The 115,343-nt window shown below is 55.0% G+C and carries 101 protein-coding genes and 1 tRNA gene (2 of these 102 running past the window's edge); 45 read left to right on the top strand and 57 right to left on the bottom strand.

Annotated elements, in window-relative coordinates; translation table 11 throughout:
• Window positions 1-836, bottom strand: the 5' portion of a protein-coding gene (locus tag JMJ16_RS40380; protein WP_201390696.1) for a LysR family transcriptional regulator. Its footprint begins 52 nt before the window's first position; only the first 836 of its 888 coding nucleotides appear in the window; its start codon is at window positions 834-836; its stop codon lies beyond the left edge, outside the window.
• Between the two features lie 254 nt (window positions 837-1,090).
• Between JMJ16_RS40380 and JMJ16_RS40375 the strand changes: the two genes are divergently transcribed.
• Window positions 1,091-1,342, top strand: a complete 252-nt coding sequence (locus JMJ16_RS40375) for a hypothetical protein (RefSeq protein ID WP_201390694.1) — start codon at window positions 1,091-1,093, stop codon at window positions 1,340-1,342.
• Window positions 1,343-1,377: 35 nt separating this feature from the next.
• On the opposite strand, the gene JMJ16_RS40370 is transcribed toward JMJ16_RS40375, so the two are convergent.
• The 6 genes from JMJ16_RS40370 to JMJ16_RS40345 form a co-directional block, all read right to left on the bottom strand.
• Window positions 1,378-2,703 carry a glycosyltransferase gene (locus JMJ16_RS40370; RefSeq protein ID WP_201390692.1) on the bottom strand — a complete coding sequence of 442 codons (1,326 nt, stop codon included), beginning with the start codon at window positions 2,701-2,703 and terminating at the stop codon, window positions 1,378-1,380.
• 196 nt (window positions 2,704-2,899) lie between these two features.
• Window positions 2,900-3,538 carry a 50S ribosomal protein L25 gene (locus tag JMJ16_RS40365; RefSeq protein ID WP_201382330.1) on the bottom strand — a complete coding sequence of 213 codons (639 nt, stop codon included), beginning with the start codon at window positions 3,536-3,538 and terminating at the stop codon, window positions 2,900-2,902.
• A gap of 296 nt (window positions 3,539-3,834) precedes the next feature.
• A complete protein-coding gene (gene polX, locus JMJ16_RS40360; RefSeq protein WP_201390689.1) occupies window positions 3,835-5,604 on the bottom strand; it encodes a DNA polymerase/3'-5' exonuclease PolX in 1,770 nt (589 codons plus the stop codon).
• 213 nt (window positions 5,605-5,817) lie between these two features.
• The gene (locus JMJ16_RS57535) at window positions 5,818-6,027 is read right to left on the bottom strand and encodes a transposase (protein ID WP_201390687.1); all 210 of its coding nucleotides are present in this window, start codon (window positions 6,025-6,027) and stop codon (window positions 5,818-5,820) included.
• A 135-nt stretch (window positions 6,028-6,162) separates the two neighbouring features.
• Window positions 6,163-7,428, bottom strand: a complete 1,266-nt coding sequence (gene iscB, locus JMJ16_RS40350) for an RNA-guided endonuclease IscB (RefSeq protein ID WP_201390685.1) — start codon at window positions 7,426-7,428, stop codon at window positions 6,163-6,165.
• A 288-nt stretch (window positions 7,429-7,716) separates the two neighbouring features.
• Window positions 7,717-8,187, bottom strand: coding sequence for a hypothetical protein (locus JMJ16_RS40345; RefSeq protein WP_201390683.1), 471 nt, complete (start codon window positions 8,185-8,187; stop codon window positions 7,717-7,719).
• 258 nt (window positions 8,188-8,445) lie between these two features.
• On the opposite strand from JMJ16_RS40345, the gene JMJ16_RS40340 reads away from it, so the two are divergent.
• On the top strand, window positions 8,446-10,299 hold the full coding sequence (locus JMJ16_RS40340; RefSeq protein ID WP_201390682.1) for a serine/threonine-protein kinase: 1,854 nt from the start codon (window positions 8,446-8,448) through the stop codon (window positions 10,297-10,299).
• A gap of 72 nt (window positions 10,300-10,371) precedes the next feature.
• On the opposite strand, the gene JMJ16_RS40335 is transcribed toward JMJ16_RS40340, so the two are convergent.
• Window positions 10,372-11,358, bottom strand: a complete 987-nt coding sequence (locus JMJ16_RS40335) for an alpha/beta fold hydrolase (RefSeq protein ID WP_201369867.1) — start codon at window positions 11,356-11,358, stop codon at window positions 10,372-10,374.
• Between the two features lie 450 nt (window positions 11,359-11,808).
• On the opposite strand from JMJ16_RS40335, the gene JMJ16_RS40330 reads away from it, so the two are divergent.
• Entirely contained in the window at window positions 11,809-12,723 is a 915-nt protein-coding gene (locus tag JMJ16_RS40330; RefSeq protein ID WP_201390680.1) for a pseudouridine-5'-phosphate glycosidase, read from the top strand.
• A gap of 93 nt (window positions 12,724-12,816) precedes the next feature.
• On the opposite strand, the gene JMJ16_RS40325 is transcribed toward JMJ16_RS40330, so the two are convergent.
• Window positions 12,817-13,206: a hypothetical protein gene (locus JMJ16_RS40325; protein ID WP_201390678.1), complete on the bottom strand. Its 390-nt coding sequence runs from the start codon at window positions 13,204-13,206 to the stop codon at window positions 12,817-12,819.
• A 209-nt stretch (window positions 13,207-13,415) separates the two neighbouring features.
• Window positions 13,416-14,999, bottom strand: a complete 1,584-nt coding sequence (gene purH, locus JMJ16_RS40320) for a bifunctional phosphoribosylaminoimidazolecarboxamide formyltransferase/IMP cyclohydrolase (RefSeq protein ID WP_201390676.1) — start codon at window positions 14,997-14,999, stop codon at window positions 13,416-13,418.
• Between the two features lie 564 nt (window positions 15,000-15,563).
• On the opposite strand from purH, the gene JMJ16_RS40315 reads away from it, so the two are divergent.
• A complete protein-coding gene (locus JMJ16_RS40315) occupies window positions 15,564-17,072 on the top strand; it encodes a hypothetical protein (protein ID WP_201390674.1) in 1,509 nt (502 codons plus the stop codon).
• Between the two features lie 13 nt (window positions 17,073-17,085).
• The gene (locus JMJ16_RS40310; protein ID WP_201390672.1) at window positions 17,086-18,642 is read left to right on the top strand and encodes a hypothetical protein; all 1,557 of its coding nucleotides are present in this window, start codon (window positions 17,086-17,088) and stop codon (window positions 18,640-18,642) included.
• A gap of 70 nt (window positions 18,643-18,712) precedes the next feature.
• On the opposite strand, the gene rpmA is transcribed toward JMJ16_RS40310, so the two are convergent.
• Window positions 18,713-19,033, bottom strand: coding sequence for a 50S ribosomal protein L27 (gene rpmA, locus JMJ16_RS40305; protein ID WP_201382321.1), 321 nt, complete (start codon window positions 19,031-19,033; stop codon window positions 18,713-18,715).
• A gap of 6 nt (window positions 19,034-19,039) precedes the next feature.
• Window positions 19,040-19,552, bottom strand: a complete 513-nt coding sequence (rplU, locus tag JMJ16_RS40300) for a 50S ribosomal protein L21 (RefSeq protein WP_201382320.1) — start codon at window positions 19,550-19,552, stop codon at window positions 19,040-19,042.
• An 830-nt stretch (window positions 19,553-20,382) separates the two neighbouring features.
• On the opposite strand from rplU, the gene JMJ16_RS40295 reads away from it, so the two are divergent.
• The 4 genes from JMJ16_RS40295 to recF all read left to right on the top strand — a co-directional run bounded on the left by JMJ16_RS40295 (window position 20,383) and on the right by recF (window position 25,029).
• A complete protein-coding gene (locus JMJ16_RS40295) occupies window positions 20,383-21,516 on the top strand; it encodes a MerR family transcriptional regulator (RefSeq protein WP_236601914.1) in 1,134 nt (377 codons plus the stop codon).
• 18 nt (window positions 21,517-21,534) lie between these two features.
• Window positions 21,535-22,374: a hypothetical protein gene (locus JMJ16_RS40290; protein WP_201390667.1), complete on the top strand. Its 840-nt coding sequence runs from the start codon at window positions 21,535-21,537 to the stop codon at window positions 22,372-22,374.
• A 179-nt stretch (window positions 22,375-22,553) separates the two neighbouring features.
• Complete coding sequence (dnaN, locus tag JMJ16_RS40285) at window positions 22,554-23,693, top strand: DNA polymerase III subunit beta (protein ID WP_201369878.1); 1,140 nt, start codon at window positions 22,554-22,556, stop codon at window positions 23,691-23,693.
• A gap of 130 nt (window positions 23,694-23,823) precedes the next feature.
• Entirely contained in the window at window positions 23,824-25,029 is a 1,206-nt protein-coding gene (gene recF / locus JMJ16_RS40280) for a DNA replication/repair protein RecF (RefSeq protein WP_201390665.1), read from the top strand.
• 82 nt (window positions 25,030-25,111) lie between these two features.
• Here recF and JMJ16_RS40275 read toward each other — a convergent pair whose 3' ends face one another.
• The 4 genes from JMJ16_RS40275 to JMJ16_RS40260 form a co-directional block, all read right to left on the bottom strand.
• A complete protein-coding gene (locus tag JMJ16_RS40275) occupies window positions 25,112-26,713 on the bottom strand; it encodes a DUF4129 domain-containing protein (RefSeq protein WP_201390663.1) in 1,602 nt (533 codons plus the stop codon).
• 263 nt (window positions 26,714-26,976) lie between these two features.
• Entirely contained in the window at window positions 26,977-28,197 is a 1,221-nt protein-coding gene (locus tag JMJ16_RS40270; RefSeq protein ID WP_201390661.1) for a glycosyltransferase family 9 protein, read from the bottom strand.
• A 127-nt stretch (window positions 28,198-28,324) separates the two neighbouring features.
• Complete coding sequence (locus JMJ16_RS40265; protein WP_201369883.1) at window positions 28,325-28,942, bottom strand: superoxide dismutase; 618 nt, start codon at window positions 28,940-28,942, stop codon at window positions 28,325-28,327.
• Window positions 28,943-29,115: 173 nt separating this feature from the next.
• Window positions 29,116-29,631, bottom strand: coding sequence for a GNAT family N-acetyltransferase (locus JMJ16_RS40260; protein ID WP_201390659.1), 516 nt, complete (start codon window positions 29,629-29,631; stop codon window positions 29,116-29,118).
• A gap of 277 nt (window positions 29,632-29,908) precedes the next feature.
• Between JMJ16_RS40260 and JMJ16_RS40255 the strand changes: the two genes are divergently transcribed.
• Window positions 29,909-30,313 (top strand): response regulator, encoded by a 405-nt coding sequence (locus JMJ16_RS40255; protein ID WP_201382312.1) that lies wholly within the window; start codon window positions 29,909-29,911, stop codon window positions 30,311-30,313.
• A gap of 51 nt (window positions 30,314-30,364) precedes the next feature.
• On the opposite strand, the gene JMJ16_RS40250 is transcribed toward JMJ16_RS40255, so the two are convergent.
• Window positions 30,365-30,751: a helix-turn-helix transcriptional regulator gene (locus JMJ16_RS40250; RefSeq protein WP_201390657.1), complete on the bottom strand. Its 387-nt coding sequence runs from the start codon at window positions 30,749-30,751 to the stop codon at window positions 30,365-30,367.
• A 227-nt stretch (window positions 30,752-30,978) separates the two neighbouring features.
• Between JMJ16_RS40250 and JMJ16_RS40245 the strand changes: the two genes are divergently transcribed.
• The 8 genes from JMJ16_RS40245 (at window position 30,979) to JMJ16_RS40210 (ending at window position 39,959) form a co-directional block, all read left to right on the top strand.
• Complete coding sequence (locus JMJ16_RS40245) at window positions 30,979-32,292, top strand: acyltransferase (protein WP_201390655.1); 1,314 nt, start codon at window positions 30,979-30,981, stop codon at window positions 32,290-32,292.
• 235 nt (window positions 32,293-32,527) lie between these two features.
• The gene (locus JMJ16_RS40240) at window positions 32,528-33,232 is read left to right on the top strand and encodes a hypothetical protein (RefSeq protein ID WP_201390653.1); all 705 of its coding nucleotides are present in this window, start codon (window positions 32,528-32,530) and stop codon (window positions 33,230-33,232) included.
• A gap of 18 nt (window positions 33,233-33,250) precedes the next feature.
• Window positions 33,251-34,987 carry an ATP-binding protein gene (locus tag JMJ16_RS40235; RefSeq protein ID WP_201390651.1) on the top strand — a complete coding sequence of 579 codons (1,737 nt, stop codon included), beginning with the start codon at window positions 33,251-33,253 and terminating at the stop codon, window positions 34,985-34,987.
• Between the two features lie 4 nt (window positions 34,988-34,991).
• Window positions 34,992-35,363 (top strand): hypothetical protein, encoded by a 372-nt coding sequence (locus JMJ16_RS40230; RefSeq protein WP_201390649.1) that lies wholly within the window; start codon window positions 34,992-34,994, stop codon window positions 35,361-35,363.
• Window positions 35,364-35,378: 15 nt separating this feature from the next.
• Entirely contained in the window at window positions 35,379-36,284 is a 906-nt protein-coding gene (locus JMJ16_RS40225) for a glycosyltransferase family 9 protein (RefSeq protein ID WP_201390647.1), read from the top strand.
• A 192-nt stretch (window positions 36,285-36,476) separates the two neighbouring features.
• The gene (locus JMJ16_RS40220) at window positions 36,477-37,313 is read left to right on the top strand and encodes a hypothetical protein (protein ID WP_201390645.1); all 837 of its coding nucleotides are present in this window, start codon (window positions 36,477-36,479) and stop codon (window positions 37,311-37,313) included.
• A gap of 250 nt (window positions 37,314-37,563) precedes the next feature.
• A complete protein-coding gene (locus tag JMJ16_RS40215) occupies window positions 37,564-38,523 on the top strand; it encodes a MoxR family ATPase (protein ID WP_201390643.1) in 960 nt (319 codons plus the stop codon).
• Window positions 38,523-39,959 carry a DUF58 domain-containing protein gene (locus JMJ16_RS40210; RefSeq protein WP_201390641.1) on the top strand — a complete coding sequence of 479 codons (1,437 nt, stop codon included), beginning with the start codon at window positions 38,523-38,525 and terminating at the stop codon, window positions 39,957-39,959. Before JMJ16_RS40215 ends, JMJ16_RS40210 begins: the two co-directional genes overlap by 1 nt.
• Window positions 39,960-40,022: 63 nt before the next feature.
• Here the strand turns inward: JMJ16_RS40210 and JMJ16_RS40205 are convergent, their stop codons facing one another.
• Window positions 40,023-40,307 (bottom strand): helix-turn-helix domain-containing protein, encoded by a 285-nt coding sequence (locus JMJ16_RS40205; RefSeq protein WP_201369894.1) that lies wholly within the window; start codon window positions 40,305-40,307, stop codon window positions 40,023-40,025.
• Window positions 40,308-40,595: 288 nt separating this feature from the next.
• On the opposite strand from JMJ16_RS40205, the gene JMJ16_RS40200 reads away from it, so the two are divergent.
• The 4 genes from JMJ16_RS40200 to JMJ16_RS40185 all read left to right on the top strand — a co-directional run bounded on the left by JMJ16_RS40200 (window position 40,596) and on the right by JMJ16_RS40185 (window position 45,351).
• Window positions 40,596-41,762: a citrate synthase gene (locus tag JMJ16_RS40200; protein WP_201390639.1), complete on the top strand. Its 1,167-nt coding sequence runs from the start codon at window positions 40,596-40,598 to the stop codon at window positions 41,760-41,762.
• Between the two features lie 123 nt (window positions 41,763-41,885).
• A complete protein-coding gene (locus JMJ16_RS40195) occupies window positions 41,886-42,560 on the top strand; it encodes a chromate transporter (RefSeq protein WP_201390638.1) in 675 nt (224 codons plus the stop codon).
• Window positions 42,561-42,563: 3 nt separating this feature from the next.
• Window positions 42,564-43,076 (top strand): chromate transporter, encoded by a 513-nt coding sequence (locus JMJ16_RS40190; protein WP_201390636.1) that lies wholly within the window; start codon window positions 42,564-42,566, stop codon window positions 43,074-43,076.
• 358 nt (window positions 43,077-43,434) lie between these two features.
• On the top strand, window positions 43,435-45,351 hold the full coding sequence (locus tag JMJ16_RS40185; RefSeq protein WP_201390634.1) for a hypothetical protein: 1,917 nt from the start codon (window positions 43,435-43,437) through the stop codon (window positions 45,349-45,351).
• Between the two features lie 87 nt (window positions 45,352-45,438).
• Here JMJ16_RS40185 and JMJ16_RS40180 read toward each other — a convergent pair whose 3' ends face one another.
• The 6 genes from JMJ16_RS40180 to mutL form a co-directional block, all read right to left on the bottom strand.
• Window positions 45,439-45,918 (bottom strand): DinB family protein, encoded by a 480-nt coding sequence (locus JMJ16_RS40180; RefSeq protein ID WP_201390632.1) that lies wholly within the window; start codon window positions 45,916-45,918, stop codon window positions 45,439-45,441.
• Between the two features lie 5 nt (window positions 45,919-45,923).
• On the bottom strand, window positions 45,924-47,369 hold the full coding sequence (locus JMJ16_RS40175; RefSeq protein WP_201390630.1) for a replication-associated recombination protein A: 1,446 nt from the start codon (window positions 47,367-47,369) through the stop codon (window positions 45,924-45,926).
• A 30-nt stretch (window positions 47,370-47,399) separates the two neighbouring features.
• Entirely contained in the window at window positions 47,400-47,978 is a 579-nt protein-coding gene (locus JMJ16_RS40170; protein ID WP_236601907.1) for an O-methyltransferase, read from the bottom strand.
• Between the two features lie 125 nt (window positions 47,979-48,103).
• Complete coding sequence (locus JMJ16_RS40165; RefSeq protein WP_201390628.1) at window positions 48,104-48,991, bottom strand: DMT family transporter; 888 nt, start codon at window positions 48,989-48,991, stop codon at window positions 48,104-48,106.
• 79 nt (window positions 48,992-49,070) lie between these two features.
• Window positions 49,071-51,719 carry a primosomal protein N' gene (gene priA / locus JMJ16_RS40160; protein ID WP_201390626.1) on the bottom strand — a complete coding sequence of 883 codons (2,649 nt, stop codon included), beginning with the start codon at window positions 51,717-51,719 and terminating at the stop codon, window positions 49,071-49,073.
• Between the two features lie 178 nt (window positions 51,720-51,897).
• Window positions 51,898-54,165, bottom strand: a complete 2,268-nt coding sequence (mutL, locus tag JMJ16_RS40155) for a DNA mismatch repair endonuclease MutL (protein ID WP_201390624.1) — start codon at window positions 54,163-54,165, stop codon at window positions 51,898-51,900.
• A gap of 493 nt (window positions 54,166-54,658) precedes the next feature.
• Between mutL and sdhC the strand changes: the two genes are divergently transcribed.
• The 4 genes from sdhC to JMJ16_RS40135 all read left to right on the top strand — a co-directional run bounded on the left by sdhC (window position 54,659) and on the right by JMJ16_RS40135 (window position 58,130).
• Complete coding sequence (gene sdhC / locus JMJ16_RS40150) at window positions 54,659-55,069, top strand: succinate dehydrogenase, cytochrome b556 subunit (RefSeq protein ID WP_201382281.1); 411 nt, start codon at window positions 54,659-54,661, stop codon at window positions 55,067-55,069.
• Between the two features lie 49 nt (window positions 55,070-55,118).
• A complete protein-coding gene (sdhD, locus tag JMJ16_RS40145; protein WP_201390622.1) occupies window positions 55,119-55,529 on the top strand; it encodes a succinate dehydrogenase, hydrophobic membrane anchor protein in 411 nt (136 codons plus the stop codon).
• 136 nt (window positions 55,530-55,665) lie between these two features.
• On the top strand, window positions 55,666-57,411 hold the full coding sequence (gene sdhA / locus JMJ16_RS40140) for a succinate dehydrogenase flavoprotein subunit (protein ID WP_201390620.1): 1,746 nt from the start codon (window positions 55,666-55,668) through the stop codon (window positions 57,409-57,411).
• Window positions 57,412-57,422: 11 nt separating this feature from the next.
• A complete protein-coding gene (locus JMJ16_RS40135; RefSeq protein ID WP_201369908.1) occupies window positions 57,423-58,130 on the top strand; it encodes a succinate dehydrogenase iron-sulfur subunit in 708 nt (235 codons plus the stop codon).
• Window positions 58,131-58,179: 49 nt separating this feature from the next.
• On the opposite strand, the gene JMJ16_RS40130 is transcribed toward JMJ16_RS40135, so the two are convergent.
• Both JMJ16_RS40130 and JMJ16_RS40125 read right to left on the bottom strand, forming a co-directional pair.
• Window positions 58,180-59,064 (bottom strand): alpha/beta fold hydrolase, encoded by an 885-nt coding sequence (locus JMJ16_RS40130; RefSeq protein ID WP_201390618.1) that lies wholly within the window; start codon window positions 59,062-59,064, stop codon window positions 58,180-58,182.
• Between the two features lie 153 nt (window positions 59,065-59,217).
• Window positions 59,218-60,762 (bottom strand): cobalamin B12-binding domain-containing protein, encoded by a 1,545-nt coding sequence (locus JMJ16_RS40125; protein WP_201390616.1) that lies wholly within the window; start codon window positions 60,760-60,762, stop codon window positions 59,218-59,220.
• A gap of 594 nt (window positions 60,763-61,356) precedes the next feature.
• Between JMJ16_RS40125 and JMJ16_RS40120 the strand changes: the two genes are divergently transcribed.
• A complete protein-coding gene (locus tag JMJ16_RS40120; protein WP_201390614.1) occupies window positions 61,357-62,931 on the top strand; it encodes a pyridoxal-dependent decarboxylase in 1,575 nt (524 codons plus the stop codon).
• Window positions 62,932-62,937: 6 nt separating this feature from the next.
• Here the strand turns inward: JMJ16_RS40120 and JMJ16_RS40115 are convergent, their stop codons facing one another.
• Entirely contained in the window at window positions 62,938-64,038 is a 1,101-nt protein-coding gene (locus JMJ16_RS40115; RefSeq protein ID WP_201390612.1) for a hypothetical protein, read from the bottom strand.
• A 99-nt stretch (window positions 64,039-64,137) separates the two neighbouring features.
• On the bottom strand, window positions 64,138-66,651 hold the full coding sequence (locus tag JMJ16_RS40110; protein ID WP_201390610.1) for an MFS transporter: 2,514 nt from the start codon (window positions 66,649-66,651) through the stop codon (window positions 64,138-64,140).
• Window positions 66,652-66,955: 304 nt separating this feature from the next.
• On the opposite strand from JMJ16_RS40110, the gene JMJ16_RS40105 reads away from it, so the two are divergent.
• A complete protein-coding gene (locus JMJ16_RS40105; RefSeq protein WP_201390609.1) occupies window positions 66,956-68,131 on the top strand; it encodes a phosphoribosylaminoimidazolecarboxamide formyltransferase in 1,176 nt (391 codons plus the stop codon).
• 81 nt (window positions 68,132-68,212) lie between these two features.
• On the opposite strand, the gene JMJ16_RS40100 is transcribed toward JMJ16_RS40105, so the two are convergent.
• The 9 genes from JMJ16_RS40100 to JMJ16_RS40060 form a co-directional block, all read right to left on the bottom strand.
• Window positions 68,213-68,629 (bottom strand): hypothetical protein, encoded by a 417-nt coding sequence (locus tag JMJ16_RS40100; protein WP_201390605.1) that lies wholly within the window; start codon window positions 68,627-68,629, stop codon window positions 68,213-68,215.
• 195 nt (window positions 68,630-68,824) lie between these two features.
• Window positions 68,825-70,012, bottom strand: a complete 1,188-nt coding sequence (gene cysS, locus JMJ16_RS40095; protein ID WP_201390603.1) for a cysteine--tRNA ligase — start codon at window positions 70,010-70,012, stop codon at window positions 68,825-68,827.
• Window positions 69,999-70,787 carry a TatD family hydrolase gene (locus tag JMJ16_RS40090; RefSeq protein WP_201390601.1) on the bottom strand — a complete coding sequence of 263 codons (789 nt, stop codon included), beginning with the start codon at window positions 70,785-70,787 and terminating at the stop codon, window positions 69,999-70,001. The genes cysS and JMJ16_RS40090 overlap by 14 nt, the downstream gene beginning before the upstream one ends.
• 474 nt (window positions 70,788-71,261) lie before the next feature.
• Window positions 71,262-72,551, bottom strand: coding sequence for a hypothetical protein (locus tag JMJ16_RS40085; RefSeq protein WP_201390599.1), 1,290 nt, complete (start codon window positions 72,549-72,551; stop codon window positions 71,262-71,264).
• A 172-nt stretch (window positions 72,552-72,723) separates the two neighbouring features.
• Complete coding sequence (gene dtd, locus JMJ16_RS40080) at window positions 72,724-73,170, bottom strand: D-aminoacyl-tRNA deacylase (RefSeq protein ID WP_201390597.1); 447 nt, start codon at window positions 73,168-73,170, stop codon at window positions 72,724-72,726.
• A 29-nt stretch (window positions 73,171-73,199) separates the two neighbouring features.
• On the bottom strand, window positions 73,200-74,114 hold the full coding sequence (locus JMJ16_RS40075) for a phosphotransferase family protein (RefSeq protein WP_201390595.1): 915 nt from the start codon (window positions 74,112-74,114) through the stop codon (window positions 73,200-73,202).
• A gap of 199 nt (window positions 74,115-74,313) precedes the next feature.
• Entirely contained in the window at window positions 74,314-74,859 is a 546-nt protein-coding gene (gene acpS, locus JMJ16_RS40070; RefSeq protein WP_201390593.1) for a holo-ACP synthase, read from the bottom strand.
• Window positions 74,860-74,953: 94 nt separating this feature from the next.
• Window positions 74,954-76,363, bottom strand: coding sequence for a UDP-glucose/GDP-mannose dehydrogenase family protein (locus tag JMJ16_RS40065; protein WP_201390591.1), 1,410 nt, complete (start codon window positions 76,361-76,363; stop codon window positions 74,954-74,956).
• 4 nt (window positions 76,364-76,367) lie between these two features.
• Window positions 76,368-77,030: an MBL fold metallo-hydrolase gene (locus tag JMJ16_RS40060; protein WP_201390589.1), complete on the bottom strand. Its 663-nt coding sequence runs from the start codon at window positions 77,028-77,030 to the stop codon at window positions 76,368-76,370.
• A gap of 665 nt (window positions 77,031-77,695) precedes the next feature.
• Here JMJ16_RS40060 and JMJ16_RS40055 point away from each other — a divergent pair.
• A complete protein-coding gene (locus tag JMJ16_RS40055; RefSeq protein WP_201390587.1) occupies window positions 77,696-79,057 on the top strand; it encodes a hypothetical protein in 1,362 nt (453 codons plus the stop codon).
• A 111-nt stretch (window positions 79,058-79,168) separates the two neighbouring features.
• Complete coding sequence (locus JMJ16_RS40050; protein ID WP_374229151.1) at window positions 79,169-79,870, top strand: MerR family transcriptional regulator; 702 nt, start codon at window positions 79,169-79,171, stop codon at window positions 79,868-79,870.
• A 144-nt stretch (window positions 79,871-80,014) separates the two neighbouring features.
• Here JMJ16_RS40050 and lgt read toward each other — a convergent pair whose 3' ends face one another.
• Window positions 80,015-81,058 (bottom strand): prolipoprotein diacylglyceryl transferase, encoded by a 1,044-nt coding sequence (lgt, locus tag JMJ16_RS40045; protein ID WP_201390585.1) that lies wholly within the window; start codon window positions 81,056-81,058, stop codon window positions 80,015-80,017.
• A gap of 409 nt (window positions 81,059-81,467) precedes the next feature.
• Here lgt and JMJ16_RS40040 point away from each other — a divergent pair, with 409 nt between their 5' ends.
• From JMJ16_RS40040 to JMJ16_RS40020, 5 genes are all read left to right on the top strand, one after another.
• Window positions 81,468-82,415, top strand: coding sequence for a DMT family transporter (locus tag JMJ16_RS40040; protein WP_201390583.1), 948 nt, complete (start codon window positions 81,468-81,470; stop codon window positions 82,413-82,415).
• 179 nt (window positions 82,416-82,594) lie between these two features.
• Window positions 82,595-83,476 carry a DUF3592 domain-containing protein gene (locus tag JMJ16_RS40035; protein WP_201390581.1) on the top strand — a complete coding sequence of 294 codons (882 nt, stop codon included), beginning with the start codon at window positions 82,595-82,597 and terminating at the stop codon, window positions 83,474-83,476.
• A gap of 30 nt (window positions 83,477-83,506) precedes the next feature.
• Window positions 83,507-83,920, top strand: a complete 414-nt coding sequence (locus JMJ16_RS40030; RefSeq protein WP_201369933.1) for a cytidine deaminase — start codon at window positions 83,507-83,509, stop codon at window positions 83,918-83,920.
• 772 nt (window positions 83,921-84,692) lie between these two features.
• Window positions 84,693-85,823 (top strand): carboxylate-amine ligase, encoded by a 1,131-nt coding sequence (locus tag JMJ16_RS40025; RefSeq protein WP_236601906.1) that lies wholly within the window; start codon window positions 84,693-84,695, stop codon window positions 85,821-85,823.
• A 593-nt stretch (window positions 85,824-86,416) separates the two neighbouring features.
• Window positions 86,417-87,127 carry a tryptophan 2,3-dioxygenase family protein gene (locus JMJ16_RS40020; protein ID WP_201390577.1) on the top strand — a complete coding sequence of 237 codons (711 nt, stop codon included), beginning with the start codon at window positions 86,417-86,419 and terminating at the stop codon, window positions 87,125-87,127.
• 67 nt (window positions 87,128-87,194) lie between these two features.
• Here JMJ16_RS40020 and JMJ16_RS40015 read toward each other — a convergent pair whose 3' ends face one another.
• Window positions 87,195-88,571 (bottom strand): M20/M25/M40 family metallo-hydrolase, encoded by a 1,377-nt coding sequence (locus JMJ16_RS40015; protein ID WP_201390575.1) that lies wholly within the window; start codon window positions 88,569-88,571, stop codon window positions 87,195-87,197.
• 309 nt (window positions 88,572-88,880) lie between these two features.
• On the bottom strand, window positions 88,881-90,245 hold the full coding sequence (locus tag JMJ16_RS40010; protein ID WP_201390573.1) for a dipeptidase: 1,365 nt from the start codon (window positions 90,243-90,245) through the stop codon (window positions 88,881-88,883).
• Between the two features lie 146 nt (window positions 90,246-90,391).
• Here JMJ16_RS40010 and JMJ16_RS40005 point away from each other — a divergent pair, with 146 nt between their 5' ends.
• The gene (locus tag JMJ16_RS40005) at window positions 90,392-90,607 is read left to right on the top strand and encodes a hypothetical protein (protein WP_201390571.1); all 216 of its coding nucleotides are present in this window, start codon (window positions 90,392-90,394) and stop codon (window positions 90,605-90,607) included.
• 42 nt (window positions 90,608-90,649) lie between these two features.
• Here JMJ16_RS40005 and JMJ16_RS40000 read toward each other — a convergent pair whose 3' ends face one another.
• Entirely contained in the window at window positions 90,650-91,954 is a 1,305-nt protein-coding gene (locus JMJ16_RS40000) for an AAA family ATPase (protein ID WP_236601905.1), read from the bottom strand.
• Between the two features lie 194 nt (window positions 91,955-92,148).
• Window positions 92,149-92,316 (bottom strand): hypothetical protein, encoded by a 168-nt coding sequence (locus JMJ16_RS39995; RefSeq protein ID WP_201390569.1) that lies wholly within the window; start codon window positions 92,314-92,316, stop codon window positions 92,149-92,151.
• Between the two features lie 205 nt (window positions 92,317-92,521).
• Between JMJ16_RS39995 and JMJ16_RS39990 the strand changes: the two genes are divergently transcribed.
• On the top strand, window positions 92,522-93,544 hold the full coding sequence (locus JMJ16_RS39990) for a phosphotransferase enzyme family protein (protein WP_201390567.1): 1,023 nt from the start codon (window positions 92,522-92,524) through the stop codon (window positions 93,542-93,544).
• Between the two features lie 416 nt (window positions 93,545-93,960).
• Here the strand turns inward: JMJ16_RS39990 and JMJ16_RS39985 are convergent, their stop codons facing one another.
• From JMJ16_RS39985 to JMJ16_RS39970, 4 genes are all read right to left on the bottom strand, one after another.
• Window positions 93,961-95,301 carry an exonuclease SbcCD subunit D gene (locus JMJ16_RS39985; RefSeq protein WP_201390566.1) on the bottom strand — a complete coding sequence of 447 codons (1,341 nt, stop codon included), beginning with the start codon at window positions 95,299-95,301 and terminating at the stop codon, window positions 93,961-93,963.
• 198 nt (window positions 95,302-95,499) lie between these two features.
• The gene (locus JMJ16_RS39980; protein WP_201390563.1) at window positions 95,500-95,898 is read right to left on the bottom strand and encodes a COX15/CtaA family protein; all 399 of its coding nucleotides are present in this window, start codon (window positions 95,896-95,898) and stop codon (window positions 95,500-95,502) included.
• Window positions 95,899-96,188: 290 nt separating this feature from the next.
• On the bottom strand, window positions 96,189-97,070 hold the full coding sequence (gene galU, locus JMJ16_RS39975) for a UTP--glucose-1-phosphate uridylyltransferase GalU (RefSeq protein WP_201390561.1): 882 nt from the start codon (window positions 97,068-97,070) through the stop codon (window positions 96,189-96,191).
• 241 nt (window positions 97,071-97,311) lie between these two features.
• Complete coding sequence (locus tag JMJ16_RS39970) at window positions 97,312-98,481, bottom strand: AZOBR_p60025 family cell surface glycopolymer formation protein (RefSeq protein WP_201390559.1); 1,170 nt, start codon at window positions 98,479-98,481, stop codon at window positions 97,312-97,314.
• Window positions 98,482-99,042: 561 nt separating this feature from the next.
• On the opposite strand from JMJ16_RS39970, the gene JMJ16_RS39965 reads away from it, so the two are divergent.
• Window positions 99,043-99,333, top strand: a complete 291-nt coding sequence (locus tag JMJ16_RS39965) for a hypothetical protein (protein ID WP_201390557.1) — start codon at window positions 99,043-99,045, stop codon at window positions 99,331-99,333.
• A gap of 87 nt (window positions 99,334-99,420) precedes the next feature.
• On the top strand, window positions 99,421-100,185 hold the full coding sequence (locus tag JMJ16_RS39960; RefSeq protein WP_201390555.1) for a hypothetical protein: 765 nt from the start codon (window positions 99,421-99,423) through the stop codon (window positions 100,183-100,185).
• 68 nt (window positions 100,186-100,253) lie between these two features.
• On the opposite strand, the gene JMJ16_RS39955 is transcribed toward JMJ16_RS39960, so the two are convergent.
• Complete coding sequence (locus JMJ16_RS39955) at window positions 100,254-101,981, bottom strand: NRAMP family divalent metal transporter (RefSeq protein ID WP_201390553.1); 1,728 nt, start codon at window positions 101,979-101,981, stop codon at window positions 100,254-100,256.
• Window positions 101,982-102,475: 494 nt separating this feature from the next.
• On the opposite strand from JMJ16_RS39955, the gene JMJ16_RS39950 reads away from it, so the two are divergent.
• Window positions 102,476-102,847 (top strand): hypothetical protein, encoded by a 372-nt coding sequence (locus JMJ16_RS39950; protein WP_201390551.1) that lies wholly within the window; start codon window positions 102,476-102,478, stop codon window positions 102,845-102,847.
• A 133-nt stretch (window positions 102,848-102,980) separates the two neighbouring features.
• Here JMJ16_RS39950 and JMJ16_RS39945 read toward each other — a convergent pair whose 3' ends face one another.
• The 8 genes from JMJ16_RS39945 to JMJ16_RS39910 all read right to left on the bottom strand — a co-directional run bounded on the left by JMJ16_RS39945 (window position 102,981) and on the right by JMJ16_RS39910 (window position 108,635).
• The gene (locus JMJ16_RS39945; RefSeq protein ID WP_201390549.1) at window positions 102,981-104,501 is read right to left on the bottom strand and encodes an ATP-binding protein; all 1,521 of its coding nucleotides are present in this window, start codon (window positions 104,499-104,501) and stop codon (window positions 102,981-102,983) included.
• A 9-nt stretch (window positions 104,502-104,510) separates the two neighbouring features.
• Window positions 104,511-105,215 (bottom strand): response regulator transcription factor, encoded by a 705-nt coding sequence (locus tag JMJ16_RS39940; RefSeq protein WP_201390547.1) that lies wholly within the window; start codon window positions 105,213-105,215, stop codon window positions 104,511-104,513.
• Window positions 105,216-105,336: 121 nt separating this feature from the next.
• Window positions 105,337-106,167, bottom strand: a complete 831-nt coding sequence (locus tag JMJ16_RS39935) for a DUF5666 domain-containing protein (RefSeq protein ID WP_201390545.1) — start codon at window positions 106,165-106,167, stop codon at window positions 105,337-105,339.
• A 125-nt stretch (window positions 106,168-106,292) separates the two neighbouring features.
• Complete coding sequence (locus tag JMJ16_RS39930) at window positions 106,293-106,667, bottom strand: hypothetical protein (protein WP_201390543.1); 375 nt, start codon at window positions 106,665-106,667, stop codon at window positions 106,293-106,295.
• A 116-nt stretch (window positions 106,668-106,783) separates the two neighbouring features.
• A tRNA-Arg gene (locus JMJ16_RS39925) sits at window positions 106,784-106,856 on the bottom strand.
• A 237-nt stretch (window positions 106,857-107,093) separates the two neighbouring features.
• Window positions 107,094-107,897, bottom strand: a complete 804-nt coding sequence (locus JMJ16_RS39920) for a CHAP domain-containing protein (RefSeq protein ID WP_201390541.1) — start codon at window positions 107,895-107,897, stop codon at window positions 107,094-107,096.
• A 185-nt stretch (window positions 107,898-108,082) separates the two neighbouring features.
• Window positions 108,083-108,316: a hypothetical protein gene (locus JMJ16_RS39915; protein ID WP_201390539.1), complete on the bottom strand. Its 234-nt coding sequence runs from the start codon at window positions 108,314-108,316 to the stop codon at window positions 108,083-108,085.
• A gap of 31 nt (window positions 108,317-108,347) precedes the next feature.
• Complete coding sequence (locus JMJ16_RS39910) at window positions 108,348-108,635, bottom strand: hypothetical protein (protein WP_201390537.1); 288 nt, start codon at window positions 108,633-108,635, stop codon at window positions 108,348-108,350.
• Window positions 108,636-109,036: 401 nt separating this feature from the next.
• On the opposite strand from JMJ16_RS39910, the gene JMJ16_RS39905 reads away from it, so the two are divergent.
• On the top strand, window positions 109,037-110,011 hold the full coding sequence (locus JMJ16_RS39905; RefSeq protein ID WP_201390535.1) for an NAD(P)-dependent oxidoreductase: 975 nt from the start codon (window positions 109,037-109,039) through the stop codon (window positions 110,009-110,011).
• A gap of 38 nt (window positions 110,012-110,049) precedes the next feature.
• Here the strand turns inward: JMJ16_RS39905 and JMJ16_RS39900 are convergent, their stop codons facing one another.
• The gene (locus JMJ16_RS39900; protein ID WP_201390533.1) at window positions 110,050-110,334 is read right to left on the bottom strand and encodes a hypothetical protein; all 285 of its coding nucleotides are present in this window, start codon (window positions 110,332-110,334) and stop codon (window positions 110,050-110,052) included.
• A gap of 17 nt (window positions 110,335-110,351) precedes the next feature.
• A complete protein-coding gene (locus JMJ16_RS39895; protein WP_201390531.1) occupies window positions 110,352-111,500 on the bottom strand; it encodes a radical SAM protein in 1,149 nt (382 codons plus the stop codon).
• Between the two features lie 287 nt (window positions 111,501-111,787).
• Between JMJ16_RS39895 and JMJ16_RS55010 the strand changes: the two genes are divergently transcribed.
• The 4 genes from JMJ16_RS55010 to gcvPA form a co-directional block, all read left to right on the top strand.
• Window positions 111,788-112,681, top strand: coding sequence for a DUF6585 family protein (locus tag JMJ16_RS55010; RefSeq protein WP_236601904.1), 894 nt, complete (start codon window positions 111,788-111,790; stop codon window positions 112,679-112,681).
• A 122-nt stretch (window positions 112,682-112,803) separates the two neighbouring features.
• On the top strand, window positions 112,804-113,928 hold the full coding sequence (gene gcvT, locus JMJ16_RS39880; protein ID WP_201390525.1) for a glycine cleavage system aminomethyltransferase GcvT: 1,125 nt from the start codon (window positions 112,804-112,806) through the stop codon (window positions 113,926-113,928).
• A gap of 100 nt (window positions 113,929-114,028) precedes the next feature.
• Complete coding sequence (gene gcvH / locus JMJ16_RS39875; RefSeq protein WP_201382146.1) at window positions 114,029-114,424, top strand: glycine cleavage system protein GcvH; 396 nt, start codon at window positions 114,029-114,031, stop codon at window positions 114,422-114,424.
• 288 nt (window positions 114,425-114,712) lie between these two features.
• A protein-coding gene (gcvPA, locus tag JMJ16_RS39870) for an aminomethyl-transferring glycine dehydrogenase subunit GcvPA (RefSeq protein ID WP_201390522.1) crosses the window boundary here: on the top strand, window positions 114,713-115,343 show its 5' end (the start). The gene runs 722 nt beyond the window's last position; 631 of the gene's 1,353 nt are visible here — the first part of the coding sequence; its start codon is at window positions 114,713-114,715; its stop codon lies off the right edge, out of view.

Raw genomic sequence — 115,343 nt, 5'->3', positions numbered from 1 at the left:
GGAGAGAGCCATTTGTCTTTATGCCAGGCCATCTGGGTAATAATGCGGAAGTCTCGCTCCCAGGGCAGAATGACCAGCTTGCTTTGTGCAAGTTCAGCATTTACAGAGACAGCAGGCAACACAGCTATTCCCATTCCCAGCATGGCGAATTGCTTGATAGCTTCAATACTCCCAAATTCAAGGAGCATTTTAGGGACACATCCTTCGGCGGCCAACTGCTGCTCAAAGACGGTACGATAACTGCAACACATTTCTGTTAGCAAAAGAGTTTCTGTCTCCAGATCTTCTGGCTGGATATGAGCCGCTTGCGCAAGAGGGTGTGAAGGTGCGGCAAGCAAGAGGATTGGTTCGGGAAGAAGAGTTTCCGCTATTAGCCCACGCGACTGCACCGGCTGCGCCATCAAAAACGCCACATCAATCACACCTTCGCTAACAGCCTTCTGAAGGGCATTCCATGAGAGGGGTCGGAAGAGTAGACGCACCTGGGGGAAGCGTTGTTGAAAATTACTGAAGAGCGCGGGAAGGCGATAAATACAGAGTGTATCCGGGGCGCTCACTGTGAGTGTCCCTTTAATCACTTCACGCTGGGTAAGCGCGGATTGGGCCTCAGCAGCGATAGTAAGCAGCTTTTCAGCATATGCAAGTAGTTGTTCGCCCGCACTTGTCAGTGTGATATGCCTGCCGAGACGATCAAAGAGTTGCACATCCAATTCCTGCTCAAGAGCCTGGATATGTGCAGTAACGTTTCCCTGGACATAACCCAGCGCCTCGGCAGCCCGGCGAAAGCTCTGAAGTTGAGCGACTGTACGAAAGGTGGTGAGGTGACGCAATTCCATGGCACATCTGCCTCTATTTTTTAGTAATAGATAAATATATATGGGTAGACAAATAGCATTTCTCAGCCTATACTACAAAAAGTAAGTACTACCCTATCGAAAACCTAAGCGCGCTTGTCCCCGAATGGGGGGAGCGCTAGCCACCACCTGAAGGTGACACGGCGAGAGTGGCGTTGCGCCCCCGAATGGGGGTTGGTTTTCATATAAGATGCAATAGAAATTCCCAAGCGTGAGCGTGCTCCAGGAGTTTTTGTATGTACAAGCAAGGCTCAGATTCGGAGAGAGATGTACAACCCATTTGGTGTCCCATTAGAAGCCTTTTCCTTCCGCAGCGTACCCCTATCCCCATCTATATCTCTGAACAGGAGCGCAGACGCGCCACCATATCAGCAGATCCCTGGCAGTATCGCATCCAGGCCTGGTTCACCTATCACATGATTCAGATCCGCTGGGACATTGAACGAGGCATGGCCAGGTTGCTGCATAAACGCTGGGGAACACGCTAACCCCCAGTCTCATAGGTCCATTCCCCCAGGCGTAGCTAAAGCTGCGCGTCGGTATCCTCCGCTGTATCGCTCCAGTCAAATGAGAGGTCTCCAGTCGTACCTGTGCGGCGCAGGCGGGAGCGCGCCTTTTGCTGCCCAGCCGGTAGCTCTCCCTTGTATTTGCGTTGTATACGCATTTGCTGCTTGCGCTCTTTATCTTCTTTAAACTCAATGGAGAGGCGGCGATAGAGGTCCTCCCACTCGTCGAGGATATTGAGTCGATCATGCTTCTCGATGATATGCAGGCTCTCCTGCCCCATGCACGTACGCAGGTCTCCATCTTCAAGGATCGTATCAATAGCGCGTGCCAATTCTTCACTATTTCCTGGCTGGAAGAGAAAGCCATTCTCGTTCTGATGGACAAGCTCGGGCAAGGCATACGAATTGGCAGCTACTACGGGCAGGCCACAGGCCATTGCCTCCATCGTCGCCAGGCTCTGTAGATCAGCCTCGGATGGAATGGCAAAGAGCGCCGCTGAGCGACGTAGCGATAGGAGATCGGCGTCGCGTACAAAGCCCAGGAAGCTCACCCGGTCCTCTACATGCAAACTGGCCGCCAACGCGCGTAGTTCTGCCTCCATAGGGCCAGAACCCACAAGCACGATGTGCGCGGGCTGACGCAGATGCTGCGCAGCGCGAATCAGCACATCAATACGCTTCTCTTCGCTCAAGCGATTGACATGAATGATCAGCGGGCGATCTGCGGGCAGACCAAAGCGCGTAAGCGCCTCGGAATCGGGTGCCCCTGGGCGAAAACGGTTCAGGTCGATGCCATTGGAGATGGCGCGTGCGGGCGCGCGCAGCCCATGCTCATACAACAGGTTCAGCGCCGTCTGTGTGGGGGCCGTGACATACTCACAGCGGTTACAGAAATTAACCAGGTACGTATAAGTCACGCTGCTAAAGGGTTTGCCAAAGATTGGATCAGACGAGAGTGAGCGACTCATATTAATAGGCAGGTAGTGATTGGTCGCGATGACGGGCTTGCGCAGGCCGCCCGCGAGAATTTGCGCGATATTCCCCAGCACCACGGGCGAGTGAATATGGATAATATCGGGATCGCTACGCTTGATGAGATTGCGCATTGGCATAAAAGGGAGGAAGGGAATGCGTAAGCCCTCGTAGGTAGGCCACTCAAACGAGGAGAAGCGATAGACCCGCACTCCCTGTTCGAGGCGCTTCACATCACGCGCGCCATAGCTAGGCGCCACCACCCAGACCTGGTGACCGCGATTGACAAAGTCTACCGCGAGTCCACGTGTCACTGTGGGAACACCACCCACCATTGGGGGATATTGATCGGTTACTAGCATGATGCGCATAGTTTGCTTGTAGCTCCTAGTCTTAATGCTTCTTACACTACCTGCCCGCCCATGGGCGAAGTATTTCTACACAAGGGCGCTAACATAGGCTATAAGCAATGACGACGTGAGTGAAAGCCTGGTAACAAAAAAGGGGACGCGGTAAGACATATAGGGTAGTTTACCGCGTCCCTGTCGTTATAGTGAAAGGCCTGCTTTATTCGCTGGCAGTGGACTCGCTCTCAGCCGCTGGTGCAGCCTCAGCAGCAGCCTCGGCAGCCTCAGGCGCGGGCAGCTCCACCTTCGGCGGTGCAACCTTCGCAACCGACTCCTCGGGATCACCTACAAGCTTAAATCCCTTTGGCAGCTTGACGTCCCTGGCATAGATCGTGTCGTCAAGCGTCTTCAACGGCGAGAGATCTACCTCGATGGCAGGCAGGATATCAGAGGCGCGACACTGGACCTCAAGCGCGTCCATATGCAGGAGCGTCCCCTTGATATCCTTGAGCGCGGGAGACTCGCCCACAAAGTGCAGGGGTACCTTAATGCTCACCTGCTCATCCATGCTTACGCGAGAGAAATCCACGTGTTGGATCTCTCCCGAAACCGCATTATGCTCCACATGATGCACCAGGACGGTCTCCGCACCCTTGCCAGGCAGGTTGAGTGCATAGATACTTCCCGCCCTGTTCTCATGTTGCAAGCGCTTGAAGACTTTGGCATCAAACTGAATCGCCACCGAATCGGCCTTGTGGCCACCAATATTTCCAGGGATAAGACCCTGACGACGCAGGCTCTTCGTCTTTTTCCCAAAAACCTCGCGTGGTGCGACATCCATTTCGATCTGTTTCGCCATACAAATTCTCCTTCAATCCTATTCCGAAACCCAACGTCACTGGCGTGCCTAGCGCTTCCCCCATTCGGGGACAGGCGCGCTCAGGGTTTTCGGATCAGAAGTTCTTGCAAAGTAACGATGAGAGAAATACAAGCGCCAGCAAGCGCTCGCGTCCCTCTCGACCTCACATTTCCACGTTGGAAGACCCTGCATAAGTAGCGCAGAGCGCTGGCTCTTATCCCTATTACGAATAAGCGGTACACTTTAGATGAGGCGACCTACGACGACAAGGCTCTGAGATAGATGCGAGCAAGCGCTTACTGGCTCAGGCGTCGCTCGCGTTGAGCACGGAAAAACTCAATGAGCCGCTCGCTCGTGTATGTGTTGGGAACGTCGTCGGCGGAGAGCCACCCCTTACGCGCGATACCCAGTCCATAAAACACATCATCCAGCCCCTCAATGGCATGGGCGTCTGGTCCAAGCGGAACCTTAAGCCCCTTCTCGCGCGCCTTACGTACCAGGCGCCAGTCCAAGTCAAGGCGAGAGGGGTGCGCGTTGATCTCTATGCACACGCCCTGCTCAGCGGCTGCATCGATCACAGCCTCCATATCTAATGTATACCCTGCCCTACCAAGTAAAATACGACCCGTCGGGTGACCAATAATTGAGGTATATGGATTGGCAATGGCCTTCAACATGCGCTTCGTCTGCTCTTCCGGCGAGAGGTTAAAGTTGCTATGAATGGAGGCGATCACAAAGTCAAAGCCCGCCAGCACCTCGTCTGGAAAGTCGAGCGCGCCATCCTTGAGGATATCGCACTCGATGCCCTTCAAGATGCGGAAGCGCCCCTGCAACTCGGCGTTGATCTGGTCGATCTCGGCCCACTGGCAGCGCACATCTTCCTCAGAGAGTCCACCCGCATAGGCCGCGGCCTTGCTATGGTCCGTAATGCCCAGGTAGGAGTAGCCGCGCTCGATACACCCCTCTACCATCTCGCGCAGCGTCTTCTGGCCATCACTATAAGTCGTGTGCGCGTGCAGAATGCCACGCATATCGCTCTGCTCCACCAGTTTAGGCAACTTATGTTGCGCAGCCGCGTCGATCTCCCCGGTATCCTCGCGCAGCTCGGGCGCGATATAATCCAGCTTGAGCGCGGCATAGATATCGCGCTCCTCGTGGCAGGGAACCAGCTCTTCCTTACCCTCGCTAATCTTAAAGAGGCCATAGTCGTTAATGGTCATACCCATGTTCTGCGCACGCCTTCGCAGGGGAATATGATGCTCACGTGAACCGGTAAAGTGATGCAGGGTAGAGGGAAACTGGCTATCGCTCACGACACGTAGATCCATGGCGATCCCGCTGGCAACCACGACGCTAGACTTGGTCGTTCCCTTGCCGGTGATCGAGATGACCGTTGGCTGGGTCGTAAAGAAGCTCATGATCTTCTCACGGGCCTCTTCGGGCGCGTTGTCGTCTACGCTGGCGACCATGTCAATATCTTTGACGGTCTCGCGACGGCGGCGCAAGCTACCAGCAACCTCCAGGCGTACAATCTCGGGTAGGGTCGCCAGGGCGGTGCGAATGCGCTCGGCCTCGGCAAAGGCCACATCGAAGCGAAAGCGGTCGGCGTGCTGCTTCAGGAAGGCCAGCCCCTGGAGGATCTTCTCCTGCGTCTTCTTACCAAAGCCTGGTATCTTCGCGACTTTGTCATCCTTGCAGGCTTGCTCTAGCTCAGCCAGGGTAGTGACATGCAGCTGGTCATAGATGGCGTTAATCTTCTTTGGCCCCACGCCGGGGATACGCATCATCTCCAGCTTGACGGCTGGTGTCTCGGCACGTAGTTCGTCGAGAAAGGCGATCTTTCCGTTCTGTACAGCCTCCTCAACGCGCTTGATCATGGTAGGACCAAGGCCAGGTGTTCCCTTTAGCTTCTTCTCCGCCACGAGCTGGTTCAGGTCGCCATCCACGCTGACGAGGGCGCGCGCGGCGTTTTCGTAGGCCCGCAACTCAAAGACACTGGCCTCGGGTTTAAGCGCCAGAAGGGTGGCAATCTCTTCCAGCATCGAGGCAACTTGAGCTTTATCCATATTCTTTCTCTCTCTATCCACTATGTTCCTATCTAACACATGACCTCTCGCGCCTGCGGCGCTCGCCTGGGTAGGTGGTGTGGTACATGGGGTTGGCAGCCTATAGGCTGCCAACCCCATGTACCACACCACCTACCAAAAATCATTTTTATACTTGGTGCGCGAGAAAACCACGAGGTCTTCAGCCTCGTGGATGAACGCCGCACCTTACTTCTATCTCTGGCTTTCAATGTACTGGCAAATAATCTTCTGGCTTGTATTCCCGATGGTGCCGCAAAAATACCCATCACGCCAACATGTTTTCTCTTTCCAAAAGTGACGTTTCCATTCAGTTCCGTAGGTCTTCCAAAGCCGGAAAGTCGATACTTGTTTCAGCTTACATACGATGCCCAGTGGTGAAATCCGAGGCTCACTTTTGACCATGCAGTGAAAATGATCCTGATCACCCTCCAAGACTTCAAAAGAAATATCTCAGAGAGCAGCAATTTCCTCAAACACCCGCTTCACGCGCGTCTCCATAAGGAAGCAGCCGTTTTTTGCGCTATGTGCAGACAACGATCAAGTGGGAGAGGAGAAGGAACTTGGCAGGATTCTTTGACAGGTCATCCATGAGGATCGCGCACTCACTTTCTTCATCTTCTCAAACTTGGGAATTGGTTTCAAATCGACCTTTTTCCCGTCTATCATCATCAAAATGGCATAACCAGTAGACATACGCCCTTTGATAAAGTATTCCTGACCTTGATAACGCACTTTGTCGAATTTGCGAAAGCCCTGGATTTTCCCTGTCGTGATCCGTTGCTCGCTTCGCTTTCCTTTGGTTTGCTGATAATCTCCATCTGGAATACATTTCTTGACAAACACCGTTTGCATCTGGAAAACAGGCTTCTTTCCACGTGTGGCAATCATGGCGGCGTCAAAGACATGTTCTTTGGGAAGTCCCGCAAGCAATCGATGTTCTTTCGTCACGAAGCCCCATGTTTCTTCCGCCTCAACGCGTTTCAGCAGTTGCATGCGGATGCTGTTCATCTGCGTGGCATGCAGTAGATTCCCTTTTTTCTTGCCGATGCGCTTGAGGGTAAGAGTCCCAGCATGAAGCTGATCATGACAGGTCTTACATAGCGTCAACAGATTCGCCTCCTCATCACTTCCATGTTGGCTTCGGAAAACAATGTGATGCACTTCGAGCCGTTGCTCTTTGGATTTCCCCCGGCAGTGTTGACAGGTATAGTCATCTCGTGTCAACACATAGGCTTTGGTATTCGCATACCCGTAATTAATCCCTTTTTGATACAGCCACTTCTTTCGCAGCACCTCTGGGCTTTTGAGCGCATGCGGGTCAAAGGTTCCTGTTTCCAGCACAATGGACGTGATTGGCAACAAGGATTGCGCAAAGCGGATTTCTCGCAGATGGGCATCGATCTTGCTTCTCATGGTTGGGGAGAATCGTCCGATCTTGATGGAATTCCTCCGATTCAACCAGCGCGCAGGCCGATAGCGTGTCTTTCGGTTGCGACGATCTCGACGATAGGTGGCTCGTTCTTTCATCGTCGTGGCAATATCATTGCGCACTTCCACTTCAGAAAGATACAAGATGTTGCCTTGTTCACTGGCGACAGCCGAACCAATCATCGTACTCCCGGTATCCACTCCCAATGTCAAGGGTTGTGTGTAAGTACGCTCTGGCTGTGCGTACAACTTGATCGTAAAAGGGATTCTGCGGACAACTTTGGCCTTTCCCTCTTTGAGTAACAAACGAGCGATCACCGAAGAGCAAGGCATAAGCGGCGTCCCATCTGGTGATACGACATAGACTCTCTTCATACGATTCCTTTCGGAAAAATGCTCCGGCAAGCACCGGGTGATGCGTATCCCTGCACTGTGACCATGCAGAGAATCCGACCTCATCTCGACAAGGTTCAAAAGGCTTGTTAGGCCTGGATCACTGGGCCTTTCCTCAGCCCTTCTTAAATCCAGGCGACAGAGCAGCGGTCTGATGCGTCAACCGCAGGTGTCATGACCTTTCAAACGGTCTCACCATTTCTGATGAGGAGTCTGGTGAACTCAGGCTTCTTGCGAAGCCCCTGAGTCTTTCGCTCAGGGGTAGTTCACTCAGGCGTCGAAATAGGAGCCGAGATATTCGGGTGGTGCGGTCTGCACTTCAAATGGGTTGCGTCCCCGCAGATCCCGGTTAAGATAGCGTTTACAGTCAAAATGCGCCACTAACCAGCAGTAAAAGGGATCGCTGACAAACACAGCGTCCCAGGGGTGCTCTTCTCCCATGTCCAGTACGCGATTGCACACAAAACAGCGCGCCATTCCCGCACGAACGGCCTGCTCCAGCCAGGACATGACAAAGTGATGCATGTCCTCTAGCAGCATGTATTCCAGGCAATCAGCAGGATAGCCATATTCAACTGGATCGGGGCACTCACGAAAATCTCTATCCGCCCGACTCAGCGCGATTGGAGGAGCCTTGACGACAACTTTCACCTCGTCGTCCTCTTCCTCAGAGGCACTCGTCGCAACGCTGGTCAGCAGAAGACCCTCGCGGGCAAACCAGGATAATAACTCATTACGCATATAGTGCCTATTGTACTACAATTTTACCTTCCTGTGATGACCAGATGTTCTACAAATCACAAGGCCATGCTCATCTATACCTTGCGGCTGTTTTCTTGTCTTGCCCAACAGTATCCTGTATATTAGCTAATACGTTATATTTAGTGGTCTGGGGAATTTGGATGGCATTGTTATTGGATGGAGTATGGCAGTGCCGCAGGCACTGCCATACTCCATCCAATAACAAACTTCTATCTTTTTTGTGACGAAAGGCAGGCAATGAATAATTACGGCGAAGTTCCCGTAGAGCGGGCTTTAGTAGGACAACAATTAGGAAATTATCGCCTGGTAAAGTTGCTTGGACAGGGGGGCTTCGCGGACGTTTACCTTGGCGAACATATTCATCTTCAGACCCAGGCCGCGATTAAAGTCCTACGCCTCACACTGACGCCAGAAAATATGGAGGGCTTTCGCAAGGAGGCCCAGGTCATCGCGCAACTTGAGCATCCACATATTATTCGCATTCTCGATTATGGTGTTGAGCGGGGCATCCCCTACCTGGTGATGGGCTATGCGACTAATGGAGCGATCAATCGGCGCTACCCGCGTGGGACGCGTGTACCACTCAACATACTTCTTTCCCTACTCAGTCAGGTCGCGAGCGCGCTCCAGTATGCGCACAATCAGCGCCTGATTCACCGCGATATCAAACCCGAGAATATGCTGCTCAACCGCAACGACGAGGTCCTGCTCAGCGACTTTGGCATTGCCCTGGTGGCGCAAACCTCGCGCCAGACCTCGCTCGATGTTGTCGGCACGGCGACCTATATGGCTCCTGAACAACTGATGGGCAAACCGGTGCCAGCAAGCGACCAGTATGCCCTGGCGATTGTCGCCTACGAGTGGCTGGTAGGACGCCCGCCCTTTCAGGGGTCCTTCTCCGAGGTCTGCGCGCAGCAACTTAACGCCCCAGCTATCGATATGACACGGCTTGATCCCCAGGTCATGCCACTCCCTCTTGCACGTGTGTTAGAGATAGCCCTGGCCAAAGACCCCCAGCAACGCTACCCAGATGTGCTGACCTTTGCGCACGCCTTCGAGCAAGCCGCTCAATCCTTTCTCCATGGCGCTCCCCTACCCGCCATGGATTCCGCGCGCTTACGCTTACCAACACCATATCCTGGAACGCAAGCAGGCCAATCCTTCCCAGGCACCTACGAGCGAGGCAACGCCCTGCATAGCAATGATATGACAGAGCAAATGCCAGCCTCGGTCTCCCGGCCTGGTATACCCTTTCAGGCTCCACCTCACACGCAGACAGCCTTTCAGCAGACCCAGCAAAGGGGGCCACAACAAAACGTAGGCCAGCCCTGGACGACAGACAAGCTAACGCCAGTTCGTCAGCGTTCCCGTGTACCCGGTTTCCTGCTCGTCAGCGTGGCCGCGATCCTGGTCATACTCCTGGTCGTCATTGGTAGCTTCACGCTGTATAAACCAGTCGCCACCCACACCCAGCAAACGCCGGTGGCAAGCACCACCACGACACCTGGAACGACCAGCGTTCCCTCGGGGGGAGCACTCTACCAGGCGACCTGGGGACCTGAAGATACCTGGCAACTCACTGATGGCTGGGAAGCTCAGAATGGCCAGCTTACAAGCGACGGCTCCCTGGTCAACGCTAATGCGCTCTCTCCCTTCCACGCGAAGTCTGCCAACTACGCCGTAGAAACTGAAATCGCGTTCCGAGGCTTTGGCCAATCTAGCGAGAACGGTGGTCAAAATAAGCCTGGCAAACAAGGCAATAGCCTCTCGCAATCAGGTGGTTATGGTATCATCGTACGGCTGCATAGCGGGCGCAGCTATATCTGTGGGCTAGATGCGCATACTGGCGCGTATATCGCCCTCGTAGAGGGTGGACGGATCATTAAGCGGCTCAAAAACGTCGGCTATCACTTCTCTACGGGTAGCCATATGTATCGGGTCGAGATCCATAGCAGCGAGATCACTCTACTTATCGATGGCAAAGCCATTGTGCAAGCCAGTAATAGTACGCTGACCGCCCCAGGAGAGATAGGCCTGCACAGCGACAACACGCGCCTGGCTATCGCCAACTTCAAAGTTCTCCAATTATAGTTAGCCTTGTAAGAGACACAAAAGCGCGGGCGACCTGTACAGGTCGCCCGCGCTTTTGTGTCTCTTACTGGATTAGATGCTCTTGCCTGTGCTGGTCGCCGCGCTGGTCGCGTATTCGCGTACAAGCTTGTTAAAGGAGACCGCTTGCTCATCTTGCAGGTGGTAGCGACTCTTATCCAGGATACGCACCTCGATTGCGGGATTAACACGCTTAAAGGCTCCGCTGGCCTCGCTTGGTCGCAGCTCGCCCTCACGTCCCCATACAGCCAGGACAGGCATCTGCAGGCGCGCAAATGGCTCATGAACATCCATAGCCAGCCCCTGGCTCAGGACTGCTGAGGCCGCAACATATGATCCGGGCTGGTGCGCGCTTGTGTAGACATACTCCACCAGTTCATCAGAAATGAGGCCGGGATTGTGATAGCCCTGGCGGTCATAGTAACCACGAATAGCCTGGCGCGAGGCCAGAACATTGTAGAGTGCCTGGCCGACAATGGGTAGGCGCAAGAGGGCCCTCCAGCCACTGGCAAGCGGGCTGGGATAATGCTCTTGCAGAATAGTGAGGGAGGGTTCGACGAGAATCAGTTGCTCAAACAGCTGTGGGCGGCGATAGGCGTCAGCGATCACAAAGGCGCAGCTCTGACCATGCGCGACAACAGTCACAGGCTTATTAATTACCTCGCGCATAAAGTCATGGATCAGGTCGGCATACATTTCGGCATCATATGCCACATCCGGGCGATCCGAGAGGCCATAGCCTAATAAATCGATTGCATATACACGGAAGTTTGTGGCCAGGGCATCAATATTCTTGCGCCACTCATACGAGGAGGCTCCAGGGCCAAAGCCGTGGATGAAGAGCAGGGGTTTGGCGTCGCGATTCCCTTTCACACTATAGTACATATCGCCATACTTCCAGGGATAGCGCCGCTCCTCGCCCGTGAGGACTGTATCAAGCTCTCCCGCCATAGAATCGACCAGCCTGTTGTAAATAGCCAGGGCACCCAGCGTGCCACCTACAACCATCGTTGTTGTAGCTAATTTCTTCGCGAAACCCATATCCTTTAACTCCCTATTTTAGCATCGAGACCGCGTACCTAGGAATAGAAAAGTTGCCAGTCTCGTATCTTAGCGCTATACAGATACAATAACCTACCAACAGAATAAGCATTCCTCAACACTTGAGTATCTAGCAAACCCTTCTCACTAACAGGCTTAGATACCCCTTACGCCGCACGTTATTTGTGTACCATTTTCTATCAGCTACTATAGCATGTGCCCGCAGTCAGCGCAAAATAAACGGTACATATTGAAGCTCCGCATTAAGACGTCTCAAAACTGAACTCGCCAGGTAGCTAGTAATAGCACGAGTCAGCATAAGGTGGTGGCTACAACTGGGAGAAAGGGATGGGCTAAGATCTCCTGGGCCAGGATGCCTGGTTTGCGCTTTCCCAAAACGGCCTGTATACTTTTCCAATAGAGACACAGAAGCTAAAGGATAAGAAATATATGACCGCTATTTCCACGAAGATCGTCCTCGCGCCCGAGATTGACCAGGCGCTCCAGGCGGGGCAGGCCGTGGTGGCCCTGGAATCGACCGTTATCTCGCATGGACTTCCTTATCCCGAGAATGTGCGTACAGCCAGGGCTATGGAGCAGGCCATTCGCGAGGAGGGCGCGGTCCCGGCTACGATTGGCCTTCTGGATGGCAAGATCAAAATTGGCTTGAGCACTGACGAGTTAGAACTCTTTGCGACCGCCAAAAGCGTGCACAAGGTCAGTCGTCGTGACCTGGCCTTTACCCTGGCTAGTGGACAACCTGGCGCGACAACAGTCGCGGGAACGATGCTCTGCGCCAGTATGGCAGGTATTCGCTTCTTCGCCACAGGTGGCATTGGCGGCGTTCATCGTGGCGCAGCAGATAGTATGGATATCTCCGCCGACCTGACCGAGTTAAGCAAGACCCCGGTCATGGTTGTCTGCGCGGGCGCCAAGTCGATTCTGGATCTCAACCTGACCATGGAATATCTGGAGACACAGGGCGTACCTGTCATTGGCTGGCAGACCGATGAGCTTCCCGCCTTTTATGTCCGCGAAAGTGGCATACATCTCCCACTTCGCGTTGACGAGGTTGAGACAATGGCACATATCGCGCGTGAGCAGTGGGAATGTGGTCTCGCGGGTATCGTCGTGGGCTGTCCCATCCCTCCAGAGTACGCTATGGACCCCGAACCCCTGGAAGCCGCCATTGATGAGGCTCTACGCCTGGCACAAGAGCAAGAGGTCAAAGGCGCCGCCACCACGCCCTTTATCCTTGGGCATGTCGCCCAAACCACAGGGGGAGCCAGCGTCGAAGCCAATACCGCCCTCCTGATCAATAACGCCCGCTGGGCAGCCCGCTTCGCACGCGCCTACTATCACTAGTGTGTAAAAAGTATTTGGGGAGAGATAGAGTGGTGCCTCCCGGCAACTGCCGGGAGGCACCACTCTATCTCTCCCCAAATACTTCACAATATCTTATGAACGCGAAGTAAAAATCTCGTCTGAGAAGAAGCGGACCCAGAGTACCACTACAGCCAATCCTCCAATCAGGGCAAAGAAGCCCATCGCGCCACCCCCCTTGTCGGTGCGGAATGGGAAGAAGAGGATCATCGACATCCAGACCATGGTCAGCGTCACTGTCCAGTTCAGCTTGGTTGTCTCAGCACTTGAGCGGTAGAAGAGATTAAAGAAGAAGATAACGAGCAGGCCAACAAAAATGACCAGCGGCTTCAAAGGTGTGAGGTTATTACCGGTCCCAGTCCAGTCAATGACCAGGTTGCCATTGATGAAGAGAAAGGTAAAAACCCACAAAAGGGATAAAACCGCGCCCCAGATGACCTTGCGCAGTTCAATAGGACTATTCACCGTATCGGCTCCTTTCGAGGAGGTATTGCTAGATAACTGTACTCGTATTGTAGTCGTTGTGCCAAAATAAATCAACATTTTTGAGTTTCCACCAAAGAGTCCCCCTCTTACACGCCTGCAGTGCTCAAAGAGGTAAGGGTGATGTGGCTGAAAAACTGGCTAAGCCAGTTTTTCAGCCACATCACCCTTACCCCGAAGGATTGGCATAGCTAGTGCCGATAGTGTCTCTTTCCTGTAAAGACCATGGCGATGGCATAGCTGTTGGCTGCCTGGATGACATCGTCGTCGCGCGCTGCTCCTCCTGGCTGAATGATGGCGGTAATACCCGCGCGGGCCGCAGCCTCCACCGCATCGGCGAAGGGGAAGTAGGCATCGGCGGCAAGTACCGAACCCCGAGCACGACTTCCAGCCTTTTCCAGCGCTAACTGTACACTTGCCAGGCGATTCATCTGGCCCGCGCCAACACCAATTAAGGCCAGCTTATGGGCCAGCACAATGGCGTTTGATTTCACCAGGCGTACCGCCTTCCAGGCAAACATCAAATCGGTGACCTCCTCCAGGTTGGGATCGCGCTCGGTCACAACGGTGTATTCTACCTCTTGTTCGCCAAACAAATCCGGCGTCTGCAAGAGAAGTCCCCCACTAATTGAGCGTACATCTAAGGGGAGCGCTGGCCGGTGATCGAGTTTCAGGCTATGAGTCGCGCGCTTGCGCGGCTCCAGGGGGGCGTACGTAGCGAGTAGGCGCATCTCCGGCTTCACGCGCAGGATAGACCGTGCCTCACGGCTAAAAGCCGGCGCGATCACGGCTTCAAAAAAGAGCTGACTCAGTTCATGCGCGGTATCCCCATCGACCTCGCGATTACAACCTACAATCCCTCCGCTGGCCGAAATAGGATCGCTAGCGTGTGCTTGCTGGTAGGCATCAAGCAGAGTATCTCCACAGGCCAGGCCACAGGGATTGGTATGTTTGATGATCGCGACGGCTGGCACGGTAAAGGCTCGTGCCGCCTCCAAAGCAGTATCCAGGTCCAGCATATTGTTATATGATAGCTCGCCTCCCTGGAGAATTCCCGCCCCGGCAAGCGTAGCTTCTCCCCGGATATGGCCTGGCTTGTGGAACGAGGGCCAGCGATAGAGAGCCGCCTGTTGATGTGGGTTCTCCCCATAGCGTAGATTGCGCACCCGCTGCGCAGACAGAGTGACGATGCTGGGAAAGAGTTCATCTGAGCTGGTGTGCAAGTAGCTTGCAAGCGCGCTGTCGTAGCTTGCCAGATAGTAAAAAGCAATCGCAGCCAGCCTGCGTCTCGTCTCCAGGCTCACCTCTCCCTGTTCACGCCATTCCTGAAGCACAGGGACATAATCCTCAGGACGTATCAATACCAGGACATCCTCAAAATTACTGGCGGCAGCGCGCAGTAGTGTCTCTCCACCTATATCTAGCTGCTCCATGGCATCCGCCAGCGGGGTCTCCTCCTGAGTTACAAATGGAGGAAAGTTTACCACCACGACATCTATCGGTTCGATGTGGTGAACACGCAAATCTTCTTCGTGCCGGGGACGGTCCCGCCGGGCCAGCACACCCCCTAACAAAGCGGGGTGAAGCAACTTGACACGCCCCTCAAGAATGTCAGGGAACCCGGTTAGCTCCTCTACTGGCGTCGCCGTGACGCCAGCCGCTTGCAGAGCCTTTAATGTATCCCTGGTGGAGAAGAGAGAGATATGCAGCCTCTCTAGCTCTTGAGCCAACCTGGGAAGTCCCTCACGATTTGCCACGCTTATCAATGCCCTCATCCAGCTATCCTTTCAGGCTTTATGATGCGCATTCAAACGTCTCGGCCCGCACAAAAAAACGATACCTACAAACGTCTAGATCTCACTCTCTCAGTATAGTCTACTCGCAGGGATCAGCAGAGAAGAACTACAACATTTCAAAACATTCATTAAAAGTGGCAAAATATGAAATTTATCTTAACCAGCTTTTAGTACTTTACAACTAAATTATCTTGTACCCATAACGAAAACCAAAAGAAGCATGGTAATATCCCTAACAGAACAGTAGAGTTCTACAACATGCCAGAACACATCGCACTATTTCAAACTGTTCCAGAGCACGCGAACACTGATGCATAAATTGATATATAGAGACGTATCATTCAAAAAAGCCAAGGAGGGTGCCATCCACGCAAAAGGACCATACCCATGCCACCTTAAAAGCCGTACAAACGCTTATACATTTGACCGTTTGTAGGCACAAGTCGCGCGAGCCTTTGCCTGGCATAGTGCGAAACGCAGCCACACTGCTGCATGTATTGTGATAGAGCTGCTACCAGAGAGAGAAAGGGCCACACTAAACGTATGCAAACACTTAACCGGTCTCATAAGACAAAGCAGAGAGAGGACAAACCCGCAGCTAGCGGGCCACTACCTCGCCCAACACCGCCTAAGCGTATCGCGCCATGGCTACTTATTACACTTGTCCTCTGTCTCGTGCTGACACTCGGGGCAGGAACCTATCTCGTGTTACAACCGCGCCTCGGCTCCCATGCCGCCGAGGACAATCCTAATTGCACGCTTGTCGTGCCACAAAATCCTCTAAGTGCCAAAGGACTTGCCACACCATATCAACTTGTCGCTACTGATCCTAAGCAGGGTCCCTGCCACGAAGCCAATGCAGGACAGTCGGCCTTTGTGCAGGGCGCGGCCTTTGATCCTGCGACGGGTCAGATCTCGATCTATAATCCCCTGGTTGTGGATAAAGGTAATAAGCCAGCGCTTGCTCCGGTCGTGCCGCAACTCCCCGCAAACGCGATCGTTGGCCTCTGGTTCGGCTTTAACGCCGGTACCTTAACGCTAAAAGGGAACGGGGATGCCCTCCAGCAAGGCAAGTGTGTCAATGGCCTACCCGATGATGCCTTTGGTCAATTTGCCTATTGTAACGCCCCAGCCTTCTTCCAGGCAGCAAATCAAGCCATTCAGCAAGGGAAGCTCAAAGTTCCAGCGCTGGGGCGGGCTCATGACGGTCTGCCCTGCCCGACGGTACGCGATTTCTCGGTCGTCGACCAGGACCAGAGCGACAATGTCACATCAACCTATCTAACAACAAATGATGGCGCAGTCGCGCAGATGAATCAGGCTAATGCCCTTAAACTCCAGGGGGCGCAACTCATCGCCAATGCCAGCGATAACCGACTCGTCTCCATTGCCCTGGACAATGCCCTGGGCTGCAAACCGTGGACGGCGCCTGACCTGGCAGATCCTGGTCAGATGACAACGGCACTACCGCTCAACGAGTTGATGGCCGCGGCAGACCAGGCGGCGCCAGCAGCCATTATTCCCAATGGGGATCCCATGGTACTACACAACGATAAGCCCAATATGCAGAAACTCAACCTGTATCGCGTTGGTGTCGACCAGCCAATGGTCAAGCGAGCCGACGAAGCAAGTACACGCCTCTACTGTACAAGTCTACTCGCGGCGGCCCCTCAGCGCATGCTGACCGATGCTCGCGTTACGACTCACCAGGCATCTCCTGATACAGGCGCGGCCAATAACCTCTTTACCTTCCTGGCCCAGCGCTTTAATACTACCTGGGGGGCCGATGGCGGCCTCAATTGCAAGGGTCTGCTCAATACCGACACGCCAATCACACTCAAACAAGATGCCAACGGCGTTACCATCAACGCCACGATCCAGGGCATCAAACTGACCATGCCAATGGATTGCTCCGTCAACGGTGTCCTTATCTCTGGCTGCCAGGGAACCACCACCATCAACGGTGTCACCTGTAACTTCGCTATGGATAACAAAACCCGTCGCGTCCTCATCAACTGTCCACAACCCGGACAAGGGAAGGATGAAAAGTAAGCGAGGAGCTAATATGCAAACACTGCCAAAACCCGACATAAAGCAACCAGGTTCCGGTTCAAGTGGCCCTCTGGAGCCGCTTCAGAGACAAAAAAAGTCAGGACTCAGGCCAGTGATCTTTGTGAGCATCGCGCTCTTGCTGCTCACACTCCTGACTGGAGCCTTCCTGCTCTTTGGCCAGAAGCGCATAGGCACCCACGCCGCGGCTGCCAATGCCAACTGTACCCTTACTGTACCCGCCAATCCCCTCAGCGCGCAGGGCCTGGCTACTCCCTACCAGTTGCAAGCCACCGATCCCAACGCGGGTCCCTGTAACGAGGCCAACGCGGATCAAGCCGCCTTCGTGCAAGGGGCCATTTTTGACCCGGCGACAGGCCAGATCTCAATTTACAATCCTCTGGTCATCGATGCGGGTACACAACCCGCCGTCGCGCCAGTCGTACCAACACTACCCCAGAACGCTATTGTGGGCCTCTGGTTTGGCTTTAATGGCTCGACCCTGACGCTCCGGGGCCAGGGTAGTGCGCTACGCCAGGGACGTTGCGTCAATGGCCTGTTCAATAATCCCTTTGGCCAGTTCGCCTACTGCAACGCACCCACCTTCTTCAGCGCGGCCAACCAGGCGATCAGACAGGGCAAACTTGTGGTTCCACCCATCGGGCAGGGCAGCGATGGAAAACCCTGCCCTACAGTTCGCGACTTTGCGGTTGTCGACCAGGATCAGAGCGATAACGTGACCAGCATGTACCTGACCAACGCCAATGGCCAGACCGCGCAAATGAATCCGGCCAATGCAGGCCAGTTGCAGGGCGCACAGGCCCTCGTTAACGCCAGCGATAACCGCCTGGTTGCTGTTGCCCTGGACGGCGCACTGGGCTGTACTCCCTGGACGGCTCCTGACCTGGCGGCTCCCGGCCAGATGGTACCCGCCCTACCTCTCAACGAGCTACAGGCAGCCAAGCAACAGGCTCAACCCGCGGCGGTCATTCCAGCAGGCGACCCCATGGTGCTCAATAATAGGCAAAACAGCACAGCCAAACTCAATCTCTACCGCCTGGGCGTGGATCAGCCGTTTGTGCTCAATGTCAATCGGGGCGCGAGCACCAAACAGTATTGCACCAATCTGCTCAATGTCCAGCCACCACGCCTGCAAAACCTAATGAACCTGCTTCAGCAGAAAGCATCACCAATGCCAGACGTGGCTAACAATCTCTTTACCTTTATGGCCCAGCGCTTCAACACCACCTGGGGGGCCGATGGTGGACTCAACTGCCAGGGTCTACTCAATATGAATAGCCCCATCCAGGCCCAGACTGATGGCAACGGCGTCACTATCAGCGCCACTATCAACCTTAACAACAATGGTGGGCAGAATGGTGCAACGCCTACTCAGCCTGCGGCACCCACCAACACAGCAGGTGCTACCCCCACACCTGCCAACGGTAACGCTCAACCTACACCTCCTGCCGATAACGCGGGGGCCACGCCTACTCCTGACGCTGGGAATGGCACCCCCCAGCTCACACCTCCTGCCGATAACGCAGGGGCCACACCTACTCCTGGTCAGTAGACGCTAGACTAAAAAAAGAGAGAGGCGAATCATATGATCCGCCTCTCTCTTTTTGTGTGTTTATTTTTGCCTAGGCTTCAGCAGCGACTGGCTCCTCAACCTCTCCAAGCAGTTCCGCAATGGAGGGGCGATCGGGGAACTCGGTCACAATGCTGACATTGCGACGATCGCGTGAGTAGTGGCCAAATTTGACATAACCATCGATCAGAGCGAAGATGGTATGATCACGACCCAGACCGACATTGTCGCCGGGGCGAATCTTGGTACCACGCTGGCGCACGATAATGCTACCAGCGCTCACCAGCTGACCATCAAAGCGCTTGACACCAAGCATCTTAGGTTTGCTATCGCGACCGTTGCGCGAGCTACCCATACCTTTCTTATGTGCCATGAGATTTTACTCCTCTGTGCTGCTTTCTTGAGCCTTCTTGCTTGAACGGCGACGAGGCTTTTTCTCCTCAACGGGCTGCTCCGCAACAGCGGTCTGAGTCTCACTCTTGACCTCTTCAGCGGGAGCGGTCTCTTTTTTCGCCTTAGCCTTAGCAGGTGCGGCCTTTGTTTCTGCCTTTGGCTCTTCGCCAGAGACCAGGCTCTTGCCCTTCGAGATAATGTCATCAATGCTCAGAACAGTCAATTCCTGGCGATGACCACGGCGATGGCGATAGCGTTTCTTGGACTTGTACTTGAAGACGATTAGCTTCTCACCACGCTTCTGACCAACGACGGTGGCCAGAACCTTCGCGCCCTCAACAAAAGGCGCACCCACGAGAGCAGTGTCGGCATCGGAGACCAGCAATACCTCGCCGATCTCAATCTGCTTCCCATCCTCATGGGGGAGGCGGTTCACTTCGAGCTTATCGCCGACAGTGACTTTGTACTGTCGTCCACCACTTTTGATTACGGCAAACATCTCTTCAATTTTCTCCTTGCAAAACTTTCGTCGCGCCCAAACAGCCTCAGCTAAGAATGACGCGACTACAAAACCCGCGCGTGATGAGAGGGATACGTGGGAGGCGTGGATGGAAGCCATCCTCACAGTTCCGCTTCTAACAACTCATCCGTCTATCTTGCTGCACCCCAGCGGCACACGGCGAGGAAACAATGCCAGATACGCAGGCTTACTCGACGACATACTACCTATCGGAAAACCTGAGCGCGAAGCACTAGCCGCGAGAGCGGCGTTGATTTCCGTATAAGAAGGTACCGACATGCGCGGGCAATGACCATTCCTGGTCTCAACGACTACAGGCAAACACACGAAAAAATCCACGGTCTTGTAACCTGACCCGTAGACAATTTGAGTATACGGTCCCATAGTGTGGGCGCAGCTATGCAAGCATATGATAGCAGTGCCGCTACCCACGTGTCAAGCACTATGCTCTCAAAAAGTTCTTTTTTCGCGCCTGCGGCGTTCAGGGGTAAGGGGAATCAGGCACCTGAGGTGAGTTTTAAAAACAAAGCAAAGCCCTTTTTGCTAGGAAAAGACCGTGTTATACTATGCCAAATAGCTTCACATACCAGCAAAAAAATCTAAACACTACCTGAAATAGGTCTCTCAGTATGTCCCTAATAGAGGAGGAATGTGGGGAGAAATTATCCGTTCTTTGCTATACATCTATCTTTGATTATGATCTTATTCCGAAACCCAACGTCACTCGCGTGACTAGCGCTTCCCCCATTCGGGGACAAGCGCGCTCAGGTTTTCGGAGAAGAAGTATGTGGAGGAGACACGAAGTGACTATGTATGAGGGCTTTAACGCTTGTCCAGACCTGGAAAAATATTCAGGCGAGCCAGTCTATCACACCAAAGTGGTTGAGCAGATCACTGGCATCCGCGCTAATACGTTGCGCATCTGGGAGCGACGCTATCACTTCCTGACTCCCAAACGTGCCGAAAACGACTATCGCCTCTATTCAGAACGCGATGTGGTGTTGTTGCGCTGGCTAAAAGAGCGCATCGACAATGGCATGAGTATTAGCGAGGCTATTAACTTTTTTGAACGCCTGGACAAGGTTCGCAAGCAACATCCGCCCAAACAGGTCGATGCTGCGTCACCCCTCCACAGCCCTCATGTCTTCACAGTCGCCGGTCTCCAGGCATTTACCCTCCCTCGTGGACTGGAGCAGCAACTACGTGCGCAACAGGATGAATTTCCTGAACAGGAAGTAAGCGCCCCAGAGCCACTTCCTTTTCCTCGTGAGACCCTACCTCAGCTACCAGAAGAAATTCTGCTCCTTGCCCAGGAGCGTCTGCTGACCGCTTTCCGTAACCTGGACGACACAGAAGCTCATATGGTACTCACGCCTCTCTTAATTACCTATCCTGTCGAACAGGTGTGCGCCGATTTAATTACACCTACACTTTGGAAAATTGGTGAACTCTGGGAGAATCATAAGATTACGGTCACAGTTGAACACTTCGCCAGCAATTTCTTCCGTGGCCTGCTTACCAATTTGTTCTATATGGCACCTCGTCCAATGCACGTGCCCCTCGTTATGATTAGCTGCGCTCCGGGAGAAGCCCATGAGCTTGCCGCGCTGATGCTGGCACTGGTCTTGCGCCTGCAAAATGTGCGCGTGGCATACCTGGGCCAGAGCATCGAGAGTGAGGGGTTAATCGGTTCCATACAACAGTTATGCCCGGCGCTGGTCTGCGTCTCCCTGACCATCCCCTCGCACCTCCCAGATCTGCTCTCCCTGGCACAACAGATTCAGAAGCTGCCCTCGCCTCGACCACGCTTTATCTTCGGCGGACAGGCCTTCCTCGAATATCCCAATATTGCTCAGGATATTCCAGGTGTCTATATTCATGGTAATATGAAAGAAGTCGTAAAACAAATTCAGACACTCTATACGCAACAGGGGATCGCATAGATAGAAAAAGGCCTGCATATGAGACGCTTCCCATTTTATGGTAAGATCGCCTTGGCTCTCTGTTTCATGGCCTGGGCTTGCTCCTGGCTTCGCGTGGAGCCACTCTATCGCTATAGCTTCTTTCCGCTCTGGCTGGGCTATATTTTGACGCTTGACGCGCTGAACCGTGCACGCAAAGGAAGCTCGCTGCTCCATAGGATGGGGGGACGCTTTCCCCTCCTCTTCCTGGTCTCCAGCCTCTTCTGGTGGATTTTCGAGTGGTTTAACAATTTCGTGCAAAACTGGCATTATCGCCTGGATCAGCCCTATACCCCGCTGGCATATTTCTTGATCGCTAGCTTAAATTTTAGCACTGTCCTCCCTGCTGTAATGGAAACAACCGAGCTTCTAAGCAGCTTCAAGCCGTTTCATCCACACCTGCTCGCTGAGCAAACGGGTCCGCGCTTGCCGCTGCCACTGCTGCTAGGCGTTGTAGCCCTGGGACTGCTCTGCCTCGTGCTGCCCATCCTCTGGCCGCAATACTATTTCGGTCTCATCTGGCTCTGCCTGGCATTACTGCTCGATCCGGTTAATAACTGGTTTGGGCGCAAGTCAACGCTGGCTCACCTGGCGGTGGGTGACTGGCATTTCATTGTCCTGCCTCTGGGCACGCTGATCTGTGGCTTCTTCTGGGAGATGTGGAACTACTTCTCATTCCCCAAGTGGTACTACACCGTTCCCTATATCGAGTTCTGGAAGATTTTCGAAATGCCCCTGCTCGGTTATATCGGCTACCTCCCCTTTGGCCTGGAACTTTTCGCGCTCTACCAGTTCGTGCTTCTCCTCCTCCGCCAGAAAGAGGACCACCTCTCCTTCTAAGAAGCCTAATAACCGTTTCTTCCCCCTTGAATAAGAATAGGGGAAAGAGCATATACGCACATTACAGCAGCCTGGAGGAGGGGAACTACAAGCTATGACGCCTTGTCCTCACCGGTGGAATAGGCTATACTAAGCTGGAAATTCTATGCGTTCTGGTTGTGTCTGGAGGAAATTTGTCTGTGAAGATTACATGTAAGCAGCAAGACTTGAGTCGTGGCCTCTCTACGGTCAGCCACGCCGTCTCAAGCCGTAGCACACTCCCCATCCTTGCTAATATTTTACTTACTACCGATCATGGTCGCCTGAAGCTCTCGGCCACCAACCTGGAGATCGGTATCAATTGCTGGATCGATGCCGAGGTGCAGGAAGAAGGTTCCACGACCGTTCCCGCCAAGACCATCTCCGATCTCGTCAGCAGCCTGCGCCCAAGCCAGGTCGAGCTCTCAGTCGCGGATGAGTCCCATACGATGAGTATCAAGGGTCAGGGCAGTAATGCGACCATCAAGGGTATGGACCCCTCTGAGTTTCCGCTCATCCCAAGCGCCGAGGGAAGCGAGACCCCTATCGCGCTTGATGCTCGCCAGCTCAAAGAAATGATCGAGTACGTGGCCTTTGCCGCCGCCGACGACGATGCCCGTCCCGTGCTCACTGGCGTCCATGTGGAGACGACCAATGAGAAGCTGACCTTTGCCGCCGCCGATGCCTTCCGCCTCGCGGTTATGTCCGCCCCCATGCCCGGTGGCGACCTGCTCGCGGATACCATTCTGATTCCCGCGCGCACTCTGACCGAGCTGGCACGCATCCTGCCCAATGAGGGAAGCGTGCAGATGATCGTAACCCCCAACCGCAGCCAGGTGCTCTTCCACACCGATAATGTCGACCTGGTCTCGCGCTTGATCGAGGGTACCTTCCCCAACTTCCGGGGCATCATTCCGAAAGAACATACGACCCGCGCCGTCGTCGAGACCAAGGAGTTCTCCGCCGCCGTCAAGACTGTCACCCCCTTTGCACGCGATAGCTCGAATATCGCACGCATTAAAGTGAATAGCGGCTCAGAGGACGGTAATGAGACGGGCACGCTCACTATTGAAGCGACCGCCGAAGATATTGGTAGCAACGTCAGCACCATCAACGCCGCCGTCGATGGACCCGAACAAGAGATCATTTTCAACGTTAAATATCTCTCGGATGTCCTGGGCGTCGTTGGTACCCCCGAGGTCGCGCTCGAAATTACGTCAGCGGCTCGCCCGGGCGTCGTCAAACCGGTTGGTCCCGCCGACTACACCTATATCATCATGCCAATGAGCACCAATCACTAAACCTGCTCGTAGCAGCTCTCCCAATGAGCGCGATACGAATGTGTGAGGGGCCTGGATGATCTTCCATGCCCCTCAGCTATGCAGGCAAACTTGCTGTTCATCGGCTAAGCATAACTTCATGGACAGGTGCATGTATCTCACTCACCTCACGCTTGAATACTTTCGCAACTATAAGCATCTAGACTTAACTCTAGGGCCAGGGCTTTTCTTCTTCTGTGGAGAGAACGCCCAGGGGAAGACGAATCTACTCGAAGCGGTTAGTATGCTCGCTACCGCGACATCCTTTCACGCCTCCAGTGATCGTGAGGTAGTCAATTGGCAGGCTCCTGATCATGTCGCACATCTGCAAGGACGCGTCTCTCGTCATGAGGATGACGCTCAGATTGAGATCAGCGTCTTTGATCCTACTCCTCCAACCTTTTCCCAGGATGACACATCTCAGCAAATCTCACGCGGCCTTGATCTCCCCGCCAATACGCCGCGCAAACGCTATAAGCTCAATGGCGTTCCCCGGCGCACGATAGATATTATTGGGCAGATGAAGGTGGTGCTCTTCGCACCTGTTGATCTACACCTGGTTGATGGCTCGCCCGAGGAGCGCCGCCGCTTCTTTGATCGCGCCCTCTGCCAGGTCAGCCCCCACTACTGCCAGGCGCTTGTCCGCTACCGCAAGGTGGTCACCCAGCGCTCGGCCCTGCTCAAACGCATTCGCGATCATCAAGAGGATCCACGCCTCATTGACTACCTGGATGACCAGCTTACTCAGCTCGCCAACCAGATTATGCATGAACGCCACCACATGCTCGCCAGCATTAACCAGCTGGCCAATCCCTTACAACAAGCCATCAGTGGAGGACGCGAACGGCTGGAGATTATCTATCGCCCCTCTTTCAGCGTTGATGAGTCGTTATCTCTGCCCGAGGCCCAAAAACACTACCAGCAACAACTACAAGCCATACGCCGCAAGGAGACGATGCAAGGCGTCTGCCTCCTCGGACCCCACCGCGATGACCTCGAGTTCCTGGTTAATGGCGTCAATATGCTCTCTTATGGCTCGCGTGGGCAACAGCGTACTGCGGCCCTCTCCACCAAGCTGGCGGAGCTAGCCTTTATGCGCAGCAATACAGGCGATGAGCCTGTGCTGCTGCTCGATGATGTCTTTAGCGAGCTGGATGCGGTACGCCGCCAGTATCTCCTCCAGGAGGTGCTGAGCCACCAGCAGGTGCTGCTTACCGCGACCGACCTTGAGAGCTTCCCGCCCGAGATCGCGCAAAAGGCCCACATCTACCACGTCCAGCATGGCAATATCACCCTCCCCACCGGCCCTCTGACATAACTTAAGAACATAGTGACCAAAAGCAGTGTAGCGTGGCGCGGAACCTGGCCAGGTTCCGCGCCACGCTACACTGCTTTTATTTTTACCCCTCTGACACGGTGTTGGCTTTCTGGCGGAAGACCTGCCACTCTTGCTGCACCTGGCCAAGCATCTGCTCATCGGGGACATAGCCGCCGTAGCGCGTGAGCAGGTAGGCATCGGTCACTACCTGTAGCTCCTGCTCGCCGTCTGCCAGCCGGGTCGAGAGCCGCCGCCCAAACTCAACCGGGGTCTCCTCCTGATGACGCCGCACACCACGCTGGTCCGCCCATTGCAGAAGCGCGCGATAAATCTCGCGAATGGTACGCACAGCGGGTTCGCCCTGGATCTCTTCCCTGGCCTGAACCACCCCGGTCGCAGGCTCCTCCTTGCGTGGAAAGAAGCGCCGCCAGAGCTGGCGCAAGAATAAGAGCGCCTGGCGCACAAAGAGCTCCCAGGACCAGATACTCTCGCGCTCATCACGCAAAGCCTTACGCCTTCTTGTGACCATTCCTCGGCGCTGACTGATCCTGCGCCAGATAAACCACACCAGTACCACTAGCAGAACGACAATCGCCAGGATGAGGAATGCATCCAGAGTAAAGACATAGGGCGAAATACTGGGAGAGGGTTGTGCATGACGCGCTGCTGGAGGCTGCTGGGGAGTTTTGTGCTGGTTCAATGTCGGCGCCCCGGTCTGGAGATGCAGCGCGTTCAATAACCAGAACAACGGCGAGACCAGAACAACAGCGATGGTTGCTAAGATGTTTGCGATCACATCAAAGATCGCGCTCAGGGGACCCTGGACCTCAGCCAGAAATGCCGTGCTGACAAATCCAACCAGGATCAGGCCAAGAAACATCATCACCAGGCAGATCAGGCCCACCACGCTAAAAATTGAGCGCTCCTGACCCGCAATACTTCCTTGCAGCCCACGCGTATGGCTCAGGCGTAAGAACGAGGCCTGCGCCAGTGAATGCGCGATGAGCGCAAATGAGAGGAAGAGCACAATCATCAGGAACAGGAGAGGAACACCCGCCGTGCCACCTGAAGAGCTAGAAAGTAAGAGCGCCAGCACAATCACGCCCAGGCCGATCTGCAATGATTTCATCACATCACCCGGCTCAACACGTCGGCTGGTGATCACCACGCCGCGCCAGATGAGAAACGCGCTTATGGCCAGCACAAAAATTGTATGGAACCCTCCTGGCTTGAGTAACAGAATATCATTGAGGGCCATCAGAACCCAATTCACAGCGTAGAGGGGGAAAGTCCCCGCGTATCCACTTCCCCAGATCACCAGCAGAGCCAGAACTACCATGCTGCCCACGCGCACAGGCGTATTCTCAAACAATGAGGCTTCAGATTTCTCCTCGCCAGCCTGAACGCTCTGCGCCTGGGCAAACCAGACACCCACCGCCAGAGGCACATACAGCCCCCAGAGCGGCAACAACGGTATATGTCCGCCTATACCTAACACCGCAACCACCAGAACTATAGCATATATCCAGCAAGCCTCCATCGCGGCAAAGACGAACGGCACAAACCGCTCGCCCAAGCTCAGCTCTTCAATGTCTTCGTTCTCCTCTTCCGGGCGCTCAAGTTCTCGTTCGCGTGTCCTCCGCGTTTGACTGGCGCCGTGAGAGGGTTCTGGAACAGATTTCATGGGCTGCGACCCTTCCTCATAATTTGGCTGATGCACCTATTACGCTCTCGGGGTGCGAGATCTCACAGATACATCTGCTAACAATGCCTGCTAGCCACTCCTTCAGCTACACCTTTATAATATATATCTTCGCGTTACATGACTAAACGGCTACAAGTCTTGCATTTTATGCAGCAGTTATCCACATTTTTTGTGGACAAGCTGAACTAAAATGTGGATATCTTGCCTTTTCTCACTTACCAGAGCCTCGTATCCATACGCAACTATTGTAGCGCCGCCTGAACCAGCTTCTCGGGCGGAATGCTATCAATAATCGTTGTTCTATCCCAGAGGATAGCCGCTTCTACCTGTTGATAACTAAAGGGATTAGGCTCCAGGGTCACACCCCGGTGCCAGGGACTGGAGGCCCAGATAGCCATGGAATAGATTGTACCCGGCAGATAAGGCGTGATTGTAGGAATCTGGAGCGCGCCCGCGATATGTCCCGGCCCCGTGTCGTTAGAGAAGACCATGTGCGCATGCCGGGTAAGCAGCGCCAGGTCGCGCAGCATCTCCGTGGCATAGACCAGCACATTCGCGTTGTTGTTTGTACCACGAAATGTACCAAAGTCTTCCTGCATATCCTCCACACGCAGCCCTTCGGGATGAAGTTCATCGGGGCCACAGAGAATGAGAAACTCTATCTTCTGCCCAGGAGAGCGCCGGGCCACTTCCCGAGAGAAGCGCTCCAGAGCCTCATCCCAACGACAGTAACACTTGGCAATCACCACAGACTGAAAGAAACACACGACACGTAGCGCCTCATCTTGAAGGTGAAGCTTGCGCGCCAGGCGAATATAGCGCTCATCATCGGCAGCACCCAGGCGGATACGAGGCTGCACCTGCTCTCCCGGCAACGTTCCACGCGGTAGCTGCAAGAGGTCCTCGATAAAATCGGCGTAGCGCCGCTCAACCCCATGCCCCGCATAGCTACGTACACCCACGCGAAAAAGCCTGGCAAGCGTGGCAATTCTGCGCGTAGCCCCATGTTCTTCAACCTCCTGCACCATTAACTCAGGCATGCCATCGTGACCGCCATGCAGATCAATGCCCAGGACCGCCACGCCCCTGGCACGCTCCAACCTGCGCGTAAATAGATCCTCGCCGGACATGACCTCAGAGAAGGTAATCGAGGGCCAGTATGCCTGCTGGTAGAGCTGTTCCTTAAAGAGGGTCGATACACCTTCATCTATGATGACCTCAACCGCGGTGCTAGCCTTCCCCAGGTACTGCAACGCATGGAAGATCCCCTCTAGTAGCGCGGTCGCCACAACGCTCTCGCCCAGGCGACCCGCCTTCCCCCCCAGGCGCACCACGACGACATCGGCCTCGCGCACAAGCTCGTTTACATGCCGGAGCAGCCCCTGCTCCTCGGCCCTCACCTCACGTTCTTGTTGTCCTCCCCACTCATGCAAAAAAGCCAGATCGTACGCCTGCTCCATCATTTGCCCCCTGAAAAAATGCTTTGTTCTACTTTTGTAATGGTATCTATAATAACATCTTTACCCAGGGTCACACAAAAAAGAAGCTCATGTTTGCATGAGCTTCTTTTTTGTGTGACCCTGGGTAAACTTATTTTGCCCCACGGGCCTGCGCATAGCGCTTATTGACCTCGTTCCAGTTCACCACATTCCACCAGGCATTGAGGTACTCGGGGCGGCGATTCTGGTACTTCAGATAATAGGCGTGCTCCCAGACGTCGTTGCCCATCACCGGGAAGAGGCCCTCCATAAGCGGGCTATCCTGGTTAGCGGTCGAGATGACCTCCAGGTTCCCATTACGGTCGATCACCAGCCACGCCCAGCCAGAGCCAAAACGCTTGGCGCCCGCATCATTAAAGGCGTTCTTAAAGTTATCAAAGGAACCAAACTTGGCGTTGATCGCGTTCGCGATCTCACCTGTCGGCTGACCACCAGCGTTGGGTCCCATGATTTGCCAGAACATCGTATGGTTGCTATGGCCACCGCCATTGTTACGCACAGCTGTACGAGCACTTTCGGGCACCTCGTTAATGCGGCGCAGCACCTCGTCAACGGGGAGATTGGCGAACTCGTGGCCTTGCAAGGCGTTGTTCAAATTAGTGACGTAGGTCGCGTGATGTTTGTCGTGGTGCAGTTGCATAGTCTGCGTATCAATATAGGGTTCAAGCGCTTTATAGTCGTAGGGAAGTGGTGGAAGCTCAAATGCCATAAGACTCTCCTTCACACAGGGAAATATTTTTAGGACGAGTAAGCACAGACATAAGTATCTGATCACTTCCAGTATACTGAGTCGGGCATAACGCTATAGCGGCCATATCCATCAATCATCCCTGTTTCTTCCCCTGCTCTTCGAGCACGTTCACCATCCTCCCATCGTCTCACTCACAAAGGTTGCTCATCCCGGTGCATCTCCACAAAATCGCGCCTGCCATAGCGGTTCTCCTGCGTGAAGGTGCGCACGCGTTGAAAGCCAACACGCTCATAGACACGCAGAGCACGCTCGTTCCAGGCCAGCACATACAGCCATACCTGCCGTGGCGCATATTGCTCGCGTATAAACGCCAGCGCCGCTTCGACAAAGGACTGCCCCAGTCCTCTCCCCGTCAGGTCGGGTCGCAATCCCAGGCCAAGGGCACTCGCCTGGCGTGTGGCATCGAAAAAGATCCCTGGCTCGCCTGCATCCCAGACCAGGGCCGAGGTGCCAATATTGAAAAAGCCAACCAGTTCTCCCACGTCATTGCATACCCCGAAGTATGGGCTACGTAGATCTAACATCTCTGCCTGGAGTTCTTCTAGTGACCCATCGCTCAGGCTGTAAATCGTGTACGGCTCTTCATAGCGCCAGGTTCGCAATTCTTGCACATCCTCGCGCGTCAATGGACGTATATCAAAATTCATTCATGGTCCTCCTACTCGGCTCACAAGCTCGCCTTGGTAAGGAATGTCTGGTGGTGGGCTGGGCTGGCTCCGCCAGCCCAGCCCACCACCAGACATTCCTTACCCGTGAGCGCCGCAGGCGCAAAAGCGAGTGCCTGTCGAACCTCGATATCACATACCTATCTCTGTTCTTGAAGGATAAAACGTGGTATAGTCAAGGACGAATTCATATTTCGTCTGTGACCGAAATTGCAGAGTCAAAAACGTATACGACAAGAAAGATTAGTTGGAGCAACCTATGGCTCAGCAAAAGGATTTAGAGCACTACTTATCAGGAGACCATAGTAGCCTTCAAGCCATTCTTATTGTTGAGGACGATGTAAACATCGGCGAGGTCCTCGTCCAGGCCATTTCTCAGGAGACATCATACTTTGCCGTCTTTGTGCAGAATGGCTTTGAGGCACTCAAAACAGTAGAAGGTATCAAGCCCAGCCTCTTCATCCTGGACTATCACTTACCACGTATGAATGGCATTGAACTCTATGATCGCCTGCATGCGATGCCAGCACTCGTTACCGTTCCCGCCATTATGATGAGTGCGCGTCTGCCACAAAAGGAGCTTGCCAATCGCCAAATTCTGGGTATGAATAAACCCATCGATCTGGATGAATTTCTTCAGGCGATTGAACAACTCCTGGAATAACTGCCTATGAGCATGCCGTACTTAAGTAGCGGCAGAACAAAAGGTTGTCTATCAGGATTGTGGACCTGCGTTCCGATAATCGGTATCGAGGGCTTCTAACAAATCACGAAAGGCCTGCACAAGTTTATGGTTACATAAACTATAGTAGACTGTGTTTCCCTGGCGGCGCGAGGTCAGCAGGCCCCTTTGTGCTAGCTGGCGCAGGTGCTCCGAGGTGGTCGCGGCCGATAAGCCTATGGCCCTGGCGATATCTCCTGAGCGCATTTCCAGAATAGGTGTTTCCTCCTCTATAGAAGAAATGGCCAACAGCTCCACAATGGCACGCCGCCTGGTATCACAGACTGCATCTAAAAATCGATCGATGTACTGCTCTATCTCCGCCTCTCGTACAGGTAATTTATTGTGATTGGCACTTACAGAGGTTTGCTCGCTTGCCATAACGTGTCCTCTCCAGCTTATGATTTCGCCCAGTCAAATGGAGAAACTTACCTGAACAGTTGTCACATTATATGATGTTTCTCCTCATCAACGCAAACGCCTTTTTTGAATATATCCTGTATTTCTCTGGTACTTTTCGTACGCATAATCCTGATCGCGCGACTGCCAGTAGGCTGCCTCGTTGTATCACTATGTATACCTATAACTCTATAATCAGGAGTAAAGTATTGGTTTCCTTACAGCTTCATGCAACCCACGATGGCACAAAACCTATAAAAGACGCCTCGCAGAGCAGCACCAAGAAAAGCAATATTAATGCTCTTGACGGTGTGCGCGCTATTGCCTGCATCAGCGTTATTGCCTATCATGTAAATTATGGGACCTTCAAAACGTTTAATCTACAGCTACGTTCGACGACTACTGGCCAGTTTATTTACGACATCCTTATGTCTGGCTGGTCTGGAGTAACGCTCTTCTTCGTGCTCTCTGGATTTTTGCTCTTCATGCCTTACGTCAAGAGCCTGCTCTTCGAGGATCAGTGGCCTTCAGCACGGTCTTTTTATTGGCGGCGCATCCTTCGTATTGTACCAGGCTACTATATCGCGCTTATTGCGCTGCTTTTGATTCGCTATCCGCAATATCTGCAGCTGGATCATTTAAAAACGCTTACTTTATTTTTTACCTTCTTGATGGATGCTCCAGCAACGTTTCAACAAATCAATGGCCCCTTCTGGACGCTTGCGGTCGAGTGGCAATACTATATGCTGCTACCTATTATTGCGCTGATTTTTAGCTTGCCGGTCAGGCTCGGCAAGTCCCCGCGTCAACGCTTCGCCCTGGTTATCGGCTGTCTTCTAGCAATGGTTCTCTGGGGCCTGGGTACACGCTACTCTGGACGCTACTACACGTTACATCCAGATCAGACATTTCTTGTAGCTCGTCCGGTGCTCAATAAAATTCTGCTCGTAACGTATGGAGCCACCGGGAAATATTTCGAAGATTTTGCCATTGGTATGCTCGTCTGCGCTACCTATATCTTTACGCGCAAGGCTGCCAGTGATAGCAAACTTAGCACCATTCTTAACCGTTGCAGTATCCCCCTGTTTATCCTGGGTCTCCTCCCTCCGCTTTTCGTTTCGACATGGGTAGTTCTCACACCACAACTTTCACTAAATCAGTACATTGGAGCGCATAATTGGCTGAACGAGTTTGGATACGCGTTTGGTTTTGGTTTGTGCCTGACGGCTATCCTCTTTGGCCCAGCTCTCTTAAAGCGACTATTCGAGTGGTATCCCTTACGCTGGATGGGTATGATATCGTACAGTGCCTACATCTGGCACCTCCCTATCCTGGCCATCTTCGAAATTTTCGTTTACCCTTCGCTTGCCCACCGTCTCTCTCTCATCTACTTTTCCTACTGGGGCTGGATAATATTCCTATGCATCCCATTCTCGTATCTGTACTATCGCTTTATTGAGTATCCCGGTATTAAGCTGGCCAATAAAAGTCGGCAGAAACAAGCAGTTCAACCAGTATCGTGAGATGATCTACCCAGGGAGAATCACGCGGTCTGATACAACTATTCCCATTCCCTTATCCTGGCTTAGAAAGCCCTTTCAGGCGGCATATAGCACAAGTTCTAAATGCCTGTATCGCATGAGGAGAGTTTGTGTTATAATGCCGCCAAACCATTTGTTCTAAAAGCTTCATCCTGAATCACAGAGAGACATTCACAAGCGTTTCTATTGCAACCGGGAAGTATTTCGAGGTTCTAAGATGATTATCGGGAAGATCGTGAAATCTGACTCCCATATTAACTATGTCTGCCAGGTATATGGCCCGCGCGAAGTCGAAGTCGAGCCCGGACCAGCTGACTACGCCTTTGGCCGCTTTGTGCGTGTCGCCGTCCGCTCCGGACAGGGCGATGAACCGGACCCGCTTGACGTAGCGTTGGGGCGCAACCTGGAGCCGACCACATACGCGGTCGGCGTGATCTACGACACGATTCTCCTCAATCCCGCCTTTGGCTCGCTCGGCCCCCGCCTTTCCAACGAGACTCAGGTTGAGCTCTTCTCACCTGACTATATCTCTGAAAAAGCGGTACTTATCTATATTATGATTCTGGGTATGATGGAGCAGCAGCGCGATGAGCTGGGCGAGAATCATGTGCTCTCCACGATGCACGGTGTCCCCCTGCTCTCGCTGGAACTGGGAAGCGAGATCGAGACCATGAACGATGAGGAGGTGCGCGCCTTCCACTTCTTCAGTGATCCCAACGATCCCGGCAATCCCAACGGGTCCCAGGCTTATCTCCACATGGGCTACCTTCCGCATATTATTTCGCAGCGCAATAGCCTCCTACCTATGGTCACACTGCGCATCATTGACCAGTTAGAGCGCCTCTTCCCGCAAAACCTGGCGCTGCTCTCTATCGTTAAGCGTAACTTTGCCTGGCGACTCAAGGTTGAAACCACAGGATAACGGAGGTTCCTTTCTACCATGCTCGATGCCTTTTCAAGCGCGACCGCGCTCTCGCCCATCCGTAAACCTGTCGGTATCACCAAGGGGCCTGGTGAGAGCAATCACGAATATACCTTTGTCTCGCGTGACGATGAGCAGGTGCTCAAAAACGGCGAATACGTCTATTACGAGCTGTTTGAGCCAGAAATGCTGGGAGCCGATGGCAGTTCCCGCCTGCGTACACAGCGCGTCCTGGGCCGCATCATCAAACGCGTCCCGCTCCAGCTCTATCCCGACACCTTTCTAGGCGAGCCAGAAATTCCGCCCGCTCAGGTGGCGGCCATGGTAGGCTACAATACGCGTACCAACGAGCTGTTTGAGCTGCATGTGGCCATCATGGGTTACTATGATTCCCTAACCGGCTCGTTTATCAATCCCTGGATTCCCCCACAGTCAGGGAAACAGATCTACCTGGCCGACGACGAGATGCTCGCCGATATCCTGAGCCGCAAGAAAGATAAACAGTTTGGCTCAGCGACGATCGGCTCGCTATTGACCCGTGCGCCTGGTACGGTTCCCATCGTGCTCTCGGTCAAAGACGTGGTCAGCACTCACCTGGCGATCATTGCCAGCACGGGCGCGGGCAAGAGCTATCTCGCCAGTGTGGTCATCGAAGAGCTGATGCAGCCCCACAATAAAGCCTGCGTGCTGATTATCGATCCTCACGGCGAATATAGCACCCTCGACGAGATCGCCAACGTCGCCCATTTTAGCGAGCCAGGCGATGGACGCCATCAAGGCTATCGCCCCGGCGTGCGCGTCTACAAGCCTGAGCAGGTCAAGGTCCGTATCTCGACGCTGACCATGGGTGATATGCGCGCTCTACTCCCCGAGATGACGGAAAAGCAGCAGTATCTCCTGAGCCGCGCGATGCGCAAAGTACGCGAGCGCAAGGGCGATACCCCCTGGGGTGTGGCCGATTTAAAGCAAGCCATCAAGAATGTCTCCAAGCAGAAGACCGATGATGATAGCGAGGGAGCCGACGATTCAAGCACGGTCCACGCACTTAATTGGCGTATTGAGCAGCAATTTGAGCATAGTTTTACCTTCGATGATACTCAGCACCTGGATCTGCGTGAGATCTTCAAGCCGGGACAGTGTACCGTCCTTCAGCTCAACGAGATCGATGAGCGCGATCAGCAGGTCATCGTCGCGACGCTGCTGCGCCGCCTGAATAAGGCGCGTATGGATACCGAGCGCGGCAAGGTCCATTCAGGCGAGTTCCACCTCCCTTACCCGGTCTTCGTTCTGTTGGAAGAGGCCCATCACTTCGCGCCAGGTGGCGCGGAGGTCGTTTCAACCTCGATTCTTAAGCAGGTGCTGGCCGAAGGACGTAAGTTTGGTATCGGCGTGGGCCTGATCAGCCAGCGTCCGGGCAAGCTAGATGCTGATGTGTTGAGCCAGTGTCAGACCCAGTGCATCATGCGTATTGTCAACGAGATCGACCAGAAAAGCGTTGGCGCCGCCATCGAGGGCGTTGGGCGCGACCTGCTGGACAATCTGCCCGCGCTCTCTAAGGGCCAGGTTATCGTCGCGGGCGCGGCGGTCAACACTCCCGTCATCTGTCGCGTGCGTACACGCCATACCCCCCACGGTGGCGAGAGTAAAGATGCACCCGATCTCTGGCAGAAGTACTTTAGCCCGGAAAACCAGGAGCAGCGTCGACGCGATGAGGCGCCCCTCAATGGCAACCGTGGCTTCAATATGATGAGGTAGGGACATGGCTGTGACCAGACGCTCGATATTGCTGATACTACTCTTGATCGCGCCCCTGGCCTGGGGACTACTCCTGCTCTATGCGCGCTTTGTGCCGCCACATACATTCCTGGCCTTTACCTGCTTTTTCGCGCTTCTGGCCCTGGCCCTGGCAAGCACACTGACACCAGTGGCATACGCGCTCGGATCGCGCCTCTTTCCGCTGCACATCTACCAGGCAACGCTGCGACACGCGGCTCGACAGGCCATCCTGCTGACGCTGGTCGTGCTCTTTAATCTGATTCTGAGCGCCCTGCATAGCTGGAACATCTACACATCGCTGGCAATCCTGGCCGCGGCAGTCGTCTTTGAATTCCTGGCGTTAGCGCACAAATAATTTAAACTGAAATGTATGCATATCTGTATCATTCGTCCAGGCGCCCTGGGAGATACGCTCCTGGCTCTTCCGGTCATCCAGGCCCTACGCGAGCACAAGACCATTGAGCGGGTCACCTTTGTGGGACAGGCCGCCTTCGCGCCTCTCCTGCTCGCGACCGGCCTGGTGACGAGCTACCTAGATTATGAGGATACCTGCTGGGGCCAACTCTTCTTGCCCCAGGGCATTCGGCATCCAGAGCTGAGGGCGCTACTAGCGGATTGCCAGCTCGTCGTCTGCTGGCTGCGCGATCCTGATGGTTTAATCACACAGAATCTACGCGCCGCGACCCCAGGACGCGTCGTTGTGACTCCAGGTCGGCCGGGTGAGCACACAGGTATGCATACCAGCACCTATCTTGCCAGTACGCTTGGTCTCACACTCCCTGCCGAGCCTCACCTCACACTTGCCCCTTCAACAACGCCTCAGGTGGAGGCCAATCCACACTTCTTCGCCATCCATCCCGGCAGCGGAGGCGCGCGCAAGTGCTGGTCTCTACAGGGATATGCCGAGGTTATACAGGCACTCTGGCAACACGATATTCCTGTGTTGCTGCTCGCCGGACCCGCCGATAGTGACCGTCTCGCTGAGCTACGCCAACTCTTACCCACACCACCTCCTGGCCTGCTTACGCTGCTGGAGAACGCGCCGCTCCTCCAGGTTGCGCACGCGCTCCAGCACTGCTGGGCCTACCTGGGAAACGACTCAGGGGTGACGCACCTGGCGGCCCTGCTTGGTATACCTACCACAGCCCTTTTTATCGCCAGTGATCCACGCGCCTGGCATCCGCTAGGACGCTCGGTACAGATCATTGCTGCCCAGGAACTAGGAGTTTTGTCCGTCTCTGAAGTCCTTACCGCCCTTGAATCGTTCCTAATATGACATCATATGTAACTTATTTTGTATGGATAACACATCTCTGGCGTAAGGTATGGTTCGGTGACAGGCAGGCTCCGCCTGCCTGTCACCGAACCATACCTTACGCCGGGCGAGCGCCGCAGGCGCGAGAAGTCGCGCACACAAGACGCATAGGATTAGTATGGTAGTGCCTGGAAGAGAGGAGGGACTTACAAGATGAATGATTTTCCACAAATGCCACCTTCACCAACCCCATCACAAGATAAGCTTATTCTTCCCGCTCAGCCCGCAGAGCCAGAGCTCGCGACCATAGCTGAGGGTCAGCAAACCTCGCCTCAGGGAGCCGCTGCCTCCTACGCCAACTATGCGCCACTCCCCCAGAACCTCGCAGGACCTGCCCCGTTGGTACACTACACACCCATACCCCCTGTTCCCAAGGGTCCAATGGCCAGGTTAGGCTACTACTGGCAGAAGAATCCAGCCTACCGCTTTCTTCTGCTTTCAATCGCCTTTTTCTTGCTCGCAAGCACAGCCTTTGCTATCGTCCTGGGTAATTATCTGACGCAGGGTCCAGGGAATTCTCCATCCCCAAATCAGGCCCAGGGGCCAGGCCTCCACGGAAGTCCGACCGCCACTGCACACGCCCAGGTGACTGCGACTCCCACGCCGCAGCTATCGCCATCACCGACGCCAACGCAGCAACCAACCCAGGAACCGACGGACACGCCAGATCCAACCCAGCCCACTACCGGCCAGTTGAGCGTTCAGATCATCAACGCTCCAGCCATCGTCAACAATGGCAGCAGCGTCCAGATTACGGTCGCCAGCCAGCCAGGGGCCACGGTTCGCCTCTCGGTACGCTATCAAGCCGCGCCCTTTGTCGGCGGCGGCGCCACAACCCTGGTAGGAGATAGTGGCACAACCCAGTTACGCTGGAATGTCCGCGTCATCAGCTCCCAGGATACGAGCGCCCAGCTCACAATCATCGCCACCGACCAGAATGGCCAGTCCACTCAGTCCGCGCCCGTGACCGTCCAGATCAATGTGAAATAAGTTGGATAAACAGCGTATGGTGGCGGGTTGGCTGCGCCAACCCGCCACCATACGCTGTTTATCCTATGTTAAGCGCCACAGGTACCCGGAAAAGTTGATTATCCGTGCTTGTCTGTGAAATTTCGCCTACTTTGGGCGTATAATGTCAAGAACAGTCAAGAACGCAGCTTAAAACAAGTGAGAGGCCATATACTTCTATCTCAAGTATTTTTCACCATCAACATATTCAGAAACATGTATAAGGGGACCTATGACGCAAATTGATGAGATTAGACAACTTCAAGAGGCCGTGCGTGTTGTTCGCCAGAGCGTAGGCAAAGTTATTGTCGGCAAGGAAGAAGTCGTTGAGCTTCTGATGGTCGCCTTGCTCTGCGAAGGTCATGTCCTCTTTGAGGATGTTCCAGGCATCGGCAAAACAACGCTGGCGAAATCCCTCGCCCGCTCCCTCGGTTGCAGCTTCCAGCGTATTCAGTTTACGCCAGACCTGCTGCCCTCTGATGTTACTGGCATTACCTACTATAATCAAAAAAAGGGCGAGTTCGAGTTTCGACCCGGCCCCCTGCTCTCTCAAATCGTGCTTGCGGATGAGATTAACCGCGCGACACCGCGTACGCAGTCCGCGCTGTTGGAGGCAATGGAAGAGCGCCAGGTGAGCGTTGAGCGCGAGACCATACGCCTGCCGCGCCCCTTTATGGTTGTCGCGACCCAGAATCCGGTTGAGCTTGAGGGAACATTCCCCCTACCCGAGGCCCAACTCGACCGCTTCCTGCTACGCCTGCGCCTACATTATCCAAGCAAAGAGGAGGAGCGCCAGATTCTCCAGCGCTTCAAGGAGGCCCAGCCCCTGGAGGAACTCAAGCCAGTACTGAGCACAGAATGGCTGCTCAAGCTCCAGCAGATCATTCGCCTCATCCATGTCGAACCAAGTGTGGAGAGCTACATCGTCGAGATTGTATCGGCGACGCGCACCCATAATAATATTGAACTGGGCGTAAGTCCCCGTGGGACGCTGGCGCTCTACCGAGCGAGCCAGGCCTATGCCGCCATTCAGGGGCGCCATTATGTCATTCCCGATGACGTCAAACAGGTAGCGGTTCCGGTCCTGTCTCACCGCATGATTGCGACCAGCCAGTCGCGCCTGCATGGACAGCTCATGGAACAGATTGTAGAAGAGATCTTACACAATGTCGCGGTTCCGGTAGAGTCATAATGCACAATTCACCACAAGGCCGCGCCTTTATTCGCGGCAAAGGCATTACCGATGGCATCTGGTACACCCTCTGTGGCGTGTTAGTTTTGCTCGGCATCATCGCCCGGCAGCCATTGCTGGTGGTTGTGGGAATATTGCTGCTGCTGATCATTATCACAACGGATATCTGGTCGCACTACTGCCTGGTTGATCTCCGTTACCAGCGGAAGTTTAGCCAGCAACGCGCGCTCTTTGGCGAGGATGTCACGATGTCGGTGACGGTGGAGAACGCCAAGATCCTCCCCCTACCCTGGCTGGAGGTAGAGGATACCCTGCCACGCTCTCTACCACTGCGCGAGCAAGAGCTGCGTAGCGCAATCCTGAGTAATAACGCCCTGCTAGAATGCCTCTTCAGCCCACGCTGGTATGAGCGTGTAACGAGGAACTACACTCTGCGCTGCATCCAGCGTGGCGTGCATACCTTTGGCCCCACGAGACTCCATAGTGGTGATGCCTTTGGCTTCATTGCCCAGGACCAGGAGCTTGATAACCTACAACATGTCATGGTCTATCCCCTCGTCGCGCCCCTGGAGAGCTTTAATCTTCCCGCGCGCCATCCCTTTGGCGATCAGCGTGCGCCTCGTCGCCTGCTTGAAGATCCCTCACGCATCATTGGCGTACGCGAATACCGCTATGGGGATAGCATGCGCCGCGTGCATTGGAAGGCCACAGCCCGTAGTATGCAGATGCAGAGCAAGATCTACGACGCCACGACGACCTATACACTTGAGGTCTTCCTCAACATCGATACACGGCCAGACGTGTACTACTCTATCCATCCCGAACTCCAGGAGCTTTCTATCAGCCTGGCGGCGTCAATCGCCTCCTGGGGCCTGGACAATGGCTATGGAGTTGGGCTATACGCGAACACGATGATGTATATCCCTGATGAGAAGCGAGCCGACACAAGTTCATCTTCCACGGGTCAACAGGAGCAACCGGCGCTCAACCTGGAGGCCGAAGTAGCTCAGCAGCTCAATCGCAGGCGTATTCGTCTCCCAGCCTCAAGTAACGAAGAGCAGCGCAAGCACATTATGGAGACCCTGGCACGTATCCAGGGCTACTTTGGGGCCAGCATTGACGAGGTACTGCAAGCCGAGAGCAATCGTCTCCCCAATGGTTCGACGATCATTCTCATTACCAGCAACCTGGGCGACCGTATAATAGATCGCCTGGCGCAAATGAGGCGGCGTGGACACGCCATCAGCGTGCTTTTCGTCAATGACAATCCACCACCAGCACGCGTGGGCGGCATCAATGTCTACCACATAGGCGGAGAAGAGCGCTGGCAGGAATTGATCGCACCCTTTACCCCATCTAACACAGCCGGAGAACAAGAGCCAGTGGAGCCAGGGGCTCCACGCCCCCTGCCAGCCGTTCCCAGCCTGCACCTCTAACATTCATGCAGTTAGGCGTAAAAAAAGAGAGTCACAGGACTCTCTTTTTTTACGCCTATCGATCTATACGTTAGGAACCCAATCTTCAGCATGTGGCAGATCATCGCCACTCCCGGGCCGCTCATTGAAGGGTGTCAGCGCGTCTTCGGCCACATCCTCATTGCTCGGACGAAGCTGCAACAGTGCCTCCAATTCTGCTTGCCTATAGAGCCGCTGTCGCTTGATCCCCTGCCGGTAACTGCGCAAAAGCCCGCGGCTAACATAAGTATACAAGGTCGATAATTTCACGCCGAGAAAATGGGAAGCCTCTTTGCCATCCAGGTAATTCTCCCCATTCAGTTCTATCAAGTTACACCCTCCTTCCATACAGAAAATCTGGCCGTTCTACGCCTTTTTTCCCAATGATAAAGATCGTTCCACATTTTGTCAATCTACTTACACTACACTACTATAGCTTCCTAAAAATTTGTTTTGCACCTGCCTCAGCCAATACAATCAACATAAATCGACTATTATCGAGTTACATCAAAGCATAACATAAGTAATCCAATTTCATTGACATTCATCATAGTAAATGATACAACATACAAAAGAGCTAAACCATTTACACATACTCAGCAAAGGAGCATATGCAGTATGTCAATGCCGATTTCTGGTCCTAACCAGGCTACAAATGCTACCACAGCCTCCGCGCCCAAGAATAAGGGCGGCCTGGAGGGTATTGTTGCCGCAACGACGGCCATAAGCAAGGTTGAAGGCAATACTGGCCGCTTGATCTATCGCGGCTATAATATACATGACCTGGCACGTACAACTATTTTTGAGGAGGTCGTGCACCTGCTCTGGTTTGGACACCTACCAAGCCAGCAAGAACTGACCAACCTTCAGCAGCGTTTCGCCGCTGAGCGTACCATCCCCGAGAATGTGATGGTGACGCTGCGTGCTTTACCCACAAGCACCGAGCCTATGGACGCTCTGCGTACCGCCGTCTCCGCCTGGGGCGCGGTTGCCATCAAAGGCCAGCCCACGGTGGATCAGGCCATCGCCCTGACGGCACGCTTCCCGCTCTTCCTGGCGGCATTCAACCGCCTGCGCCATGGTCAGGAGCCTCTGGAGTCAAAACCCGAACTGGGGCATGCCGAGAATTATCTCTATCTGTTGACGGGCGAGGTACCCTCTGAAGAGCACGTCCGGGGCCTGAATGCCTATCTTGTGCTCCTGGCCGACCACGGTATGAACGCCTCAACCTTTACGGCGCGTATCGTTGCCAGCACCGAGTCCGACATCGCCTCCTCTATCGTCGCCGCGATTGGCGCCCTCAAGGGTCCCCTGCATGGTGGCGCACCTTCTAAGGTGCAGGATATGCTGCATGAGATCGGCACTCCTGAGAATGCCGATAGCTGGATTCGCGACGCAATCACGACTGGCAAGAAGCTGATGGGCTTTGGGCACCGCGTGTACAAAACCACCGATCCACGCGCAGAAGAGCTACGTGAGATGGCTCGTGTTGCCGATCCTCAGGGTTTCGTCTTCACGCGTCGCGTTGAGGAACTGGCAATCTCCATTCTGGAAGAACTCAAGCCGGGACGCCGCCTCTATACCAATGTCGAGTACTATTCGGCGGCCCTGATGGCCTCTGTTGGCCTCAGCGGCGACCTCTTCACGCCTACCTTCGCGGTGAGCCGCGTGGGTGGCTGGACCGCTCACGTCCTTGAGCAGGCTGGCAATAACCGCCTGATCCGACCCGAGGCCGAGTATACCGGACCAACCGACCTGACCTTCAAGCCACTCAACGAGCGATAGTGGCACGACGCTACTGAAGTACGCATCTACATAAGACAAGCATATGTAGATGCGTACTTTAGTAGCGTTGGCCCCTCTTCGTCTCCCTCGTCGGTTTTCATCTCACGGTAAGGAAGTCCTAACATGCAAACCCAGGCACTACCTTTCGCCACAACCCTTCCACCCTCTCTGCGCCCCTCTACCTGGAAACTCCTGCGCCTCTGGACCCTGATCGGCCTGCAATCCTTCGGTGGTGGCTCCTCTACAAGCTATCTTATTCAAAACATCTTCATCGATAAATATCATTATCTCACCATCGAAGAGTACATGCATTACTGGAATTTATGTATTTTTACGCCAGGGATTAACCTGGTCGCGCTCACTATTCTCATCGGGCGCAAGCTTGGTGGGATACGCGGTATTCTAGTCGCGCTGGTGGGCATGCTCGTGCCAAGCGCGGCCGTCACCTGCCTGCTGACGGCCGTCTTCACGCTTATCCAGGGAAATGCCGTCGTTCAGGCGGTGATGCGAGGCGTGGTTCCCGCGACGGCGGGACTGATGCTGCTGGTCGGGCTACGCTTCGCCCAGCCGCTCTTCAAGCAGGCACAAGCCGAGGGATCAAAAACCTTGATCATAAGCACTATCCTAGTCCTGGCCTGTGCCGCTACAATTATTCTGCTGGAGATCTCGGTCATTCCAGTACTGCTGTGTACGGCATTGCTCTCTATGCTTTTCTTTACGCCCTGGCGCGCCAAAGGCAACCCGGCGACAGCACAACAGGCCATTGAGGCCAGCCACGAGGAAGGGGAGGAGAAATAAGCCATGATCGATCCCATCATCTACTTCCTGATCTTTCTGAAGGCTTCGCTCTTCTCGACTGGTGGCCTGAGTAATCTACCAAGCTTACGCCAGGATCTGCTGGCTCACGGCTGGGCAAAGGAGGGTTTCTTTGGCGAGTCGGTCACTATCGGCCAGCTAAGTCCAGGTCCCAATGGTCTCTGGGTCATCAGCCTGGGCTATCTGACCTACGGCATCGCAGGCGCACTTATGGCCCTGGTCGCGATCACTCTGGCGGCACTGCCCGTCCTGCTGGTCTCCGCGGGCTATGCGCGCATCCAACGCCAGCGCTGGGTTCCCGGCTTTATGCGCGGGATCTCGCTCGCCGTGGTTGGTATCCTGCTCACCGTCGTCTGGTCAATCATCAAGCAGCCAGGCGTCGACTGGCGGGGTTGGTGTATCGCGGGCGTGGCCGCTCTGCTTGGGGCAACCAAGCGTGTCAACCTGTTTATCATCCTGCTCCTGACAGGTATCGCGGGCTACTTCATCTATCGCTAGAAGTCACATCACTTCAACACATAAATAAGGGAAGCACATTTTGGGCACGGCGAATGCCCAAAATGTGCTTCCCTTATAGCTGTTAGAAACTTTGGCTGATCTCCATAACTTCTTCCCAGGAGCCTTTCTGTCTTTCTTGCACAAGTAATAAATTCAGCAGCAAAAGTATAATATTCATGTAATGAAAAGGAAGCATAGTGTGATATTTTCCTTCTCATAGTTATAGTAAGAGTACTATACCTGATAAATAACTCTCCTAATTTGAGGAGATTTTTACAGAGAAAGAATATTATGCATGGAAAGCCGGATAGAGAGGCGAGAAAGATGGGCATCATTTCTGTGGGCCAGGAATTCCTGGTTGTTCAAACGGCTATTATCTCTACCTCAAACCCTCTGTACGATGATACAAAGAGATTGGCAGGCTGATAAGTATTTCCCCCTGGCGATGATCTTGCTTGTATGGACCTCTGTAGTGGTTATCGCTTATTATCTAAACCATCCTCAACCTGAACCACTGGCAGATAGTTGGAGTTACCTTTATGTCGTCAACCAGATACAGCATCACGGGCAAATAGTTAATTTCTGGCGCGTACCAGGTTATCCTTTTCTGATTTACTGTATCTATACACTAGCTGGGCAGGGTAATCTGGGAGCAGTAAGCATAGCACAAGGAATGCTTTTTATTTTTAGTACGCTGGAACTATATATCCTGGGTGCATTGATTCTACGTCGCTCCTGGATCGCCTTTTTGCTTAGCCTGTTTGTTGGGGCAGACATAGTGATTTTATCCAACGTCAAGCCCATCATGTCGGAAGGAATGGCTCTCTGGCTGCTCATTACACTGGCCCTGGCTGTAACGCTCTTCTTACACACATTACGTCTACGCTTTTTTTGTCTGGTGATACTCTGCGCCCTTCTCCTCTTTTTCACACGGCCCGAGTGGATATATTTGCCCCCGTTTTTATTTGCGTACCTATTGTTGGTAATATATTGGCGAGGATTGCAGAGGCACTTCATTGTACCTATCTTGCTTGCAACGCTTCTTCTCTATGGTTTTCTCAGTGGCTACACACTATTGAATACAATGCAGAATAATTTTAACGGCGTAACCTGGATTCAGAACATCAATCTGCTGGGAAAAGTCTTGCAATATCGGATGGAAGGTGAGGCTTCCCCACAAGATGCAAAAATTAGCCACATCCTGGATACCTATACGAAGAGAGGCATAACTGATCCATATATCATTCTATCTCAGCAACCAGTATTAGCCCGCGATTATGCAGCCCGATCAGGTGAATTCGCGAAAGGAATTATCCTTCACCACTCTATTGAATTCGTACTAAAGTCTACACCAATCTTTTTCTCATCGCTAACCGATTTTCATCTACAGTCAACAGTGCAGCCTGATGGTCCCTTTGGCACGCCCCTGAAGTGGTTACAGGATGAGTTCCACGCCTTTTATTACTACAACATCCTTTTCCCTTTATGTGCTCTCATCTGGATTCTTCTCATGTGTAGCAGAAAAATGCGCCAGCATGAGATGGTACAGAAGCTGGGGGCAGTTGTGTTGTTGGTGCTTTATGGCATAATAGTTACGACGCTGGCAGCTTATAGAAGCATAGATTACGCACGCATCTATACGTTGCTTAACCCTCTGTTGTTCCTGATAATAGGGGGAACATTCCTTGCTCCTTTTCTGCTTTTGTGGGCAGGAAAGCTACGCTTCATCTCTGGGGCTGGGAATAATGAAAGCAAGTCTGTGCGAATGGCTCATAATGGGATACTGATACACCAGTCAAAGCTCACAAAAAACGCTTCCAAGTATAAAATACATGTAATAGCGGTAGTACTCTCTGTTTTACTCACTATTGTTTTGCTCGTTGTAAGAGGCTCCAACATTCCAGTAGCCCACGTTTCCTCCCACGTAGTTCCCCTGGCGTGTCACAAAGAGACTGATAGCGGAATGCTACATGGCAATGGGGTGGGTATTTTGTTTATCACAGTCGAGAATACCGGCCAATATATTGGACCTACAACTATGCAGGTAGAATTCAAGACCAGCTCGACCATTGTTCCTCAAGTTAAGCTTAATGTCGTGATTCCAGCTCTTCTGTCTGGAGCCCAAAGGCTGATCATGGTAGATATACCGAAGGCTCCGCAGGATAGTAGCTTCCTGAATCCTGTAGGTCAGATCAAGATTTCGCTTAAGCTTACTCAAGGCAAAGAGCTAGCAAATATAAAGCAGGCGGACAATATCCTTATTACGCATTGTTAGAGTTGAACGTCAGGGATCTTGAGCTTACAAATAATAGATGGGAAGGGGTTGTAGGTGAACACCCACAACCCCTTCCCATCTATGCCTCTAAATCAGCTTCTCGTGCTTACCTGCCATGTGGCGGAGCAGCTCCAGTTGCCCAGCATGATAGGTCTCATGCCACTGCAAGAGCCGCAGGCCCTCGCCTACCGTGCGCTTGTCGGCTGGATCGGGCTGATGGGCAAGGGTTTCGGGCGTGCTGCGCATGAGCGCGTCTCGTAAGCGCTGGTAAGAGCTTTCCAGGCGCTCGACCAATGTCGTCAGAGGCAGGGCTTGCTCTGGATTGGTCAGAGGCTCGGACTCCCGTTTATATATTTCAGTCTCGCGCTCGTCCAGGACCGGTGTCTCTCCCAATGACCTGAGCGCAATATCGCGGTGGACGACGATATGTCCGATAACCCAGTTCATGCAATTACCACCTGCAGGGGGCAGCGACAGGCTCTCCTCGGTCGTTACATCCTTAGCCTGCATAGTGATGAGATACTGGTTCCGTTTGAAGAAGGACGCCAGGGCTTTAGCTTCTGTCATGGAGATCACTCCTTTGTATCTTGTTCGGCTTGACGCTTCGCCAGCCAGCGCTGGATGCTGGCCTCTTTTCCTTGCGTACCCGGTTCATAGAAGCGCTGGCCCGCAAGGCGCTCGGGGAGGTATTCCTGGAGTTTGGTCGCGGGCGGGCGCTCGGGATCGTCGCTCTGCATATCCTTGTAGAAGTCATGCGCGTATTTATAATCCTTGCCGTAGTCCAGGTTCTTCATCAACTGAGTGGGAGCGTTGCGAATCCACAGCGGCACAGGATCATTGGGGCCATTCATGATCTCGGTGCGAATCTGGCTATATGCGTTGTAGACGGCATTGCTCTTGGGTGCTGCCGCCAGATAAGCCACAGCCTCTGCCAGGATCACGCCTGCCTCCGGCATACCAACAAAATGCGTGGCCTGCTGGGCCGCGACGCAGATCGAGAGCGCCTGCGGGTCCGCCAGGCCAATATCCTCAGCCGCCATACGCACAACACGCCGCGCAATGTAGAGCGGGTCCTCGCCCGCTTCAAGCATGCGCACCAGCCAGTAGAGGCTTCCATCGGGATCGGAACCGCGTACAGACTTATGCAGGGCCGAGATCATATCATAGTGCTGATCGCCATTCTTATCATAGAGCAGGGCGCGATGCTGCATGACCTCCTCGACCAGCGCGAGGGTAATGTGGCGCTCATCTGTCCCTCCACCGCTCATGACCCCTTGCGCCGCCAGTTCCAGGACGTTCAACGCTGTGCGCGCGTCTCCACTGGCAAAGATGGCGATGGCCTGCAAGGCCTCCTCGTCGCTGGTAATCTGATACTGTCCCAGGCCACGCTCGCTATCCTCCAATGCGCGCTGGAGGATGCGCACTATCTGCGCTTCATCCAGGGCCTTGAGCACAAAGACGCGACAGCGCGAGAGGAGCGCGCCATTCACCTCGAAGCTGGGGTTCTCGGTTGTAGCACCGATCAGGGTCACAGTGCCACGCTCGACGTGTGGCAACACGGCATCCTGCTGGGCCTTGTTAAAGCGGTGAATTTCGTCAATGAAGAGGATCGTGCGCCGCTGCGAGAACTGGCGCAGTTTGGCGGCCTCGTCGACCACGCGCCGCAGATCCGCCACACCCGCCGAGGTGGCGCTCAAAGTCACAAAGCGCGCATCGGCATGGCGCGCAATGGCCTCGGAGAGCGTGGTCTTGCCGCTGCCCGGAGGTCCCCAGAACAGCATTGAGGTAACCCGCCCGGACTCAATCGTGCGCCGCAGGAGTTTTCCAGGTCCCAGCAGGTGCTCCTGGCCGACTATCTCGTCCAGGGTGCGAGGACGCATCCGCGAGGCCAGGGGTTCCCCAATTACTCGCGTCCCCTCCTCGCTCTGCGCTGGCACGGCCTTTGGCCCACTCGCCTTCGGGCGCGTATCCTTCTCGGAGAGGTCACTCCCCCCAAAGAGGGAGAATTGCTCTGGCATAGCTACGTCCTCCATGTTCTTTAAATGCTTCTAAGCGATCCTGGTCGCGATGAGCAGCCCGGTTGACCAGTTCAGCTTACATATTCGCAGATCCGAGTGCTGCTCCAGAGTCGCTATCAGGGCCGTGACTCTTGGCGCATGGGCTGGCTCCCAACTCTCCAGGGGCGCCAGATCATCGATGATATAGAGTCCACCTGGCCTGAGCAGGGCCAGGGTCTCATCCAGAAGCTCAAATTTCCCTGGCGGCATATCCGCGAAAATAAGATCAAAGGTACCTGCTTGCTGGGAGCGAATAAACGCCACACCATCGCCTGTGTGAAAAGTGGCGCGTGCATCCCCGCTCAAGAAGCGCCGCGCAATCGCATTGTAGCGCTCATTCTTGTCCACAGTTATCAGGCGCGATGCAGTATCCATGCCATCTAGCAACCAGGCGGTTCCCATACCTGTACCGGTTCCCAGTTCAAGAAAGTTTCCTTCTGGCTTACTCCCCGCAAGTGTCCTTAACAGCGATCCCGTTAGGGTATCAGACTGCATGGTAAAGTCAGTTGCGCGTGTCGCCTCCTCAATCTGCATCAGCAACGCCGGCGGTATAGCCTGAGTGTCTATCATCGCGTCCTCTCTTCCATGAGTATATTCGACAACCGTACCCCTCAGTATAAAACCTCGTTCCTCCAGGTGCAACCAACACACTTTTATCACGCCCATGGCTTCGTGCAAGTTGTATGTGTCCGCCTCTACAAATTTACCAGGGCGATACCCGCTAAGATGGCTCCAATGCCCAGCCACTGGCTCCATTGAAGCCGCTCACGAATAAAGATCCAGGCTAGCAGGACCGTGACCGCGCTATAGAGCGAGGAGAGCACGCTCACCAGCGAGACCTGACTTAGCGTTACGCCATAGGTATAGGCAAAGTAGGCAATGGTATCGAGTATCCCTATGGCGGCCAAAAGCCACCAGACCGAGCCGCGTGGCCAGGTCAATCGCTGTCGACTAATTGGTGCGCACAGCGTCAATACCACGGGTGTGAACAGGCGAAAAATCCAGATTGGCACCACAGGCCCCAGCGCCGGAGTCACCTTAAAGCCAAGCATCCAGAAGGCAATGCCATAGCCTATCGATGCCAGGATCGCCAGGAGCACACCTGGAGGCAGCTTTCCTCGTGGCTTGAGCGCCAGAGCCGCCCGCTCCTCCGGTTCCTGCGCGCTCAGGGGAGTCGCCACGACCGTCACCCCCAACAGGACCACGCCCATTCCTAGCAGTGGCACCAGCCCGATACGCTCGCCAGAGGCAAAGGCCAGCAAGGCCGTGACCGCGCTATAACAGGCCGAGATAGGCGAGGCGATCATCACGACCCCAATCTCAAAGGCTCGGTAGAGCGCCAGTGAGCTTAAGGTGTTCAAGCTAGCCGCTAGCAACGCCCAGAGCCAGATCTCCCACGCGCTCCGCGCCAGTACGGCCTGTAATTGCCCACTTGCCAGCAGAAAGATGCCCAGACCCAGCAGGCCAAAGAACTGCATAAATAACAGCGTCCGATACGATCCCATGCGCTTCGAGGCGAAGCGCACAAAAAAATCAGCGCCACCCCAGAAGAGTGCCGCCAACAACCCCAATACAATCCCCATGTCCCCTCCAAAACAAATTTAAATTTACTTTTATGAATCTATCGGCAATCTTGCTTCCCACCACACAAACCCCTTACTTCTAAAGTGTGCTGATGGGATCAATATCAATCTCCCAGTCGGGAGCGTCGACGACGCGGAGCAGGCGCGAGAGGTCGGGGCCACGCACAATCATCTGCCAGCGGTATTTATTACGAATGCGCTCCATAAGTGCGGGAACGGGTCCCACGATATCAGTTTCGGGCAGGTTAAGACGCTGTATCCAACCCTTTAATTTCTCGCAGAGCTTCATGGCTTCTAACTGGCTGCGATGGCGGTTACTATGACTATAGGTAAATTTGACGAACTGGCGGAAGGGAGGATACCCATAGCGCTGGCGCGTCTCGATCTCGATACGATAGAACTCGTTATAGTCGTGACGTGAGGCTGCATCAATGCTGAAGTGCTCCGGGTTAAAGGTCTGGACGATGACATGGCCCGCTTCGCTGCCGCGACCAGCGCGGCCCGCGACCTGAGTGAGCAGCATAAAGGCACGCTCAGGCGAAGCGTAGTCTGGCAGGTTGAGAGCGATATCCGCCGAGACGACGCCGACGAGGGTCACGCCGGGCAGGTCCAGGCCCTTGGCGATCATCTGCGTGCCAATCAGAATATCGGCCTCGCGGTTGGCGAAGCGGTCGAGCAGCTCTTCATGGGCGTGGCGATTGCGCGCGGTATCGCGATCCCAGCGCAGCAGACGCGCCTCGGGAAAATATTTCTGGATGGTGCGCTGTACCTTCTCGGTTCCCAGGCCAAAGTAACGGATCTCGGCGCTGCGGCAGGAGGGACAGAAGTGCAGGATCTTGCTCTGTGCACCACAGTAATGGCACATCAAGACATGCTCAGTTGCGTGATAGGTGAGGGGGATATCGCATTGCTCGCAGAGAGCCGTGAAGCCACAATCGCGACAAAGCACGCAGCTCGCCGCGCCACGCCGGTTAAGAAATAAGATCGCCTGCTGTCCCCGCTCCAACACCTTGCCTAGTTCATCGAGCAGACGCCGGCTGATGATACTGGTATGTCCCGCGCGCAACTCGGAGCGCAGATCGACGATCTCCACAGGCGGCAGGTTGGCACCAATACGCCCCTTCAGCTCCACCAACTGGTAACGCCCCTGCTCCGCGCGATAATACGACTCCACGGCGGGCGTGGCACTACCCAGGACCACGGGCACTTTGAGTATCTCTCCCAGCTTGATAGCGGCCTCGCGCGCGTGATAGGTTGGCTTGAACTCACTCTGTTTATAGGCCGCCTCGTGCTCCTCATCGAGGATAATCAAGCCCAGGTCGGGAACGGGCGCGAAGAGCGCCGAACGTGAGCCGATGACGACATCGATCTCTCCGGCGCGAATACGTCTCCATTCATCATAGCGCTCTCCCACGCTCAATTCGCTGTGGATGATGGCAACCCGCTCGGGGAAACGGCCCGCCACGCGCTGCACCGCCTGGGTCGTCAGGGCGATCTCTGGCACGAGAATAATACAACGCTTCCCCTCGGCAATAACCGAGGCCATGGCCTGCAAATACACCTCGGTTTTACCACTGCCAGTGACACCATGCAGCAAGATAGGCCTGGGGATACTGTTCTCCTTACCCTCCTCGATGGCTTCGAGAATGGCGCGCAGGGCCGCTTCTTGCTCGCCTGTCAACTGCAACGGCTGGCTGGAGGGGATGGCCCGCCCCTGGAGGGGATCGCGCCGCTGCTCTTTATTCTCTACCACTACAAGTTGCTGATCTTCAAGCTGCTGGAGTTGCCTGGGTGTCAGACCTGTGGCGCGACAGAGCGCCGAGGGGGTCCAGGGCGAGCCACGGTTAATACTCTGCTGCAAGAGGTCCAGGGCCGCCAGCTGGCGTTGAATGACGACGCCCTCCTTGCTCATCACCGGCGGGGCCGGGGTGGCGCTTGCGGAGGCGGACATTGACCAGGGGTTAAAGGGAGCTTCGGTCTTACTCATACTCTTGCGAGATGTGCTAACAGGAGTAGCCTGGGAAGCGCTCTGTGCCTGCGCTTCGCTCTCAGCCTTGCGCAGACGCTCTTCCAGCAGTTCGCGCCATGTCAGTAGCTCCTCGCCCTGTACCAGCAGGCGCACGTTTCGGCGCAGCTTGATACGCGCCTTTCCCTCGACCAGCTCAGGTTCGCGTACCACCAGCTTACTCTGCTTGATCTCTTTTAGGAGTTGCTGGGCCTTCGTCTTGCCGAGCATCTTCTTGAGCTGCTCAACATCGAGGGAGCCGTCATTATGCAGGAGTCCGAGCAGGGCACGCAGATTCAATGAGGTCTCCTGCGAGGAGGCCTGGACCGCGTCCTTAAGTGCCTCTTCAGAGAGCTTCAAGACGAAGCGTGAGCGCTGCAACATACCCGGCGTCAGCATGCCAAAGACGGCATGTGCCAGCGGTGTCGCATAGTACTCTGCAAGCCAGCGCGCCAACTCAAGCTGGTGAAGCAACAGAGCGGGCTTGGAATCCAGGATGCTGTACAGATCGCGTAGCTCTATTCCCTCTTCCTGCAAAGGCTCTGGTAGCTCGTCTCCCTCTAGCAGATCCCAGACAATACCTTCGTCCAGGCGCTCTCCATACGGAACGGCGACCAGTTGCCCAGGGCGAAGCTGGTCCGCCAGGGCCTCGGGTACGCGATAGGTCAACAGCGGTTGTTCGACGTTCCAACGTCCAGCCGCCGTGAGTACTTCTACCAGCATCCTACTCAATCTCCTGGGCCGCCCGCTACTGGCGTACGCGGCTACTCTTCTATAAAAGGGTGATCTGTTCGCCACTGCGTGGCTCACCAGGGTAAGGGGATGTGGTGCGCGATGCCGGAGACATCGCGCACCACATCCCCTTACCCGCTGGAAGCAGAGCAAGCTCTACTCCTACAATTTATCGGCGCTCAAATTCGTGGGCTAATTCTGCGAGACTGAAGTGTACCATGGTTGGTCGACCGTGGCAACAGCTAAAGGGGGCCTTGACCTGCTCTAGCTGCTCCAGCATTTCGCGCATCTCGCTCATAGCCAGGAAGTAATTCTGTTTGATGGCGGCCTTGCAGGCGACGTTGGCCAGTGCACGCTCCTCCCAGGTCTCAGTATGCCCCAACTGGTCCTCGGCAGTAAGCTCGACCAGCAAGGCATGCAGCGAGACACTGTCCAGGCGCTTGACCAGGACCGTGGGGACGGCACGCACCTCGACGGTCTTACCATCAACTCCCTCCAGCTCGAAGCCGATGCGCCGTAGCTGCTCCCCATGTTCTTCGAGCGCCTCGATCTCGACAGGGGCCAGAGTGAGGTGCATAGGGGTGAGCAGGAGCTGCGAGATGGTCTCGCGCGATTTAAGGGCCGCGACCATGCGTTCAAGCACTATCCGTTCATGCGCCGCGTGCTGGTCAATAAGATACATGCCATCCGGACCCTCGGTCACAATATAGCTCTGTGAGAGCTGTCCCACCACGCGCAGGCGCGGAAACTTGCGTGGCAGGTTCGGGTCTATACTATGGCCCGGCAGTGCTCTCTGCTCAGGGCGCCGCTCCACCTTTTGAGCGTCTCCTGCAATCACCTGGGGCGCGACTGGACTCACAACCAGCCTTGAACGCTCCTCGGTCTGTGCAGAAGGCAACTGAATACCCATCGTGGGAATGCCACGCGGCACGGCGTCAAAGGAGGCCAGTGGCTCTTGTTCTGCGATGTCTCCGCCCGCTTCTGGACGTTTCTCAACGGGCATGGCTGGCGGTAGCATGGAGAGCGGATCATCCTCATCGAGAGAAGTATCAAGCGTGACGCTTACCTGCTCGGCCTGCGCGTGTAGCGTTCCCGTAGGGGAACGCTCGACCTCCACGATTGTGTCAACAGCTTTGAGACGTGAACCCTTCGTCTTATCGGTCACGCCCAGGTGGCTCTGCCAAAGGCGTGCATGTCCAGGTGGCCTCGTCCCATGTTCTTCTTCCGTAAAGGTAATCCAGGGGCTATCTCCAGGGATCGTGCTCTGCCGCTGCTGTGGCTTACCTGCCTCTTCTGCTTCCTGCTCGCCTATCTGTACTGCTTCCTCATCCAGATCCAGCCTGCCCTCGAATGAGGGTTCCTGATCATAGGCGTCTGGCTGACTACTCGCGCGTGGCTCGCTAGACTTCGACTTCCACTGAGGCATCTCCGGCTCCTGCAAAAGAGCCTTGCGGGCCGCGCGCAGGATAGCGGCGAAGACACGACGCTCCTTTAAGAAGCGAATCTCGGTCTTGGCGGGATGCACATTCACATCCAGGAAGGAGGGGTCGATCTGGATATTGATGACCGCCAGGGGATGGCGCCCGCTCAGGAGCAGCGAGTGATAGGCTCCCTCCACTGCCGTAGTAAGCATACGGCTCATGACCCAGCGCCGGTTGACGAAGAAGGAGATATGCTGGCGCGTGCTCTTATAGCAGGCGGGACGGCTCACAAAGCCCTTAACAATGGGATATTCGCCATCGCTGGCATCATGCTCATCATCGCCATCCACCTCCACCATCTGCTCGGCAATCTGTAGACCATAGACCTGCACCAGGACACTAAAGAGCTTGTCATCACCGGGAGTCGAGAAGATCTGCTTCCCCTCACTGGCAACCGTAAAGCGGATCTCAGGATAGGCCAGTGCGTACTGCTCCAGCAGGTGATGACAATGGCTGATCTCAGTATTACGACTCTTCAGAAACTTGAGGCGCGCTGGAACGGCGCTAAAGAGGTTACGAACCGTAATCGTCGTACCCTCGGGCGAGGCGGCGGGAGTGACATCAGAGATATGCCCACTCTGCGCGCTCACCTGTGATCCCTGCTCGGAGCCTCGCGCACGACTCACCAGCGTCACCTCGGCCACGGCGGCGATACTCGCCAGCGCCTCACCGCGAAAACCCAGCGAGCGAATCTGCTCCAGGTCGTCGATGGATGCCACCTTGCTGGTAGCATGCCGCTCCAGGGCCAGGGGCAGTTCTTCGGGTGAGATGCCACAGCCATTATCGGTCACGCGAATGAGTTGCAGGCCACCATTCATCAGATCGACGCGAATCTGGGTCGCGCCCGCGTCAATACTATTCTCAATAAGTTCCTTTACCACCGAGGCGGGCCGCTCCACCACCTCGCCAGCCGCGATCTTCGCCGCCACATCGGGCGCAAGTTGACGTATAGGCATAGCACTTTTCCCTGGTATCTATTTCCGCACACAGCAAGAGCTTTAGTTTTAAACAGAGGCGAAACATGAGTAAGAACGATTGTTCCTGCATTATAACATAGCTACTTCTCCTTGAGAATGGACCATATCACAACCACAGTCATTGACCTATCATTTAACTATAAAAAGTGTTTGCGCACGCCTCAAGAGTGAAGTATAATACACATACAACGTTTGCCTGGCTCGCCAAGGGCCTGGTAAAGCACAGCGGGGTGCCTGGTTGTAGATAGAGGACTGTGATGTGTAAGAAACGGTCTATTTTTTATGCCCATCTTCTCGGTCCTCGTCGATGATGCCTGCGCAGGCTCATTGGCTAGCTCTTCTTGCCGTTCCAATGCGTCGGTCCCCGCTTGGATGTTCGGAAAGGGCGAGAGCAAGCGCCAGAGGCTGAGCGAAGCACTATCTAACCTCGTGCCTCCTGCCCTCCTCTCCCGCCCCCAGAAGTGAGGGAAAAATGTACAAAGGTCAATCTGGCATGTGGTCCTGGCTGTTGCACCGCGTGACAGGACTCGGACTACTGCTCTTCCTGTTTATCCACGTCGTGGATATTTCTCTACTCAGCTTTGGCCCAACAGTTTATAACGATGGCATTCTGCTCTTTGACCACGTCATTGTGCGTTTCCTATCACTGGCTGTCGTGGGCGCTGTCTTCTATCACGCTTTTAATGGCGTACGTATTATCATGATCGACTTCTGGCGCAAGGGTGCACGCCTTCAAAAGCCGCTGTTCTACGCGGCCCTGGGCGTAACGATAGTAGTCTCCGCCGTGTTTGCCTACTTCGTGCTGAAACCCGCGCTACTCCCCTCAGTGGCCTTCGTTAAATGGTTCTTTAATCCCGAAGCCATCCTGAGTGTCAAAAATTAGTAGCGCGTAGAAGTGACACGTCAAAGAACCCTTGTAAGGAGAAGAATGTATGCTGTCGCGTTTATATGGTGGGCCTCGTCCAGCTGGCGGTGGCTTTGAGACCTTTTCCTGGTATTACTTCCGTATCTCGGGCGTGGTACTGATTTTCCTGGTCATTATCCATCTTACTATTATGCATGTGACCAATGACGTCTCATGCACGACCTACGCGTTTGTGGCGGCTCGCTACGCGAACCCCTTCTGGCGTCTCTTCGACTGGTTGCTACTGACGCTTGGCCTGACGCACGGTGTGAACGGCCTGCGCGTGGTCATAGATGATTATGTGCGTTCGCCGGGGACGCGCCTGGTTCTACAAGGCATCGCCGCGGTACTCCTGCTCGCTTTCTTTATGCTGGGCACGATCACACTCATCACCTTCCAGCCCGTCGCGGGCAGTTTCGGACCCGCCTGCCTGCACTAAGCCGAGAGAAGTTGTGAGCAAGGGTGGTGCAGGAGGGACTCCTCCTGCCGGGGTGTGGGGTGTCCCCACAAAAACCCTCCCCTCTCTCTGTAGAGAGAAGAAGTTGTGAGCAAGTTGAAGCGAGGATATATACACCATGTATCAGAAATTTGATGTCATCATCATCGGCGCTGGTGGCGCGGGTCTGATGGCTGCGATGCAATTGCCAAACGCCAGCGTAGCGGTACTCACCAAGGTCTACCCCACGCGTTCACATACCGGTGCCGCCCAGGGTGGCGTCGCCGCGGCCCTCGGTAACCAGGAAGAGGACCACTGGAAGTGGCACATGTACGATACCGTCAAGGGTGGCGACTACCTGGTAGACCAGCCTGCGGCCGAGATTCTGGCCCGCGACGCTATCGATGCCGTCTACGAGCTTGAGCATCGCGGCCTGCCCTTCAACCGCACGCCAGATGGCCGTATCGACCAGCGCCGCTTTGGTGGTCACACGCGCAACTTTGGCGAGGGTCCCGTGCGCCGCTCATGCTACGCCGCCGACCGCACCGGCCACATGATCCTGCAAACCATGTACCAGAGTTCAATCAAGAACCAGGTGCGCTTCTTCAACGAGTTCCTGGTGCTGGACCTGATCTTCAACGAGGGCCGCGCCTGCGGTGTTGTGGCGATGGAGATCCGCTCAGGCGAGATCCATACCTTCCATGCCAAGGCGGTAATGTTCGCGACCGGCGGCTATGGCCGCGCCTGGCGCGTGACCAGCAATGCCTTCGCCTGCATGGGCGACGGTATGTCCATCGCCTATCGCCGTGGCATCCCCCTGCAAGATATGGAGATGTACCAGTTCCATCCCACAGGCATCTATAAAGTTGGCGTGCTCCTCTCCGAGGCGGCTCGCGGCGAGGGTGGTAAGCTCCTCAACGATAAGGGCGAGTACTTCATGGAGCGCTACATGCCTACGTTGAAGGACCTGGCTCCACGCGATATCGTCTCGCGCTGTATTGTACAGGAGGTCAACGAGGGGCGCGGCATCGACGGCAAGGACTATGTCTACCTCGATGTACGCCACCTGGGCGCCAAGGCCATTGCCGAGAAGTTGCCCGATATCACAGATTTCGCCCGTAACTACCTGGGTGTCGAACCTATTACCGAGCCTGTGCCGATCCAGCCGACCGCGCACTACGCCATGGGTGGTATCCCTACTGACCTGGATGGCCGCGTCGTCATCGATCCACAGTGGACGCCCATGCCCGGCTTCTATGCCGCGGGCGAGGTCGCCTGCGTCTCCGTTCACGGCGCCAACCGACTGGGCACCAACTCGCTGGTCGACCTGATCGTCTTCGGTCGCCGCGCGGGTAAAGACATGGCACGCTTCATCGCCGCGAACGATCACGCCCCCCTGCCAGAGAATCCCGAGGCCTATTCACGCGATATGCTTGATCGCCTACTGGATAAAGGTAAGTCCTCTGGCGGCGAGTCGGCAGCCCGCATCCGCTCGACCCTGCAGAACGAGATGAACGACAAGGTCTTCGTCGAGCGCGAGGAGAAGGGCATGCTCTCAGCCCTGGATACGCTGGACGGCCTGCAAGATGCCTACAAGAAAATTCAGCTCCAGGATAAAGGCAAGCGCTTCAATACCGAGCTGGTCGAGGCCATCGAGCTTGGCTTCTTGCTCGACTGCGCCGAGGCGACCATCCATGGAGCTATCGCGCGTAAAGAGAGCCGTGGCGCCCACTATCGCCTCGACTATACCAAGCGCGATGATACCAACTGGCTCAAACATACCCTGGCCTACAAGGGCGAGAAGGCGCACGACGTTCGCCTGGACTACAAAGACGTCGTGCTTGTGGATGATCCCATCTTCAAGCCTAAGGAGCGCAAATACTAGAGGAGAACGCGATGCAAGTCTTAATGCGTATAAAGCGCTTCGACCCGGAGCGCGACAATAAGCCGTACTGGGACGAGTTTACCGTCGAGGTTGAACCCATCGACCGCTTGCTGGACGCCCTGAACAACATCAAATGGACGATGGATGGCACGCTGACCTATCGCCGTTCCTGCGCCCACGGCGTATGTGGCTCCGATGCGATGCGCATCAATGGTCGCAATCGCCTGGCCTGTAAGGTTCTTATGCGCGACGTAGGCAAGAAGGTCACCATCGAGCCAATGCTAGGCTACCCGGTCATTAAGGACCTCGTGGTCGATATGGACCAGTTCTTCGACAAGTACAAACAGGTCAAGCCCTACCTGATCACGTACGACAACGAGCCAGGCACCGAGCGTCTGCAATCCGCCGAGGAGCGCGCACGCTTCGATGAGGGCACCAAGTGTATCCTCTGTGGCGCCTGCACCGGTTCCTGCCCCTCGATCTGGGGCAACCAGGACTGGGTCGGTCCCGCCGCCATCGTCAACGCGCACCGCTTCATCTTCGATAGCCGTGACGAGGGTGCCGCCGAGCGCCTCAATATCCTGGGTAAGAAGGATGGCGTCTGGCGTTGCCGCACCATCTTCAACTGCTCCGATGCCTGCCCACGCGGCATCCCGGTTACCGACCTGATCGAAGAGGTCAAGCGCGCCATCATCTATGGTGATACAAAGAGTGTTTAGTGATAAAAAAACAGTAGCTGCACGAAGTGCAGCTACTGTTTTTTTATCACTAAACACTCTTTGAAGCCTTTTGGAGAAATTCGGCTATCCATTCGTTGACGAGTTCGGGTTTCTCTTGCTGAACCCAGTGGCCGCTATCAGGGATACGCCGCACTTCTATGTTGGGAACCCACTCCTCCAGGCCATAGGTCATGGCGATATCCAGCGCCACGTCCTGCTCACCCCAGATAAGCAGTGTGGGCTTATCGATTCGCCCCTTGTTTCCACTGACGGCCCCGATACTTGAGCGCCGCCAGATCGAGCGATAGTAGTTAATCGCCGCCGTCAGCGCGCCCGGCTTGCTCATGGCCTCTTTGTACCGCTCCAACACATCCTCTGGAAAGGCCGACTTCTGCACGGCGCTGGCGTAGAGCATCTTTGCAATAGGCTCGGCCCCTTCACGACTAAGGGCCAACTCTGGCAGGACGGGCAGTTGAAAGGCGTAGACATACCAGCTCTTGCGCAACTGCTTCCAGGTCCGTAGCTCACGCGCGAAGGTCCAGGGCGGCGGCGCATTCAGACCAATCAGGCACTCAACCATGTGCGGATACCTCAGACCAAACTGCCACATCAGCACACCACCCCAGTCATGGCCCACGACAATCGCTCGCTCATAGCCCAGGCCCTTGATCAGGCCCTCAATATCACGCAATAGAATCGCGATCTCATAGCCCCGGCGTGGCTTATCTGTATCGTTATAGCCCCGCAGGTCAGGCGCCACCACCTTATATCCCAGTTGCGCCAGAAAAGGGATCTGGTGCCGCCAGGAGTACCAGAACTCAGGGAAACCATGCAGGAGCACAATCAATGAGCCCTCACCCTGCGTCACATAATGCATCCGAATGCCATTAGTGAGGATATCTCGATGCTGCCACTCAGTTATCGTTGCTGTCATACTACCTACCCTCTTTATCAAAAAGACAAGCCTTCAGCGTCGTGTTACTTACTAAAGATTGTAACACTTTTCCTCTGGACGCCTGGTAGGTGTAAATAATGTAAGGGATTATGTGTGGTGACATGGCACAGCTATGTCGCCACACATAATCCCTTACATGATATGGTGCGCCTCGTCGCGCACTGGCTGCGACTGTTGAAGGGGGATAAGCTCGTGCAGGCAGCGGGTGGCTTCGTTTGCGTCGACCCCCAGGAAGACACCCTTGATACTTTTTACCAGGCCGAGATCCTGCATAAAGGCACCTCCACCAAAGCAGACAGTGGGGCGAAGTCCCTCGAGCTTACTGATCTCACGCGCGATCTCTGCCAGGTCCCGCGCGCGTGGTCGCGTGGTTGCTGAGAGACATACCACTCCAGGTCGCAGGCGCCAAATCTCTTGCAGCAAGCTCTGAGGCTCCAGCATCTGCCCCAGGTAGTAGACATTAAAGCCCTGGCGGCGCCAGAAGAGCGCCAGCATCAGGACACCGATTTCATGCGTCTCCCTCGGCGCGCAGCCAACCAGGATGGCTGGCCCCTGGCGCTGATAGGGCGTAGTCTGGAAGAGATAGGCCAGGCGCGTACGAATCATATTGCTGGCAAAGTGCTCGACCGTTACCGTGATCTGGCGCGAAGCCCATAATTCACCAATCCGATAGAGCACTGGCTGAAACAGGTTACTACACACCTCCTCAACCGGGTAGTAGAAGAAGGCCTCATCCATAATTCTCTGCACATGCCCCTCGTCAAGCTGCCTGATTGCCTCCAGCATGATGTCTACGATACGCGCTAGCGTGGGCACCGCGTCCATACGCTCCCTGGCACGCTGCTGACTGGCGTAGATCTGCGGAGCACGGAGAGCCAGGTGAGAGAGACATTGAAGGGCTTCGCGTGGGGTCAGGCCCGCCTCGATCAAATGTACAATCTGATCGCGTGTGAGCTTGGAGGCAAAATGTTCGATGGTACGGGGAAGTGAGACTGTATGGCGCAATTCAACAAGCTTCGTCAGCACCGGTTGCAGTACCTGCTGGCAGACGGTGGCTGCTGGATAGGTATCAAAGGCCTCGTTCAGAATACGCCCCGCGCCCCCCTCATCCATTATGGTAATCGCACGCAGCAAAGATTCATGCAGTTCGGAAAACTTGCGCTGCCTGGACAGAATTGCAGGCTTATTCGCGCTATAGCGCCTGCTATACGCTGGCTCCAGGCGCGCCAGTTCCTGTATTGACAGATAGACACTCGTGTTATTCTGCTTGATACGTCGATTGAGCCAGTGGATAACCGCCAGGTCTCGCATTGAATAGAGGCGCGCGTTATTGTTCCCATGCCAGGGCGCGGGAATGCCAAAGCGCCGTTCCCAGGAGCGCAGCGTCATCGCCGGGACATGCGTCTGAGAGATAGCAGTCTCCAGGTCAAAGTGTGGGGTCGCAGAGTAGCGCTCCAGGTGTGGCAGCCCATCTCCAGGCGGTACATGGAGAAGCGAGAACATCTCTTCCGTTACCGGGGTGCGCCGCTCAGAAAAGGGAGAGCCCGGAGCAGTTTCATTCTGCTCCCCAGGCACGATGATCTCCTGCGTATCATAGATTCCATTAGCCTGAGGCTGGCTCTCAAACGGTACAATCGCACGCTCAAATGGATTAAACGGTTTTCCTGAGGCTTCCATATCCTAACCTACTCCTCTACATCCTACACACATCGACTCAGCTTATAAGGTTCTTTCCATGACAAGCAGAAGATCTGCCAATGCATCTTCAATTTTTAGAGAGATACATGCAATATAAACGATATGCTATATACTAACATTACATACAAAAATAAGATATTAATAACGCATAAAAATTTCTTACAGGTAGCAAAGCTATGCAATATGGCTTGCTTATATTTAACCATCAAGACGCATCACAAGCGTGCTTACAATTGCCTAGAATAAATGCTAATTACTCAATACGTATCGACTATTTATTATGTCCAGATTGTAATGTTGGAGCACACCCTTCTCATACCAAAAAGGCTCGCCACACGAGCCGAAGCAGGTTCCAGATGATTTTTTATTCATATTCAACATGCCATAGAAACTCAAAGTGAAAATATATTTAACAATACATCGATGTTTTTGCATGAGCTATATTGACGATTACCATCTATTTTCTTACAATTAACTGCAACAAATGATTACTCCGTGGTAAGCAGGCAGACAATACCAGGATATTCCCATCAAAACGTTGTTCTCTGGTTGTTATGTGGAGGCGGTTGAACAATGCATATACCTCTAGAAGCAGGACCCACGCCCCAACCCCGCGAGGGTGATATGGACGCTGAAGCTTTGCGTCACTATGGACACCAGGTCGTCGATTGGATCGCTAATTATATCCAGAGCGTTCATACACGCCCCGTTCTGGCCCAGGTCAAACCGGGCGACATCCAGGACATGCTCCCTTCCCATCCACCCTCTCAAGGTGAAGAGATGGATCAGATCCTGGCAGATGTTGAGCGCGTCATTCTTCCCGGCCTGACCCAGTGGAACTCCGGCAGGTTTATGGGCTATTTCGGCGTGACCAGCGCTGGGCCAGGCATACTGGCTAATATGCTTGAAGGAGCCTTCAATGTCTCACGTATGCTCTGGAAGACAGCTCCTGCCGCGACCGAACTGGAGCAAGTCACGCTGGATTGGCTCCGCCAGATGCTTGGCCTGCCCGCACCCCTCTTTGGCATGATCCATCACAACTCCGCTATCACCAATGTTCTCGCGGCGGCGCGCGAGTTTGTTCCCGGCCTGCACATACGCCAGCAGGGACTCGCGGGCCGCAAAGAGATGCCACGCCTCCGCTTCTATGCCTCCGAGGAGGCTCACTCATCACTGGAGAAGGCGGCTATCCTGCTCGGTCTTGGACTGGAGAGCCTGCGGAAGATCAAGACCGATGATGCCTACCGAATAAATGTGGAGGCGCTCGACCAGGCCATCCGCGAGGATCTACGCGAGGGCTGGTGGCCCTTCGCGGTTGTGGCCACTGTAGGAACAACCTCTACGACCAGCGTTGACCCCGTGGAGTCCATCGCAGATCTCTGTGAGCGCTATGGTCTCTGGCTCCATGTCGATGCCGCCTACGCCGGGGTCGCGGCCCTCATGCCCGAGAAACGCTGGGTCCTACGCGGTTGCGAGCGGGCCGACTCACTCTCGATCAATCCTCATAAGTGGCTCTTCACTCCCTTCCACTGTAGCATCCTCTATACACGCCGTCCGCAGGCCTTGCGCGCTACTTTTAGCCTGACCCCCGACTACCTGCAAAACACCGAGGGCCGTTCAGGACAGGTGGTCAACCTGATGGACTATGACGCCTCCCTGCCACATGGCTTTCCCGCGCTCAAGCTATGGATGACGTTGCGCTACTTTGGTTATGATGGTCTCGTCGCCAATATTGCTGAACATTGTCGCTTGGCGCGCCTCTTTGCCGATTGGGTTGAGGCTTCAAGTGATTGGGAGCTACTCTTCCCCACTCACCTCAGCGTGGTCTGCTTTCGCGCACACCCCTGGACCATCCAGAGCGAGGAACGGCTGGATCATTTGAATGAGCGCATGCTCAATCGCGTTAACGCGAGCGGGCGCTGCTTTCTCTCGGCCACCCGCTTGAAGGGTCGCTATACGCTCCGCCTCGCTATTGGCAATCTGCGCACACACGAAGAGGAGATACACCTGGCCTGGAATGAGCTACACACGGCGTTGCGCCAGGAGCTGGGCGCGACCCCAACCCTCTGGCATACACTGCGCCAGGGCAGGTTACGTCTGCTCTCGTTCTCAGATGCGCCCGCCAAACCCAATAATCTCTTGCCATAAGCCAGGCTAGAAGAGGCCACCCGGCGCCGTTACGGAGAGAATCATGCTATCGCCCGCCGCGCAGGGCACATTACTATTGGGACCAATGCTGGCCGTGTTCAGCGTAAACTTGTCACCAAGCGCACTACCCAGCTTACTATTTAGCTCCTGCTGAATCTGGCTATTGTAGGTATCATAAGGAAAGGTAAAGATGGAGAAGATTGTAACCGTGGTCTTCTGCACCTGGATAGCCAGCTTCCCCTGCTGTGCCAATGGCATAATCGTCGTGGTCGCCTGGGCCAATTTCAAAGATTTTCCCAGCGTGATATCGCTGGTCGCGACCAGATGGTTTCCACTCATGGAGAGCTGGATGTTGCGCGCGAAGAGGTCATTGCCCAGGGAGAGTACACCCAGGCCAGGTCCCAGGGTACTCAGCGAGCTAGCAGGAATCTCGACATAAGCATGCGTTCCCGCTGTAGCGCTCGCTGGCTCCTGCCAGTTCGCCAGAATGGTGCGCGAAGATTGCCCCCGCGTAAAGGCTGCGTTCTGCGTGGTCGCTGGCGCATCCAGGTTGATCGGGAGCTGCATGTCAACATCTAACGCGTTCGCGCCACAGCCTGGAGTCGTATGAATGCTTTGCAGCTGCCCCAGGGGCGTGGGCAATGTGGTCAGGGGACCACTGACCAGGGTTGGACTTCCCTTGAGCGGGAAGGCACTAACCTGAATCGTCGTGGCGTTGAGCACCGTAAAACGCACAAGCAGGTTGGCGTCGATGGGTTTGGGATCGCCGGGATAGAGACTGATACGCATCGAGGTCACCATTCCCCCTGCCTGCGGCGAGAGACCTGTAAGCGTGGCCGATGGCTGAATCAAGACCTTTGCCATCTTCGCTGCCCAGTCACGTGTGTCACTCGGCATTCCATCCGTGATGCCTTTCAGCGTGCTAGCAACCGTTGAGGGCACCTGCGCGTCGATGCGCTCCTGAAAGACAGGCCGCAGCGCGTCGGTCGCCAGGTAGATATGTGCGCTCAGGGGCAGCTCCTGCTGCACACGCATTTGTATCACGGTGCGTGTCGCGGCATAGACCGGAGTAATCAACACCAGCACCACGCTCACAACTATAAGCATAAGCACTATACTCCCCAGCCTGTAGGGAGTACGCATCCACAATTGTTGTACCTTACACATGCAACCTTCTCTCCTGGCCCGCTACTGGCGTACGCGGCTCTATGGGATGGTCAGGGTAGGTGAAAGCTTGTTGATATCGATTGGCCCGGTGAAGCAGTAGGGAGCGGGCGTAGCGATATGCGGCAGGTCGGCCACAGCGGGCGTCTCCAACTGAATCACGAGCATCATTGTACCCTTGCTACAGTTCAGGGTGGTTGTGGTATGCACCGCGCGTATCTGTACGCTCTTGAGTTGGGCGTGTAGCGCGGGCATGATCGAGTTGGTAAACATCTCGTTCACCGGATCCTGCATGGCGGCTGTAGCCTGGGATCCGGCATCCAGTCCGTCACGGCTGAGATGGGTAACCTTTAAATGAATATTCTGCTTCTGGTCCAGGCCAAGCTGGCCCTCCATCGTGACCGTCATGCTGCGCTTGATCCCATCGGTATTGATATTCAACCGCAGGCTCAGACGCAAGCCATCGTTAGGCAGCGGCGCGACGCTGATATTGCTGATAGTGTCGCTCTTGATCTTCAATTGCGAGGTTAGCAGCGAGGTTACCGCCTGCTGATCCAGTCCAACCTGCAAGGTCAATGAACGCAACAACGGTTTGGCTCTCTGCTGCCGCAGCATTGGTCCATCCACAAGAAGGGTCGCCAGAATGCCACTCCCAATCAGCAGCAGCACCAGGAGGATGCTTCCCACGGCGAGCACCTGCCGCGGCTGCGCGAAGATGCTCTTGCCCGGAATGGGGGGCGCGCTCAAGCCCAGTTCGCGCTCCGCTACCGGCACCTGGCTCCCCCAGAGGAAAACGGCGGGAATGATCGCCAGCAGACAGAGCCACATCGTAGCGAAGAAGACCGAGGTATAGACCGTGTGTGCCGAGCGCACCACGTGGACCGCGTAATTTTGCACCCAGATGATATAATCGCCCGCCGTCGCCTTCATCGAGATCGAGGCATAGCCTTTGATACGACTATTGAAGTCGGCTAGCGCCCAGGAGGTCAGGATCGCCAATCCCAGGATCATGCCAACCATACGCAGCGCCGTGATGACCGCCGAACTCATGCCTGCCTGCCTACCTTTTACCGCATTCAGGGCGCTGGTACCAATGGGTGAGATGACCAGGCCAAAGCCCAGGCCTGCCACAACCGTACTTGTGGTGATCTGTGTCCAGCTAACATTGATGGGCCAGCGGCTCATCAGGTAGAAGCCACCTGCGGTAAACAGCAGGCCCAGCACTGCCGTCCAGCGACAGGTAATATAGTTACACAGCCACCCACCCAGCAACGCCCCCACGGGAATCAACGCGGTCATACGTAACAGAGCCAGGCCGCTATCCATGACCGTTAATTGCATAACCGTATCTACATAGATGGGGATATCAGCCATGGCTATGATCAACGCTGCTCCGACCAGCAGACTGACCAGGGTAGAGGCACTGAAGGTGATACGTTTGAAGAGCGAGAGTTCGACCACCGGCCAGCGCACCTTGCGCTCGACCAGCACAAAAGCAATGAAGAAGAGTACCGCTAGGGCCAGGATAACGGGATTATTCTGCGGGGCCGCGCCAGTGCTGACGCGTGCCGTTCCCATCTCCGCACCCTGCTGAGCCAGTCCCAAGCTCAGACAGGTCAGGGCCAGTCCGAGCAGGATGCTTCCCAACCAGTCAACACCCTCGCGCTGATGCTCTCCTCGAGGAATACAGAACCAGGTCCCGGCCATCAGGACTCCCACAATGGGGATATTCAGATAAAAGATGGCCTGCCAGCCAAGATGCTCGACCACTAGCGCGCCATAAAGCGGACCCAATGCACCACCTATCTCGGTGACCGCGCCGATAATGCCCAGGGCAATGCCCAGGCGCTTCTGCGTATAGAAATCACCCGCAATGGCCATAGCCACCGGGACCAACGCGCCACCACCAATGGCCTGAAAGAAACGAGCCGAGATTAGCCAGATGAGTCCAGGTGACGAAGTATCGATGCCCAAAGGTTGCAAGAAGCTCAGGGGAAAACGCTGCCCCAACACGGGCGCGATGGCGCAGAGAAACGAGCCGATACCGAAAATGGCTAAACAGATCTGGAAGATGCGCCTGCGTCCATAGATGTCTGAGACACGCCCCATCAGGGGCATAGCCACGACAAAACCAAGTAGGTAAGCACTCACGATCCAGGAGGCATGATCCAGTTGTGTCAGGGATAACTTGAGGTCCGTAATCACCTGTGGAAGCGCCGTCACCACGACCGTTTCATCCAGGGCCGTAACAAAGACGGCAAAGCAGGCGATTGAGAGCGCCATAATCGCCAGGCGACGATTCCCCTGTGGCACTAACTGGCGCAAAGAATCACTTAACTGTTCGCGTACTGAGGTGGATGTGGCGGTTTCCATCAGGGGCCCGGTGGGGGCATTCACCAGGGTCGGGGCATCGTGTCCCTCACTCATATTGTGCCCCTCACGCTCAGGATCATCCCCGGTCGTCGCGGCCGCATCCTTCGCGGCCTTCAGTTCCCGCTGAATCGCTTGTTGCTGCAAACGTGACGACGTATCATGATCGTCTTCTAAGGTATACATTCTCCCCCAATGCTAGGCACTACCAGGCGAAAGCACAATGAAATACGCACAAAAAACAACGTCACACCACCCCCTTTTCGCGGATAAATTCTTACTCAGGTTTGCCCTCCTGCTATCCCGTAGCGTAAGATAAATAGAGACTCACCCCACTACCCAGTAGTGATTCCCTCTCTGGGAGGTACTATTCTTATTCCGAAATCCAACGTCACTCTCGTGACTAGCGCTTTCCCCATTCGGGGACACGCGTGCTCAGGTTTTCGGAGAAGTAGACTACTATTTTTTTTGTGAAGAGGAACCTTTTCTCATGGAGAATACAGAACTTACGCTGCGCTATGGCTGTAACCCACACCAGAAGCCAGCTCGCGTTTATAGCAAGCAGGGAGCGCTGCCCTTTCAGGTACTCAGCGGCGCACCTGGATATATCAACCTGCTCGACGCACTCAACTCCTGGCAGTTAGTGCGCGAGCTTCGCAGCAGCCTCAACCTACCTGCCGCGACCTCCTTTAAGCATGTCAGCCCCGCCGGTGCCGCCGTTGGCGTCCCCCTGGACGACCGCCTGAAACAGGCCTACGCCGTTGAGGACCTGGAGCTCTCGCCGCTCGCGACGGCCTACGCCCGCGCTCGTGGAGCGGACCGCCAGGCCTCCTATGGTGACTTCGCCGCGCTCAGCGATATCGTCGATGCCTCAACAGCGAAGCTCATCAGTCGCGAGGTCTCCGATGGCGTGATCGCGCCCGGATTCGAGCCAGAAGCCCTGGAGATCCTGCGTAAGAAGCGTAAAGGCTCGTATATCGTTTTGCAGATTGATCCCAACTATGAGCCAGGGGAGATGGAGACACGCGAGGTCTTCGGTATAACCTTTGAACAGAAACGCAACAACATCATTCCAACCTTCGAGATGCTCAAGGATGTGCCCACACACAATAAGAACCTCTCCGAGGCCGCACAGCGCGACATGGTCCTCTCCCTGATCACTCTCAAGTACACCCAATCCAACTCCATCTGCTTCGCCTACGATGGCCAGGCCATTGGTATTGGCGCGGGCGGGCAATCGCGCATTATGTGTACACGTGTCGCGGCTGCCAAGGCCGAGAACTGGTACCTGCGCCTGCATCCCGCAGCCCTCTCGCTGCCCTTCAAGGCCGGCGTCAAGCGCCAGGAAAAGGTCAACGCTGTCGACACCTATCTGCGCGACGACCTGACCGCCATCGAGGAGAAGGAGTGGGAGCAGCTCTTCGATGTGGTCCCGCCCCGCCTGACCGCCCAGGAGAAGGAGGAGTGGCTTTCAGGTCTGAAGGGAGTCACCCTGGGTTCCGATGGCTATATCCCCTTCCGCGACAGCATCGATTGCGCGGCCCGCTACGGCGTCTCCTACGTCGTCCAGCCCGGCGCATCCATGCGCGACGAGGATGTCATCCAGGCCTGCGACGCATACGATATCGCCATGGCTATGGCAGGCATCCGCCTCTTCCACCACTAATAGAGATCGATGATGTGATAGACCCTGGCAGCTACAGGCTGCCAGGGTCTATCACATCACTTATTTATGCTACCTATTTCCTTAGCGCTGCTTCTTCAGGCTGCGTACCACGCCTGCCCCCTGTACAAGGAAGCCATCATAGGGCTTGGTCAACACAAGGTAATACTTACCAGGCATATTATGGGTCTCGAAGGTACCTCCACACTCAGGAACCGTCAATCTCTGCACCTCGGGATCAAACCCCAGCAGGGCCATCCGCCTCACAGCAACTGTCATGGTGTATCCCTGGCGACATGAGCGAGAGGTAAGCGTCCACTTCGCATCACCAGTGTCCATCGCATAGCTATTCGCGATCTTTGCGTGATTGGTAAAACTATACGAATAGTTATTTGAGTAGGCTGAAGCACTAAGCGGCGAACCAACTACAGCAACGGCAAGTGCAGCCACCAGCGCCACACTCGCCAGCACAAAAGACAAAGAAACAAACAACTTTTTCATCAACAAATTGTCCTTTCCACCCTACAACATATGTTGTTTCTTTAACTCAGTATACGTACACATGAAAATATAATGAGCACGAAATGTATTATACCTATGACTTTGAGGCCATAATTCCATTAATAGACATATAGAAGAGAACGAAGAAGAGGAGGCTCGCGCGCGCGAGCCTCCTCTTCTTCGTTCTCTTCTATGTTAGATGCATAGGCCCAGGACGCGGGCCTGGCGGATGACCTCCGCGCCAGCGTTGAGGTCACGGTTGGCGATGACGGTCTGGGCAGCCTCGCGCAGTCCTGAGACGGCTGTAGGCGTATCCAGGTCGTTCTCCATGGCCTGCTGGAAGAGGGCGCGAACCTGTGCGTCCTCGCCATGGCTCTCCTCACCCACAAGGCGACGCACCTGCTTGAAGAGCTCAATCGTCTCTTGCGCCTTACTCAGATCCTCGGGTATGCATTCCCAGGGCTGGCGATAGTGATGGCTCTGAAGCGTCACGCGGATCACATCTGGTGAATAAGTCTTGAGCAGGTTGCTGACCAGCGTCAGATTACCCAGCGACTTGCTCATCTTCTCGCCATCCTGGTACACCATCCCGGTATGCATCCAGAACTGGCTGAAGGGCTTCTTGCCGGTATAGTGCTCGGATTGCGCAATCTCACAGGCGTGGTGGGGGAAGGCTAGGTCGGCGCCGCCGCCATGGATGTCGATCTGCTGACCCAGGTGGCGAATCGACATGGCGCTACACTCTATGTGCCAGCCGGGACGTCCCGGACCCCAGGGGCTGGGCCACGCGGGCTCACCAGGTGCCTGGGCCTGCCAGAGCACGAAGTCCAGGGGATCATGCTTGCGCTTATCCTCGGGGAAATTACCGCGCTCATTGGCGACGTTAAGCATCGACTGGTAGTCATTGAGGCCAATCGCGCGTCCAAGGGTACCGAAGTCGGAGTCCTGCTTCACGCTATAGAAGACGCAACCCTCGCTCACATAGGCCAGGCCCTTCTCAACGAGGTCCTGCACGATCTCGACGATATCAGGAATCGCGTCGGTGGCGCGTGCGTAGACATCGGGGCGACGTACGTTCAGAGCATCCATGTCGCCCAGGAAGCGGGCCGTCTCGCGGCGTCCCAGTTCGTCCCAGGCCATATTCAGCTCATGGGCCTTGCGCAATACATCGTCATCAATATCGGTCACATTCTGTACGTAGCGCACGGTGATCCCCTGCGCCTCCAGGTACCGAATGAGCGTATCAAAGGATACATAGGTAAAGGCATGCCCCAGGTGGGTTGTATCGTATGGAGTGACGCCACATACATAGATAGTGGCCTGGCCTTGCTTAAGTGGGGTAAAAGGGTCAATGGATTGGGTCAGCGTATTAAATAGCTTCATCTATAGCTCCTAGAGAGAACAGGCGAATAGCGTTCTGTGTGGTGATTTGAGCAATTTCCTCAAGCGTCATATCTCGAATATCAGCAAGTTTCTGCGCCGTGTGCCTGACAAAGAGGGGCTCGTTACGCCTCCCTTTCTCTGGCTTGGGAATGAGGTAAGGGCTGTCTGTCTCCACCATCACCCGGTCCAGGGGAACCATACGCGCCACTTCGGGCAGCTCATTTCCCTGTTTGGTGAGGGGACCCGCGAAAGAGAGGACAAAGCCAGGGAAGCTGGTCAGGCACTCCTCAGCTTGTTTAACGGTTCCAGAGAAACAGTGGAAGACACCGCGCAGCCCCTTACCATGGGCCTGCAACAGCTCTACCACATCCTCATGTGAATCGCGCACATGAATGATACAGGGCAGGTCATACTGACGGGCCAGCTCCAGGTGGGCACAGAAAACCTCGCGCTGAATATCACGCGGGGTGAGCATACGAAAATAGTCTAGCCCGAACTCGCCGATGGCAACGACTTCTGGCTCGCTGGTCATCTCACGTAGCTCAGCCTCTACCTCAGGCGTATAGCTCTGGGCATCGTGCGGATGCACGCCCACGCCCGCGAAGACCACACCTGGATGCTCCTTCGCGAGTTGGAGCGCCGCCCGGCTGGATGCTAGATCGCAGCCTGGATCGATCATGCGTGTCACACCGCCCTTGATGGCGCGCTGAATAACCGCTTCACGATCCTCCTGAAAGCGGGACATATCAATATGCGTATGGCTGTCCGTAAGCACTCTCTGATCCTTCTCTCTTTCCCAAAATCCCTGTGAGGGACTTTCTGATACACCAGAAACGTTGCAGGATCCATGCTTGCATGGACTTCCTCTGGTGCATCATGTACACAGCCCCCCAGATATCTCGGGGAGAAGAGCACATAAAAATATGGGGCGCATCCTTACTATAATGACCGCCCCTCCATGCCCATCTCCTCGAAACACGTTCCCAGAAACTTGCTCTTCTATATAGAACACACGAGGGTTCGATTCTATGCCCTCAACGTGCTAGCATATCCCATCTGGTATTTTGATCGGCCAAAACTTCAGCATTTGTAGTATACGTGGCCCCTTCTCGCACTGTCAAATAGCAGGTAGGCTGCTAGTAGTACTATCCAGGGGCACCTGAGAAAACCTCTTCCGCTTTTTCCCCCACCAAAATAAAGTTACGGGACTGATAAGTTATATCAGCCCCGTAACTTAGCACTTTATATCTTATTGATACTCGTTGATACGACTGTGGGTGTCGTTTAGCTCGGCCAGGGTGGCCTGCAATTCTTGCTCTAATTCTGCCAGTTGCTGTTTGACGCTCTGCAATTGTTGCTCGTGATCTTTGGCACGTTGCAGACGTGACTTGGCCTCCTGGAGCTGCTGCTGGGTCGTCTGAAGCTGCTGCTGATGACGCTGAAGTTGCGCGGCGTGCGTCGCCGTAACATCATCATCCTGGCTGGCCTGATAGGCTCCGTTCTGGTTCGCCAAAGCAGCTCCTACCGAAACATCCTCGTAGCCTGCACCCTGCGCGGAGGTCGTGCCCTCAGTCGCGGCCTCTTGCGCAGGCGTCTCTCCACCCCAGGTCGCTGGGGCCGTCGCACCCTGCGTCTCCGGATTCTCGTCAGCAGGCGCCTCTACCTGCGAGAGGTCAGGCTCGGTGTTATAGCGCGAGGTGTACGCCTCGGTACTATCATATTGACCATCTTCGATTTTATACTCAGCAGAGGCGGCATCCTGCTCGGGCACGTCTGGCGCCTGAGGCTGCTGCTCAGCGGTGCTCGCCTCAGGTTGCTGATAAGGATCTTCCTCTGCTTCGCGCTCGACTATGCCTTCATCCACATTCTGCTCGCTAGCTTGCTCCTCTGGCTCAGCATCATAGTTGTCGACCTTCGGCACATAATCACCTATGGGCGTCTCATCCGCCGCGCTCTCAAAAGGACGCACATGGCCGCTATCTTCAGCGTTTGCATTCACGTCCTGCGATTCCTCTGGCTGCTGATAGAAACCTTCTTCCTTTCCAGGCTCGGCATAACCTGTAGCGGACTGCTGATATGCGATTGTCCCCATATCCTGCTCGCCGACGGGATAGTCGCTCGCCTGCGTATCATCAGCCGCAGGCTGACCGTCATTACCTGTATTATCATCTGCGAAAGATGTGCTCGGGCGCACATTGTACGCGCCGTAGCGATGCAAGATCCCTAGAACCTCTTCTTCTCGCCCCGGCGACTGGACCGTTAGCAGAGTATTTCCATTGCTATACTCACTTGCATAATACAGGGCATCATCGTCCGAGAACCCCAGACTATTGAGATCTCTGGCAATCGTACTGCTTGTCGTATCATTCCCTGTGAATAGACTCTTGAGATCCTGAAAGAAGCTTCCCGCTGTTCCCGGCGCGGAGAAGCGAATCTGCTCATGCGCAAAGCCCGCACCATACAGCCCTTCAATGGCCTGCTCGGCCTGGGAACGGTCTCGAAAAACTCCCACAACCGTAGAGGATGGTGTCACCGACATGCTTGTGCTCCTTCACTCATGCCCTTAAAGCATAGTTTTTGCGAGAAAACCAGAACTATAATATGAAGACCTCTCCCGCACACGCACCCATGTTTTCCACGTCTTTTCTCAGCAAAAAGATGCAGGTTCACAAGTGAATTTTCCACAGCAGTCAGAATTTGTGCAGCCCTCCCTACAGCTCCGCACTATCCAGCCAGATGGTTACCGGCCCATCATTGCAGAGCTGCACCTGCATATGCGCACCAAAGATGCCACCAGCTACCTTCACGTCATAGCCCGCTACCCCTTCTTTGAAGCGCTCCACCAGAGGTTCTGCAATTGCGGGCGGCGCGGCATTTGTATAGCTTGGGCGCCGTCCCTTGTGCGTGTCTGCGTAGAGCGTAAACTGCGAAACCACCAGGGCCTCGCCCTTCACGTCCAATAATGAGCGGTTCATCTTCCCCTCAGCATCTCCAAATATCCTCAAGTTCACGATCTTCTCAACCAGGGTCTTGACCTGCGCCTCGCCATCTCCCTGGCCCACACCCAGCAAGATCAGCAAGCCTCCGCCAATCTTCCCCACTACCTCTCCCTCAACCGTCACGCTCGCCAGGCTAACACGCTGTAGTAATGCTCGCATAGCTATCTCACTCCATCATTTCTCGCAATTTACTGCATATACTCGCGCAGACGCTTGATGCTCCAGCTATACGCGGCGGGATCGAATAGCTTACAGTCAGAGAGGAGCAGGCTATAATATACCCCGTATACACGTATCGCGGTAAGGATTTCTGGGCCATATAGCGCTAGGGCCTGCCGGGTCAGAGAGGCAATCTCTTGAGGCGTTACATATTCATAGAGGTCAAGAAACATTACTGCACCGGCGATATCCATAAGATGATCGCCCACCACGCTCCACCAGCTGACATCAAGTACTGCGGAGATCTCTAGTTCGTCGTCGACCAGCACATTACCAAAGAAATAGTCGCCATGCACAAAGTTTTTCTCGGGAGTATCAGGCACATTCTCGATATCCTGGAGAAACGTCTTTAGCACGCGTGCAACATCAACCCCTTCCTGGCGCAGATCATCCTGTGTTTGTGGCAATTTAAGTGGAGCCGTTTCCCGCAGAAACTGTCTCCAGCTCTGATATGGTACTGGCGACTGTCCTGGGGCATGAAAGATGCTTCCATATGGTTGTGTAGGGAGAGTCGCCCCTTGCAAGTGTCTTACAGCCTCAAGGTAATTAGACAGCAAACGCTGCCTCTCGTACATCTGTAGCTGAGCATAAACCGTGCTAATAGGCCTGCCTGCTAGCTTTTTCTCTACAAGATAAACTGTATCCTCATGTTGCTCACTAGCATAAATTTCTGGCACGGCGAAAGGGAGATGATAAGTGGACAGCCATGCATAGATAGAGCATAGATGGCCCAGGTTATCCCGCTCGACCGGTCCTTTATAGATCTTGACCACCTTATCCGCAGTATAGTCATAGGTCTGACTCTCAGAACCTTCTCCAAGCAAAACTGGCTCTTTAATACCAAGGATGGAGAATATTTCTTGCTGTATAGTCAATCTACTCATTTCGGCTCTTCTTCCAGCAATAGGCAAAAAGGCCGAGCCTTACGACTAAAGCATGCGCTTACATATCATAATACGGAGCATGTCGTTCCATGATATGTAAGCGCGTGCTTTAGCAGCGCAGCCCCGGCAGCGTCGTTCAGGTGGCACAATTTCCTTACACTCCATTAGCAGCGTCGTCCCACATTACCGACCACGCTGGTCAGGACTCTTCTTCTGTCTGCTGGTTAGTTTGTCTAGCAAAGGGGGCGATATCGGCCTGTACGCCTACGGCTATGGCGATGGAGAGATGGGCCAGGTCGGCGATGCTGACATCAAAGGCGCTCAAGCCTAGCTGCTGGGCGCGCAGCATAGCTGTCCCGTGCAAGCGCACGGTTGGACGCCCGCTACGCAACTGGACGACCTCCATTTCGCGCCACTTAACCCCACGCAAGCCCGTTCCCAAAGCCTTACTGATGGCCTCCTTGGCCGCGAAGCGCCCCGCCAACCGGGCAGGCTTATTGCGACACTGGAGCACCTCTTGCTCGGTAAAGACGCGTTTGAGAAAGCGCTCGCCGTGTTTCTCAAAGACCTTGCGCACCCGGTCAACCTCGATAATATCGATGCCAACCGCGATATTGACGCCCTGCGTGGGATGGAGCCCACCCGGCAGGCCAGCCTTGCCCGCTGGACCAAAGAGCCAATCGGGAATCTCGACACCAGGCTGGCGCACCAGGGGTGTAAATAAGAGTGGTTGCTCGCCGTCCATTACAGGCCTCCCTTGAACAAAATATACCAATACCAGGCCCCAGTAGCGGCGTATGCCAGTAGCTGGTCCGCTACTGGCATACGCCGCTACTATTTTACTTGCTCTCTTCGAGACTGAGCAATTGCGCCTCGCCTAGAATGCTCGTGGTATCGCCTGGAGGCAGGATTGTTGGCGCGGGACCGGTTCCACGCCCAATGCCACGGTAGATAAAGCCATAGCGATTCATCTCTGTCGCCTCGTAGATGTTGCGACCGTCGATCAGGACGGGACGGCGCATAGCAGCACGCACCTGCAACATATTGAGTGACTTAAATTCGTTCCAGGCAGTGGAGATCACCAGGGCATCCGCACCCGTTGCGACATCGTAGGAGGTCTGGCAGAACTCGACCATGTCCAGGTTAATGCCCTCGCGCTCCAGGGCCACACGCCCGGTCTCTGTAGCCACGGGGTCATAGACACGTACGGTCGCCCCCTGAGCGGTCACCCAGCGAATAATGTCAATGGAGGCCGATTCACGCATATCGTCGGTATTGGCTTTAAAGGCCAGACCCAGGACACCAATCACGCAGCCACGCAGGGTACCAAGGATATTGGTAAGTTTGTTAATAACCAGGCGGCGCTGATCGTGGTTAATATCCATGACGGCGTGGAGCATCTGAGGGTGAAGGCCCGCTTCGTCAGCCATGTGGGCCAGGGCACGCACATCTTTGGGAAAGCAACTGCCGCCATAGCCCAGGCCAGCGTCCAGGAAGGCGCGCCCGATGCGCTTGTCGTGGCCCATACCCTCGGCAACCTCTTTCACATCCGCTCCCAGGCGCTCACAGATCTGCGCGATCTCGTTAATGAAGGAGATCTTGGTCGCCAGGAAGGCATTCGAGGCGTACTTGATCATCTCAGCAGTATAGATGTCCGTCACAAGGATGGGGGCACGCAGCGGGAGATAGAGCCGCGCCACACTCTGAGCTGCTTCGGGATCAGAAGAGCCTAGTACAACACGGTCGGGATGCTGGAAGTCGCTCAGCGCCTCCCCCTCGCGCAGGAACTCAGGGTTCGAGACCACTGCAAAGTTGACCTCAGGGCGCTTCAGGTTGTTGCGAATGACACGCGAAACCACATCACCACTACCTACTGGTACCGTGCTCTTATTGATAACGATAGCATAATGGTCCAGTTCCTGGGCGATCATGCGTGCAGCCGTCTCGACATAGCGCATATCGGCCGCGCCCTGGTTGGCACCCGTAGGTGTGGGAACGGCAATGAAGATAAACTCAGCATTGTCCAGGCCCTCCTCGTAGCTGGTCGTAAAGTGGAGGCGCCCCGCGTGCACGTTACGCTCCACCATCTCTTCCAGGCCAGGCTCATAAATGGGTAGAATTCCCTGCTTGAGCTTTGCGATTTTCTCTTCAATTATATCTACACAGGTGACGTTGTTGCCCATGTCGGCAAAGCAAGTGCCGGTAACGAGTCCAACGTATCCTGTTCCCAGAACACAAATATTTGACACGATTTTACTCCTCTATAGTAACAAATGGATTTTCGTGCTTTTCTTCTTCAATAGTGGAAGGCTCACCATGACCAGGAAATACAAAGAGGTCTTCGGTCAAGATATAGAGCTTATTGCGAATCGATTGTATGAGCTGCTCGTAGTCGCCGCCCTCCAGGTCAGTGCGCCCGATGCCGCGATAAAAAAGGGTATCGCCGCTAAAGACGCAGTATGGCTGGCTGATCAGGCAGACGCCACCCCGAGAGTGACCAGGAGTCTCGACAACCTCCAGTGTGAGGGTGCCAATGGTGAAACGGTCGCCCTCTTTGAGCAAGATATCTGGCTTACGCTCGACAAGCGGATGCTTGAGGTTGTACCTTTTCGAGATTCGCTCATCAGTATACATGTAGACATCAGCGGGATGAATCGCCAGTGGTACCGGGTAGACCGCGCTAACCTCGTCAATAGCCCCTGTATGGTCAAAATGGCCATGCGTGTTGATAATATACTTAGGAGTGATTTGCAGTTCTTTAATGGCTTCGAGAATCCGGGGAGCCTCGTCGCCGGGATCTATAATGACAGCCTCGCGCGTTTGCGGGCAGGCATACAGATAGCAATTTTCTTCCAGCATGCCTACAGTGATACAGGCGACAATAGGCTGCTCTTGATTGGTGCTGGTCCCAGACATGGTATGCCGCTCTTTCTTTACAAACATTCGCTAACGTCAAGCGTTCGACCCCCATTATAACATAACGCTCTTCAACCGCCCTTCGTACCTGGGAGCTAAATAACCTATGTCAAAGTACTGGCTTGACTCCTCGCGCCTGCGGCGCTTGCCCTGGCAGGTGGTGTGATGCGTGTTGGCAGCCTGCAGCTGCCAACACGCATCACACCACCTGCTAAATATACATGATGTTAAATAGAAACCCGGCAGAAGTTAGCGGCAACGGCAGAAATTGCAGCTTCACCTCCTATGTGATAAAGTGGTCGACAACGAGGCTTTTTTGCCGATAGGTATGCATCATAACGACTTTTATAGACATTGCACACGGCGTAACCATGCAATGTCGCCTCGTAATTAAAAACTGTTTGAGGGTCTAGAACGTAAACTATTATAGCTGTTTATTCCTATATCAATCCTTCTTACATATCGGAGAAAAAATCTTTTACCATTTTTAACTGGACGAGAAAGAAAAAGATGTGTAGAATGGATGTAGGAAATGCAATCAGCAATAGCGGGAGATAAGGATCTCTCCTCGCCCTATGCAAGCCAGATTGCTGGCGTTTATTCGCATCGCAGTGCCCGCAAAAAATGTAGACGGTCGATAGCACTCGGAGGAAGAGAAGCAAAACATGTCGAAGGATCAATCGGAACGCAGAACCTATCGCCGGAGTCCTGGACGCCAGTATGACTCCGAGTTTGATCCCCTGCGCAGCCGTACTGGCGCTAGCAGGAGTGGTCAGCTCAATAGCAACGGGGCTCGACAGAGCGGTCGCTTGTCTTCGCCATCCGATAGCCGCTCTGGATCTCTTCATACCCAGCGACCCGACCCACGCAGAACACGCCAGTTGTTGCGCCAGCAGATCATTTCCAGTAAAGCTTCCGGGACAGAAGAGGGAGGCGATGAACTTCGCGAGCTAGAGACCGATGAGTTGGAGCAGCGTATGCGCCGCACCTCGGGCGTTATATCTAGCAATATTGCTAACAACGCCTCTGCATCACGTAGCCCTAACCGGACCCGTAACCTTTCCTCCCAGGCACCTTACCTTCCAGCGGCGCACGATCTCTACCTGGATGAAGACAACGAATGGGAACAGGCAGAACTTGATGAAGTCATAGACGACGATTATGAAGATGATCCTTTAGACGAGCGCCTGGGCTACGCCAGTCCAGGCCCGGGCATTGCGCGCTCAGCCCAGCTTCAGCCCCGGCGTAGCGTTATGTATAATGACGTCTATGAACGTCGTGCGCCCAGCGGTCGCCTGGCACCTCCTCTTCCACCAGAAGAAGAATACGATGAGCCCTATGAGGAATATGACGATGAGGGCTATGAGGAGATCGACGAACGCGAGGCCCGCCGTCAGAAGAAACGCAACAAGAAGGTCTCTCGGCGTGGAATTCTCATCGGCCTGGGGGCCGCTGCTGTAGCGACCGCAGGCGTCACCGCCTATGAGCTAGGCCCCAAAATTCCTCAAGCCATTAGCGACACCGGGAGCAATATAGAGCACCAGATCCAGGATGCCTTCAATAAAGGTATGGCCCAGGGAGCAGAAAACGCACGCAAGGAGTTTATCACGGCCTTGGATAACCTGGAGGGCTTTACCCTTCAAGGAGCGATTGAGGCCGCCAAGTTGACGCGGGTGGCCTATGACGTCTTTGTCGCACCCATCGTCCAGTTTGGCTCGACGGTCGCAACCGATTTCTTGAAGGCCATGCTCAGCGCGCTTAAGACCGCGCGCGGCCTGCTTGCGGGCGTCTACCAGGACAACGCGACCCTCCAGGCCATCCAAAAAGTCCTTGAAAGCTGGGTCAGCCAGGTACAGAATATGCCTAAGCAGCTTACCGCCGTGACCCAGACCGACCTGGATGGTGCTCAGGCCTACCTGCGTGCCCTCCAGCGCAAAATTGATGATGAGAAGGCCAAGCTGAATAACCCTCAGCCCTCGCCGACTGTTCCCGCTTCACCACAAGCCACACCCAAGGCCAAGCAATAAAGCAAGAAAATAGTTACCTGCTGAGACTGAGAGATTGGCGCCCCTGCGTTCGCCGATCTTTCAGTCTCGGCACATTCACTATATCGAAGAACGTATATGAGGAAGAGTGCCTTGATCCAGAGTGATGTAGAGCAACCTTCCATGCTGCGTATTGATGAGCTGGCGCAACAGGTGGGCATGCCAAGCCGGACGATTCGCTTTTACAATACCCAGGGGCTGTTGCCGCCTCCTGTCATGAAAGGGCGCACGGCCTACTACACGCAAGAGCATCTCGTGGTTCTGGGTATTATTCGCGAGCTTAAAGAACATCAGAATCTCTCGTTAGAGGCAATCAAGCGCCTGCTCGAAGTTCGCGACCAGCAGGGAGATGTACAGATGCACATGGCGCTCAAGCAGCGCCATCTCAAATCCCTGACCGTAGGTGGTACACAGGTTCATTTAGCCCAGGAAGAGCTGGCGCGCCAGGGAGAAGTAGCTGTCACGCGCATCAATGAACTGGTAGAATTGGGGCTGCTCTTCCCCTTCGAGGGCGAGCAGGGCGAGCGGCTCTTCACTGGAGATGATGTGCTCTTGCTTCAGCTTTACCGCCACCTGGAAGAACTGGGCCTCCCCCTCGCGCTCCCCTCACTTATCCGTTTCCAGCTCAAACAGCTTACGCGTAGCGAGGTCGCGGCCTATGAGCAACATCTGCTCCCCCGCTGGCGTGAAGAGGGTCTCGCGCTGGAGCAACAGACCGAGCGCTTCGAGGAGGTTATGGCTTTGTCTGATACACTCATTTCTCTCCTACACCGCAAGCTTCTCTACCAGGGCTAATGACTTCTCGCGCCTGCGGCGCTCGCTTGGAAAAGAGAAGTGGGGCGTACTGCCAGCCGTAGGCTGGCAGTACGCCCCACTTCTCTTACTCAGGAGTTGATGGCTTGTTTGAGCCTCAGGCTGGCAGTATGCCCCCACAATCTCTTACTCAGGAGTGGATGGCTTGTTTGAGACTACTTCTGTTTCGGCCTCATCCTCATCGACGTTTACCTCTTTGGTCTGCTCCTCTGCTTCGGCTGGCTCCTCTGGCTTCTTATCTCTCTCTGCCTCCTTGCTTGCCAGTTGGGGAATGCCATAGGTGGCGGCTACCTCTCCCTCGGGAACTGGTTTGGATCGGGAGATGACCAGGTAGGTGATGGGCAGCAGGAGGAAGAACAGGATTACCGACGTCCACTGCGCCTGCTTAAGAATATGGGTTCCGAGGAAGTCGACGATGATGTTGTCGCGCGTAAAGAAGATGAAGAACTGCGTAATCACATACGCGTACAGGTAGACCAGCATCAGCATGCCTGGGCGCCTGAACTTGCGCGCACAGTAGAGCATGACGCCGAGCAGTACGATATTGGTGATCATCTCGTACAGGGCCGCGGGCTGCACGGGAACGTTACAGAGGTTGTAGACGCCGCAGGCCCAGCTCTCGGGATGTACATAGACCGTCGACCAGGGTAGCGTGCTCTGATAACCAATGATGTCGCCATTGATGATGTTGCCAATACGCCCAAAGATCTGGCCCGCCGCGCCAAAGAGGACAGCCGCGTCTACCAGGACCAGCGGATTCACGCGCTCAACACGCGCACGCCAGAAGAGGGCCGCGATAACCAGGAAGATCGCGCCAAAGAAGGCCATGCCGCCCTCCCAGGTCGCGATAATATGAATAGGATTCTTCAAATAGTATTCAACCAGGTTTGGCTGCTGTAAGACGAAATACAGACGCCCACCAATCACACCAGCCGCGATACACCACCACAGAAGGCGGTAGACCAGGTCTTCCGTAACACCCTTGCGCTGGCAGTATCCCTTGATGACCCATAATCCTATCAGGATACCAACGACATACATCAAGCCATACCAGCGTACGGCCAGCGGGCCAAGCCTGAAGATGACCGGATCAATATTCAAGTAGATATAGGGTGGGCCAATACGTAACCACCCCCAATTTATAAGATCGGCGAACGGGAGAGTTCCCATGCTGTCACTCCATATACTGATAATTTCTCTAGCAAACAGGCGAGTAGGGTTGCAACCTCTTTCGCACCTGGTATTGCCAGCATTGTTGTTTTACGCTTTCCTGTATCATAATATGCATTACGTAACCACGCAACCCATCTATCGGGTAAATGTGAGGGGTTCCAGTTCTTGCCTCGGCTCGCGACGCCCACGGGTAAGGGGATATGGATGGAAAACGGCAAAGCCGTTTTCCATCCATATCCCCTTACCCGTGGGCGTCGCAGGTGCGCAAGCGCTCCTGAGCAAGAGAAGCTTCCCCCACACACCTACCTCTGAGCGCTACATATACCATTATCATAATCGAGTTATTCTTTCTTTTCTTTATCGCCATAGAAAGGCATATCTAACTACTATGCAGGAATGTCAAGAATTGCCGTCATCAACTACGCAGTCGGTGCCTACGGCAGCAGATCCGCGCAGGGCACGCATGCTTACGCTCCTGGGCTTTGGCGTCATGGTACTCGTCTGGGGATCTTTTCCCGTGGCAGCCAAAATTGGGACGGAGCACGTCCCGCCTCTACTCTTTTCTGCGGTACGCTTCCTCCTGGCGTTTTTGCTCTTGCTCATGGTCGCACGCTGGCGCCGGATAAGCCTCCGGATCACACGCACACAGCACTTGCGCATCTTTCTGACCTCGCTCTTTATGGTGGGCATACCAGCCGCTATTTTCTTTGCCTCGATCCCATACGCGCCGGCTGGCGCGCTTACCTTGATGTGGGCTACCGCGCCCCTCTTCGTCTCGCTCTTTAACTTCAGGGGGGCGGGAGAAGCGCGCGGCTGGCGTTTGCCTGTAAGCTTGCTTATTGGTATCGCGGGTATTTTGCTTGTGCTCCTGGGACGTGTTCCCTTTCTGCCCAACCAGGAGACGAGCATACCTGGTTTCGCCATGAGTGGACCCGCGCTTATCGCGGAGCTAATGGTCCTGGCCTCAGCGGCGGTCTATGGCTTTGGTATGCTGCTTGCTAAGCGCTATAGTGCCGATGTGCCTGTGCTAGTTATGACGGCCTGGCAGGTCTTCTATAGTGGCGTCGTTATCTTACTGGCCTCTCTCATCTTTGAGCATGGGGGTCCCTTCGCGCCCACCTGGAGGACCCTGGAGGCTTTACTCTATCTCGTGGTATTTTGTAGCTGCATTAGTTTCTTTCTGACCTTCTGGCTTATTCGACGGATCGGTGCGATCCGAACGGCTTACTCTGACTTTATCATTCCAGGTGTTACACTCCTCCTGTCATACTGGCTATTGGGAGAAGAGCTCTCGCCAGCTAAGCTTGGCGGCTTTCTCCTGGTTATGCTGGGGTGCGCTCTGGTTGAGAAGTAGCAAGGATTGGAGGCGCGTGCTACAATCATTTTGCGATCTCCTAGCAAAAATCTGAGTGCGGAGCACTAGCCCCCCCATTAGGGAGCAGGCGATAGTGGCGCCGCGCCCCCGAATGGGGGGTGGTTTTCGTATACAAAACACTTGCTGTATTGAACAAGCTTTATCCAGCAAGAATCTGCATGCAAGCGAATGCGAGTTACAATTTTGTGAAAAAGAGAGCATTCTTCCTGCGGCGCGCCCTCCTGGTGATATGTGTCGTTGTGCTTTTGGCATTACTGGCCCCTGTGCGCCGCGTACTCTACTATAATTCCTTTGTACAGGCACCTTGTGTCATTACCGCTAAATCCCTGCTCACCATTCGGGAGGGCAAGAGCAACGGAAGTGGAAATGTATATGGAAGTTACCAGCCTCAACTCTCCTACACTTTGACTCTTCCTGGAGGACAGCAGGTTCGCACAAAGGGCTTTGAGGGGCCAGATATCCTGGTCTACAGTACAAAAGAGGCTGTCCAGCACATTCTGGATCGCTATCGCGTTGGCGATATGAAGAGTTGCTGGTACGATCCAGCCAATCCCCAGCGTGCGCTGCTGGTCTTTCAGGGCTTTACCTTTGGGCAGATCTTGTCCAGTTTTGCCTTCTTTTTCCTGGCCTTCCTGATCTTTGTTCCCGCGCTGGCCTACTGTCTGGAGTGGCAGTTCTGGCGTTATATCGCGCTGCGTACGCGTGGGGTGCTGACGCGCGGCATTGTTGTCAATCGTGTTGAGCAACGCCGGCGCGACTTTACTAGTAATGTGTATACGGTGCTTTATCGCACGGGTGAAAATCAGCAAGAGGGGGTTGCGCGTCATATCCAGCTTATGGCACCTCCTATTGAGCGGCATAGTCTCCCCGATCTGTATAATATTTTTGTCTGCTACGATCCGCGCCAGCCTATGTATGATCGTTGTGGGAAGTTTCCGCGTCTCTATCGCATTATTCCAGGTGTGGTTGGTTCGCTCTTTTTTCTGGGGTTGACGCTTGCGTTTATGTATGAGGCACTCTTTAATCTCTATTGGGTATGATTTTAAAGCTAGAGAGAGGATGGATGGAGAATGGTTAGTCCGGAACAGTTGGTTGCGAGGGCGCGTGAGGCGGCTCGCAATGCGCATGTGCCTTATTCGCATTTTCATGTGGGGGCGGCGGTGGTGGCCGATGGACGTGTGTATACAGGTGTGAATATTGAGAGTGCCAGTTATGGACTGACGCTCTGTGCCGAGCGGTCGGCGCTGGCTTCGGCAATTTCGGCGGGGGATAAGCAGGTAAGCGAGATCGCTGTGGCCTGCGTTGATGCGCCTGATGGCGCGCCCCTGAATACACGTACACCCTGTGGGGCCTGTCGCCAGTGGATGATTGACCTGGCTCCAGATGCTGTTATTCATATCGATGGCGGGGTAGATGAGCAGGGTAAGCCAGTTATTCATAGTATGCATGTGCGTGATCTCCTTCCTAATGCCTTCCAGCTTTAAGCGTATATGCTCTCTCAATGGCTGAGTAACGCTTATCCTGGTATAGTATCTCGTTAGAGAGGGGTGCTTGTTGTCCAGTATTTCTGCGATAAATCGCCTTGTGCGCGATAAATCTGGCACCTATAAAAGGAAATTTCGCTCGCTATGCTTATTTGCCTCTTGTGTGAATTTTGTGTGAACTTCCCTTGACAGGCATTCTATTCTTGTGTACGCTATAGTTTACCAGTAGCATCTTGGTAGATACATGCGCTCCTTATGCATGACTTTGTAGAGTGAACCCCTAGTGCGAAAACTCTAGTTCTCGCTCTGAGGTGCATCTATGTGGTTTGGCGCACAGGCGCACAAGTACCACAACGGTCTCCTGACAACTTATCCCGGGTTCTGGCTCGGGTTCTCTTCCTGTTTTCTACGAGCACCAGGTCCGCGCAGGGACATACGGTGCACAGATGGCAGTTCTCTTTCCTCATTCCTAATTTTCCTGAGTCTAAAGCTTTCTCACCACCTGTTCGCGCATTGTTCCGATTACTTTATTTCCGGCGCACAACTGGCCCGCACAAGCAAGCATACATACAATCTTTCTCACTAAACGGGCCTTCTGCGTGGGGAAAAGCTATTGTTCGCGCACAACTGTACCGTGAGCCTTGAATTGGGGCAGCAGGGTAGGTGCTCCCAATTGCCGGTTTACAGAACGAGTAGTGCTTCCATGCATCTAATGGTGTTTCGCTACCAGGTCGTAGGCCTGGATACTAGCAAGCTCAGGAAGGAGCCTACCATGGCGCATCAGTTTACACTTGGCGTCGAAGAAGAGTTCCAGATGGTCGATAAACATACGGGCCAGCTTGCCTCGCATATTCATGCCATCATGGACAAAAGCGTCCCCTCGCTCGGCGAACACATTAAGGCAGAGATGTTGCAGTCGGCAGTGGAGCTGATTACGAATGTCTGCTCCGACATTACGACGCTGCGTCTCGATCTCCAAAACTTGCGCGCCCAGCTTATTAACCTGGTTGAGGCCGAGGGGCTGGCCTTGATTAGCTCGGGGACGCATCCAACGGCGCACTGGAAGGACCAGGAGCGCACGCATAATCCGCGCTACGAGGAACTTGAAGAGGAATACCAGGATGTAGGACGCTCGATTCTGATCTTTGGTCTGCATGCGCATGTGGGGGTCGAGAGCCAGGAGATTGCGATCTCGCTTTTGAACCAGTTGCGCACCTGGATACCTCACCTTCTGGCCATCTCTTCTAACTCGCCCTTCTGGGCCGGACGTCATACGGGCCTCAAATCGTATCGCTCTATCGTCTGGAAGCGCTTCCCGCGCTCTGGTGTTCCTATGCTTTTTAACTCGTATCGCGATTTTGATGGCTATGTACAGGGGCTTATCAATACTGGCTGTATCGATAACGGTAAGCGCATCTGGTGGGATGTGCGCCCACATCCTTTCTTCAATACGGTCGAGTTTCGGATCGCGGATATGCCCGCGACCCTTGAGGATACGCTGGCCATGACGGCTTTTGTTCAGGCCCTGGTGGCCAAGCTCTCCTGGATGCATAAACGCAATCTGACTACGTATGCTCTGCCCGCGCACTTCATTGAAGAAAACAAGTGGAAGGCCAGCCGTTACGGACTCGATGCTGAGTACGTCGATTTTGTGCAACAGCGTCGCATGACTATGCGCGAGTCGATTGGCGAGACGCTTGATTTTGTAGACGATGTGCTGGATGATCTGGGAAGCCGCCGCGAGATTAACTATCTGCGTACGCTCCTGGAGGATCCGCGCGGTACCGGGGCCGATAGGCAGCTCGCGGTCTATAAGGAGACGGGGAGTCTGTATGCTGTGACTCACTACCTTATGCGCCAGGTACATGAGAGTTCGTCGCTCAATAATCATCGCTCCTGGTGAGTGATGGGTAGGGAAATTGTTTTTGCCTTGCGGTTGTCTAAAGTGCGGTTGGCGCGACGTGGGACCTGGCGACCGTAGGTGGTTCGCCAGGTCCCACGTCGCCCCCCCAAGCTTCCTCTTCATTAGTTTTTCTCCTTTATTTGTGTGGTGTGGTTTTGTTTTTTGCCGCCTGCGGCGGCAAAAAACAAAATAAAAAGAATTTTTCTGGGGACGCCCTAGACCCCGGCAGGGAGGACTTCGTCCCCCTGCACCCCCTTTTTCTGGGTTACTCCAGGCTCCGGCGGGGCATCCTGCACCCCCTTTTCGAGGAACTACCAGACCCTGGCAGGGGAATTTCGTCCCTCTGCGCACTCCTTTTTCTGGGTATCCCAGACCTGGCAGGGGGGTTGCTCTCCTGCACCGCTTTTTCGGGGAAACCTTAGATCCTGGCAGGGGGATTTCGTCCTTCTGCACCGCTTTATGTGAAGGGGATATAATAGGGGGGAGCCGTGGGGCTTGGGAGAAGATGGTGATGTGATTTTTTGACATAGTCTTCTCTACTTTCGAGGGAAACGGTGTTGTTTCCAGATGACCGATGAGGGAGTGAATAAGAAATGGTTAAAGAGATGGTTCACCAGACGGGTAGGAGGCGCGAGTTGAGTACGTATGAGCGTTATCTGCGTACGGATGAGTTGCTTGCGCTGCAGAAGGCGGAGGGGGAACTGGCTCATCATGATGAGTTGCAGTTCCAGGTTGTGCACCAGGTTTTTGAGCTGTGGTGGAAGGAGAGCGCTTTTGAGCTGCGGACGATTCGCACACTTCTGGGCAAGGGCGATCTGCCCTATGCCATTCGCTTGATGCAGCGGGTGATTCGTACGCAGCATTTGATGCTTGAGAATTTGCGGATGCTTGAAAGTATGACGCCCTGGGAGTTCCATGCTTTTCGCAAGGTGCTTGAGGATGGGGCGGGTACGGATTCGCCTGGCTTTCACGCGCTGATGCGTCTCTCGCCTCTGCTGTGGGATGATTATAAGGCCCTGCTTGAGCGCGAGGGCGTGACACTGATCGAGGTTCATACACAGCCACAACATTATCCCCTCCTCCTGGCGATGGCTGAGGCACTCATCGATTATGATGAGATTTTTCAGCTTTTCCGCGCCCAACATTTTAAGCTGGCGATACGGATGATTGGTCCGGGTTCGATGGGTACGGGTGGGACCTCTATGCAGGTCCTTGAGCGCACCCTGCGTGATGCCTTCTATCCTGAGCTCTGGCAGGTGCGCAATGAGCTGACTGAGCTGGCGAATCAACAGGGTGAGCGATAAGGAATTTTTTGTAGAACGTCTTGTTTGTCTGCGCTTTGCGCAGACAAACAAGACGTTCTACAAAAAATTATTCTTCTCCCAGGGCGGTGAACATGTAGCAGTTGTAGGAGACGGCGCGTTCGAGGTCTGAGAGGCGAATGTGCTCGTTGGGTGAGTGGGCGGCGCTGCCCCAGTAGGCGGCGTTGCCGGGGGCCATCAGTCCGAGCAGGTTGACGTGCTTGCGCATGGAGCCGAGCAGGGGTAGGGTTCCTCCACCAAGGGGGGTGATGGAGACGGGCTTCTCCGCGTACTCCTCGGCGATATGGGCCACGCGTTGCGCGAAAGGATGAGCCAGGGGTGTCATGACGGGTTCGGCGTTGCCGAAGGTCGTAATGCTAATGTCCTGGTAGCCGTGGGCGTCGAGGTGGGCGCGCAGTTTGGCGACGATGTCGTCCGGGTCCTGCTCGGGGACGAGACGGAAATCGATCTTGGCCATGGCTTTCGCTGGCAGGACGGTTTTGGTGCCCTCGCCGGTGTAGCCGCTCAGCAGGCCCGCAATATTGCAGGTTGGCGAGAATGCCTGGCGCTTGCGCAGTTCGATGCCGGTCAGGTTGTCATTGAAGGTCTCGACGGCGAAGGCTTTTTTGAGGAGTTCTTCGTGATCACCCTGGCTGGCTAAAGCCTCAATCTCAGCCTCGCTGGGGGTCATGACGGCGTCATAGAAGCCGGGGATGAGGACTTTTCCTTCGGGGGTGCGTAGCGATGCCAGGGCCTGTACCAGGCGCCAGGCGGCGCTGGGCAGGATAGGGGCATTGCCTGAGTGCGCGTCCACGCCTACGCCCTGGACGTCGAGCTGAACATATACCAGGCCTTTACAGCCAAGCACCAGGCTGGGGCGTCCGTCCTCATCGAAGCCGGAACCTTCCCAGAGCGCGCCATCGCCTTGCAAGAGGTGGGCGTATTTCCGCGCGATCTCGTCGAAGTGGATGCTGCCGATCTCTTCTTCGCCCTCGATCATCCAACGAATCGTGATGGGGAGTTCGCCGTGGGCGGCACGTAGGGCGCGGATAGCAGTCAGGCGGGCGGCGATCTCGGCTTTGTTGTCGGAGGAGCCGCGGGCGTAGAGTTTGCCATCGCGTATGGTTGGCTCAAAGGGTGGAGTATCCCAGAGTTCCAGGGGTTCGGCGGGCTGGACGTCGTAGTGATTGTAAAGCAAAAGGGTGAAGGGGCTGCGACCGCGAATTTCGCCGAAGATGACGGGTGGGGCGTCGTCTACGGTCAGGCGTTGGATGCTAAAGCCGTTCTCAGCGAGCAGCGACTCTACGAGGTTCGCCATTTCTTCGACGCCGTCATTCTGGGCGGCGACACTGCGCTGGCGGCAGAGGCGTTCCAGAAGGTGTTGGGCTTCGTCTTTGTGTTGGTCGAGGTATGCCTGGACGGCGTTTGATTGGAGCTTCCTGGTCATAAGAGTTGTTCCTTTCTTTTTGTTTTTGCCGCCTGCGGCGGCAAAAACAAATTAAAAAAGTTTTTTCTGGGGACACCCCAGACCCCGGCAGGGAGGACTTCGTCCCCCTGCACCCCCTTTATCACATCATCTTACAGAAAAAGAAGTTTCTGGGGACACCCCAGACCCCGGCAGGGAGGGCTTCGTCCCCCTGCACCCCCTTTATCACATCATCTTACAGAAAAAGAAGTTTCTGGGGACACCCCAGACCCCGGCAGGGGGACTTCGTCCCCCTGCACCCCCTTCACCACGGCTATCTACTTAAAAGGGTTAGGCGAGGTTTTGGAGGAAGCGAGCTACGGTGCGGATGCCACGGTAGAATTGGGCGAGCGAGTATTTTTCGTTGGGGGCGTGGAGGTTGTCGTCGGGGAGGCCAAAGCCCATGAGGACAACGGGGACGTGTAGGATTTCGTTGAAGAGGGCTGCGACGGGGATCGAGCCGCCTTCGCGGAGGTAGATGGGTTCTTTGCCGTAGGTCTCTTTGAGGGCCTGGGTGGCGGCGACCATGGCGGGGTTGTCCAGGTCGACGACGAGGCCTTCGCCGCCGTGCAGGTTTTGGACGGTGACCTTGACGCCTTCGGGGGCTGCGTTGTGGACGGCCTTCTCAAAGAGGGGAAAGATCTCTTTAGAGATGAGGTCGGGCGGGAGACGCAGGCTGATTTTGGCTTTGGCGACAGCCGGGATGACTGTTTTGGCGCCCTCGCCGATGAAGCCGCCGGAGATGCCGTGGACCTCTAGCGTGGGGCGCGCGCTGATGCGCTCCAGAGGCGGGTGTTCTGCCTCGCCAACGAGTTGCGAGACGCCCATTTCCTCGCGCAGGGCCTCGGCGAAGTTCAGAGGGTCCTTCTCCCAGAAGTCGCGCTCAACCTGGGCGGCGGGGCGTAGTTTGTCGTAGAGGCCGGGGATATGGATGTGTCCCTGCTCGTCCTTCAGTTTGCTGATGATAATGGCAAGGGCGTGCAGGGGGTTGGGGGCGATGCCGCCGTAGGTGCCTGAGTGCAGGTCGCGCCTGGCGCCCTGAACTTCGACCTCGGTGTAGATGATGCCACGCAGGCCGGTGATCAGGGCCGGGGTCTCGGGTCCGGGCATGTGGGTGTCGCAGATGAAGGCGGCGTCGCAGCCCAGGGGTTCGGGAGTGGTACGCACATAGTGCTCGATGGATTCGCCTCCGGCCTCTTCCTCGCCCTCGATGAGGACCTTGACGTTTACGGGCAGCTTGCCATCGACGGCCATGAGAGACTCCAGGGCTTTAAAGACGAGCATGGTCTGCCCTTTGTCGTCACATGCGCCACGGCAATAGATGTTGCCATTGCGGATGGTTGGCTCGAAGGGGGGCGTGTCCCAGAGTTCCACAGGATCGACGGGTTGGACGTCATAGTGCCCGTAAATAAGCACGGTAGGCTTGCCAGTGGCATTGAGCCACTCTCCATACACGAGGGGATGGCCCTGGGTCGCGATGACCTCGACTTTGTCGAAGCCGATGCTTTGCAGGTCGCGGGCGGCGTATTCGGCGGCGGCGCGGACGTCGCCTGCATGCTCTGGCAGGGTGCTGATGCTGGGGATGCGCAACCAGCCTTTCAGTTCGTCGAGGAAGCGTTCCTCGTGTTCGGTAATATATGTTTCTAGCTGTGTCATAAAGCGAGTAGACCCTTTCTATTTTTCCAAGTTTTATTCGCCCAAGCCATATTCAGAAAAGGAGTTTTTTCATCCTATCAGCTAGGGAGGGGAGTTGTCCAGTGGTGCACCGCCTATGCAGGTGCAAAAAGGGAGGGCGAGATTACATGCCGCCAGCAGGTGCGCAAGGGAGTCCAGGTCGCACGCCGCCCGTGCAGGTGCGCAAGGGAGTGCTTGTAAACCCCCATTCGGGGCGCAGCCGCACAACCTACCTTGCGCACCTGCTGGCGGCTACGTTCCACGGGGAGTGTGGCAGGGGCCATCGTTACGGGAAGGTGTTCATTGCCCGGTATTTATGCGATAAATCGCCTTGCGCGCGCTAAAGCGGGCGCCTATGAACAGAGGGGCGGATCGCCGAATGGAAATCAGGTTGTTAAGGTGCGGTTGGTGGTTGGTGTGGTTGTGAGCGATTGTGGTTTTGGATGAAGAAGAGCTGGTAGGTTCGGAGGTGGCATCAGATGGAGAGGGGTTGGAGGGGGTTGTGGTGGGGAAGAGGTTTCGGGGTCAAGGTCAGAAGGATCGAGGTCGGAATCAGAGGAGTTGAGGTTAAAAGTTTCGGAGTCGGAGGTGTCAGGGTCGGAGGGTTCAGGGTCGGAGTCTGAAATTTCGGGGTCGGTGGGTGGGATGTGAGCGATTGTGATTTTGGGGAGGAAGGGGTATTGAGTGAGGAGAGAGGGGATGAGGAGGCGGATGGCGGGGTGAAGGGTGTAGCGGCCGCGAGAGGCGGTGAGGAGGCTGGCTTTGGCCATTTTGCTGAGGAGCTGGCGGGTACAGTCGTAGTCGAGTTGGAGGGCGGCGCTGACTTGGGTGGGGGTGAGGAAGGAGCCGTAGTCATGGAAGAGACGTAGGAGGGCGAGGCGCTCGGGAGTCAGGGTTTTGTGGGCGCTGAGGGTGGTGAGGGCGAGGCTCTCATCAAGTTTGGCAATGCGGAAGGAGAGGAGGTCGGATGGGCAGTGGAGGAGGTAAGAGGTGGGTTGGAGCAGGGAGCCAAGGGAGGAGAGGAGGTAGAAGGTAGAGACGGGGAGGCGTTTGAGATGGAGGTGATGATCAACCTGGGAGACCAGGGGCGAGGAGCGTTTGCAGGTATGGAGCAGGAGGATGCTAATCTGAAGCTGTTCCGCGAGGCGACGCAGGATAGAGAGAAGTTCGCGGTCATTGCCTTTGAAGAGGGGGCGGAGGGAAGCGAGGTTATCAATGACCAGGAGGCGGGTATCGGGATAGCTGCGCAGCCAATCGCAAAGGTCGTGCAGACCCTCGGAGGCGGTAAAGGGTTTCCAGGTATTGGTGATGTTGAGGTTGGTGAGTGGGGGGAGATCGGGGTGAGCGACAGTGAGGCGCGTATATATCTCCTGTAAGCGGAGGGCGGAAGATTCGAGCGCGAGGTAGAAGATGGTGCCATAGAAGGGGCGGAGGTATTGGGAGGCGGCGTCGAGCGCGGGGTCCTGGGTAGCGAAGGGGGGCGTGGCGGTCGCGATGTCGAGCATGAGCTGGAGGGCGAGGGAGGATTTACCGGAGCGGGGGTCGCCGCTGAGGAGGGTCAGGCCGACGGGGAGGAGGTTTTGGATGATCCAGGGTTCGTGCGTGGGAAGGAAGACAGGGAGATCGGTGAAGGTGGTGAAGGGCATGTCGGGGCGGGCAAAGAGTTCTGAGAGGTTAGGTGTAGTGGTCATAGAAGCTCCTTAATTTGTTTGTAGGGGCGACGATGTAGGAGTCTGGCGTTACGAGGGTGTTTTTATGTGTGCATAGAAGATGTTATATGATATATAGTTACATTAAGTGTATATAAAGTGTAATAAAGAATAGATGATTTTGTCAAGGGTAACGGGGATAGATTGAAGGAATTGGAGTTGTGGGGGGTATGACGTTATGGCGAGTTGTGGGCGAGCCAGTATTCGGGCGATAAATCGCCTTGCGCGCGATAAATCGGGCGCCTATGGGAATTGATTTTCTCCTCTGTGGCAGGGGGCTTTTGCTTCACTTGACGCCAATAGGAGGCGTTGCCGGGATATCCACGCACAGGCAGGATGGGCATGGGTGTGCTTCTGATGGCTTCTGATGGCTTCTGATGTATATAAGTGATGCGTGCTTTTTGGACGAAAACCTTGCATAGCTCACTAAGGCTCGCATAATATAGGGAGACATCAGAGAGGCATTCCCTTTCACCAGTGGGTGAACATATATTCCTTTGAATGGATGAAGAACACTGAAAGAAAAGATAGGATGGGATGAGCAGAGCTATGCGTGAACCACCGAGGATTAGCGAGGAAAACCTTCGCGCCTGTTTGCGGGACCAGTATGATCTGAGTCCCGTCACGCTGACGTTTCTTCCCCTGGGACATGATTACGACGCCGGGATATATCGTGTGGAAGGCGAGCAGGGAACAGCCTATGCGCTTAAAGTCACGACGAGATCGCTCTACGAACCACGATGTCTGGTTCCTCGCTATCTCAGTGATCAGGGGATTGCATCGGTCGTGGCTCCCATTCCCACCCGCAGCGGTGCATTGTGGGCCCAGCTCTCGGATTGGACCGTGATCGTCTACCCTTGGATCGCCGGAGAGAGTAGCTTGACGGGGATGACGGACGAGCAGTGGAAGCAGGTGGGAGCCATCTTCCAACGGATTCACCAGGTCATGCTACCGCCTGGTGGCTTTGCGTCTTTGCGCAAGGAGACCTTTGATCCGACGGAGTATGTTCGATGGGTATGTGCCTTTGAAACCCAACACGCCCATACACAAGGCGGAGGTGCCTCACAGCGTGCGCTTCGCTCCTCCTGGGTGGCGCATAAGTCCACGATTCATACGGTGGTGACCTCCCTGGAAAAGCTGGCAGCGGTGCTCCAGTCGCGACCATTGCCCTACGTCATCTGTCACGCCGACCTGCATGCAAGAAATCTGATCCGGAATCGAGCGAGCCAGGTATTTGTGGTCGATTGGGATGAGGTGATGCTGGCTCCTAAAGAGCGCGATTTCATCTTTGTCAGGGCACCACACGCAGAGGCGTTTTTTCAGGGCTATGGGCAGGCGGAGATCGATTGGGTGGCCCTCACCTACTTCCTCTGGGAACGGGTCGTACAAGATCTGATCGAGTGTACTCACAACGTGTGTTTCAGGGATGATTGGGGAGAAGAAAGCAGGGCCGAGGCCGTCCAGTTGCTTGATGTGATCCTGGCAGAGGACAGGGGCCACATCGACGCTGCCTATCAAGCCGCAGCCCATCTACCAGGAGATCTCACCGTTCACAGCGGGAGGGGTTCTTGATGAAACTTCTCCGATCCATCTGATTGATCCCCGCACACCAACGTAGCATGTTCGCACCATTTCGATTGTGTTATGGCGAGATACGTGTATTTCTGTATTATTGCGATAAATCTCCTTGCGCGCGATAAATCGGGCGCCTATGTTTTTAAAAATTCGGATGCGTGTTGTGGATGGTGGGCGCGATTTATCGCGCGTGTAATGGGGGTTCGGGGTGGTGAGCCGATAAATCGCGCGTGTATGGATTAGGCAAGTGTATGGATTTTGTGCAAAGTGGGCACGATTTATCGAGTGCATATGGGTTTTATGAGTTGTGGGCGCGGTATGGAATTCTTTTGGGATGGTGATGAGCGTATTTTCATTGAGGGTAGGGGTGGGGCGCCCGCATTTTTCAATGGGGCGCCGGGGTGAGGGGTGGGTCAGGATTTTTCGGGGGTGAGGAGGGTGGTGCGTTTGTCGCGGAGGTATTGGGCGATCTGAGCGGGTTCCTCTTTGCGGAGGGCCTGGGCTTTGATGTCGGCGAGGACGTTGCTCCATTGTTCTTTGGCGGTGAGGAAGCGGTTGTCGCGGGCGAGGAGTTCCTCGAAGATGTGGCGTTCGAGTTCGTGCCAGAGGGAGCGGTCGCGGCCGTCGAGGTCGCCTTCGTCGGGTTCGTAGTCCTGGTCGCTGGTGTGGTTGTCGATGCGGGCATGGAGGGGGTTGAAGTACTGGCGGAGCATTTCTTCCATGCGCGATATGTCGAGGGAGCCGGCGTCGAAGGCGAGGGTGCCCGAGAGGGTTACCTGGACGACGGGAGGCTTCTCGGTTTGGGCGTAGGCGGGGCCTTTGTCCTGGCAGTAGGATTCGAGGCGCAGATAGATGTCCTCTGGCTCGTTGAGGCCGTCGACGCGGATTTCGTGGCGCACGAAGGGGCGGCGGGTGCTCTTAAGGCGCTCGGCGTGGTGGATGCGTTCTTTCTTCTCCAGGTTGATGATGCGTCCGGGCTCGTCGGTGTCGATCTCGACGTAGTAGTAGCCACGATCCTCCCACTGGACCTCTTCGGCGCTACAGGTCTCGGTGGAGCCGGGATTGTAGATCCAGCCGTCGAATTCGTAGGGTTTGTGGACGTGACCGAGGGCGAGATAGTCGACCTGGCCGCTGAGGGCCTGGAACTGGGCCATGGTGGGAAGGCCCTGGATGCGGGCGACCATGCCATCGATGCCGGTGTGCATCATGAGCAGGCGGTAGGCGACGCCGGAGGCGTCTTCGTCGGCGCGAGCGTCCTGGAGGGCGTGTGACATGCCTTCGAGGGCGCGGGAGGTTGAGGAGCCAAGCCAGTGGATGCCGTAGACGCGCAGATTGCCGTCGAGGAGATCGACATAGGCGCCGAGCATGTTTTGCTGGTCCCAGGGTTCGAGCTGGGGCATGCCGTCGACCATGCGCGGCTGGAGCAGGACGAGGTAGCCCTGATAGCAGAGGAATTGCAGCCAGGAGGTACCCTCGCGGTAATAGCTGCGGTCGTGGTTGCCTTCGATGGCGATCACGGGGATATTGGCGTCCTTAAGCTTCTTCAGACCTTCGATGGCGTGGATGAGGGTCAGGGCGTCGATGGCGCGTTTGTTGAAGAGGTCGCCGGCGATGACCATGAAGTCAACGCGGCGCTCGATAGCTTCATCGACGAGTTCCCAGAAGGCCCATGTGAAGTCGTTGAAGCGTTCGCGGACGCCGTATTGTTCATAGCCCAGGTGGGTGTCCGCGCAGTGTATGAAGGATGCGCGCATAAGGGTTATGCCTTTCTTTTTTGGTATATTCCAATAAATTGGGAAAGAAAAAATTTTTGTGGGGGACACCCCACGCCCCGGCAGGAGGGGGACCCTCCTGCACCTCCCCTTCCAATACATTGGAAAAGTAATATTTTTTGTGGGGACACCCCACGCCCTGGCAGGAGGGAGACCCTCCTGCACCTCCCCCTTTTTATGTTACATGGTGGCGGGGCCGGTCATGAAGGCGCGGGCGGCGGCGGCGACGAGGATCAGGGCGGCGATGCCGTAGATCAGGGCGTCGGTGCGTGGTTTTTTGCCGCTGGATGCGTAGGTGGTAGCGACGGGTATGGCGAAGATGACGATGGCTCCATAGACGTAGTGGAGGTAGTAGAGGTTGGAGCCGCCGCCGGGTTTGAGGCCCGAGGCTACCATGATGAGGCCGAGAAGGCCTTGTAGGGCGGCGAGGCCGACGGCGATGTACATGCCAATCGCCAGGGGCCGGGTGACACCTGATTTACGAAAATATTGCACGAAGCTCCAGATCATGACGATGGCGCCTGAGAGAAAGATCAGGTATGGGTTGTATTGATGAAGGGTTAGTACGAGTCCAGTCAAGGTTGATACTCCTCAAGGAATCTATTCTTTGCCTACTTGGCATAACCGGTAAGGGTTGTGGATGCTGTGTTGTAATATAGCGCGAGTGGGGAGGAAAAACAAGTTGGGGGCAAGGTATGGCGGTATGGGGGTTGCGGGCGGTTCGGTTTTCGGGCGATAAATCGCCTTGCACGCGATAAATCGGGCGCCTATGACATTGGGAGGCGAGTAAAAAAACAAGTAAGAGATAGGAAAAAGGTGAGAGGATGAGTTGGAATAGCCAACTCATCCTCTCACCTTTTTCCTATCTCTTAGAATCTCTGGTCTTGGAGGACGGAGTGCATGTATTCGCGGAGGGCGGGGGCTAGTTCGGGGCGTTTGAGAGCGTAGGCGATGGAGGTCTTGAGCAAGCCGAGGGGGGTGCCGGTGTCGAAGCGCTCGCCATCGAAGCGGAGGCCGTAGCAGCGGCCGGATTCGGCCTGGCGCTGGAGGGCGTCGGTGAGCTGAATCTCGCCGCCTTTGCCGGGCTGGGTCTGCTCTAGAAGTTCGAAGATGTCGGGCGAGAGGACATAGCGACCGGCAACGGCCAGGTTGGAGGGGGCCTCTTCAGGGTCAGGCTTCTCGACCATGTGAGAGATTTTGATGAAGTCGTTTTCGCCTTTGACGGCCTCGCCAGCGACGATGCCAAAGGATGAGGTCTCTTCTTTGGGGACCTCGAAGAGGGAGATGACACTGCTCTGGGTGCGCTCAAAAAGTTCAATCATGCGGGGCAGGCAGGGTGTTTCGGGGGCGACCAGGTCATCGCCGAGCATGACGACGAAGGGTTCGTTGCCCACGAGGTGTTTGGCGCAGAGGACAGCATGCCCCAGGCCGTGGGCCTCTGGCTGGCGGACGGCGGCGAATGAGGCCAGGGTCTGTACGCGGCGCAGCTCCTCTAGCTCTTTGAGCTTGCCTTTGCGCTCCAGGGTGCGCTCCAGGTCGGGGAAGGAGTCAAAATGGTCTTCAATGCTGCGCTTGCTGGAGCTGGTGACAAAAATAATCTCTTCAATTCCAGCGGCCACGGCCTCTTCTACAATGTATTGTAACGTCGGTCGATCGACGAGGGGTAACATCTCTTTGGGGATTACTTTACTTGCTGGCAGAACACGAGTGCCTAGACCAGCTACCGGCAGTACGGCTTTACGTATGCTCATCGGTCCTCCTGATAATAAGAGCACAGAAGTGACGCCTTAATGTCTGACGCTCGACTTCTCTTTTACTATTGTAGTGTATGTACTTATGGTTGGTCAATCTGTACCAGGGAGACGACGCTACGAGGGGAGACGACGCTGCTGAAGCACGCGTCTAAATATAATGGGGACGGGCGATGTGTGGGTGATGATGGGAGCGACGTGCGTGGCACGTCGCTCCCATCATCACCCACACATCATCTTTTTAGCTGGGGAAGTGGAGGATAAAGAGTCCGGCGATGTAGAGGATGAAGGTAATGGTGTAGATTTGGGAGGTCCAGAGGGTGAAGCGGTCACGGGCCTGCCAGCCGTAGAGGAGCATGGCCAGGACGAGGCCGGTTGAGAGGCGACCGGCGGAGACGAGTTCCTCATATGAGGCGATGGACATGAAGATGGTCAGGGCCAGATTTAGGCCCCAGATGAGCCAGGTGTGCCAGGTACAGTTGCCCCAGCGGCGCAGGAGGACGGCGCGGGCGAAGGCGATGATGCTGAGCACGGTGGGGATAAGCATCAGGATGATGAGTGGGGGGAAGCGATTATGGTCCTGGTAGAAGACAAATAGCCCGCGAAAGGGGATGCGCTCGAAGGGGGGAGCATAGCCCAGACCGGTACGCCCAAAGATGACGACGATCAGGCCGTACCAGAGTACGATGGGGAGGAGCGAGATGAGGGCGAAGCGGATGCTTTCCCACCAGCGGCGGCGCCAGAAGAGGAGCGCGATATAGCCCAGGGGGAAGAGGGCGGCGGTTTCGCGTGCGAGGACGGCCAGACTCATGCAAAGGGCGGCTGTACGGGTGCGTTTCCATTCTAGCGAGAGCAGGCCCAGGCAGATCAAAAAATAGGTCAGGGGTTCGGTTGTGTCGAAGATAAAGGCGGTGGCCTGGCCGAAGTAGAGGCCGAGGGCCAGGCTATACCAGGGCGAGAGCTGGCGTCGCTTGAGCAGATAGGCCGCGATCTCTACGCTGCCCACAATTGAGATAAAGTTGATGAGCAGCATGGCATATGGGACCAGGACTTTCTGTCCCAGGCTAAGTAGCGCCGTCAAGAGGGGATAGATAATGCGTTGATAGCGGTATGAGGGATCATCAATATGCGCGGGCGCGTGCTGGGGGTCGGTCACCATATAATAGAAAAACTGGCCATCGTAGCCGGCGCTTCCATGAGCTACATGCTGCGAAAAGACTGTACCGATGTGCACATAATGCAAGGCATCATACTGCTTATATATGCTAAACGCCACGATGAAGACCAGGTAGAGCAACGCTGTAACCAGCGAAGGTCTGATAAGAAATGCCAGGAGGCGCCTGGGTCCTGCCTGTCCCTTCCCCTGCTGAATCAGTTCGCCTGAAGACGCCGTCTGTGTGCCTGTACTCATGAAAAAAACCTGCTTCCTCTTGCAATATTAGGAAAAAGTCTAGCAGAACCATTTGGAAATGGCAAGAACGATGCTTTGGCGAGGGGGTTGGCAAAAGCGCCTTCGATCTCATAGGCGCCACGTTTACGGCGCGCAAGGCGATTTATCGCAGCGGTACATGGTTGCGACCAGCCAGATGTCATGCGCCGTTTGTTGGAGAGAAATACCATCCAGGGACAATGAGAGAGCGGTGATATGAGTCGATTAACCGTTGCCCGGCATCACTGCGATAAATCGCCTTGCGCGCGATAAAGCGGGCGCCTATGTCACGTAGGGAGAGCCCATGTGGTGAGTGGATTTGGGCGCATGTGAGGGTGGGTGAGTTATTCGTGAGTATTTGCAGAGTAAAGATTAACTGCGTCTTGATGTTTTCTTGAAATCTCAGCTTTATAATCGAGAGTGTCGGTGGGAAACAAGTAGGCAGAGAAATAAGTTCCCGGGCGACAAGCTTATTCCACGCATATGTTTATGCTCTGCGAAAAGAGAATAGATAGAAATTTTTGGAAATGAAGGAGCTAGCTGATGAATTGGAAAAAGCAGGCACGGCGCTTGAGCCTTCTTCTCGTCTTGAGCGCGTTGCTTATTCTCTCATGCACGCTGGTGGCGTGTGGAGGTAATGCTAGGGGTACGAGCACAGGTACGACGACGAGTAGCACACAGACGACGTCCAGTCAGTCGACGTCTGATCAGTCTACGACGAGCGATAATGGCAGCGATGATCAGCAGATTCAGAACCTGATGCAATCGGCGAATGATACGTCTCCAGATAACAATGGTGGTTCGCATGGCAGCGATGATGGGTTTATTCCCTAAGCAGGTCCCTACCGGAATGTTGGCCAAGTTCATAGCCTATATTCACGCTGAAAAAGAGTTTTTTGAGAAAGGATTCGGTTTAAAGATATGATCAGCCCAATGCAGTTTGTACGCCAGTTTTCGGGTCGTGTTGGTTTCGCCGTTGGTTTGGGGGTGCTCTCGTTGAGCATGGCATTGCCGGCACAGGCTTTCGCGGCCACGACGAATGTTGATGCCCAGAAGTGTGGGGCCAAGGATGTAAAGTGTGTGATTGCCTTTGGAGATCAGCGTATCACTGAGCGCCTGACCGATCTCAGCGCCCTAGACACCAAGGTGCAGACCTTGCAGCAGAAGAAGCATATCGGCGAAGACGAGGCCGACGCCTTGAAAAATGATGTGAGCACCAATAAGAATGGCCTCAATACGCTGAAGAGCAAGCTGGACGCCGAGAGCGATGCCCAGGCCGCGCGCCAGGATGTGAAGAACATTTATGAGCAGTTCCGCATCTATGCCGTTGTGCTACCACGCGATGAGCATAGGCTGCACCTTGACGTCGAGAAGACCCTCGATGATAAGCTCACGGATATGAAAACGAAGATTGAGGCCCGCATCGATAAAGCGCCCGCAGATAAGAAGGATCAGTTGAACAGCCTGTACAATGACTACAAGGCGCAGTTGGCGGCCGTCACGCCTCTGATTGATGGGGCGAAGGCCATCCTCCCTAACATGACCCCGGCCAACTTCAATACTAATCGCAGCGCCTATGAGGGGCAGCTCAATACACTGAAAAGCGATGAGAAGACCATCCAGAGCGACCTGCAAAAGGCCGCTAGCGATCTGAAGCAGATCAACCAGACTCTTAAAAAGAAGTAAAAGTGGATAATAAAAATACAGTGGTGCCCTCGCATGCGAGGGCACCACTGTATTTTTATTATCCACTTTTAATGGCCCTGGCCGGTCAGGAGGCCGTAGAAGAGCAGGAGAGCGGCTGTGGTGAGGACCAGGGTTGTAATAATGAGGCCGGTATTGGTCAGCCAGCTCAGGCGCTGCTGCTTCATTACCTTGCGGCTATTGCCGATGATGAGCAGGTAGATGACCAGAATGGGGGTTAAGACGCCGTTGAGGATATTGGCCCAGAAGAGTAGGGTGATGGGATCGAAGTGGCAGAGGGCCAGGACCAGGCTTACCGCTAGCGCGCAGGTAAGGATGAGATAGAAACCTTCGCGCTGCCAGGGCTTCTTGGAGAGGCCCACGGGCCAGCCGAAGGTGCCTGCCACGGCATAGGATGTACTGGCAAGCAGGACGGGAATCGCGACCAGGCCCGCGCCAATGAAGCCAATCGCGAAGAGGTAGGTGGCGTAGGGTCCGAGGATGGGAGTGAGCGCGACTGCCGCATCTGAAGCGGTTTGAATTGTCTTGTGATGAGTAAAGAGGGTAGTCGCGGCAGTCAGAATAATACAGTAGGCAACCAGGTTACCACTCACGGCTCCCAGGACGATATCGAGGGCCGCGTAGCGTGATTGCTGACGCTTCGTCTTGCCCAGGCGTTTCTCCTCTTTCTCGCCCTGCATCTGCCAGTAGATTGTATAGGGCGAGATGGTGGCACCTAGCAGGGCCACGGTGCTACTGATGCTATCGAAGGAGAGTCCGACGTGGGGCACAAAGGTATTAAAAAGGACCGCGCCCCAGGCGGGCTTTGAGAGGACGGAGGTCACGAGGTAGACCACAAAGGCCAGGCTCATCACAAGAAAGACCTTCTTGATGGACTCAAAGTTGCTATAGACGGACAGGTACCAGAGGATAAGGGCCACGGGAATAACAAACCAGATCCAACCGATACGTGAACCCGTAAGGAGTTCAAAGCCGCTACTGACCGCGACCAGGTCAGCAGTAATCAGCGCCACATTAGCGCTAATCAGCACCAACGAGGCCAGGATAGCCACGCGGCGACCATAGTGAGTTCGCAGTACCTCGCCCAAGCCCTGGCCAGTGGCGCGGCCAATTTGAGAACAGCTATACTGGACCGCCTGGTAGAGGGGCGTCGCCAGCAGCATTAGCCAGAGGTGCGCGAGTCCAACCTGGGCGCCATCAAGCGAGTAGGCGCCAACGGCTGAGGCATCATTACCGGCCATGCCGCTCAGAAAGCCGGGGCCAAGCATGCGTAACAGGCTGGCTTTACCACCCTTCTGAGAAACTTGCTCCTCCACATCTCGGGCCGCTTCAGCGTCGATACCGGGATGTGCCTCCATCTGGCGCAGGCCTTCAGTGGTAGGGATATGCTCTTCAAGCTCGTCGAACAGGTCGTTCTCTTGCTGGTGCTCGGTCTCAGTCTCGATCTGCTCGCGGCCCTGGGCAGTTAGACGTTTAGATTCGTTCTTATCAATGTCGAGTGTCACAGTGCCGGGATTATGGTTATCGTGAGGGGAGTCTGGTGCATCGACCTGTTGAACGCGGTCGGCAGGAATCTCTAATTGCTTATGGAAAACGGTACCTTTACGCACGAGGAGTTTTTGGACGCGGCCCTGGCTATCGCGTACGACTTGCTCAACCTTCGGTTTGCTGACATCCTCTTCGCCCAGGTCGCCCTCGGTGGCCGCGACCGACATACCGGGCTGGATGTCATCGACTTGAGATGGGGGAGTTTGTTCCTCTGGATTTTTCGTGGCCATATGTGCTTTTCCTTTGCTCTTTGGACGAAGGTAGGCAAATGGTTACGTCCCCCTCGCCACACATGGAATACTGTTCTGCTATATCTTATTACTATCGGAAAAACAGAAAAGTTTCAGGGTGGGGAGGTAGGATGTGGAGGGGACGCGGCGGGGGGACGACGCTACTAAAGTACGCGTCTACATATCATGGGACGGGGGGGAGGGCACATGTTCTTGGAGATTTTTAGCTTGGCAGGTAGCTTTTCATGCGTTATGCTGTTATCGATGTATGTATTTCTTTTATAGCAAGGATGGCATGATGAGTACTTATGTTGAGCAATCTGAGGGTGTTGCGGGTAAGACGAGGCGGGTAGTGGGGCGGGTGGCTTATGCGTCGGCGGGGCTCTGGATCGTGCGTTTGCTGGCCTTTTTTTGTTCCGGCATTGCGGGATGCGAGTCCGAGTGGGGCGCCGTTGTTAAGCGAGGTATTTTGTGTGTTGGGGATCGCGACGCATATGACGTTGCTGCCGGTTGTGGATGCGCTGCCGGGTCCGAGATGGGGGAAGGCAGCGGGCTATAGCTGGATCGCGATTGACATGGCAACTGAGATCATGCAGTTGAATGGTGTGCCACATGCGACGTATATCGCGTTGAAGTATGGCGGGCATATTTCGGCGGCGGTCTGGTTCGCCACGGCTTCGTGGAGACAAAAGGGGGCGATGCGTGTTGTGGGGTTGCTCCTGGCCGTGGTCCTGGGTGGCTACTCTTTCGTCGCGCCGTTTGATCCGACGCATTTTATCGGGCTGCTGCCCTCGTTGGTTTTGATTCCGACCTGGATCATCCTGGCGGGGCGTGAAATCACCAGAGGGAGGAGCCTATCCTCATGATGCGAGATGCTCGTTTTTCGGTATTCGTGCGATAAATCGCCTAATGCGCGATAAATCGGGCACCTATGAAAGGGAGATATCCTTCATGAGGATATCCGGACAAAATTTGCCAGCAAAGTCTGAAATGTGGCGCCTATATAAGAGTATGACAGCAATCTATTATGGGAAGTTGGAGGGTTATGGTGGTGCCTTGATTAGGGGTGCTGGTGAGGGTGATGGTACCGCCGTGGGCGCGGACCAGGCCCTGGGCGATAGAGAGGCCCAGGCCGCTGCCACTCTGGGAGGTGGTGCGTGTGCGGGCTTGATCGACGCGGTAGAAGCGATCAAAGATGTGGGGAAGAGCTGAGGCGGGAATGCCAAGGCCGGTATCGGTGATTTCTACGCAGGCCAGAGAGAGATCCTCGCGTTGTTTACTCAGGGCGCGCAGAGTGATATCTCCACCAGGAGGGGTAAACTTGATGGCATTCTCAACAAGGTTGAGGAAGACGCGACGCAACTGGTCGCTATCACCTTCAATGGAGAGGGATTTGGGCAGATCAAGGGTAATATGCTGACCTTGAGCTAGAATATCGGCCTGTTCTTTTACATTGGTCAGGAGTTGGCAGAGATCGATGTGGGTCTTTCTGAGTTTCACCTGGCCTTCGTCCAAGCGAGAGAGTACGAGCAGGTCGGCGACCAGGCGTTGCAGACGCTCGACCTCGTTGTACATACCAAGAACCAGGCGGCGTTTAGCCGCCGCGTCACCATTGTCGGCTTCCAGCAGCAGCATCTCCAGGCTTCCTCCCAGGCCCGTTAGGGGGGTACGTAGCTCATGGGAGACATCAGCCACAAATTGTTTCTGGCGCGCAAACATGTGCTCCAGGCGGATGACCATACTGTTGAAGGCCGTGGCCAGGCGGCCAAGCTCATCCTGGGTTGGGGGTTCGGAGAGGCGCTGAGTGAGATCGCCACCGGCGATACGCATACTGGCACGTTCGATTTCGGCCAGGGGGCGCAGGGCGTGGCGAATCAGGGGTAGCGTCAGGAGAGCGGCCACAAGGAGGCCGATAGCGATGGCGATAAAGAGGAGCAGGCGGGTGGAGGAGACGGCGCTATCGATGACAGTGGTTGAGCTTTGAAGTTGAAGGACGCCCTCAGTATATGTCATGCTTTGCTTATCCGTCACCACAAAAATATTATAGCAGACAACCAGTTGGCGCTGTCCATTGGGGAGAGTCATGAGCATGCTAGCATGGCCCTGTTTATGCACCTGCTGTAGTAGCTCCTGCTCCTGCTCGGAGCTAAAGATGGTGGTAGAAATTTTCCCCTCATCACTTTGAGCCAGGGGATGACCATCAAGAGAGAGAATGGTCACAAGGATACTTTTATCGACAACGCTTTGCGCTCCCGAGGCAATTTTACGCGCCTGGGACAATGAGAGGGGCTGAGGATTAGAAAGGGTGTTAGTTGGGACACCTGAAGCTTGGATCAGAATGCTCGCCTGAGTGTTAAGCGTGCTGAACTGGTTGGAGAGGAGCACCTGCTCCTCGACACTTGAAACGACAATGCCCATCGTAATCAAGATCAGCGCCAGCAGACCAAAGGAGACGAGAGCCACGCGCCAGCGCAGGGGAAGGCGATTGAGCCAGAGAGAGAGCCAGGAGAAGCGGCGCATAGGATCACCTCAGCTTTTCACTTCACGCAGGACATAGCCAACGCCACGCACGGTTTGCAGTAGTTGGGGAGGGAGATCCTGGAGTTTCTCCCGCAGGTGTTTGACATAGACCTCGATGACGTTATCATCGCCGACATAGTTGTAGCCCCAGATACGCGCCAGGATGGCGTTGCGCGTCAGTACCTGGCGGGGATGAGAGAGAAATAGCTCCAGAAGCTCAAACTCGCGCGGAGTCAGCTCTATTTCGCGTGTACCACGGCGTACGACACGGGTAGAGCGATTGAGGGCAATATCTTGAAAAACCAGCACATTGCCAAGCTGTAAGCCGCGTCGTCGAAGGACTGCCCGCACACGAGCCAGGAGTTCTTTGAAGGCAAAGGGCTTGGTCACATAATCATCGGCCCCTAACTCAAGACCAGCCACGCGATCCTCCACCTCCTCGCGGGCTGTCAGCATAATAATGGCGGTATTGTAGACGCCGTGAAGTTGTTGCGCAACGGCCATACCGTCCAGGCCGGGGAGCATAAGGTCGAGGATGATAATATCTGGCTTGTGCCTTTCCACGGCTTGCAGGGCCTCGTGGCCAGTCATGGCTACATGCACAGTAAAGCCCTCATACTCGAAGCCCATGCGCAGAAACTCAATAATCTGCCGCTCATCATCGACGAGCAAGATGGTGGGCATGTGCTCTTGTGCTTCGGGAGAAGATACCATATGGCCTCGTTCTGTATGATATGTAGACGCGTGCTAAAGCACGCGTCTACATATCATACAGAACGAGGCCATATGTAGGATACGTGCCTTAGTAGCGTCATTGTCCTAGAAAACAACGCTTTTACTTGCTGGGCTGCTTGCAGACTGAAGTATCCGAAGGGGGTTCGGCAACGGCCAGTTTCTGGGCATCCAGTGAACCATTGCTAGCTAGCTTACCATCTGCCACGATAAAATCGCCAACCTTCAATTCGCTTAAGGAGACATGACGGCCAGCGATTTTGCTCGCGAACTCGGTGCTCGTACTAGTATTGACGGTATAGGTCTTGCCATCCTTAAAACCGCTCACTGTAAGGGTTGACCCATGGATCGCGGTAATGCGTCCCAGGATGTTAGTCTGGTTGGTATTAGCCGAGCCAGCAAGCTTCTGTTTATCGCTCTCGGAAGAGGGCTTTTTCTCGCTGGAGGAGGGTGGCGGCCCAACCGTGATAGATTGGGCGGTCAGAGCCTTATCAGCGCGATAGACGCCAGCGGCCTGGATAAAGTCACCAACCTTCAAATCTTGAGATGAGATGGCCTTGTCTGTCAGCTTGTTCCCATACTCTGTGGAAGAGGTTGTGGTGACCGAGACAATCGCCCCATTGTCATAGCGGCGCAGGGTAAGCGAAGAGCCGTTAATGGCGGTAATCGTGCCGAGCACATGGGCGGTATTGGGATCGGGCTGCTTCCCCGGATTGCACTTGGAGAGATCGACCAGATTTGTGTTAGCTAGAAGAGAAGCATTGGTAGAGGCCTGGGCAGTGTGCATAAAGATGCCGCCTGCGACGAAGGATGCGAGCATCAGGCATGTGCCCACCAGGGCATAGAGATGAACTGGTTTAAAGCGAGGCGGGCGCGGACTAATCTTGTCGAGAGGCGTACTGTTCTCGACCTCAGGGTTTCTTTCCTCTGACATAGGATAGTATTTCCTCCTTGATAGGTTTACAGACAAGAGAACAGGTGTGGTCTTGTCTTCGAGAGCTAGCATAGCAAGCTGGATTGAAATATCAGGAGGTTTTTGCTGAAAAAACGCTGAAGAAATTAATCCGATGTATCAGGCGAGAGGCACTCGATCATGAGGACCTGGGGGTCTTTGACACGGTGGCTCATCTTGACGATATTCTGGATGTTGGCGGGATGGGTCATGAAGCTTGTGGCCATGTCGACGGCGTCCTCGGCGCTGGCAAAGATACCATCGAAGAAGGCCAGGGGATCTTTTTCGAGGAGGAGGCCGACATGCCAGCCTTCATTGAAGGAGAAGACCAGCAGGAGGCCGATGTGGTGACCAGCGATCTTCGCCAGGCTGGTGGTGTGGTAGATAACGTCAGTGGCGGTGCGATCTTCGAGGCGGAACTCCTGATCCTCGATACGGAGGGAAGAAGGAAAGACCATATCCTGGGCGGACCCATCACTCATGAAAATATCCTTTGCGCTGTAAGGGCTTTTGTTAGATGTGGATATTATACTATGTAAACGCGATTTCTTCAGAAAGGGGGCGCATGTGGAAAAAATGTGGATGAATTGTGGAAAAGTGGGCCTGAGAGGACTCGAACCTCCGACGCACGGTTTAGGAAACCGACGCTCTATCCACTGAGCTACAGGCCCATCGCCTTCAATGATACCATACTCGTCAATCATCGTTCAATAGGTTTTGTGGGGTATTTCAGGGAAGAGGGAAAGGCAGATTGTGCCTGACGAAGCCAGGTACAGTCTGCCTCTTCCCTGCCAAAAAGAAGGTGCATGGGGTCTCGATACGACAACTATTTATAGGGACTACCTCTCTCGCGTGGGCAAGCATAAGAAAGATAGTTTGGCCATTTATAGTTTGGCTATGTATAGTTTTTATTGGGGGCTGACAAAAGATACACCCCGGCCGGGGTAGTAGTGCTGGTAGGAGACGGCGCGGGGATTAGGTTGCCAGTTCATGGAACTGGCGATCACTGATCCGTCGTCTAGAACACGCTCTACGACTCCGACGTGGCCTGCTCCGCCTGAGCCTTGTACGCCACCCTGGAGCACGATAATGGCTCCCTCGGTGGGGGCTGAGGAGACGTCCCAGCCTGATTCGGCCGCGCGGTCGGCCCATTGCCAGGCCATGGCGCCACCATGGCTCCATGGAACATAGTATCCGTAGAGGTCATGGAAACGTTTATTGGCATACCAAGTACAGGTTCCAAAGGGGAAGCTGTTGTAGTCTATCTCATCATCTGAATCAAGCCAGGGAAACTGGCTGATAAATGAGGGCTGTTGTGGCCCTCCCCTGTTGCGTTCCAGCGATAGGGATTGTAGATGAGGCTGCGCATTCTCTCCCTTCGCGGCGTTGTTCACGCCCTCCTCCGCATTGGCAGCCTTGAGAGACTCGTTCTGGTATGGCGATGTTTTTCCATTGTTATGGCATACAAGTTGATTGCGGGAGGAGTGTTGAGAAGGTTGGGCGTGTTGATCTGACAGGTGCTGCTGGCTCGCGCTTTGCACGCTTGCGCACTGGGACGCCTCGGCGGCGGCGACCTGGACATTCTGCATGGAGAGTCCCAGGGCAACACCAATCGACAGTACGCCTAGTAGCGCCAGGGCGCCGGTCTTGAGTACACGCTGTAGTATCTGTGATGGCTGGAGTTCGCTCCAGCTTTTTCGCTGCGTTCGCACTATATCCTCTTCCATTTCGGCAACTTGCAGACCCCTGCAATGGCTTGTACTCCTTTCCTAACACCGTATGGGTTCGCACTGCCCAATTTTGGCCCGTTAAGGGCGGAATACTCTGCCTAAAAATACTATACACCGCCCCTTGTAAAAATAGATACCGATATGTAGGTATTTTATATGTAAAATACCTACATATCGGTATCTGCGGACTTCTCGCCACTGCGTGGCTCGCGGGGTAATAGGGGTGTGGCGGCGGTGCGGCGGAGCCGCACCGCCGCCACACCCCTATTACCCTGGTGTAAAAAGAGAGTGGGACGGATCACGAGGGTCCTGGTCAAGTGTAAAAAGAGAGTGGGACGGATCACGAGGGTCCTGGTCAAGTGTAAAAAGAGAGTGGCGTGGATGCCGACGCATGTCGGCATCCACGCCACTCTCTTTTTACACCTAATATTTTTAGAGGCGTTGTTTGGGCTTTTTGTGGATGAAGGGGGAGGTTTTCTCCTCGGTGCCACGGATTTCGGAGACGCCGGTCTCCTGATTGTACTCAACCTCGGTCACCTGCTCGCGGCGGATGGCATTGATGGGCTTCATGCCTGTGGGAGGAGGAGTGGTGCGTGGGCCGGGCCGTGAGGAGGGCCATTCCGGAAAAACAACCTTCACCTCGCCGGAGAGGGCGGTATTGTCCGTGGGTGCCTGGATAGGCAGGGTTTTCTTAGTATCAGTAGCTTTTGGTTTCTGCATGTGTCTTCCCTCTGAAAACATTTCTTAACATTGATAGGTCAATGTGATAAGGTCAGTAAGATTTTACTGTAAGATGTGTGAACATACAAGTTAGAAGAACTATAGATTACACGCAGATGTCTTCTACACCTGTGACACATCGAAATACTAGTACTTTTAGAAGTTTCGGTATGGGTGTGTGATATTTGCTCGTTGCGTAATGGGAATGAGCAAATCTTCTTTTCTATTGTACAATGCTCAATCTAGTAGTGCTATGTATTGTTTTTTGGTGTGACTTCTCGCGCCTGCGGCGCGAGGAAAGTAAAGATGGTATGGTACAGGTTGGCAGCCGTAGGCTGCCAACCTGTACCATACCATCTTTACCCATTTTTATAAGTGATGGAAGTGAGGAGGATAATTTTATGCGTGTGTTGGTGACGGGGGCGACGGGGTTGCTGGGGGGACACCTGGTGAAGGCGTTGCGGGAGAGGGATGAGTGGGTGCGAGCACTGGTACTTCCGGCTGAGGATGCGCGTTCATTGGAGGAGCTGGGAGTTGAGGTAGTGCGTGGGGATATTACGGAGGCTGGTGCGCTGGTGGAGGCTGTGCGAGGGAGCGAGTTGGTCTTTCATCTGGCGGGGATGATGGGGGTCTGGCGCCCCCTGGCAGAGTACCGACGCGTGAATGTTGAGGGGACGCGGAATCTCTACAAGGTAGCTATGGAGGCAGGAGTGAGGCGGTTTGTGCATACCAGTTCGCATACGGTGTATGGGCTGGGATATGGGCGATTTCTGACGGAGGATGAGCCACTGCGGCCCGATAACGATCCCTATAGCTTGAGCAAGGCGGAGGGGGATAGACTGGTGCGCCGCCTGATGCTCACAAGCCCGATGGAGACAATAATTATTCGGCCGGGAACATTCTTTGGGCCGGGCGATAAGCTGCATTTTGCGCGCATGGCGGAGAAGTTGAGGCGGGGGCGCGGCATCATTCTGGGGCACGGCGATAATCATCTCCCCTTTTGTTACGTTGACGATATCGTGCAGGGCTATCTTCTGGCGGGATATCATCCCCAGGCGCCAGGGAACGTCTACAACATTACGAATGATCTGCCGCTGACACAGCTTGAGATGTTTAATGAGATCGCAGACGCCGTGGGGGGAGAGCGCCCCAGGCTGCACCTGCCTTACCAGCCGATCCGCCTGGGGGCGATCTGCGCGGAGAAGTTGGTGGCGCGTATGACGCGGACCCGGCCCCTGGTTACGGAGTTGGGGGCTTTGATGTTTGGTAGTGATAATAAGCATAGTATTGAGAAGGCACACCGCGAGCTGGGCTACGCCCCCCAGGTGGGGCTGCGCGAGGGGATTCAGCTTGCGGCGCAGTGGTTCAATGGGTAGCCAGGAGTCCATGCAAGCATGGACCCTACAGCAGTGGTTTAGTCGGGAGGGAATTTAGGAGGGCCGGCGTTTTGGAGGCCAAAGCGTTGGATGGTGCGGGCCAGCCAGGTGGCGACGGGTCCCTGGTCGGCGCGCTGGCTGGATTGGAGGAGGAAGCTGGCGGTTGGGGGGTGTGAGGGTTGTTGCTGGCTGTGTTTGATGTGCGCCAGTTCAGCGTAGTGTTGCGCGGCCCAGTAGAGGTTGATACGGCAGGCGCGGCAGTTTTTGGCGCTCTCTTCATTGCTTTCGCCACATTGAGGGCAGATGAACATGGGATTGGACATGGTGAGGTAGCTCCTTTTTATGATGGTTGGCTGGCTGTTTTAGCCTGGGTAGCGCGGGGGCGCAAGGTGATCAGCGATTGGGCGCTCTCGCGGGCGACTGAGAGCGCGACGCGGCTGACAGTGGGTATATGACAGAGCATGTTGGTGTAGGCCGCGTTGGCGAGGGGACAGTAGCACTCACCGGCCTTGATGCTGCGTCGCAGTTCGGCGGCGCGGGGAGTGCTCCAGACGCTTTGGAAGTTATAGTCGTGCTCGCGCAGGTTGCCCATGGGTTCGGCGCGGATACAGCAGGTCCAGACGTCACCATTGGGAGCGATCTGGGCGGAGGCGACGCCCGCGACGCAGGGGATTACCTGGCGCTGCTCGGCGAGGGTGCGTTTAACGAGATCATAATAGCGATCCCGGAAGGCCTGGGTGATACGTGAGACGCCGCTGGCCTCGGATTGGCGTATCCCCTGCTGCAAGCGTTCAATAACGGCCTGGTATTTGGGTAGAGGAGGAGTGATGCCCATGCCGACGGTATCCAGCTCGACTCGCTCCTCGGCGATCTCGCTGATGAAGGAATCTGGGCGCAGCTCCTCGCGCACGTAGGCATAGATCTGCTCAAATTCGTCGACATTAAAGTTTGAGATGACGGTATGTACTCCTACGGTCAGGTTTTTGTAGCGCGCTTTGAGGGCCTTGAGGCCGGCATAGGTCTTGAGAGCTCGGGCGAAGTTGCCTTTGACACCACGCACGCGATCATGCTTCTCGCCAATGCCATCCAGGGAGAGGTTGATAATGATTTCTGAGCCGGGCGCGGCTTGCAGGACCTGCTCGATGCGCGCAGGGATGATGGCGTCCTGGATGCCGTTGGTGGGGATATTGATGATGCCAGGTCGACAGTGCCGGTAAGCGGAGGCGATGATCTGGGGGAGGTCTCGACGCAAGGTAGGTTCGCCCCCGCTGAAGGTGAACCAGTAGGCGGCGCGGCCAATTGAGGCGAAGGTGCGTTCGTATTCTTCTAGCGTGAAGTCGTCGTTGGGACGCTGCCAGACGTTACAGGTTTTGCAGCGCGAGTTGCAGCGATAGCTGACGCTGATGGTGAGGTTGAGTGGGAGGGCCAGTGGTTGGCCTGTGGCGTATGAGGCTTGTATTTTGGCGATTTTTGGTAATATTTCGAGCATGTGTTTCCCTTTCCCTTCTTTCCACGTTGTTGCCTGCGGCGGCAGAAAAAAATTACTCGGGGGCTTCGCCCCCGCACCCCCATGGTCTCCCAGAGTAGGCTTCTTCTTGTTAAGACGGATAACTGTATGCAATTACGTTTGGTATGGTACCAGAGGATATTTTTGGTATTTTTGTAGCTGAGGGTAAATTTGCGCGATTTTTGCTGCCGGATTCCATTCTAAATGATGTAAATAGATGTTACGATATAAGGGATAATAGCAAGCGAGATAGCAAAGGGTGTGTATTTATGGTTCAACAATCCCGATATAGCGATGCTGGCCAGAATGGGGGTCCATATCTTGGGGCGCTGCGTGCGACGTATCGCCACGTTATGCTGTTGAAGACAATGTTGACGCTGATTATTTGTGTGGTTGCGCTGGGGCTAATACTAGAGGCTGTACGTTTGTTAAAAATTCATATGCTGACGGTAGGGATAGCGGGATTCTTCGGGGTGATTTTGCTGATCGTTTTTGGCTTCTGCCTGGCATTGTTTCTGCGCTATCGGCATGAGGCGGTGCGAGTCTATGAGCAGGGGCTGGTGGCGACGAATCGCGAGGGGTGGGTGGCGCTGCGCTGGGATGAGATTGAGTATATCTGGCATAAGGTGGATCTGCAGACGCCTGATCCAGATTTTGAGATTGATACGAACCGCCTGGCATATATCGCGTATGATAATCCACATGCAACGTCGTGGAGTAACCTGGATTATGTGACCCATACCGAGGCGACCAAGGGATCGAGCATTCTGAAGCATTCGTATGTTGTGCGTTCATATCGAGGAGTTTCACTGAACATTCCACAGCATTATCTACGCTGGTCGAAGCTGTGTGACACGATTGATCACGAGGCCACGCGCTACCAGTATTCGCTGGCGCAGACGCTACTACAACAGGGGAGGCCGGTCTCCTTTGGTCCACTCCTGCTCAGTCGAGATGGTATTTACTATGGGCAGGATCTCTTGCCCTGGCAGCTCTTCGGTGCTCTCTCTGTGGATGAGCGCTGGGGACTGATTACGATTACGGTGAAGGGGTATGCGCGGCCATGGGCCTGGCTGCTGGTGGCGCGCGTCCCCAATATCGCGCTCCTGCAAGGCTTGCTGGTCATAGTACAGCAGAAGTTTGCGCGCGGGCCGCTGAGATAGCGTGTTATTGTCGCCATAGCGAAATTTTGCTATAGTGGACAGCGGAAGCTTTGCGCGTCTGGTATTTTTATTAGATAGCGAGAGTAATCGATCCTCTAGAGCGCATGCATGGGAGTTTTTGTATGACCACACAAGACAGCGCCGTCCCTAGTTTAAAAAGGACCCCGCTTTATGAACAGCACCGGGCTCTGGGTGCCCGCCTGGTGGAGTTCGGTGGCTGGGATATGCCTGTACAGTATAGCGGCATTATCGAGGAGCACCGGGCCGTTCGCACGAAGGCGGGTCTCTTTGATGTGAGCCACATGGGTGAGTTTAAGGTCGAGGGAAGCGATGCCCTGGCCTTTCTGCAATATCTTGTGCCCAATGATGTCTCACGCCTGGCAGTTGGGCAGGCATTATATACGCAACTCTGCCGACCAGATGGCACGACGATTGATGATTTGCTGATCTATCACCTGGCGGAAGAGCAGTATATGCTTGTCGTCAACGCCGCTAATATCGATAAAGATTATGCCTGGATCGAGAGTCACGCGCAGAAGTTTGCCAACGTCACCCTCTCTAATCAGTCGGATACGACCGCACTGATCGCCCTGCAAGGCCCACTGGCGATGAGTATTCTGCAACCGCTGGCGGACGTCAAGCTGGACGAGATCAAGTATTATCACTTCGCGCCAGGCCAGGTCGCAGGCATTCGTTGCCTGATCTCACGCACCGGCTACACGGGCGAGGATGGCTTTGAGCTGTACTGCCCCTCCGTTGACGCGGCCAGGCTCTGGCAGACCCTGCTTGAAGCGGGCAAGCCACAGGGGGTGCTGCCAGCAGGCCTGGGAGCGCGCGACACGCTGCGCCTGGAGGCGGCCTACTGCCTCTATGGGCATGAGCTGGACGATGAGACCAATCCGCTTGAGGCCGGCCTGGGCTGGACTGTCAAGCTAAAAAAGAGCGCGGAGTTTATTGGGCAAAGCGCCCTCCAGCAGGCGAAGGAGCAGGGGCTGAAGAAGCGCCTGGTGGGGATTGAACTGCTGGAACGTGGCGTGCCACGCGGCGGCTACGCCATTTACGATGGCGAGCAGCGCATTGGCGTTCTTACCAGCGGCTCGCATGGGCCAACGGTGCAGAAGAGCATTGGCCTGGGCTTTGTGGACCTGGAGCATACGAAAGTGGGGACACACGTGCAGATTGAGATTCGCGGGAAACGCGTCGCCGCGCAGGTGGTGGCTCTTCCCTTTTATAAGCGCGGGGAATAGAATTAGTTGTGGGCTTTTAGTCCATGCAAGCATGGACCCTACAATTTCCGTGAAGTGGGGAATAGAACAAACAGAGATACATTGAAGGAGAAGATAGACGATGGCTAGCCTTAACCATCCTGCTAACCTGAAATATACGAAGACCGATGAGTGGGTCCTTGTAGAGGGGGACCAGGCGACAATTGGTATTACGGACTATGCTCAGGATCAGCTGGGTGACATTGTGTATATCGAGCTGCCCTGGGATGGCGGCCAGACGCTTGGTAGCGAAGAGAAGTTCGGCGATATCGAGTCGGTCAAGGCGACCTCCGAGCTTGTGGCACCGCTCAGCGGCGAGGTGGTTTCCGCCAACCAAGAGTTGAAGGAGCGCCCAGAGCTGATCAACGATAACCCTTATGATGAGGGGTGGATGCTGAAGATCAAGCTTGCCAATACCGCGGAGCTGGACCAGTTGATGACTGCCGAGCAGTATTTGCAATACCTCGAAGGTAGATAGATAACAAGAGAGAAAAAGCCGCTGGGATGGGCGTTGCCCATTCCAGCGGCTTTTTTCTTGATCGCTAATGAAGAAGGGCTATGTCCACTTATCCTTTTTGGCTATTCCGTTCATCAATGCGATATAATAGGTTGTCTGCATTGACCACTTCATCCCATTATAATAGATCAATTTTTAGTACTTTATGCGGGTCTCTGTGTACTCCCCAGGGGAGATGGCAGGAGGCCTGCCGATTATGGTTTGCAGAAGACCAAAGCCTTTATAATCTCCAGGGAGATGTTTAAATCCATGAGTTATGTGCCTAATACACCGGAAGAGCAGCAGGCCATGCTGGAAAGCATGGGCCTCTCTTCGATTGAAGACCTGCTGACTCCCGTTCCTGAAAATGTGCGCCTGGATCGCCCGCTTGATCTGCCGCAGGCGCTTGCAGAGCCAGATCTGCGGCGCGTGGTGACGCGGATGGCGGCGCGCAATAAGAGCCTCGACACCACCATTTCGTTCCTGGGTGCGGGAACCTATGACCGGGCTATCCCCAGCGTGGTGCCGCACCTGCAACGCCGCTCGGAGTTCGTCACGTCCTACACACCCTATCAACCGGAAGTGAGCCAGGGCATCCTGCAGGCGACGTACGAGTTCCAGACCATGGTCTGCCAGATCACCGGCATGGATATCGCCAACGCCTCGCTCTATGATGGCGCGACAGCCATGATTGAGGCGGTCTTCGTGGCTCTTGGCCCCGGTGGGCGTGGTGAGGTCGTCATATCGACCGGCGTTGATCCCCAGTATCGCCGGGTGTTGCAGACCTATGCCTTCGCGCGCGGCTTTACGGTACGTGAGGTTCCAACTCAGGATGGCGTCACCTCCCTTGACGAGCTGGACGCGGCAGTGACGTCCTCGACCTCGGCGGTCATCATTCAGC

It is taken from the genome of Ktedonobacter sp. SOSP1-52 (assembly GCF_016587395.1).
Note: the sequence above shows the minus strand (reverse complement) of the source record. Positions and strands in the feature narration are given on the sequence as shown.

Coding starts and splice junctions, on each gene's coding strand:
- purH (WP_201390676.1), bottom strand. CDS start 14,999: ATGAGGGCATTGATAAGCGTGGCAAATCGTGAGGGACTTCCCAGGTTG.
- JMJ16_RS40000 (WP_236601905.1), bottom strand. CDS start 91,954: ATGACCACTACACCTAACCTCTCAGAACTCTTTGCCCGCCCCGACATG.
- JMJ16_RS40125 (WP_201390616.1), bottom strand. CDS start 60,762: ATGGAAGCCTCAGGAAAACCGTTTAATCCATTTGAGCGTGCGATTGTA.
- JMJ16_RS40215 (WP_201390643.1), top strand. CDS start 37,564: ATGACGCAAATTGATGAGATTAGACAACTTCAAGAGGCCGTGCGTGTT.
- JMJ16_RS40265 (WP_201369883.1), bottom strand. CDS start 28,942: ATGGCATTTGAGCTTCCACCACTTCCCTACGACTATAAAGCGCTTGAA.
- JMJ16_RS40180 (WP_201390632.1), bottom strand. CDS start 45,918: ATGACAGAAGCTAAAGCCCTGGCGTCCTTCTTCAAACGGAACCAGTAT.
- recF (WP_201390665.1), top strand. CDS start 23,824: ATGTATCTCACTCACCTCACGCTTGAATACTTTCGCAACTATAAGCAT.
- iscB (WP_201390685.1), bottom strand. CDS start 7,428: ATGAAGAGAGTCTATGTCGTATCACCAGATGGGACGCCGCTTATGCCT.
- JMJ16_RS40340 (WP_201390682.1), top strand. CDS start 8,446: ATGAATAATTACGGCGAAGTTCCCGTAGAGCGGGCTTTAGTAGGACAA.
- priA (WP_201390626.1), bottom strand. CDS start 51,719: ATGCTGGTAGAAGTACTCACGGCGGCTGGACGTTGGAACGTCGAACAA.
- sdhA (WP_201390620.1), top strand. CDS start 55,666: ATGTATCAGAAATTTGATGTCATCATCATCGGCGCTGGTGGCGCGGGT.
- JMJ16_RS40200 (WP_201390639.1), top strand. CDS start 40,596: ATGTCAATGCCGATTTCTGGTCCTAACCAGGCTACAAATGCTACCACA.
- gcvT (WP_201390525.1), top strand. CDS start 112,804: ATGACCACACAAGACAGCGCCGTCCCTAGTTTAAAAAGGACCCCGCTT.
- JMJ16_RS40230 (WP_201390649.1), top strand. CDS start 34,992: ATGGCTGTGACCAGACGCTCGATATTGCTGATACTACTCTTGATCGCG.
- JMJ16_RS40260 (WP_201390659.1), bottom strand. CDS start 29,631: ATGAATTTTGATATACGTCCATTGACGCGCGAGGATGTGCAAGAATTG.
- JMJ16_RS40025 (WP_236601906.1), top strand. CDS start 84,693: ATGGCGCATCAGTTTACACTTGGCGTCGAAGAAGAGTTCCAGATGGTC.
- JMJ16_RS40170 (WP_236601907.1), bottom strand. CDS start 47,978: ATGATAGACACTCAGGCTATACCGCCGGCGTTGCTGATGCAGATTGAG.
- JMJ16_RS40345 (WP_201390683.1), bottom strand. CDS start 8,187: ATGCGTAATGAGTTATTATCCTGGTTTGCCCGCGAGGGTCTTCTGCTG.
- JMJ16_RS40075 (WP_201390595.1), bottom strand. CDS start 74,114: ATGAGTAGATTGACTATACAGCAAGAAATATTCTCCATCCTTGGTATT.
- JMJ16_RS39970 (WP_201390559.1), bottom strand. CDS start 98,481: ATGAGTACAGGCACACAGACGGCGTCTTCAGGCGAACTGATTCAGCAG.
- JMJ16_RS39935 (WP_201390545.1), bottom strand. CDS start 106,167: ATGTCAGAGGAAAGAAACCCTGAGGTCGAGAACAGTACGCCTCTCGAC.
- JMJ16_RS40295 (WP_236601914.1), top strand. CDS start 20,383: ATGTATGAGGGCTTTAACGCTTGTCCAGACCTGGAAAAATATTCAGGC.
- JMJ16_RS40290 (WP_201390667.1), top strand. CDS start 21,535: ATGAGACGCTTCCCATTTTATGGTAAGATCGCCTTGGCTCTCTGTTTC.
- JMJ16_RS40030 (WP_201369933.1), top strand. CDS start 83,507: ATGGTTAGTCCGGAACAGTTGGTTGCGAGGGCGCGTGAGGCGGCTCGC.
- JMJ16_RS40165 (WP_201390628.1), bottom strand. CDS start 48,991: ATGGGGATTGTATTGGGGTTGTTGGCGGCACTCTTCTGGGGTGGCGCT.
- JMJ16_RS40330 (WP_201390680.1), top strand. CDS start 11,809: ATGACCGCTATTTCCACGAAGATCGTCCTCGCGCCCGAGATTGACCAG.
- JMJ16_RS39990 (WP_201390567.1), top strand. CDS start 92,522: ATGCGTGAACCACCGAGGATTAGCGAGGAAAACCTTCGCGCCTGTTTG.
- JMJ16_RS40335 (WP_201369867.1), bottom strand. CDS start 11,358: ATGGGTTTCGCGAAGAAATTAGCTACAACAACGATGGTTGTAGGTGGC.
- JMJ16_RS39895 (WP_201390531.1), bottom strand. CDS start 111,500: ATGCTCGAAATATTACCAAAAATCGCCAAAATACAAGCCTCATACGCC.
- JMJ16_RS40315 (WP_201390674.1), top strand. CDS start 15,564: ATGCAAACACTTAACCGGTCTCATAAGACAAAGCAGAGAGAGGACAAA.
- JMJ16_RS40010 (WP_201390573.1), bottom strand. CDS start 90,245: ATGACACAGCTAGAAACATATATTACCGAACACGAGGAACGCTTCCTC.
- JMJ16_RS40130 (WP_201390618.1), bottom strand. CDS start 59,064: ATGACAGCAACGATAACTGAGTGGCAGCATCGAGATATCCTCACTAAT.
- JMJ16_RS39905 (WP_201390535.1), top strand. CDS start 109,037: ATGCGTGTGTTGGTGACGGGGGCGACGGGGTTGCTGGGGGGACACCTG.
- JMJ16_RS40100 (WP_201390605.1), bottom strand. CDS start 68,629: ATGAAAAAGTTGTTTGTTTCTTTGTCTTTTGTGCTGGCGAGTGTGGCG.
- JMJ16_RS39910 (WP_201390537.1), bottom strand. CDS start 108,635: ATGCAGAAACCAAAAGCTACTGATACTAAGAAAACCCTGCCTATCCAG.
- JMJ16_RS39955 (WP_201390553.1), bottom strand. CDS start 101,981: ATGGCCACGAAAAATCCAGAGGAACAAACTCCCCCATCTCAAGTCGAT.
- JMJ16_RS39915 (WP_201390539.1), bottom strand. CDS start 108,316: ATGCCGACATGCGTCGGCATCCACGCCACTCTCTTTTTACACTTGACC.
- acpS (WP_201390593.1), bottom strand. CDS start 74,859: ATGGACGGCGAGCAACCACTCTTATTTACACCCCTGGTGCGCCAGCCT.
- JMJ16_RS40190 (WP_201390636.1), top strand. CDS start 42,564: ATGATCGATCCCATCATCTACTTCCTGATCTTTCTGAAGGCTTCGCTC.
- JMJ16_RS40115 (WP_201390612.1), bottom strand. CDS start 64,038: ATGCTTATAGTTGTGAGCGTGGTGCTGGTGTTGATTACTCCGGTCTAT.
- JMJ16_RS40255 (WP_201382312.1), top strand. CDS start 29,909: ATGGCTCAGCAAAAGGATTTAGAGCACTACTTATCAGGAGACCATAGT.
- JMJ16_RS39900 (WP_201390533.1), bottom strand. CDS start 110,334: ATGTCCAATCCCATGTTCATCTGCCCTCAATGTGGCGAAAGCAATGAA.
- JMJ16_RS40060 (WP_201390589.1), bottom strand. CDS start 77,030: ATGTCTGGGACCAGCACCAATCAAGAGCAGCCTATTGTCGCCTGTATC.
- JMJ16_RS39930 (WP_201390543.1), bottom strand. CDS start 106,667: ATGAGTGATGGGTCCGCCCAGGATATGGTCTTTCCTTCTTCCCTCCGT.
- rplU (WP_201382320.1), bottom strand. CDS start 19,552: ATGTTTGCCGTAATCAAAAGTGGTGGACGACAGTACAAAGTCACTGTC.
- lgt (WP_201390585.1), bottom strand. CDS start 81,058: ATGGGAACTCTCCCGTTCGCCGATCTTATAAATTGGGGGTGGTTACGT.
- cysS (WP_201390603.1), bottom strand. CDS start 70,012: ATGAAGCTATTTAATACGCTGACCCAATCCATTGACCCTTTTACCCCA.
- JMJ16_RS40310 (WP_201390672.1), top strand. CDS start 17,086: ATGCAAACACTGCCAAAACCCGACATAAAGCAACCAGGTTCCGGTTCA.
- JMJ16_RS40270 (WP_201390661.1), bottom strand. CDS start 28,197: ATGATGGAGCAGGCGTACGATCTGGCTTTTTTGCATGAGTGGGGAGGA.
- JMJ16_RS39995 (WP_201390569.1), bottom strand. CDS start 92,316: ATGCCCATCCTGCCTGTGCGTGGATATCCCGGCAACGCCTCCTATTGG.
- JMJ16_RS40250 (WP_201390657.1), bottom strand. CDS start 30,751: ATGGCAAGCGAGCAAACCTCTGTAAGTGCCAATCACAATAAATTACCT.
- sdhC (WP_201382281.1), top strand. CDS start 54,659: ATGTACAAAGGTCAATCTGGCATGTGGTCCTGGCTGTTGCACCGCGTG.
- JMJ16_RS40175 (WP_201390630.1), bottom strand. CDS start 47,369: ATGCCAGAGCAATTCTCCCTCTTTGGGGGGAGTGACCTCTCCGAGAAG.
- JMJ16_RS40375 (WP_201390694.1), top strand. CDS start 1,091: ATGTACAAGCAAGGCTCAGATTCGGAGAGAGATGTACAACCCATTTGG.
- JMJ16_RS40120 (WP_201390614.1), top strand. CDS start 61,357: ATGCATATACCTCTAGAAGCAGGACCCACGCCCCAACCCCGCGAGGGT.
- JMJ16_RS40085 (WP_201390599.1), bottom strand. CDS start 72,551: ATGTCGGTGACACCATCCTCTACGGTTGTGGGAGTTTTTCGAGACCGT.
- JMJ16_RS39945 (WP_201390549.1), bottom strand. CDS start 104,501: ATGCGCCGCTTCTCCTGGCTCTCTCTCTGGCTCAATCGCCTTCCCCTG.
- JMJ16_RS40235 (WP_201390651.1), top strand. CDS start 33,251: ATGCTCGATGCCTTTTCAAGCGCGACCGCGCTCTCGCCCATCCGTAAA.
- JMJ16_RS55010 (WP_236601904.1), top strand. CDS start 111,788: ATGGTTCAACAATCCCGATATAGCGATGCTGGCCAGAATGGGGGTCCA.
- JMJ16_RS40240 (WP_201390653.1), top strand. CDS start 32,528: ATGATTATCGGGAAGATCGTGAAATCTGACTCCCATATTAACTATGTC.
- sdhD (WP_201390622.1), top strand. CDS start 55,119: ATGCTGTCGCGTTTATATGGTGGGCCTCGTCCAGCTGGCGGTGGCTTT.
- JMJ16_RS40110 (WP_201390610.1), bottom strand. CDS start 66,651: ATGTATACCTTAGAAGACGATCATGATACGTCGTCACGTTTGCAGCAA.
- JMJ16_RS40055 (WP_201390587.1), top strand. CDS start 77,696: ATGTCGAAGGATCAATCGGAACGCAGAACCTATCGCCGGAGTCCTGGA.
- mutL (WP_201390624.1), bottom strand. CDS start 54,165: ATGCCTATACGTCAACTTGCGCCCGATGTGGCGGCGAAGATCGCGGCT.
- JMJ16_RS40225 (WP_201390647.1), top strand. CDS start 35,379: ATGCATATCTGTATCATTCGTCCAGGCGCCCTGGGAGATACGCTCCTG.
- JMJ16_RS40210 (WP_201390641.1), top strand. CDS start 38,523: ATGCACAATTCACCACAAGGCCGCGCCTTTATTCGCGGCAAAGGCATT.
- JMJ16_RS40195 (WP_201390638.1), top strand. CDS start 41,886: ATGCAAACCCAGGCACTACCTTTCGCCACAACCCTTCCACCCTCTCTG.
- galU (WP_201390561.1), bottom strand. CDS start 97,070: ATGAGCATACGTAAAGCCGTACTGCCGGTAGCTGGTCTAGGCACTCGT.
- JMJ16_RS40370 (WP_201390692.1), bottom strand. CDS start 2,703: ATGCGCATCATGCTAGTAACCGATCAATATCCCCCAATGGTGGGTGGT.
- gcvH (WP_201382146.1), top strand. CDS start 114,029: ATGGCTAGCCTTAACCATCCTGCTAACCTGAAATATACGAAGACCGAT.
- JMJ16_RS39960 (WP_201390555.1), top strand. CDS start 99,421: ATGATCAGCCCAATGCAGTTTGTACGCCAGTTTTCGGGTCGTGTTGGT.
- JMJ16_RS40220 (WP_201390645.1), top strand. CDS start 36,477: ATGAATGATTTTCCACAAATGCCACCTTCACCAACCCCATCACAAGAT.
- JMJ16_RS39950 (WP_201390551.1), top strand. CDS start 102,476: ATGACGTTGCTGCCGGTTGTGGATGCGCTGCCGGGTCCGAGATGGGGG.
- JMJ16_RS40135 (WP_201369908.1), top strand. CDS start 57,423: ATGCAAGTCTTAATGCGTATAAAGCGCTTCGACCCGGAGCGCGACAAT.
- JMJ16_RS39965 (WP_201390557.1), top strand. CDS start 99,043: ATGAATTGGAAAAAGCAGGCACGGCGCTTGAGCCTTCTTCTCGTCTTG.
- polX (WP_201390689.1), bottom strand. CDS start 5,604: ATGGATAAAGCTCAAGTTGCCTCGATGCTGGAAGAGATTGCCACCCTT.
- dtd (WP_201390597.1), bottom strand. CDS start 73,170: ATGCGAGCATTACTACAGCGTGTTAGCCTGGCGAGCGTGACGGTTGAG.
- JMJ16_RS40005 (WP_201390571.1), top strand. CDS start 90,392: ATGCCGCCAGCAGGTGCGCAAGGGAGTCCAGGTCGCACGCCGCCCGTG.
- JMJ16_RS40035 (WP_201390581.1), top strand. CDS start 82,595: ATGCAAGCGAATGCGAGTTACAATTTTGTGAAAAAGAGAGCATTCTTC.
- JMJ16_RS39940 (WP_201390547.1), bottom strand. CDS start 105,215: ATGGTATCTTCTCCCGAAGCACAAGAGCACATGCCCACCATCTTGCTC.
- JMJ16_RS57535 (WP_201390687.1), bottom strand. CDS start 6,027: ATGGTCAAAAGTGAGCCTCGGATTTCACCACTGGGCATCGTATGTAAG.
- JMJ16_RS40365 (WP_201382330.1), bottom strand. CDS start 3,538: ATGGCGAAACAGATCGAAATGGATGTCGCACCACGCGAGGTTTTTGGG.
- JMJ16_RS40105 (WP_201390609.1), top strand. CDS start 66,956: ATGGAGAATACAGAACTTACGCTGCGCTATGGCTGTAACCCACACCAG.
- JMJ16_RS40015 (WP_201390575.1), bottom strand. CDS start 88,571: ATGACCAGGAAGCTCCAATCAAACGCCGTCCAGGCATACCTCGACCAA.
- JMJ16_RS39985 (WP_201390566.1), bottom strand. CDS start 95,301: ATGCGCGCATCCTTCATACACTGCGCGGACACCCACCTGGGCTATGAA.
- JMJ16_RS40020 (WP_201390577.1), top strand. CDS start 86,417: ATGGTTAAAGAGATGGTTCACCAGACGGGTAGGAGGCGCGAGTTGAGT.
- JMJ16_RS40275 (WP_201390663.1), bottom strand. CDS start 26,713: ATGAAATCTGTTCCAGAACCCTCTCACGGCGCCAGTCAAACGCGGAGG.
- rpmA (WP_201382321.1), bottom strand. CDS start 19,033: ATGGCACATAAGAAAGGTATGGGTAGCTCGCGCAACGGTCGCGATAGC.